Raw genomic sequence first — 108,336 nt, 5'->3', positions numbered from 1 at the left:
GATCCATGTCCCGACCAAGGGAGAACCACCGGTGAGCGAGTCCGCGACTCCTCTCCGCGAGACGCACTCGCGTCTCAACGAGCCGCTGCGAGAGAAAGGTCGGCAACCGACCACCGTGCAGAAGGCGATGTTCGGGCGGACGCTCGGGCCGATGCTCGGGTCGAACGGGCGGGAGGCGAAGTGAGCGTCACCAGGCCCATGAAGGCACTCCTGGCCGAACTGGCCCATGAGGCAGGGCAGAATCTCGAGCGACCGGCCGAGCCGGGTGTAGTGATGCAGGCTCTCTGTGACGTGATGAGTCGACGTCAAGACCGTCCGATTCGCATGCTGTTCAGAAGATTCCCGGCTGACACGGCGTCCGGGCTCCGCATCGACTTCGGCACCAACACGCTGATCGTGATCGAGGAGCGCGCCACGCCGGAGCACCAGCTCGTCATCCTGGGCCATGAGCTGTGGCACGAGCACGCCGCCGACTGCACCCACAGCCTCGGCGGAGCCGCCGTGGCCGCCCGCATGCTCTCCTTGGAGGAAGCCGACTGGGACGCCCTGCTCGCGGTGGCCGCTCGCAGCGATTTCGACGAAGAGCACGAGGCCGACGCCGAGACTTTCGGCCTCCTGGTCGGCAGGCAGTTCCGTAGTTGGATCACCGGCCCCCACGCCCGCGGGCCGGTCACCAAGAACACCGTCGTCGGCCGCCTCCGGACGTCCCTGGACTACCACGGACTGAACTGAACCCATGGCCCTCGCCGACTACTACATCTCCTACGCCATCCCCGCCGCGGCCCTGACGGCCGCCCTCGTCATCAAGGCGCCCAGCATCGTCCGCGCCTGGCGACGGGAGCCGGACGTCCGTGCCGTCGCCGGCCTTCTGGTCCTTGCCACCTGCGTCTTCGTCTCCGCGGCGCCGAGCAACATCGCACGCATCAACGCCCTCATCGGCGAACCCAACGTGGCCGCGCCGATCGTCTACACCCTGCTGACCGCCTTCTGCGCGTCCTGCCTGGGTCTGATCATCACCTGGCGGGAGGACCCCTCCCCCGGCAGGACCCGCAAAGTACGGGCGGTACTGGTCGCGTACGGCGCGGTGATCGTCGGCCTGTGGGTGACGTTCTTCCCTGCCCACGCCGACGTCGAGCGCCTGCGGGATCTCGACACCTACTACGCCACCACCCCGTGGATGCGCGAGCACATCCTGCTGTACCTCCTCGCCCACACCACCTCCACCGTGGTGGCCGCCCTCCTGCTGTGGACATGGATCCCCCGCGTCAGGAAGTGGCCGTATCTCCGCGCCGGGCTGATCTCCATGCAGATCGGCTACGTGATCGGCATCGTGTACGAGGGCGCCAAACTGTCCGCCTACTTCGCCCGATGGGCCGGCGGCGACCTGGACTGGCTCAGCACCCATGTGGCACCGCCCATGGCAGCCCTCAACGGCGCTTTCGTGGCAGTCGGATTCATCATTCCCCAGGCCGGCCCCTTCGTACAGGAACACATGCAGGAGCGCAGGAGCTACCGGAATCTGGGGCCGTTGTGGCGGCTGATGCGCGCCATCGATCCGTCGGCGGCAGCCGTACGTCTGGGACCCTGGGCACCGACGGGGGTGCGCCTGATGCGGCGGGAGTCCGACATCAACGACGGTCTGCTGAAACTGGCCGGATTCCTCGATGGTGACCTGCGCGCCAGGGCTTACGGCGAGGCCGTCAAGATCGGCCACGACCAGGAACGAGCGGCTGCTCTCGCATCGGCCGTGGCGGTCACCGGAGCCATCAGGGTCTTCTGTTCCGGGGGCGAACCCGAGGACCACGGAGCATCCGCCTCCCTCGGCGAGGACTACCGCGCCCTGGAACCCATCTCGCGGGCCCTGCGCAGACCCGCCACCGTGGAAACGATCCTTCAGCGCGCGGCCGCAAGAGAGAGGGTGTGACAACCCATGGATGAAACACGGCCGGCCGATCCCCGGCCGGCGGTGGTCGTCCTCGGAGGAAGTACGACCGGCATGCTCGCCGCAGCCGCCGCGTCCGCCTTCGCCGACGTCACCGTCCTCGAACACGACGAGCTCCCCGAGGGCGCGGAGCCGCGCAAGGGCCTTCCACAGGCCCGCCATGCGCACGTCATCTGGTCGGGCGGCGTCAAGGCCATGACCCACATCCTGCCCGGCATATCGGACGACCTCGTGGGCGCGGGCGCCAAGCGGATCCCGGTCATGACGGACCTGGTGTCCCTCAGTCCCCCCGGCGCGTGGTTCGGCCGGCACGAGCGGCCCCGGCACTACATCCTGGCATCCAGCCGCGACCTCCTGGACGCGCGGATCCGCGCGCACGTGCGGCGGTTGCCCTCCGTCACCATCCGCCAGCGGGCCACCGTCCTCGCGCTCGAAGGACCGGCAGGCCGGGTCGTCGGTGTCCGCGCCCGCGTCCGGCAGGCCGAGGAGACCATCCCCGCAGATCTCGTCATAGACGCGACCGGCCGCGCGTCCCGTGCTCCGGCCTGGCTGGAGGCCCTGGGCCTGCCGCCTGTCGAGGAGCGCTCGGTGGACTCCGGGGTCGGCTACGCCACCCGGGTCTACCGGGCTCCCGCCGGGGCCCGCGAGTTCCCTGTCGTCAATGTCCAGGCGGACCCCCGGTCCGGGCGACCCGGCCAGGGCGGCATCCTCGTCCCGATCGAAGGTGGTCGATGGCTGGTGACGCTGTCGGGGACGCGCGGTGGCCGGCCGACCGCGATCGCCGACGCGTTCGTACCGTTCGCCCGCGGCCTGCGCCACCCGATCATCGGCGACCTCGTCGCGGAGGCCGAACCGCTGACCGACGTGGCCGTGAGCCACAGCACGGCCAACCGCCGACGCTTCTTCGAGAAGGCACAGCGCTGGCCCGAGGGCTTCGCGATCCTCGGCGACGCCGTCGCCTCGTACAACCCGGTCTACGGTCACGGCCTGCCCGTCGCGGCCAAGTCCGTCCTGGCCATGGGGCGCGTACTGCGCGAGTTCGGTGTGCGAGGGGCCGGCACGGCACGGCGCGTCCAGCGCGCGGTCGCCGGGCCCGTCGGTGACGCCTGGAATCTGGCGACGGGCCAGGACATCTTCTACCCGGGCGCGGCCGACAAGCCGCCCACGCTCATGGAGCGGGCCCTGGCCCGCTATCTCGATCGCGTCGTCACCGTGGGCGCGGGCAACCGCCGGGTCATGCTCTCGGTTCTGGACGTCATGACGATGGAGGCGGCCCCCACGCGCCTGTTCAGTCCCGGGATGCTCCTCGCCGCGGCGACGGGCGCCAAGGCCCCCGCACCGCAAGGTCCGCCCTTGACGGAACGGGAGCTGGCCGTGGCAGGGCTGCCGGCCGGGCCCACGGGAATCATTCCCGCGTAGGCACAACGGTCGGCGTCCGCGCGTCCGCGCCGCGCATTCCCTTGGCCGCCTACCGCAGCCGTCCTCTCCCCCGCAGGGGCTGGTCAGCCCGCGATGCGTGCGGGACGCGGCCCCGGACGCCATCGGCGGACCGACGCCGGCGAGCTCGTACCAGGCCGGTCCGCCGGACAGGCGAGTCGCCGTCGTCCGCCGTCCCGCCGGGCCTCAGGGGTGATGGGCAGCCGGGAAAGGCATCAGGGGGCGATGGGCAGCCGGCGCTTGTGGTCGGTGAGGCGGTAGCGGTTGACGATCGTCTCGAAGACCCGCTCCTCCACCGGCTTGCCCTCCAGGAAATCGTCGATGTCGTCATAGGTGACCCCGAGCGCGTCCTCGTCGGCCTTGCCCGGGTCGAGGGTCTCCAGGTCGGCCGTCGGGGTCTTCCACACCAGCTCGGCGGGCGCGCCCAGCGCATCCGCGACGGCGCGCACCCGGCGCTTGGTCAGACCGGTCAGCGGGACCAGGTCGGCGGCACCGTCGCCGAACTTGGTGAAGAAGCCGGAGACGGCCTCGGCGGCGTGATCCGTACCGACGACCAGGCCGTCGTGCGCGCCGGCCACCGCGTACTGCGCGATCATGCGCTGCCGGGCCTTGATGTTCCCGTGCACGAAGTCCTGGTGACGGGCGTCGCGGAAGCTCACGCCGGCGGCCAGCGAGGCCTCGAGGGCGGCGTCGCTCGCGGGCTTGATGTCGACGGTGAGCACGTGGTCGGCCCGGATGAAGGAGAGCGCGAGCTGGGCGTCGTGCTCGTCGGCCTGGACGCCGTAGGGCAGCCGCATCGCGTAGAACCGCGCCTCGTGCCCGGCGGCCCGGGCCCGCTCGACGGCGAGCTGGCACAGCCTGCCGGTGGTGGTGGAGTCGACACCACCGCTGATGCCGAGAACGAGGGAGCGCAGACCGGTGGAGGTCAGCCGCTCGGTGAGGAAGGCCACCCGGCGTTCGATCTCGTAGGCGGGCTCGAAGGCCTCGGCGACCTCGAGTTCCCGAGCGATCTGCTGCTGCAGGGCGATGGACGCCGGCTCGCTCACGTCTGCTCCTTGTTTCCGGTTCACGATGTGCTGTCGCGCCACCCTACCCAGGGGGTACCCGGCAGCTCGGAGCCGGACAGCCCGGGGCGGCTGATGCGGCCCGGATCGCGAGCGGGAGACCGCGGCGGCGCCCTACCAGCTCGGGGCTCGCCGCCCGGCGGGCCGGGGCGGGAGCGTCAGCGGCGAGGGCGGGCGGCCGCCCGTGTCTGGGTCACCGGGCCGGGCTTCGTCACCGGCAGGCCCGGGGGGCGGGAGCGTCGACGGGGAGCGCGGCAAGGCCGGGGGCGGGGGCGGCCGCCTGGCTGGACGACGTCGCCGTTCACCACCTGCTGGAGAACACCCACACCCCGCTACGCCGCCTCCATCCGCCTCCACCTCAACCCCGGCCTCGGGAAGATCTCGATCTGGTCAGCGGCACCGCCACCATCCACCGTTCCCTCCAGCGCACCCGCAGCCGGGGCCTGACCATCCTGCACACCAAGACCCTCGCCTCGGAACGCCGCATCGCCCTCCATCGGGCGCGACGTTGCGCGAGATGGTCTGTTTCAGGATGCCTTTTGGTCGGCGGGCTTCTTGATCTCGGTGGTCACGCGTGCCCCTCGGAAGAGCACCGGGAGCCACAGGAGACATGCCAGCAGGGGGACTGCGGCGTAGGTGGCCATGCCCACACTGGAGCCCATCCCGTCCATGAGCGCGCCGAGGACGAGATAGCCGATGCCGATGAGCGCCGACTCCACGCATGCGATCATCGACAGCAGGCTCGCCCGGTGGCGCGACGGCACTGCCTCGTTGAACACGTTGTCCACGATCACGGCGGTGATCTCGGGAATTCCGACGAGGACCAGGAACGCGGCGATGGTGACCCAGACAAGGCCGAGGCCGCTCAGGCCGAGCGCCCCGGCGAGCGTCAGGAGAGACACCGGGACGATGACCCGATACCCGATGCGCCGGTCCGCGCGGTCCGACAGCAAGGGAGTGAGTCCGCCGACGAAGAATCCCGCCGATATGACCACGCTGACCAATGCGGTGCCCGCTCCCTGATCGGAGAGGGTCTTCTGCGTAAAAATGATGTACGGCGTCAAAGTCGCATGCATCAATCCGGACACCACGACAAGCGTTCCGAGCGCCGGCGTGGCGACCCGAAGCATCGCCCGCCATGCTGTGGCGTCGCCGTGCTCCTTCTCGGCTCCGTCCTGCTCGTCCACCGCGTCCGCGCCGCGGATCTCGGGCACCCGTGACATCAGCACCACCACGGCCAGGACGAGGCACGACGCCGAACCGACGTAGACGATTCCCCAGGAAAACTGCTGCAGTTGGCCGCCGAGGACGATGGCGGCTCCCGAGGTGACCGTCCCGAGCATGGTGAACCGGGACTTGATCTTGACGTAGCCGGCCGTTGCACCACGACGCACGAGCAGGTCGTACAGCAGGGCGGTGTCCGAACCGGATACACATGCCATGCCCACGCCCTGGCCGATGAACAGCGTCAGGAACACCCAGTAGTTGGAGGACGTCACTTGACCGAGCAGGCATCCAGCTATCAGCACCTGGCCGATCACGATGCTGGCACGCCTGCCGATTCGGTCAGCGATGACTCCCGTCGGCAACTCCGCAATTCCGCTGACCAGGTAGAGCAGTGTCTGAAGGAGGGCCACTTGCCCGGCGGAGAAGCCTCGCTGCTGAAGGAAGAGGACGAACACGCCACGCTGGAACAGCGAGTTGGCGAGCACGGCGTATACGTAGAACGGGCGCGTGACGCTTCGTGCTGCATCGTCGACTGCAGCCGACCCGCCAAGGGCCTCCGTGGTGCCGGTCATGCTGCGGGCTCCCCCTGGTGACTTCAGTGATCATTGGTGTTGGGCCCTCCGCCGTCGACCGGAACCTCCAGTCCGTACCTCGCGCAGGATATTGGGCCGACCCTCCGGGAACCGTTGCCGGCGCCGAGGCCATCCTCGGTGGAGGTGCCACGTGCTGGAACCGGTAGCGTGCGTCTTCTGGAAACGGTTGCGTCCTGGAGCCAGCGTGGGGCAGGTGGGCCCCGATCGTCGAGAGACGTAAAGCCCCTGGTAGGACGGTTCTCACCACAAGATCGTCCGCTGAACCAGAGGCTTCACGTTGGTCACCTACACGTTCCGGCAGGCGGTCCTCGTGCTGCGCTGGTTCCGTGAGCGGGGCTGCGTGCACTGCCTGGTCAGAGACCTCCGCGCACTCGTTGAGCGCACCGCTGCCGAACTCAAAGAACGCTGACGCACGCTCAAGCGCGTCACTCTCAGCCCCAGCCGTATCGGCATTGCCCGCGCCGCCCTTGCCCTCAACGGCCACTGGAAGTGATCTTCACTGAGAAAACCTCAGTCGGCAAGGCTGTCCTTCTGCCGGCCGGGCCCGAAAGTCATCCGCTTCCGCCCACGCCTCTGGCGAGCCGGAACTCACAGCGTCGACCACCGGAACATCAGGTGCGATCCCACTGCCGAAACGGCCGCCGACCGCGTTGGCCGGCATCGTCGGGGCACGGGACGACGACCAGGGGCTCGTGGGCATCGAGGCGGTCGTCGCGCACGGCGAGATTGACATCAACCGATCCACTCCCGCCCCCGCGATCGCGCCGACGAACGGTGCTTGCTCGATCCGCCCCCGCGACGGCACCGGCCAGTCAGTGAGGGCGCGCGGCTCCGTGTGCCCAGGGGAACGCAGCCCAGCGCCGACAGGCGTCGCATCCGGAGTGGTGAGATGCTGGCTACTGGCCGATAGGCACGCCTGGGGGAACTCGGCAGTCCACCGGACGGATCTCTGGGGGTTCTCGTGTCCCATCAGAATCAGCCACCGGAAGGCCAGCCCCCGAGCTGGGGGTCGCAGCCGCCAACCCCGCCCCCTGGCGGACCGCCGCCAGCTGGACCGGCGTGGGGTGGCCCTCCGCCGCCTCCTCGCAAGAAGCGGCGGAGCTGTCTGATCGCCGGCCTGGTCGCGGTTGCCCTGCTCGTGGCGATCATCCTCGCAGTAACGCTCTCCTCCGGCTCGGACGATGACGGCACGCCCGACGAGACTCCCCCGCCGACGGCACCCACGGCCACCGCCAGCAGGCCGGAGGCTCCTGCGTCGAAGGAGCAGGAGGAGCCACAGGGGCCGATCGGCGATGTGAAGGTCACGCGGTGCGCCGTCGACTCCGCCACCAAGTGGGCGTCGGCCGAGCTGACGATCACTAATCGGAGTAGCAAGACCAGCAACTACGCCATCAGCGTCGAGTTCGTGGACAGTTCCGGCAAGCGGCTGGACGAAAGCATCGCCGCCGCCAACAACCTCGCCCCCGGGCAGAAGGCCGAAGTCACTGCCCAAGGCCTCAAGCAGCTCACCGAAAAGGTCACCTGCAGGGTGACCGATGTGACGAGGTACGCCTCCTGACAGACCGAGGCGCCCCGGATGGAAGAGACTGACATGGCAAGCTCTCCCAGCAGTCTTCTCAACGAGCCGGGGTGTCATCGGCATTGACGTGTGACGCCCCCGAGCGGCGCAAGTGGCCCTCCACCTCGCCGTGTTGCCGTTTCGAGCCATCCGGTTCACTCGCTCGTTCTAGAGTAGATTTCTAGGAACTGATTCCGATTCTGACGGGGCTGACGTGTTGGAGCTGAGGGGGAGCGGGGCCGAGCCGCTGGAGGCGGAGGATCCGCGCCGGATCGGGTCGATTCCGCTGGCGGGCCGGCTGGGGGCCGGCGGGATGGGGCGGGTGTACCTCGGGGTCCAAGAGGGCCGGTACGTCGCCGTCAAGCAACTGCTGTCCTCCGTCGTCGGCGAGGACAAGGACTTCGTACGCCGTTTCGGCCACGAGCTGGACAATCTGGCCCGGCTACCCGCGACGGCCACCGCCCCGCTGCTCGCCAGTGACCGCACCGCACGCCCTCCGTGGTTCGCCACCGCGTACGTCCCCGGGCTCACCCTGAGGGAAGCCATCGAGCTGCACGGCGGCCCCCTGCCCGCGCAGGCGCTGTGGCTGCTGCTGCGGGAGGCGGCCGCGGGCCTGGCGTCGGTGCACGCGCTGGACATGGTGCACCGCGACCTCAAGCCGTCCAACATCATGCTGACCCTGGACGGTCTCACCCTCATCGACTTCGGTATCGCGCGGGCCGCCGAACAGAGCCAGCTGACCAGGACGGGCATGGTCGTGGGTACGCCCGCCTACATGGCGCCCGAACAGGCGGCGGCCTCACGGCGGTTGACGGGCGCCACCGACGTGTTCGCGCTGGGCTCGGTACTCGCGTACGCGGCGTGCGGCCAGCCGCCCTTCGGCGACGAGTCGGGGCACGGCGTGCTGTACCGCATCGTCCACGAAGAACCCGATCTGGAGCCGCTGCGGGAAGGGGAACCGGACCTCGCCGAGGTCGTCGCGGCCTGCCTGGACAAGGACCCCGAAGGCCGTCCCACCGCCGCCGAACTTCTCGAACGCGCCTCGCGGTACGACTCGTTCACCGCGCCTCTGTGGCCGGCGGCCATCACCGAGCGTCTGTCCGAGCGGGCCGCCTTCGCCGCGGAGGTGCGGGAGATCGACGTACCGACGGTCCCGCTCACCGGCGGAGCGCCCGAACCGGACAAGGGCCCGGGCAACGGGCCGGACGTGGAAGGGGAGCAGGGACCGGAGAAGGCCACCGAGGCGGAGCCGAAGCCCGGGGCCGGGTCCGGCCCGGGGCGCCCCGAGCGCCCCGAGCGCCCGGAGCGCCCGGAGCGCCGCCGCCGTACCCGCGTCCTCCTCGCCGTCGTCCCCGTCGTCGTGGTCGCGGGCGGTACGACATTCGCCATCCAGCACCTGCCGTACACGTCCACGCCTCAGGCCCAGGGACAGACCACGCCGTCCCCCTCGGCCTCGGCGCCGACCGGTCCGAATCCGTCGGCGGGGGTCGGGAGCCCGTCGGGCGCGGCGTCACCGGTGAAGTCGCCGGCGAAGGACACGGTGGGCGAGAAGGACGGCGGTAAGGGGCAGACAGCGACGGGCGGGTCCGCGGGGGCGGTCGCCGGGGGTGCCGCCGTCTCCGGGGGCGCCGGCCCCGGGTCACAGGACGGAACGGGCGGTGGCGCTGGTTCCAGTACCTCCGGGGGGCCCACCAGTTCCGGTGGCTCCACCAGCTCGGGCGGCTCGGGCGGCTCCAGCACCTCCGGTGGCGGAACGTCCCCGACCACCAAGCCACCGGCCTCCGGCACTCACCGCTACCGCAACGGCGACAACGGCAAGTGCATCACCCAGGTCTACGGCGCGTCGGACTCCGGCAGCTGCTCGGACTCGACCGCCCGGTGGACCGTACGGAGCCGGTCGGACGGCAGCTTCAAGCTCGTCAACCAGCAGACCGGCCAGTGCCTGTACTCCAACGGCTCCGGGCAGGCCGTTTTCGTGGGCGACTGCGCGCAGGACATCGGCCGACTGTGGCGTACGACGTCGGGCGGCAGCCTCCGGAGCGACTACGGCGGCGGCTGCCTCGATTTGGGCATGAGCAGCGGCCTGGTGACGCAGACGTGCACCGGGGAGGCCTCGCAGCGCTGGACGAGCCAGGCCTGAGTCGTACCCGGTGCTGCCTTTGGCGGCACCGGGTGCGGGGCATCTCGGCAAGGGCGTTGCCACCGCCGATGCGCGAGATGTGACGTTCCGGGCAGGGCGGGGCAGGGTTGGGCCGTAAGGCTGGGGCCTTCGGCAGGCAACGCGTGTCCGGTGTGTTGGGTTGCGTGACGAGCGTCACTCTGTTTCCTCATGTTCGGTGTCGACCGGATGGGCCGCGCCGGGCGTATGCCCGGTGAAGCGAAAAGATCCGGGAGTGGCTGTTGACCGTCGAGGAGTTCGAAGAGTTCTACGCCCAGGCGGCGGCACGTCTCACGGGCAGTTGTACGTGATGCTCGGCGACCTGCACGAGGCTCAGGACCTCGTACAGGAGGCGTTCGTCAGAGGCTGGAGTCGGCGACGGCAGCTTGATCGTGACGGCCGGCCCGAGGCGTGGATCCGTACGGTCGCCTGGCGTCTGGCGGTGAGCCGATGGCGCTTCCGACGGCGTACGACCGACGCCTGGAGGCGTGGTGGCCCCTCACCTCATGTCGAGGGACCCGGTCCGGATCAGGTGGTGCTGGTCGACGCGCTGCGCGAGCTGCCGGCGCAGCAGCGCCGCACGATGACCCTGCACTACCTGTGCGACCTCACCGTCGACCAGATCGCCGGCGAGACGGGTCTGTCCGCCAGCACCGTCAAGACGCACCTCGTCCGCGGGCGCGCCGCACTCGCTCACAGCTTGCAGGACTGGCGCATTGAGGAGGCCCCCGATGCCTGAGCCCCACGACCCGCTCCGGCACTTGTTCCGCCAAGCGGCCGACGCCGGGCAGTCCCGCGCGCGTACGGCCCCGATCTCGCAGATCGCCGAACGCGGCAAGCGGGCGCACCGGCGCCACGTCGTCGCGCTCACGGCGGCCGCGTGCCTGATCGTCGCCGGCGGCGGTGCCGCCACGGCGACACTCCTGCCGGGCGAGCCCGCCCCCGGCCTCCCGGCCACCAGCCCGTCGTCGTCGCGCGAACCGTCACCCGCGTCCACCACCCGGCCACCGTCGACCGGTGGTCACCCCAGCCCCGGCACGACAGGAACCACCACCAGCCCGGCCACGACGGGCAGCTCGTCCGCCACTTCGTCGCAGCCTCCTGATCACGGCGTCGGCACGTCAGCCCCCTGATCCGTTTCGCCTCGTGACCCGGCGGGCCAGGGCGATCCGGCGCGCCTCCGCACACTCCAGAGAGTCCGATATGCCTACTTTGTCGCCCCAATCGGGCGAGAAGGAGACTGCGTCCACGCAGTTCTTCGTCCCCCAGCACCAGTTGCCGCCTCGCCGCCGCACACCGTCCGGGCCCGCCCCGCAGAGCGCGAGAGCACCCCTCTGGGGCTTCTTGACGAACCGATTGAGCAGCGCGGATCGTGAAGCACTGTGGCTGTACCTGCTGACCCGAATAGGCGTCTGGAGCACCGCCTACTGCACCCGGTGGCTGTTTCCCGCCGACTCCGAATCCCGATCTCCCGCCTCTGTCCTCGCGCCCTTCCAGCAGTGGGACTGGGCCCACTTCCTGCATGTGGCGCGCGAGGGGTACTTCCCCGGGGAGGCGGGCCCCTGGCTGAGCGGTTGGGACAACCGGGAAGCCTTCTTCCCCGGCTTCCCGCTTCTGCTGCGGGCCGTCCACACCGTCATCCCCGACTGGACTGCGGCCGGCCTGCTGATCTCCTTCCTCGCAGGGGCCGTAGCCGTCGTAGCGCTGTCGCGGATCGCCCGGCTGCACCTGCCCCGTACGGACGCCGGCCGGCGCGCAGTTCTGTTCCTGCTGCTCTCGCCGTGCGCGATCTTCCTGGCCGTCGGCTACAGCGAGGCGCTCTTCCTCGCACTCGCCCTGCCCGCCTGGCTCGCCGCCCAGCGGCACCACTGGCCCCTCGCCGCCACTCTGACCGCCCTGGCCACGACCGTACGCATCAGTGGCCTCTTCCTCGCCGCCGCCATAGCCGTGCACTTCGCCCTCACCGCCCGCAGCCGCCACCACTGGCACCGGCTGCCCTGGCTGGCCCTGCCCGCGCTGCCCGCGGCCCTCTACACCTGGTACCTGCACGCGCACACCGGCGACTGGATGGCCTGGAAACATGCCCAGGAACGCGGCTGGTACCGCACCTTCCACACACCATGGGAAGCCTGGGCCAACACCTGGCACGCCGCATTCGCCCATGCCCAGACCACGCCCTACGCCTTCATGTTCCAGGCCGAACTCCTCGCCATGCTCGTCGGGCTCTCCGTGCTCGTCCTACTGCTCCGGAGACGCCGATGGGCCGAGGCCGTCTACATCGCCCTCAATCTGTGGGCCCTGGGCACCTCCTACTGGTACATGTCCATTCCCCGCGCCACCCTGCTGTGGTGGCCCCTGTGGATCGCCCTGGCCGCGTGGAGTCTGCGCCGGCCACGGGTCAGGACGCTCTACCTCTGTCTCGTCGTACCCCTGACAACGGTCTTCGCCCTCACGTTCCTGTCAGGCCGGTGGGCGGGCTGACGAATCCGAAGGGCGCGAGCGTCGGAGCCGAAGCGGTCGGAACCGGCGCCGCCCGTCTTGGCCGCAGCCGTGCCCGCCGACTGTCAAGACAACCGTCTCAGCCAGGAGTCGAGAACCGCGTAGTCTCCATCAGTCAGACCCCGGCGGGGATCGACCCGGAGGAGCAGGGCGTCTGCCGCATGATGGGCAGCGACCCAGGCCCGATCAATGTCGGTTACTTCGTCGTCGACCCAGGCGAATGGGCGCCCCGCCGCCCATTCGACCAGAGCGCGGGTCTTCCAGTGCAGTCCGTCGCGTTCGTCCTGGTCGTCGATGTCCGACGGCTCTGGCCAGATGACCACGTCCAGCGGTGGCAGACCGAGGCGGGGGGCGATGCACTCGTTCGCGTCAGCCACCCATGTCGTGGCCCAGACAAGCTCGCACGGAAGGGCCGCCAGCCGGGGCCCGTGCCCGGGATTGATCCTGGTCAGAAGCGGATGGGCACCAGCATCCAGCGGTTCACGGCCTGTCGCATACGTCGGATACGGCTGGGTCGCCGCACCGAAGGGAATCAGCGGTCCGTCGACATCAAGAAATAGCAGCGGACGCTGCGCGGAGCCGGTCACGGCCGCACCATAGCGACAGATCCAGAGACGGAGAAACCGTCCTTTTCCGCCTCGGCCTGGAGCGCCACGGCGAGGCTGTCCCGCCTCGCGACGTCGGGGTACGGAGCAACTGGATCAGGATGCGTCACCATTCCTTCGGCGGAGGTGGTGGTCGACACGCGCGGCGGCGAGTGCGGCCTCTGTGGTCGGGGCGAGCGGGCTCGTCGCGTGGGCGTCTGGCACCGTGCACGCGCGCAGCCAGGCGCGAGCCAGTGTGCTGATCCAGGACCGACTGGCGCCCTCGCTCATCGGGTGCGTGCGTGGTCGACGGCGGCTGCGGCCAGGCCGGTGATCAGAGGGTGCGGCCGAGTGCCGTCGCCGTCCAACTCCGGCTGGAAGAGGGTCGCCAGGAAGAAGGGGTGGGAGGGCAGTTCGGCGATGCGGACGTCACCGCTCTCGTCGGTGCCCGTGAAGGTCAGGCCGTGTGCGCGGAGGACATCCAGATAATCGGGGTTGGTGGCGTAGTTGCAGTGGTAGCGCGCCTGCGCGCGGTCGGCCCCGATCAGGCCGGCGGCCCGGGAGCCGGGGGTTATCCGGATGGTGCCCTCGTGGCCGACGAGCGAGCAGGCCAGCGGGACGATCACGGCGTCCTCGTCGGCGACGTCCGGGGTGTTCTCGGCGTGGGCGGCGCGGTCCAGGCCGCAGACGTTGCGCGCGAATTCGAGCAGAGCATGCTGGAAGCCTCCGCAGGTCCCCAGGAAGGGGATGCCGCTCTCGCGGGCCGCGCGGATCGCGGCCAGGGCCCCGTCCTCGCTGCGGTAGGGGCTGCCGGGCAGAACCCAGACGGCGTCGAAGCCGTCCATGCCCTCATCGGCGTCCTCCGTGGCGATCCAGTACGCGTCCAGATCGAGACCGTCCCGAACGCGAAGGGCCTCCAGCAGGCCGGGGATACGAGCGTGGGAGCGAACAGCGTCGGAGCGGTCCCCGACGAGCGCGATGCGTGCCATGTGGTTCATGCCGCCATCCTGCCGACCGCCCCACGATCGCGTCCAACGATGATTCATGCACTCCGCATAAGCAACACTGATACTCATGGATACGCATCTGCTGCGCACCTTCGTCGCCGTCCTCGAACACCGCTCCTTCTCCCACGCCGCCTCGGCCCTCGGCTACACCCAGTCCGCCGTCTCCCAGCACATCGCCACGCTGGAAGCCGATCTGGGCAGCCGACTCGTCGAGCGGCGGCCCGTCGCCCCCACTCCGGCCGGCGCACGGCTGATGGAGCACGCCCCCGCCCTGCTGCTGCGCCTGGACGCCGCCCGCGCCGACATCGCAGGCCTGCACCACGCTCACCCCGCCCAGCTGACCCTCGCCTGTTCGCCCGCCGCCCTCACCCCGGCCCTCGCGCACTGCCTCGCCCAACTGCGCACGGCCACCCGACCCTTGGACCTCGAAGTACGGGTCATGGGACGGGAATCGGTGATCGAGGAGGTCCTCACCAACCGCGCCGACCTGGGCCTCATCGACGGCGTAGCCGCACCCAGCGACCCGCTGCCGCTGCCCGACCTGGGCCCCATGGCCACACTCGCGGCAGCCGAACAGCCGCTGGCCGTCCTCTTTCCGGAGGGCCATCCCCTGACCCGGCGCCGCGCCGTACGGCTGACCGATCTGTCGCAGGCCCAGTGGATCGACGCCCCTGACACCGCCATTCCCCTCGACCGGCTGCGCGACGTCTGCCGTACCGACGGGTTCCGTCCCCGGATCCGCCATCGTGGCACCGATCTGCACGGCCTGGCCGTGCTTGCCGCCGCCGGCCACGGTCTCGCGGCTCTTCCCCTGACCCTGGGCACCACGCTCCCCGGCATCACGGCCGTCCCTGTCGAGGAACCCCGGCTGCTCCACCGTACGGAACTCCTCCACACCGCTCACCCCACGGACACCGCACAGCGGTTGGCCGACCTCCTCACCAGCAGTGGGGAAACTTCTCGCCGACATCCGGACACGGCGGCGGGAGCGGAAGCGGGAGTGGGACGCGAGCGGGTGGCGCCGGTGTGACGGTGCGCGCATGCCGACCCACTGCAGCCAGGTACCGCGCGCCTACTTCACCCGCGAGATCGGTGCACAGTTCGAGCTCAACCGGTTCCTGCGCACTTGGCACGCCACCCATCCCGACGCCACCCGCACCGAGGCCCTCGCCGCCTGGCGCTCCCACCGCGCAGCCCCTCGCGCGGCGAACAGCGGCGGCCCTGAGGTCGATGGGTGGCAGGTCGCATGACCGATGACCCATGCCACATGACGGAAGTCTTACGCCCGCGCGTGGGTCAGGGCACGCTGTCCTGAGGCGCCGTAGCGTCCTCCGTATGCGAGTACTCGTCACAGGCGGCGCCGGATTCATCGGCGCCCACATCGTCCAGGCTCTCACCGCGCGGGGTCATGAAGCGGTCGTTCTCGACGCGCTGCTCCCGACCGCCCACCATGGGCCGCCCCACGTGCCGGACGCGGAGCTGATCCGGGGCGATGTCCGCGACGCGGAGGCCGTCGGGTCGGCACTGCGGGGCGTGGACGCCGTCTGCCACCAGGCCGCGATGGTCGGGCTGGGCAAGGACTTCGCCGACGCTCCGGAGTACGTCGGCTGCAACGACCTGGGTACGGCGGTACTGCTGGCCGCCACGGCCCGGGCCGGCGTACGGGACGTCGTACTGGCCGGATCCATGGTCGTGTACGGAGAAGGCCGCTACGCGTGCCCACGTCATGACGCGGTCCGTCCGGGCCCCCGGACGGTCGGGGACCTGGAGGCCGGGAGGTTCGAGCCGTCGTGCCCGGTGTGCGGCGCGGAGTTGAGCCCAGGCCTGGTGGACGAGGATGCGGCGGTCGATCCTCGCAACGTCTACGCCACGACGAAGCTGGCGCAGGAGCATCTGACCGCCGCTTGGGCGCGGGGCACGGACGGGCGGGCGGTGTCGTTGCGCTACCACAACGTCTATGGGCCCGGCATGCCCCGCGACACGCCGTACGCCGGCGTGGCCTCCTTCTTCCGGTCGTCGCTTGCCCGGGGCGAGGCGCCACAGGTCTTCGAAGACGGCGCCCAGCGACGGGACTTCGTCCATGTACGGGATGTCGCCGAGGCGAACGTGGCGGCGCTGGAGACGATGGGCGATCGGGAAGCCGGGGTTCTGGCCGTGTACAACACGGGCAGCGGCGAGCCGCACACGGTAGGCCAGATGGCCGCCGCGCTGGCCGCGGCGTGCGCGGGTCCGGAGCCCGTCGTGACCGGCGAGTTCCGGCTGGGCGACGTACGCCACATCACGGCCGACTCGGCGCGGCTGCGACGCGACTTGGGGTGGCGACCGGAGGTCTCCTTCGAGGACGGCATGGCGGAGTTCGCGCGCGCGCCACAACGGGCGGCGTCTTCCCCGGTGTCCACCGCTCCCTCTCCCTGAGACGCCCCCGGGCCCCGGCGCCGCGGAGGCGGCGGGGCCCGCGCCTCCCTCCCACCTGGGGACGTCGCGGGGCTCGTTGCCCATGATCCGACCGGTGCGGATCCGGGGCTGACGCCGCCCATCCCCGTTTCAACCGTCGGGTCCCAGGGACACACTCCCCGGCTCGGCCACCGAGCCGGCAGCAGCGGCCCCATGACCGCCGCCAGTACACGGTGACAGCGGGCGGTCGATCGTGCGGCGACCGCAGCATCGCCCGCTCCCCGCTCCGCCCCCGCCGCCGAGCCCGGCTCAGGCGCCGGCGGCCCGTGTCCTCCTCCCACGTGCCCCGTCCCCGGGCCGGCTCGGGCTGCCCCAGTGCCCCCGCCCACCGTGTCCCGGCGGCCGCAGCCGCCCAGCCGCACGGTGGCGGGCTCGGCGGGCGGGCGGTGTCGCCCGGGCCCGTCCCGTCTCCGCCCCGACGTCCGCGTTTCGTAAGGAGTTGAAGTCCGGTTTGTCTGCCGGGAATCCGTACGGTGATCGTCGTGACCGTAGACGTAGTACTCCCCTGTCTGAACGAGGCCGAGGCACTCCCCTGGGTCCTGGAACGCGTCCCCACCTCGTGGCGCGCCATCGTCGTCGACAACGGATCCACGGACGGGTCCGACGAGATCGCCCGGCGGCTGGGCGCCACCGTCGTGCAGGAACCGCGGCGGGGCTTCGGCGCCGCCTGCCACGCCGGGCTGACCGCCTCGGCGGCGGACATCGTCTGCTTCTGCGACTGTGACGCCTCCCTCGACCCGGGGCTGCTGGAGCCGTTCGTGCGAGCGATCGAAGGCGGCGAGGCCGATCTCGTCCTGGGAAGGCGGCGCCCGCAGGGCCGGGGCGCCTGGCCGGTCCACGCGCGGGCCGGAAACCTGGCGCTCGCCCGGATGGTGCGGCGGCGCACCGGCCTGCGCTTGCGCGACCTGGGGCCGATGCGGGCCGCACGTCGTGAGGCCCTGCTCGCACTGGGTCTCACCGACCGGCGCAGCGGCTATCCGCTGCAGATGGTCGTACGCGCGGCCGACGCCCGTTGGAGGGTGCGGGAAGTCGACGTGCCGTATCTGCCGCGCGCGGGCAAGTCGAAGGTCACCGGCACCTGGCGGGGCACCTGGCAGGCGGTGCACGACATGCGTCGGGTCCTGGCCGAGGTCGGGGGCGAGCAGTGACCACGCTTCTTGTCATCGCGAAGGCGCCGATGGCGGGGCGGGTGAAGACGAGGCTCACCCCACCGTTCACTCCGCTCCAGGCCGCGCGGTTCGCGGAGGCCGCGCTGGCCGACACCCTGGCCGTCGTATCCGCGCTCCCGGCAGGCCGGCGGGTGCTCGTCCTGGAGGGGACGCCGGGAGCGTGGCTTCCCTCGGGCTTCGACGTCGTGCCGCAGTGCGCGGGTGGTCTCGACGAGCGGATCGCCGCCGCGTTCGCCCTGTGCGACGGGCCGGCGCTGCTGGTGGGGATGGACACCCCGCAGATCACGGCCGGACTCGTGGCGCCCGCCCTGGCTCCTGACGCCTGGCGCGATCACGACGCCTGGTTCGGTCCCGCCTGTGACGGCGGGTTCTGGGCGCTCGGGCTCGCCGCGCCGGACGCGGAGCTCGTACGCGGTGTTCCGATGTCCGCGCCGACCACCGGCGCGGTGCAGTACGCGCGCCTGACCGACGCCGGTCTGCGAGTCGGTCGGCTGCCCGTGCTGAGGGACGTCGACACCGCGGACGACGCCCGGCTGGTCGCCGCCGAGGCACCGGACGGCCGGTTCGCCGCAGTGCACCGGGAGTTGACGGGGGCGGCGGTCCTGTGACGTCCGCCGCCGCACAGGCAGCCCATCAGGGCACCGCCCGTCCTGTGACGGTCGCCCCCGCCCAAGGAGCCCATCGGCGTGGCGATGCGGTGACGGCCGCCGCCGCCCAAGGAGCCCGTCAGAGCGGCGATGCCGTGACGGCCGTCGCCTGGCGTGCCGACCCTTACTCCGACGCGCTGCGCACCGGCCGTGGCCCGCTCTTTCTGCGCCGCGGCGACGGGCGACTGCTGCCGCTGGACGTGGAGCGCTGGTGTGCCGCTCCGGATGCCGCCGACAGGACCGTACTGCGCCGATGCCGGGGTTCGGTCCTCGACATCGGGTGCGGCCCCGGGCGGCTGGTCACTGCACTGTCCTCGCGCGGGCACCGGGCGCTGGGGATCGACGTGAGCCGGGAAGCGGTGGCCCGTACCGTACGCGAGGGCGGGGCGGCGCTGTGCCGGTCGGTGTTCGAGCCGCTGCCCAGGGAGGGGCGTTGGAGCACCGCACTGCTCATCGACGGCAACATCGGCATCGGCGGTGACCCCGTCGCGCTGCTGCGACGCATGGGCGAACTCGTCGCCCCCACCGGGGTGCTGATAGCCGAGACCGCCGGCGAGGAACTGGACGAGCGATGCGAGGTCCGGGTCGACGACGGCCGGGGAGGGTACGGCGCACCCTTCGCGTGGGCCCTGGTCGGCGCCCGTGCCCTCGGTGCCCACGCCGTGGTGGCCGGCTGGACGGCGACTCGCCGGTGGTCGGCTCAGGGGCGGCTTTTCGTCGAGCTGCGCCGACAGCCTCACTCACGGCGAACCTCACCCACCTCGCCATCCTGACCACCTTCATCACCCTGACCACCCTGACCACCCTGATGATCCTGACGCCTGTGGCGCGCGAGCAGCAGCAGGACGCCCGTCACGAGGGCCACCACCGCCAGCACGATGACCAGGTTCCGCGCGTAAGGCAGCGGCAGGGCGGACGGGTTCGGGGGCGCGCCGGGCCGCAACAGCGGCGGAAGGGCGATCAGTACCAGTGCCCCGCCCACGACCAGCGCCCCGCGCACCACTCCCGGTTCCGCTCGCGACATGAGGGCCGCCGGCAGCAAGCCGACCCCGAGGACGAGGGGGGCGATCACCACGTCGTGCAGTACGAGCGCCCCGCCCAGCCACACGACCACGTTCCAGGGATCCCCTACGGAGAACAGCAACGCCCCGCCGATCCCCAGCAGAAGCGCTCCCAGGGCGCCGACGCCGTACCGCACCATCCGCATCACAGCACCTCCAGCAGGGTGACCCACTTCGTCTGCAGTACGCCGGGCCGGTTCGGTGCGATGATCCGCGCCGGAAAGCCGTGGTCGGCCGACAGCACCTGCCCGTTGAGGGTGAGCGCCAGCAGCGTCGAGGGATCGCGGGCGTACTCACGGCCCATCGTCATCACCCGGTAGGCGCCGCTCACCTCCATCGACACCACTCGGACTCCCGCGTCGGGGTGCGCTCCGGCCCGCTCGAGCAGGTCCCGGACTCGTACGCCGCCCCAGTCGGCGGACAGGCTCCACCCCTCCACGCACGCGATCGGCAGGGTCACCCGGGCCTGGGGCAGTGCCCGCAGCTGATCCAGCGTCAGGACGTACGGCCGCGGTCCGGCCACCCGCAGCCGCCAGTCCCGCAGGGCGGTCGCGGTCACCCGGGCCGCGGCGGCCGTGCGGTTCACCGGCAGTCTTTGCGGTCCGATGTCGGGGTCCCGGGCCGCGAGCAGGTCGAGCTCCTTCAGCGGGGTGAACGCCTGCCCGACGGTGGTCAGTGTCACCGCGCCGACCGCCGCTCCGACGGCCGCCAGCAGGGAACGGCGATCCGGGCCGTCCAGGGCCGGAAGTTCCCGTGTGCCCGGTGACCGGTTACTCCAGTGCGCGGCGATGTCGGGAGCCTTCACCGCCACGTGCAGCAGCACGGAGCCGGCCACGAGCCACGCCACGGCGAAGTGCGCCGGCACGAAGGAGAACGGCCACGGGTACCACTCGAAGACGTTCAGCAGGCCCGTGAAGAGCTGGAAGACCGCCGTCGCGACCAGCACGGCGACCGACAGCCGCTCCAGGCCGTGCCGTACGGACCGTACGGCCGGCCACACCTACAGCCGGGGGTAGACGGTCCACAGCTTCGCGAGCAGCAGCGGAATCGCCGCGACGCCCGTGGCCACGTGAAGCCCCTGGGTCAACCGGTATCCCCACGCCGGGCGGCTGGGCAGGGCGTTGACGAGCCAACCGGGTGGGTGCTGCAGATAGTGGCTGATGAGCCCGGTGAGGAAGCACACCGCGATCGCGCCGCCGAGCCAGCGTCCGATCACTGTGGCCGTACGGGCGTCGTGCAGCCTGCCGGAGAAGGAGGGCAGTTTCGGGTTCAGGCTCAGGCGCGGTCTCGAGCTCGTTCTCATGGCCACCATCACATCTGTGCCGACGCGTCCGTGGGCGGTTCGACACCTTACGAAACGCGGACGTCCGGCGCCGTGCGCGGTGCGCGGCGCCCTGCGCTGCCACGCTGAGGTCATGATCAGCCCTCGTGCCGCCGTCACCGGTCTTCTGCTCACTGCCCTGGTTGCCGTGCTCGCCCTGACCGTACGAAACGACGGGTACCACGCCGACCCCGCCGGCCTCTCGTGGTGGTACGCGGCCTGCTGGCTGTTGTTCGCACTCGCCGTCCTGTCGCTGCGCAAGGTCCCGGTGCGCGCGGCGGCGGCGCTGGTCCTGATCGGTTCGGTCGCCGTGGCCGTGACCGGCCTGGTGGCGCCTCCGCGCACGAGCACGGACTCCTACCGGTACGCCTGGGACGGCCGCGTGCAGGCCGCCGGAATCTCGCCGTACGACCACGCCCCCAGGGACGCCGCACTCGCCGGCCTGCGCGACGTCTGGCTCTTTCCGCGCGGCGCGGACTGCGCCGGTCCGGATCGCGTCCGGGTCTCCGACGATGTCTGCACCCGGCTCAATCGCCCGGCCGTGCACACCATCTATCCCCCGTTGGCCGAGGGCTACTTCCTGCTGGTGCACGCGCTGTCGCCGGACGGCGCCCGCCACAAGCCCCTGCAGACCGGCGGTGCGCTGCTGTCCGTGGCGATCACCGGTGCACTGCTGCTGGTGCTGCGCCGGCGAGGTGATCCCCGCCCGGCCGCGTACTGGGCCTGGTGTCCGGCCGTGCCGATCGAGGCGGTGAACAACGCTCACGTCGACGCCTTGGGGGTGCTCTTCTCCGTGGCCGCCCTGGGCGTCGTCACCCGGCACCGCACGGCGGGCGGCGCCCTGTTGGGGCTCGCGGTCGCCACCAAGCTGGTGCCCGCAGTCCTCCTGCCCGGCGCGCTGTCGGGCGTCCGGCGGTTCCGCGACGCGGCCGCGGTGGTCCTGCCCGCCGCCGCGGCCGTCGGGCTGCTGTACCTCCCGTATGTCCTGCTCTCCCATGCCTCGGTCTTCGGTTTCCTCGGCGGATACGTGGAGGAGGAGGGCTACGACGACGCGTCGGCGACGAACCGCTACGCGCTGCTGCGCCTGGTGCTGCCCGACAGTTGGGCGCTCCCGGCCGCCGTGGTGATGCTTGTGATCGTCGTGATGTACGTGCTGCGCCGCGGCGATCCGAACCGCCCCTGGAGCGGCGCCCTGCTCGTCACCGGCAGCGCCTTCCTGCTCCTCACCCCCGGCTACTCCTGGTACGCCCTGTTGCTGATCGCGCTCGTCGCGCTCGACGGGCGCTGGGAGTGGCTTCCCGTCGCGGCCGCCGGCGCTGCCGCGTATGTCACCGGCCGGGCCTTCGCGGGGTCCGACACGGTGGGCACCACCGCCTATGCCGTCGCGGCGGCGGCGGTTCTCGTCGGCTGGGCACTTCGACGGCGGTCTTCGCGTCCGGGAGATCCCACCCGGCCGGCTTCCGTCCGCGGAGATCCGACTGTCAATGCGGGTACGGACGCTCAGGACGGCAGGTGGACAGCAGGGCGATGCCGTGAACGATTCGTACGCGCACGTCCGCTTCTCCGGTGAGTGTGATGTCCATGCGTAGCGAAGTCCGTGTCCGGCAGGACCGGCGACTCATCCGACCGCTGCGCGGCGGAGGCCCGCGAACTCAAGCCCGGAGAAGGCGGCGACCACCACCGCTCCGACGATCAGGAAAGCGACCCCCGGGCCGGTGAGCGGCAGCACGCCGGAGAACGCGAGCACCAGGAGCAGCACACAGGACAGTGCGTTGCCCACGACGACGGTCGCGACGAGGCGCGTAGGGATCTGCGGATAGCCGGCGATGAGGCCGAGGGCCGCGGCCCCGCCCAGCATGGCAATTCCGAAGGGCACGGACCAGGTGACCGGCAGGCCGAGCGGACCGCTGAGCCACGTGCCTCCGGCGAGCAGGACGACGCCGAAAAGGGCTGTGCTCCAGCCGTCGATCCGCAGGCTGGTGCGCAGCAGGTCGGCCGCGGGGCTGTTGGACGCCTGGGGCGGGGCAGCGGTGGCGGACGTGCTCGTCGTGGCCGGCGTGCTCACCGGGGTGCTCATACGGGTCTCCTTGATTCGTGGCCGGGGCCCGACCGGCCCGGGTCCGGTGAGACCTTGGCATCGCGGGGATCACGAACTCAATGACCTCCGAGGTCATGGCCGCGGTGATCAACAGGCAACTATCCTCCCCGACATGGAGATGAATCAGCCGTCCCGCGTGGGTGCCCTGCTACGGGAGTGGCGCCGCCGCCGCAGGCTGAGCCAGCTCGAACTCGCCCTCCTCGCGGAAACCTCGGCCCGGCATCTCTCCTGCGTCGAGACCGGGCGGGCGCGCCCGAGCCGCACGATGGTGCTCCGCCTGTCCGCCGCGCTTGACGTTCCCCTGCGTGAGCGCAACACCCTGCTGCTGGCCGCCGATTACGCGCCCGCGTACCGGGAGAGCCGTCTCGACGACGAGGAAATGGCCTCCGTCCGCTCCGCGCTCGACATGATGCTGACCACGCACGAGCCCTACCCCGCCGTCGTCGTCGACCGGTGTTGGAACGTGCTGGTCAGCAACCGGGCCATGTCCGTGCTCATGGACGGGATACCGCCGCATCTGCTCCAGCCCCGGCCGAACGTCTTCCGGCTGACCCTTCACCCCGACGGCCTGGCCTCGCGACTGGCGAACCTCGCCGAAGTCCGGACGCTCTTCCTCCAGCGGCTGCTCAGGCAGGCCGACGCCACCGGAGACGCGGAACTGCGCGCGCTGTACGAGGAGGTGTGCCGGTACCCCGTCCCCGCGGACGAGGAGACGCCGGACGCCGCCGCCCCGGCGGCACGCCCGAGCCCGGTGCAGGTGCCGCTGAGGGTCCGCACTCCCCTGGGCGAGCTGTCGATGTTCAGCACCATGGCCACGTTCGGAGCGCCGGCGGATGTGACGCTGTCGGAACTGGCGATCGAGTTGTTCTACCCCCTCGACGAGTTCACCACGAAGGCACTTCACGCCGCTGCCGCACCGGCGGGGTGAGGAGTCGCGCGCTCTCTGAGCGGGTCCGGACGGAAGCCGATCACCGCGTGCGTAGGTGGTTGTGTCGTGCCCGCTCGGTGAGCAGTCGGCGCTGCCGCCTCTGCCGGACCCGGGGCAGGCCCGGGTGTGGAGAAGGGGCCTCCATCCGCCCCTTCCGTGATCAGCCGGGCAGGCCCTGGTCGGTGGCCCCGTGCTGTGACATGTACTGGCTGGCCGTGACCAGCCCGTCGAGTTGCGCCGGCTTGTCGACGGTCACCTCGAAGAGCCAGCCCTCCCCGTACGGATCCGTGTTGACCGTCGACGGGGCCGCGACCGTCTTCTTGTTCACGGTGGCCACCGTGCCGCTCATCGGCATGCGGAGCTCGGCGACCGCAGTCGTCGACCCGACCACCCCGGCCGGCTGGGACGCGTCGATCGCGGCGCCCGTGTCCGGGAGCTCCAGGCGGTCGATGTCACCGAGACTGCTCTGGCAGGGGTTCGTGATGCCGACGCGCACCCAGTCGTCCCCCACCACCTGCACCCACAGGTGCTCGCGGGTGTACTTGCGGTCGTCCGGAACGTTCTCCACGCGGACCTCCTGGGTCAAGGGCCGGCCATGGTCACCGGCCGGCGTCCCCACCACTTCTTGCACAGGTCACCGCCAAGCAAACCCTCTCCCCCTCGCGCGCGAGAGATCGGACGGCTGCGCGGCGCTCCCGGCTCCAGGCCTCACCTCGTGAAGACCCTGACGGCCCACGGCACCGCGGCGAGGGCCAGGCCTGTGACGGGCGGAAAAGCGTTTGACGTCCGCTGGTGTCCGGCGGTCGGATAGCGCCCCATGAGCACAGGGCAGATGCATCTCGGCATGTATCCCATCGACGAGGACCTCGTACGGCGACTGATCGCCGGGCAGTTCCCGCAGTGGGCGGGACTGGCCGTGGAGCGCTTTCCGTCCGGCGGCACCGTCAACGCCATGTACCGGCTGGGAGACGGCATGGTCGTACGGCTGCCGCTTCTGAAGGGCGGAGCCGGGGACGTGTCGATGGAGCAGGAATGGCTGCCCCTCCTCGCACCCCGGCTCCCCATGGCCATCCCCGAGGTGCTCGGTGCCGGGGAGCCCGCCGAAGGGTATCCGTGGCCGTGGTCGGTGTACCGGTGGGTCGCCGGCGAGAACCCGGAGGCCGGGGCGCTGAGCGAGCCCGTGCTGCTGGCCGAGGATCTGGCCGGGTTCGTGGCGGCGATGCGGCGCATCACCCTGCCGGGAGCGCCGCGTGCGCACCGAGGCGGACCGCTCGCCTCGCAGGACGCGGAGACCCGGGCGGCGATCGAGGAACTGCGCGGGATCCCCCAGGAGGGCGTCGACTGTGATGCGGCGGTCGCCGTATGGCAGGACGCGCTGCGGGCCCCTGACTGGGACGGGCCGCCGGTGTGGCTGCATGCCGACCTGATGCCGGGCAACCTGCTGGTGGACGGTGGCAGGCTGACCTCAGTGATCGACTTCGGGTGCACGGGGGTCGGCGATCCGGCCTGCGATCTGTTTCCGGCGTGGAACCTGCTGCCGGACGACGCGAGAGAGGTCTTCCGTGAAGCGCTCGGCGTGGACGACGCGACCTGGAAGCGCGGCCGGGGGCGGACACTCTCTCAGGCCCTGATCGCCCTGCCGTACTACCGCAGGACGAACCCGTCCATGGCGCACAACGCCCGGCATGTGATCCGGGCGGTACTGGGAGAGGGCTGAGGCCTTCTCATGCCCGCGCGCCCGTAAGGTCCACCCGCGGACCCTCCGACCTCCACCCTCCCCGCCTACAGCGCGAAGACCCGACGGGCGTTGCCGGCCAGGAACAGCTCCCGCGCCTCGTCGTCCAGGCCCAGATCGTCCACGTGCTCCAGCGCCTGAGTCGGCGTGATCATCGGGTAGTTGGTGCCGAACAGAACCTTGTGACGGCCCCGGCCGCGCACGTACTCCACCAGTTCGGCGGGGTAGCGGCGAGCGGTGTAGGCGCTGGTGTCGATGAAGACGTTCTCGTGCTTGTCGGCGACGGCGATCATCTCGGTCGTCCAGGGGTAGCCGATGTGTCCGCACACGATGGTCAGTTCCGGGAAGTCGAGGGCCACCTGATCGATGTACGGGATCGGCCGACCCGTTTCGGAGGGCCGCAGCGGCCCGGTGTGCCCCACCTGCGTACAGAACGGGATGCCCAGCTCCACGCAGGCCGCGTACAGCGGGTAGTACAGGCGGTCGGTGGGCGGCAGGCCCCACAGCCACGGAACGATCCGCAGTCCCACGAAGCCGAGTTCCTCGACCGCCCGTCGAAGCTCCCGGACCGCCTCCATGGGGCGGGCCAGGTCGGCGCCCGCCACTCCCCGCAGCCGCCCGCCGGACTGCGCGACGAACTCGGCCACTTCGTCGTTGCTGATCAGCGCGCCCTCCGGCCCGTACCAGGCCGCCGCCAGGCCGATCTCCACATCGCCCGCGTCCAGCGCTGCCACCGTCGCCCGGACCGGCAACGGCTCCTCCAGCGGGCCGCGTCCGGTCCACCGACGCAGCGAGGCGAACATCTCGTGCTGGGAGTGCCTCACGGTCGGATGCTGCATCCACGCGTCGATGACTGCCATGCTCTCCCTCTCCCCACATCCCTGGTGCCGAACGGCCTTCGGCGATTAAGCAAACGCTCAGCGGGAGCGTAGCGGGAGGCCGGCTGCTTCGGGGCGGGGGCCTACAGCTCGAAGTCGACGTAGTCGATGTCGGTGAACTCCACCAGCAGGCCCTGCGCGCGGCGGCCGTGGTCCTTGAAGTAGATCTCCTGCAGGCCTTCGGCGGCGATCTCACGCAACTGCTGTTCCGTGGCGCCTTGTTCCTGGGCCTGGAAGAGGCGGGCGGCGTACTGGGGCGGGAGCGCCTGGGTGAGGTGGCGCAGGCGGGCGTCGTCGGTGGTGCCGGGGGCGGCGGTGTAGCCGAAGCGGGCGCGGGTGTCGATGACGATGCCACCGGTGGTCGCGGCCTGCTTCTTGGCCTTGGCGCGGACCTGGGGCTGCCAGCGCTTGGCGACCTCGCGCTCCATGCGCGCGGCGAGTTCCGCGCGCGGCCTCTTGATCTCGTCCTTCACATACCGCTCCACCGTGCGCTGTGTGATCCCGAGCAATGCGGCCACCTGCCCGGTGCCTTTGAGCTGCCTGACCAGATAGCGCATCCGGGCCCCGGCCGTCTTCGGGACGGGGCGGGTGAACGCGCCCCGCACCGCTTTGTCGAGACCGTCTTCGAGCTTGCCCATCGCACGCCCCTACTCTCCGTCGTCCCGGGTGGTGATGTTGCCGTCCTTGATGTACCGGGCGAGGTTGAGCTCGGCCCCGTGGTCCTCGCGGATGCCCTCGGCCCACAGGACGCTCTGGGTGCCCTCGTGCTTGACCATGCCCGGCGAGACACCGAGGCGGAAGCCGCCCGGCAGCGGCTTGCCGCCCGAGTAGGGCAGGAAGTCGAGCGGGCTCGGCCCGTCGGAGACGTAGACGGCGCAGTCCGACAGGACCGCGACCGGGTACCGGCCGGTGGCGGCCGCCGTCTTGAGCATCTTGCGGTGCATGTTGACGCGGGCCTTGGAGATGACGGCCGCGCGGATGTCCGGCCGCCACGTGGGCCGCTCCAGGGCCGGCCACGGCCGGCCGGGCCGCCACCCCCCGCCGCGCGGGCGTTCGCGGAGCTTGCCGATGCCTCCCTTCACGGTCGCCTTGATCGCCGCCAGGACGATCGCCATGTCGGGGTCGGCCTGCTTGTGCCCGGCCATGGCGTCCAGGAACTCCTGCGGTGCCATGTCGCCCGTGACGCCGAGGTCCGCCATCGTGGCGATGTACGCGTCGCGCAGCCGGTTGTACCAGCCGTCCAGATAGCGGCCGTTGTCCGGCCGGACGTAGGCCTCGACGGGTGTCACCCGGTGGCCGAGTTCCACGGCGTACGCCACGGTGGGCGTGGCGTACCAGGCGGGTCCGGCGGGCCGCCGACCGGTCGGAGTGAAGGGTGAGGGCAGGCGCTCGTCGAGCTCCACGTGGGAGAGGTCCACCAGCCAGGATCCCGGCGTCTTCGGGTCGAAGACGGGGGCCCTGACGTGCACGGGCGCTCCGAGACCGACGACGGTGCCGTTGGCGGCCGCCGCGAAGGCCATGTTGACGTCGATGCCCACGACGAACCGCTTGGCGCACTCGTCGTCGGTGAGCGGCCGGGCCCAGTCGTACGCCTCCTCCACCAGCACCTCGTCCGGGGTGCGCTGGTGGAAGCGGGGAAGTTCGGCGAGCAGCGGATGTCCGTCGGGGGCCTCGCACGGTGCGCACGGCACGGGGCGGGTGCCGAGCGAGCCGGGGTTGTGCTCGCTGTGCCGCTTTCCGGTCGCGTCCGGCTCGCTCGCGCGGGTCGGCGGGTGGAGTGCGGTCATGAGCTCGAGACCGGTGACGGCGGTGGACCCGCGCGGCGTCATCACCCGTGTCGCGTAGGCGCACAGAAGGTTCGCCAGGTCACCGGGCGGCAGCTGGGCGGCGTCTCCCCAGGACCGTGCGTCGAGTGCGTCCCAGCCCAGGACGCAGAGCTGGACGCAGGAGCGCCTGCCTCCCTGTGCGGGGCGGTAGATACGGGCCCACGGGCCGAAGCCGCGCCGGGTGAGCTGCCAGTCGGCCTTCTCCAGCTGCCTCAGCACCTTGTGGCCCTCGGGCAGCCTCCCGGCTCGCCTCTCTTCGTCGCTCAGGCGCGCGGGGAGCCCGTAGCGCGTGGCGGCCGCGTCCGTGAGCACCAGGACCGGGTCGGCATCCTTGCCGGAGCGGTGCAGGCGTGGTGCGCCGAGCTGTGCCTCCGTCAGCGTCCACTCCACCAAGGCGGGGAGCGACATGGCGGGGACGTCCAGGACGAGGCCGCCCAGGCAGTAGGCGGACACGTGACCGTCGGCCGCGTCGATGACGGCGAGAGGGCCGTGCGCGAACCGTGGGTCGCCCGTGGCGCCCGGCGCGGGGGCAGGCTTGGGCGCCGCCTTCGTGGCGGTGGGGCGCCGTGGCGCCGGCGAGGTCGGGGACGTCCTCGCCCTGTCCGCGGGAGCGGCGTGCGAGCCGGCTGCCGCGGGGGCCCGCGGGGGCGTCCGCGCAGGGGCGTCCGCTCCCGCATCGCGGGGCGGAGACGGCGGACCGGGCTCCGTTGCCTCCGCAGCGCGCGGCGGCGGCGCGGCCACGGCCGAACCGGCGATGGAGGTGGGCGCCGCCGTGCCCTGAGCATGCCCCGTGGTGTTGGCGGGGTAGAGCTCCGCGAGTTTCTCCAGCAGGCGCGCGTACGCCTCGCGCTGCGGAGGCCTCGGCTCCGTCTTGCCGTTCTCCCAGGACACGACCGTCGCACGGCGGACCGCCAGCGCGGTGGCGACCTGTTCCTGGGTCAGCCCGTGGGCCTTGCGCAGCCGTTCCCGTTCGGCCGGGGGCGGCAGCGGGGACGCGGACGCGATGAGGGCGTCGACGGCGTCGAACAACTCGGACATGGCACCTCCGGTCCACACCCTAGCAAGAAGCGGACTTTTCACGTACAAAGACCGTACTTCTCTAGCTGATGGGGACCCTGGCGAGGGAACGAGGGCCCCGGGCCGCCTGTCCCGTGCCACCGAACCTTGAGCGTGTGCCATCGAACCTTGACGGATGCGAGTTTGTGTCATCCGAGTTTGATCACGCCTGGTCAGGCCCGGCGAAGCCGGATCAGGCGCCGAAGCGTGGGGACTGGGAACTGGCGAGACCGAGAGGCGGCGCGAAGCGCCCGTCACCCGAGGAGAGCGGGGGCCGCCGCGCACCGCGTTGCATCCGACGCTGCCCAGTGCTCGGCCGACTCGCTGTCGGGCTGGCGGGCCTACCGGCTGCGGCGGCGCAAGACTGTCGTCTTCCGCCCGACAACTGTTCGGCGCCCCCCGCGGATCGGGGCGCAGGCATGGGGCTCAGGGCATGCTGGTGAGTGGCCAGGGGTTTTGGGCGTTGCGTCGAATCGCCGCGCGTATGTGGACCATGGCCAGGAGGGCGCTCATGTGGGTCTTGCCCTCGGTGTACCGGACGTGATCCTTGCAGAACCAGAGGGCGTTCTCGGGATGCCCCTCATGATCGAGCGGTGGCGCTATCGCACGGAAGTATACGAGCGTGAAAGTCTCGTAGTCGTGATCCCTGGGGGACGCGTTGCAGATCGCGCAGTACGGGGGCATCACGGTTGTTCAACTCCACTTCGTCGAACGAATCATGATCGCAAGCCTAGTTCGTCCTGGTCACCAGCGCGCCCGTCTCGCGCCGCCTCTCGGCCTCGCAGCTTCCACGCTTCGGCGCCTGATCCCGCTTCGCCGGGCCTGCCCAGGCGTGATCAAAACTTCGATGACACGAACTCGCATCCGTCAAGGTTCGATGGCGCACGCTCAAGGTTCGGTGGCACAGGACACCGTCCCTGGCGGGCGAGGTGGGCCCACGGCAGAATCCGGCGTTGTGAAGATCACCGCGCGGGAACTCAACCGGGCCACGCTCCACCGCCAACTGCTCCTGCGGCGGGAGCGTTTGACCGTCCCCGACGGGGTACGGCGCGTGGTCGCGCTCCAGGCGCAGCATCCGGCCTCGCCCTACCTGGCGCTCTGGAACCGGCTCACCGGCTTCGCCCCGGACGAGCTGGACGCCGCCTTCACCCCCAGGCCCTGACGGCGTTCCTCGCCGACCGCGAGGCAGCGGTCTACGGCCGCTACCGCCATTGGTGGGCCAAACTGCCCGGGGCCGAGGTGCGGCTGTTGCCACAGCTGCCGTGACCAGCGGTGTCGCTCGACGTCGGCCCGGGCGGTCCCGGCGCGGAACCCGGCCGGCCGCCCCCCGTCCCGGCCGTGAGCCGCATCTCACCTGAGCGACGCCGCTTGTCTATGCAACAAGTTGCATAGCAGGATCACGGCATGGCGCTCGAGCACGCGATCCTCGTCTCCCTGCTGGAAAAGCCGGGCTCCGGCTATGAGCTGGCCCGGCGGTTCGACCGTTCCATCGGGTACTTCTGGACCGCCACCCACCAGCAGATCTACCGCGTCCTCAAGCGCATGGACGAGGACGGCCGACTCGACGTGCGCGAGGTGCCGCAGCAGACCCGTCCGGACAAGAAGGAGTACTCGGTCTCGGACCTCGGCCTGGCGTCCCTGGCCGAGTGGCTTCACGAGCCGATCCAGCCGGAGAGCATGCGGCACGAGCTCGCCGTGAAGATCCGGGGCGCGGCCTTCGACGATCCGACCGCCCTGATCCACGAGGTCGAGCGGCACCAGCAGTTGCACAGGGACCGACTCGCCCACTACCTGGTGGGCGAGCAGCGGGACTTCGGCGAGGTCGATGCCTCCGCGGTACTCGATGCCGGGCGCGAGCTGCAGCACGCGGTACTCCGCGGCGGAATCGCGTACGAGCGGATGATGCTCGCCTGGCTCGACGACGTGCTCGCCACGCTCCATCGACTCGGTTCCGGCGGCCGGCCGGGCCGCTGACCCGGTTCCGGCCGCTGCCCCGGTCCGGCCCTTGACCAGGACGCCGACCAGGCCGCCGACCAGGTTCCTGGTCGCGGCACCGGCGTCCGGGAGGCGGGCCGCCGGCCCGGGGCCCATGTGCCGACCTCCCGCCTCGATCGCACCCCACCTCCCCCGACCCCAGCCGGAAAGGCGAACATCCATGACCGACCCGCTGCTGTTCAACCCGCGCACCTACGACCCGGCGCACTTCGACGCGGAGACCCGCCGACTGCTGCGCGCCACCGTCGACTGGTTCGAGGACCGCGGCAAGCGCAGGCTGATCGAGGACTACCGCTCGCGGGCCTGGCTGGGGGACTTCCTCGCCTTCGCCGCCAAGGAGGGACTGTTCGCGGCCTTCCTCACCCCGGCCACGGCGGCCGACGGCCACCCGGACAAGCGCTGGGACACCGCCCGGATCGCCGCCCTCAACGAGATCTTCGGTTTCTACGGGCTCGACTACTGGTACGCGTGGCAGGTCACCATCCTCGGCCTGGGACCGGTGTGGCAGAGCGACAACGCCGCCGCGCGCGCCCGCGCCGCGGAGCTGCTCTCCCAGGGTGAGGTGTTCGCCTTCGGCCTGTCCGAGAAGGCCCACGGCGCCGACATCTACTCGACCGACATGCTGCTGGAGCCGGACGGCGAGGGCGGCTTCCGGGCGAGCGGTTCGAAGTACTACATCGGCAACGGCAACGCCGCCGGGCTCGTCTCCGTCTTCGGCCGCCGTACCGACGTCGAGGGCCCCGAGGGATACGTCTTCTTCGCCGCCGACAGCCGCCACCCGGCGTACCACCTCGTGAAGAACGTCGTCGACTCCTCGAAGTACGTCAGCGAGTTCCGCCTCGACGGCTACCCGGTCGGCCCCGACGACATCCTGCACACCGGCCGTGCCGCGTTCGACGCCGCGCTCAACACCGTCAACGTCGGCAAGTTCAATCTGTGCACCGCCTCGATCGGCATCTGCGAGCACGCGATGTACGAGGCCGTCACGCACGCCCACAACCGGATCCTCTACGGCCGTCCCGTCACCGCCTTCCCGCACGTGCGCCGCGAGCTGACCGACGCGTACGTCCGGCTCGTCGGCATGAAGACGTTCAGCGACCGCGCCGTCGACTACTTCCGCTCCGCGACCCCCGACGACCGCCGGTACCTGCTGTTCAACCCGATGACCAAGATGAAGGTGACCACCGAGGGCGAGAAGGTCATCGACCTCATGTGGGACGTCATCGCCGCCAAGGGGTTCGAGAAGGACAACTACTTCGCCCAGGCCGCGATCGAGATCCGCGGACTGCCCAAGTTGGAGGGAACCGTCCACGTCAACCTCGCGCTGATCCTGAAGTTCATGCGGAACCACCTGCTGAACCCCGCCGAGTACGCGCCCGTGCCGACCCGCCTCGACGCCGCCGACGACACGTTCCTCTTCCAGCAGGGGCCGGCCCGCGGCCTGGGCTCCGTCCGCTTCCACGACTGGCGTCCGGCCTTCGACGCCTATGCGCACCTGCCCAACGTCGTCCGCTTCCGGGAGCAGGCGGACGCGCTGTGCGAGTTCGTCACCACCGCCGCACCGGACGAGCAGCAGAGCCGCGACCTGGACCTCCTTCTCGCCGTCGGCCAGCTCTTCGCGCTCGTCGTCCATGGCCAGCTGATCCTGGAGCAGGCGGGGCTGACCGGCCTGGACGAGGACGTACTGGACGAACTGTTCGCCGTCCTCGTACGCGACTTCTCCGCGCACGCCGTCGAGCTGCACGGCAAGGACTCCGCCACGGCGGAGCAGCAGCGCTGGGCCCTTGAGGCGGTCCGTCGACCGGTCGTGGACGAGGCCCGCTCGGCGCGCGTCTGGCAGCGCGTCGAGGCCCTTTCCGGTGCCTACGAGATGGCGCAGTAGGAAGGACGGAGGGGCGGCGGGTTCGGGCAGGAGTGTGTGCCCTTGAATCCGTCGCCCGCCCACTCTCGGGCATGACGCCGGGGCCGCGTCGTGGGACGGCCCCCGGTCGGCACATCAGTGCGCCGGCGGGCCCCCTGGCCTTCCGTGGAAGGACCTCAGCGCACTCCGCGCGGCCGGAACTGGATGCTGATCCGGGGGCCCGCGCCGCGCGCGGTCTTGGGGATGGCGTGCTCCCAGGTCCGCTGGCACGAGCCGCCCATCACCACCAGATCGCCGTGGCCGAGCGGCAACCGCATCCCAGAGCCGCCTCCGCGCGGCCGCAGCGCCAGATCGCGTGGTTCGCCCACCGACAGGATGGCGACCATGGTGTCCTGCCGCGAGCCGCGGCCGATCCGGTCGCCGTGCCAGGCGACGCTGTCCCGGCCGTCTCGGTAGTAGCACAGGCCGGCCGTGGTGAACGGCTCGCCGAGGTCGGCGGCGTAGTGCGCGGAGAGTACGTCGCGGGCCTCGTCGAGCACCGGGTGCGGAAGGGTCTCCTCCTCGCCGTAGAAGGCGAGGAGCCGCGGTACGGCGACCTCGTGGTCGTACATCTGTCGCCGCTCGGCTCGCCATGGCACGGAGGCGACGAGCTCCTCGAAGAGGGCGTCCGCCCCGCTCAGCCAGGCGGGCAGCAGGTCGACCCACGCCCCGGTTCCCAGATCGATGCGCCGCAGGCCGGTCAGCGGACCGAGACGGATGTCGTCGGTCTGGTCGAAGAGTGAACCCTGCAGATGTGCTGCCATGGGTCCAGCGTAACCAAGAATCGAACGTACGTCCCAATGAGGACGCGCACCTCTCTGCGGCCGTCACGGCGGCTGCACGCGTCACGGGATGTCCGTGTCCGACGGCTCGGCCTCGTAGGAATGCGGGGCGTCGACGTGCCATTCGATCGATCCCGTGTCACCGAAGACCGCCTCGTCCGCGTCCTCCACCCCGGCCCGGCGCAAGAGCTCGACGACATCGGCATCGGTGAGTGCCACGCCGAGCACGACGTCCCGCTCCTCGACGCGGAGGGTGACCTGGCGGCCGCCGGCGGGCCGCGTCGGGTGGACGACGATGGGCGCATGGCGCATGCCTCCAGCGTCCCCCAGAGCCCGCGCACTCGCACCGCGCGGCACGCCGCTCCGGTCGCAGCGGTCGCTCGCGTGTCAGGCATTGCGGCTGAAGCATCCCCGCGCTCCGCTCGCTCGTCCGCCGGCCGCTGTGACGGCTGTGGCTGATACGACTGACGCGTCCTGGCACGGATGGCGCCCGGAGGGCGGTCGGTACGCCCGGAGACCCGGCAGACTGGGGCGGATGGACGACTACCGCCCCGCGCACCGCGACCCCGACCCCGACCCCGACCCCGCCCCCGCCCCCGCCCCCGGACGGTACGGGCGTCTGCGCGTGCGGACCTCGGATCTCAGCCCCGCCCGCTGGCTGACCGAACGAGCGCCGGGATACGGCGAGTTCGGAACCGTGGCGGGTGTCGCCGCACCCGGGTACGCGGCCTACGCCCGGGTGCTGCATCCGCCGACGCTGAACGAGCGAGCGGTGCGGTGGTCGGCCGTGGGAGCCGCGTACGGGCGCGAGGTGACGCCCGGCACGGCTTGGCACGATCTGATCGGAATGGATCTCGACTACCTCAACGCCGAGGAGTACGGCCTGCCTGGCGTCTGGGACGAGCATCCGGCTCAGGGGCCCACCCCACCCGATGTCGCCCGAGCGCTGGTTCCCCTCCTGGCCCGCCACACCCGGACGCCCGAGCACTGCTGGTTCGGCCTGTGGAACGGCTACGGCCGCCGGGACTTCGACTGGGCCCCGTCCTTCGAAACTCCCGAGCGTGACGAGGTACTGCTCGCCGGCGCACTCGCCGACGCCCTCTCACCCGTGTCCCAGGACGAGTTCGCCGAGCTCCCCGACCTGTGGTGGCCCGATGACCGCGCTTGGTGCCTGGGCGGTGACGTGGACCTGGTCAGCACGTATGTCGGTGGGCCCGAGGCGCTGATCTCCGAACTCCTGTCCGTCCCGGAGGTCGAGGCGCACCGGGTGTCGCCACGCGACCCGGTCGCCTGACGCCGCTCCCGTGTCATGGCGCCAGGAGGCGGGGGGCCCGAACGCACCCCGCCTCGTCGCGGCCTTTCAGCGTGGCCGTCCGCTCCGGTGGTAGCGCTGCCCGAGCCTGGCGAGGGCCACCGCGGCGAGCAGGAGCCCGAAGTCGCGCAGCGCGATGTCGTAGTACCCGGGGATGGTCAGCAGGTTGACGATGATGCCGGCGAGCCATCCGGCCACCAGCCAGCCCCCGAAGCGCGGCGCGACGGCGACGGCGAGGCCCGCGACGATCTCGATGACGCCGACGGCGTACATGGCCGCCTGGGCGCTCCCTGGAACGATGTCGTCGACCCACGGCGCGAGGTAGGTGGGCCAGTCGACGAGCAGGTTGGCGAATTTATCCAGGCCGAACAGGATCGGCGCGACGGTGAACCCGATGCGCAGGATGACGAAGGCCTGGTAGCCGGGGTCATGGAGCGCGGCCCGCCCTTGGGCGGGGGACGTGGTGGTTGTGGTGCCGGACGACATGACGCACCTCTCTTCTTCTAAAAACAACTCTCACTAACTATAGAAGCGCGTGCGTTCTCTTTAGTCAATGGCCATGGGTTTTACACTGGTGTTCGTGGACCACCCGAAGGAAGCACCCGCCGCGGACGTCTCCGCCCTCTCGGCCGTCGCCGCTCTCGATGAGCCGACCCGCAGAAGGCTCTACGAGCACGTGGCGCGCCAGCCCCACCCGGTCAGCCGGGACGAAGCGGCCGCCGCCCTTGGCCTGGCCCGGCAGACCGCGGCGTTCCACCTGGACCGTCTGGCGGATGAATCCCTGCTCGACGTCGTCTACGAGCGGCGCAGCGGCCGGACCGGGCCGGGCGCGGGCAGGCCGGCCAAGCTCTACCGACGCTCGGCCCGGCAGATTTCGGTCACCCTGCCGGAACGGCGCTACGAACTGGCCGGGCGGCTGTTCGCCCAGGCCATGGAGGAATCAGAGGCGACCGGCGAGCCGGTACGCAGCGTGCTGCACAAGAAGGCCCGCGATCTCGGCAGACAGCTGGGCGAGCAGCCCAGCGCAGGGGCCTTCGACCTCCTGGAGCGGTACGGGTTCGAGCCGCGCCGCGACGGCGACGCCCTGGTCCTGGGGAACTGCCCCTTCCACGTACTGGCGCGCGAGCACACCGAGACGGTGTGCGGCATGAACCTTCACTTGATGCGGGGCGTACTCGAGGGGCTGGGCGAGAGCGGACTCGAGGCGCGCCTCGCGCCCAGCCCCGACCGGTGTTGCGTGCTTCTGCAGCCGGCCGCCTGACCCGTCAGCGGGCGCGGCGGTGGTGCCGTCCGCCGCGCCGGAACCGCAGCAACGCGTAGACGAGGTCGACGACCAGAACGGCAATGCCGATGATCAGAAGATAGAACAAGCCTTCGACGGTTGCCCCGATGATTCCCAGGACGAGCGCCGCGATGATCAGGAGCAGGAACACACTCATCCGTCCTCCTTGGGTGCGCAGGTCAGCGCCTTCTTGCGCGCGTCAGCGGCGCGCGAGGCGCCGCTCACCGCCGGCGCCGGGCTGGTAGTCGATTTCGTAGTGCGCGAAGACGGCGTGCTCCTCCTCGACAGGCAGTTCGCCGTCGGTGTCGATGGAGGGGGCGTCCCTGACCTGGTTCTTGGGGTAGGTGACCTTGACGTATGCGGGGCCGACGGTCGCGCCGGTGAGCGGGACGAACACCAGGCGGCGCCGGGTGGGCATGCCGACCGTGACGGTCGCGAAGAACGGCTGGTCCGTGGCTGTGTCCACGTAGACGGACTCGAGAGTGCCGATCTTGTGGCCGCCCGGGTCGACCACGTCGTGGGTGCGCCACTCACGAATATCGCCCGCTTCGAACATCGCTGACCTCCAACGGCTGGGTGCCCTTCCATCCTGCCTCTCATGCGGGATTCCGTCGGAAAGGCGCGAGCCGCCATGCCGACGGCGAGGACGGATTCAGTGGGAGGCGAGGGAGATCTCGGTCGACTTGATCAGCGCGACGACGGAGGACCCGGCGGCCAGCCCGAGAGCGTCAACGGCGTCCTTGGTGACGGCGGCGGTCAGCTCGCCCCCCTCGACCGCCACCTTGACCGAACCCATGGCACCACCGGTGGCGACATCGGTGACCGTGCCCGGGATCTGGTTACGGATGGAGATGCCCTCCACCGGGCCGGTCGCGAGGGCCACGTCGGTGGACTTCACGAGGGCCTTGACGGCGGTTCCCTCTGCCAAGCCGAGATCCTTCACCGCGTCGGCGGTGATCGCGGCGGTGATGTCATGGCCGCCGGCCAGGCGGACCTTCACGGTCGCCATGGCCTCCCCGGCCGTGACGGACGTGATCGTGCCGGGAATCTGATTGCGGATGCTCAGGCTCACTGGAGAAACGCCTCACAACGTAGGCCAGAGCCGACCTGACGGTCGGCGCCCGCGGTACCTCGGCGACGGACGTGGAAAGCCAACCACGCGGAGCCGCCCAGGACCGCGACGAACCCACCGCAGATCGTCAGGACCGCCAGGAAGTCACCCTTGCGTCGAGCCCACGAAGGCAGAGGATTCGGCGGCAGCGCGCCACCGTCAGCGGTCGAGAGACCGTCGGGGCACGGCCGGTCGTCGCCGCGGCTACGCGACCCTCCGCTGCTCGGTGCTTTCCTCTTCCTCTCCGAGGAACTCTCCCGGGACGTCCACATCGGTCACCGCGAGGTTCACCTCGACGACCTCCAAGCCCGTCATCCGCTCTATGGCCGTGATCACGCTCTCCCGTACATCACCCGCGACCTCGATGATCGAGACGCCGTAGTCGACCGCGATCTCCACGTCGACGGCGGCCTGCACCTCGCCGACCTCGACCTTCACCCCGGTGGTGACGGACTTGCCGCCGCCTCCGGGGACCCGCTCCCGCACGGCGCCCACACCACGGGCGAGCCCGCCACCCACGGCGTGAACGCCCGGCACGTCCCTGGTCGCCATCCCGGCGATCTTGGCCACCACGCCCTCGGCGATCACGGTCCGCCCCCGTGATGTGGGTCCACCGCCCGACCGGCCGCCCGGGGCGGCCCCGTCACGTCGGTCCGAAGGCACTGTCCGAAGGGTCTCGGGCCGATCCGCCTGTCCACTCTCGCTCATCGCCACTTCGCCCCTTCCGTGGGAAGCCGGACCATCCCTTCCACCGTACGTACGGTCGGGGCTGACCGCTCCCGGGCGACGGGGCCGCCCTGTGCCACGGGCCGGCGGTCCGGTCACGGCGGCGTACACGCGCGGTGCCACGGCGCCGTGCCGTCCCCCTATTACGGTGACCGCCATGACCGATGCTGAGAAGAACAAGGCCACTGTGACGGCCTTCTACGACCTGATGTTCAACCAGTGCCGCCCGGCGGAAGCCATCGAGAAGTACACCGGCGACACCTACATCCAGCACAACCCGCACGTCGGGGACGGCAAGCAGGCGTTCATCGACTACTTCGAGCGCATGGCCGCCGAGTACCCGGGCAAGCGCGTCGAGTTCAAGCGCGTCATCGCCGAGGGCAACCACGTGGTGCTGCACTGCCATCAGGTCTGGCCCGATGAGGAATACGCGGGAATCGACATCTTCCGCCTCGACGACGACGGAGGGATCGTCGAGCACTGGGACGTCCTTCAGGCCATCGGGCCCACGTCCAAGAACGACAACACGATGTTCTGACGCTCACAGGCCGAACAGCACTCCGCGCCAGGTCCATCCCGCGTCCAGGACCGCTCTCTGCAAAGAGTTTCGCATGTCGCGCGAGTCGACGCGGTGCGTCTCGACCATGCGCCGGCGGCCGTCGGGCCCCCGCTCGTAGGTCCACTCCCGGGACACCGTGCTCGCGCGCCCGCGGCCGTACTCCCCCGACCGCGCGTCCCACTGCTCGTCGAGCGCTCGCACCTCGCGGTTCGCTGGGACCAGGCGCATGCGGGTCTTGAGCGTCAGCCTCAGCTCCTGGATCCGCCACTCCGCCACGAGGTCGGCACGTTCCTTCGGGGTGCCGTTGCGCACGACGTACGGCACCTCCCGCCCGTTGATCGCGAGCAGCGCGGCCCGGACCTCCGCGGTGGACAGCGGTACGACGCCACCGTCGGGGTACTTCGTGCCGGTCAGTCTGTCGAAAATGCCCATTCGATCATCCTACGGACAGCTTGTCTCGCCGCACGCGTGGCCGAGCTGCCCGGGGGCAGGCGCGGCGCGAGATCGCCTGAGACCGGCGCGTGCGGCAGGGAGTTGACGGGTGACACTTTTGTGTACAGCTCGACACTTCAGCGCGGATTCCCGCCCAACCGTCTGCGACGATCTTGGGCGGCTGCTCAGCGGCCCACCCGTCCGAGTCACGAGGAACCGGGTGTAGTCCAACGCATCCGGGATCCCCACCATGGCCGTCTTGTGCCGACCTGCCGTCGCCGTACCCGAGCACGTGATCACTTCCGAGCAGACCCTGCGGCTCGTGCGCACCGTCCACCACAGCCATCCCCAATTGGCGCTCGCACTGCGCCTGATCGAGAACACCGGAGTCCACAAGCGCCATCTGGTGCAGCCGCTCGAAGACACCCTGCGCCACCCGGGGTTCGAGGCACGGAACACGCTCTACGAGGCCGAGGCCAAGGCGCGTGTCCCCCATGTGGTGGAGCGGGCGCTGGAGTTCGCCGAAGTGACGGCGGAGGACATCGACCTGATCGTCTATGTGTCGTGCACGGGGTTCATGATGCCGTCGCTCACCGCGTGGATGATCAACACCATGGGGTTCCGGCCGGACACCCGTCAGGTGCCGATCGCCCAGTTGGGGTGTGCCGCCGGTGGCGCGGCGATCAACCGCGCGCACGACTTCTGCAGGGCCTATCCGGGCTCCAACGTACTGATCGTGGCCTGCGAATTCTGTTCCCTGAGCTATCAGCCGACCGATCTCGGCGTCGGCACACTGCTGTCCAACGGCCTGTTCGGCGACGCGGTCGCCGCGGTTGTGGTCAGGGGTGAGGGCGGGACGGGGATCCGGCTGGAGCTCAACCGCTCCCATCTGGTGCCGGGGACGGAGGACTGGATCGCGTACGCGGTGCGCGACACCGGTTTCCACTTCCTCCTCGACAAGCGGGTGCCGGGCACCATGGAGGCGCTGGCGCCCGTGCTCGCCGATGCCGCCCGGCAGCACGGCTGGAGCGCTGCGGGGCTCGACTTCTACATCGTCCATGCCGGCGGGCCACGGATTCTCGATGACCTGTGCGCCTTCCTCGGCGTTCCGCACGAGGCGTTCCGGTTCAGCCGGGCCACGCTCACGGAGTACGGAAACGTCGCCAGCGTCGTCGTACTGGACGCCTTGGCGCGGCTGTTCGACGAGGGCGGTGTCGAGGAAGGGGCCAAGGGGCTCATCGCCGGGTTCGGGCCGGGCATCACCGCGGAGATGGCGCTCGGCCGCTGGGCGCGCTCGGGCGAGCCCGCGCTGGCCGGGGCCCCGGCACGCACTGCCCACGGCACCGAGGCGGTGGCGCCGGTCATCCCCCGGAGTCGGCGGGACGAGGCATTGGCCACTGCGTCGGCGAATGCGACCGCCACCGCCACCGCCACCGCCACCGCCACCGCGACCGCGACCGCGACTGAAACGGCCGGGCCGGCTGCCGTGACCGCCGCCGTGACCGCCGCTGTGAGCGCCACCGTGCTGAAGCAGGCGCCCAGTGAGCCGGAGGTCCACTTCTGGAGGCCGCCGGATCTGCCGGGACTGACCTTCGACCCGCTGCTCGCCCGCCTCCTGCACGAGGAGCCGGTTGCCCGGGTGAGGCTTCCCCACGGTGACGGCCACGCATGGCTGGTGACCCGCTACGAGGATGTTCGGTTCGTCTCCCTGGACCCCCGGTTCAGCCGCCGGGCCGTCGTCGGGCGGCCCGTCACACGGCTCGCGCCCCACTTCATCCCCATGGACGGGGCGGTCGGGTTCGCCGATCCACCGGACCACACACGGATGCGGCGCGTGGTGGCCCGGGCGTTCACCTCCCGCTCGCTGCGCGTCCTGCGCGGGCACGCCGAAGAGGTGGTGGACGGACTGCTCGGCCGTATGGAAGAACGGGGCGGCCCGCTCGACCTGATGGCTCACCTCCACAGGCCCTTCCCCCTCGCCATGGTGTGCGCGCTCATGGGAGTGCCCGAAGAGGATCAGACGCGTATGGGGCACTGGACCGACACGATCCTGTCGGCGGCGCACGGCCGGGAGGCCAGCGAGGCCGCCAAGGCGGAGATGGCGGCCTCCTTCCGTGATCTGCTGGCGCGGCGCAGGGTCGAGCCGCGGGAGGATCTCGCCGGTGCGCTGGCGGACGCCGTCGACAGTGGTGTGCTGGACGCGGACGAAGCCGTCGGGCTCGCCGTACTGGTCCAGATCGGCGGCGCGCACGCCGTCCGGAACAACAGCGCCAACATGGTGTACGCCCTCCTGACCCGTCCCGCGCATCTCGCCCGGCTGCGGGCCGAGCCGGGGCTCGTCCCGCAGGCGGTGGAGGAGCTGTTGCGCTACATCCCGCACCGCAACGCCGTGGGCCTGTCCCGCATCGCCCTGGAGGACGTCGAAGTGGGAGGGGTACTGATCCCCGCGGGCGAGGCGGTCTACGTCTCGTATCTCACCGCCAACCGCGACCCGAAGGTCTTCGCCGATCCGGAACGGCTCGACTTCGACCGCGTCCACAATCCGCACGTCGCCTTCGGCTACGGCCCTCACTACTGCCCGGCCGCCACGCTGGCCCGGATGGAGTCCGAGGTCCTGCTCCGCTCGCTGTGGGACCGCTTCCCTCGTCTGCGCCTCGCCGTGCCGGAGAGCGAACTCCCATGGGAGCGGGGGGCTTTGATCCGCGGCCCCAGGCAGCTGCCGGTGACCTGGTGACCATGGACAACGACTTCGACCGCGTCCCCCGATCCCGGCCCGAGGAGGCAGCCGTGCACAAGTCCGAGACCGGTGGCATGGAGGGTCTGGTGGTGCCGCCCGGCGGCGGCCGCACCATCAGGACCGCCGCCCAGCAGGTGACGTTCAAGGTCACCGGCACGCACAGCTCGTTCGCGTCCACCTTCGAAGTGGTCGTCCCACCGGGCTTCGACGTCGGGGCCCATGCGCACGCCCGCAGCGAAGAGCTGTTCTACGTCCTCGAAGGCGAACTCGACGTCATGGCCTTCGAGCCGAAGGTCCGCACCCGCGACGACTGGCGTCAGTGGGAATCCCGCTCCGGCCGCCGCCACGTCCGCGCGACGGCCGGCACCATGTTGCTCGTACCCCGCGGGTGCCCCCACGCGTTCGCCAACCCGACCGGCCGTCCCGCCAGAATGCTGCTCCAGTCGGCCCCGCCTCCGGACCACGAGCGCTATTTCGAAGAGCTGCTCGATCTGCTCGACGGTGGCGGCGACGTCGATCAGGCAGCCGTGGAAAAGCTCCGGAGCCGTTACGACATCGAGCAGCTGACCCCGCTGCGGCACTGCCCACCCGACCCCTCCGCAGCCGCAACGGCGACGGTGCCACGAAAGGTCACGTTGTGAACGAGGTCGTACGAAGCAGCGCGGGAGACACCGGACGCACAGAAACCGTGGCGCTGCCGGGCATGCGTGCCGGGGACGGGGAAGCGGGACGTACGCCCTGCGCCTGCGCGGCGGGCCCGGCGACCGACGCGGCGAAACCGCACTCCTGCGAGAGGCCCATCGTCCACTTCTGGCCGATGGACCACCTCGACGCGCTCGACTTCGATCCCCTGCTCCACCGGCTGCTGAGGGACGAGCCCGTGGCCCGTGTCCGTATGCGATTCGGAGAAGGACACGCCTGGTTGGTCACCCGCTACGACGACGTCAAGGAGGTCACCTCGGATTCGCGCTTCAGCCGGGCGCTCACCGTCGACCGGCCCGTGACGAGCATGACCCCGCACAATGTCGCCCCCGCCCGCGGCATCGGCCGCACCGACGCACCCGACCACACGAGGCTGCGACGCCTGGTGGCCCACGCCTTCAACCGCAAGCGCACGGCGGCCCTGGCGCTCCGGACCGAGACGATCGCCGAAGAGCTCATCGACATGATGATGCGTCAGGGCGCACCCGCCGACCTTGCGCGCTACGTGACCGGTCCGCTGCCCGAGCGAGTCATCGGCACGCTCCTCGGTGTACCGGAGACCGACCTCGACCGGCTCCAGGCGTGGCGCCGCGTCATCCTGTCGACGGACCACTCCCTACAGGAGAGCACCACGGTCAAGTCGGAGATCGCCGCCTACTTTCGCCACTTGGCCGATCACCGGCTCGAGAGTCCCGGCGACGACCTGTTCAGCGAGCTGTCCGCCGCTCAGGCTCGAGGTGCGTTGAGCCGGCCGGAGCTCATCTCCCTGGCGGTGATGATCGTGCTCAACGCCCTGGACCAAGTGCGCAATCAGAGCACGACCATGGTCTACACCCTGCTCACGCACCAGGAGCAACTGGCGAAACTCCGCTCACGTCCCGAGCTGCTCCCGACGGCCATCGAGGAACTCCTCCGGTTCATCCCTCAGCGCAACGGTGTTGGTATGCCACGCATCGCCACCACAGACGTCACCGTGGGCGATGTGGTCATCCGTGCCGGGGAAGCCGTCTACGTCTCCTACCTGGCCGCCAACCGTGACCCCGGCGTCTTCGCCGGCCCCGACCGCTTGGACCTGACACGTGACGAGGCGCCGAACCTGGCTTTCGGTCACGGCCCGCACTACTGCCTCGGCGCCGCACTCACCCGCATGCAATGTCACACCATCCTGTCCACCCTGCTGCGCAAGGCTCCCGGTCTGCGCTTGGCGGTCCCACCCGAGGAGGTGCGCTGGCGTCGCGGCACGATCAACCGCGGCCCGGAGACGCTGCCCCTCGCCTGGTGACCCTGAAGGTGCGCGGGGTCGACGTGGAACGGGGACCCGTCGTGCGCCGAGACGGTGGGCGCGGTCGGCTGCCTCGGCTTCGGTCAACGGTCCGGTCCGGGCGCGCTTGGTAGTAGAGGGAAAGGCTCATGCGCCGAGCGTAGGGGCGGGGTCGGACAACGCTTCTGCGGGAGGAATCACGCGACATCAGGGCATCTGAGCACCATCGCGAGCCGCTGACCCCCGTGTCCGCCCAGTGTCCATGCCTTGTGGAGTCGCGCCGAGCTCATGCCGCATCGCCGTTCTCATGGCCCTCAGCTTGGCCCAGATCTCTTCCTGCTCCGTGGCTGCGGCGTCCAGCGATTCCCCCGGCCCGGGGTCATTGCGTTCAAGACGCTTGAGGTGGCCGTAGACATCATTCAGGGCCCGGTTGACGACACTCGCCCGTGTGAGCACCTCATCGGAGGCGATCATCTGCGCTTCGGAGTACCGATCGCGATGCGCCTTCTTCGCCTCTTCGAGGTCCGCTCTGTTGGAGTCGTCCACGGCACGCTCCCGTATGACGTGCAAGTAGCGATTGAGGGCCGTGGTGAACTGACGGGCATCACGGTTGAGTTCCGTGTAGCAGGTGCGGCGAAGCGCGTGGTTCTCCCGAACCTCCTCGAGGCTACGAAGAAGCTCGATCTCCCGGCGCTTCGCGCGTTCAGAGCCACGCAGGGTGAGGAGGGAGCCCCCCAGAGTTCCAGCGACGCCTGCTACCGCGATGATCACTGAGCCGAGTTCCACGGCCACGCTCCTTTAGGTCTCTTGGGATTTTCGACTCGGCGCGACGATCGTTCGACGGCGCTTGCTCGCCCGCTACCGCCGGGCCGCCTCACGACCCGGAATCCCGCACCACGCCGGCGATGACCGTGGCGACGACCTTGTGGACGGCTCCGGCCTCCGGCGGGGTGCCCTTCCGGTCGGCGAACAGGAGATGGCCCGTGCCGATCAGTGTCGGGGCGAGGGTGTCGACGTCGACGTCGGGGGCGAGACGGCCCAGGTCCCGTTCGGCGGTGAGGTAGGAGGCGATCATGGCCGTCGCCTCCGTCAGGAGCGGGATGCCGTGCGGTGTGGTCCGGCGCAACCGGGCGCGAAGGGCGTCCCGCGAGGTGACGAGGCCGACGATCGCCACGCCGACCGACTCGAAGAGGGTCGTCAGCGCCTCGGTGAGATGGTCGGCGGGGGTGCCGGTCCCGGCGGCGGCGCGCAGGGTGGCGGCCTGGTTGTCGAGCCGGGCGACGCGGTCCCGTACGAGCTCCGCGAGGAAGGCGTCGAAGTCGGCGAAGTGGCGGTGCAGGACGCCTTTGGCGCAGCCGGCCTCCGTGGTGACCGCCCGGCTGGTGAGGGCGTTCGGGCCGTCGCGGAGCAGGACGCGTTCGGCGGCGTCGAAGAGTTGCTCACGGACGTCACGGATGGCCACCCCTGTCGGCATCGTGCCCCCTTCTGCCCTTGTGGGCCTGTCCGGTGACGAGTGGACGAGCGCCCACCAATAGTGGGCACATGCCCACTGTACCGCCGGAGCGAGCGCTCCCCTCACACCACGAGAGCCATCAACACCGGGACGCGGCAGAGTCGTTCGGCTCGGACGCCGCGCGGTACGACCGGGCCAGACCGCGCTACCCGGACGCCAGGGTGCGCCGGATCGTCGAGGCCGGCCCCGGCCCCGACGTCCTCGACGTCGGCTGCGGGACCGGTATCGCCGCCCGGCAGTTCCGGACGGCCGGCTGCGAGGTGCTCGGAGTCGAGCCCGACGCGCGGATGGCCGAGTGGGCTCGGCAGTTCGGGGTCGATGTCGACGAAGCGACATTCGAAGCCTGGTAACCCTCGGGCCGGACCTTCGATCTGGTCGTCGCCGGCCAGGCCCGGCATTGGATAGACCCGGTGGAGGGAGCGGCCAAGGCCGCGGGGGCGCTTCGCCCCGGAGGCCGGTTCGCGGCGTTCTGGAACGTGTTCCAACTTCCGCCCGACCTCGCGGAAGCCTTCGCCACGGCCTACGCGCGGATCACGCCCGACTCGCCCCTGAGCCCCGACATGGTGAAGAAGCCGGCCCTGGACGGCTATCAGGTGCTGTTCACCAGGACGACGGAGGGGCTCCGGGAATCCGGCGGGTTCAGATCCCGAGCAGTGGCGATTCGACTGGGAGTGGTCCTACACGCGGCAGGCGTGGCTGGACCAGATGCCCACCCATGGCGCCCTCACTCGGCTCCCGCCGGACAAGCTGGAGGAGATCCTGGCAGGCGTCGGGTCCGCCATCGACGCGATGGGCGGCAGCTTCACGATGCGCCATGCGACGGTCGTCGTCACCGCGACGCGAACCGGGATCGCGTGACGACGTCTTGACGCGGTCCGAGAACGCCGGCGTCACTCACTCGCCGCGAGCACTCGCCGCGAATCGGTCGAGGGCTTGGAGCACATGGCCCCGCGTCGCCGCGCCGCCGAGATGGCCCGCATCCTCGACGACCTTCAACTCGGCGTCGGACCAGGCACGTTGCAGCTCCCACGCGGTGTCGAGCGGGCCGCCCATGTCGAGTCGGCCGTGGACCAGGACGCCTGGGATGCCGGCCAGCCGCCCGGCTTCCCGGAGCAGTACGCCTTCGTCCAGCCACGCGCCGTGGGAGAAGTAGTGGGAGCAGATGCGCACCAGCGCGAGTCGAGCGGTCGGCGGGCGGTCGCCGTACGGGTTGGACGTACCTTTCGTCTCCCCGGACAGAACCGTGTCCTCCCAAGCGCACCAGTCGGTTGTGGCCTTCTCCCGCACCTCGGGATCGGGGTGCTCCATCAGCCGGGCGTACGCCGCGACGACGTCACCGTCGCGCGGAGTGCCCGGGGCGCCCGCGAGGAAGCGTTCCCACTGTTCGGGGAAGAAGCGGCCGACGCCTCGGTAGAGCCAGTCGATCTCCGTGCGGCGGGTGGTGGTGACGCTGGAGATGACGATCTCGGACACGCGCTCAGGGTGCTGTTCCGCGTAGGCCAGGAGCAGCGTGGAGCCCCAGGACCCGCCGTACAGCAGCCAGCGGTCGATGCCCAGGTGTTCCCTCAGCCGCTCCATGTCGGCGATGAGGTGGTGGGTGGTGTTGAGCCGCATGTCGGTGGAGGGGTCGCCGGCGTGCGGTGTGCTGCGGCCGCAGCCGCGCTGGTCGAACAGGACGATCCGGTACCGCTCCGGGTCGAAGTACTGCCGGACGCCCGTGCCGCACCCGGAACCCGGCCCGCCGTGGACGACGAGCGCCGGCTTGCCGTCGGGGTTGCCGCAGACCTCCCAGTACACGAGGTTGCCGTCGCCGACGTCGAGCATCCCCTTCTCGTACGGCTCGATCGGTGGGTAAAGCTCGGCCATGTCCACATCTCCTCACCCCGGGGCGGCAATTGCGTCGAGTTGCGTCAGCGTCCGGCCGGTGGCGACCGAGTCGATGACACCGTGCCAGGCCATGCGGTTAACCCCCGCGAAGAGGCCCGTCGGCGAGGTCGAGGATCCGTTCCGCCAGGCGCCCCTCGAACCGGAGAGTCTCCCGGCAGGTCTCGTCCCCGTCCTCGATGAGCACGGCAAGATCGAGATCACTGCTCGCGGTCGCCCGCCCCGAGGCGGTGGAGCCGGCCAGGGACCACGGCGAGCGTCTCGGGGAAACGGGCACGCGCGAGGCGTCACGCCGCGGCGACCGGTCCCGGATCCATGCGGGTCAGGATGTCATGATCACCCCCGCGGCAGCGAACCGCTTTTCGGCATCCACGACCCTGACCCCTACAGGCCCGTGACGGTCGGCGGGGCGGAGCCAGTGAGCGGTTCTTCAGGGCGCCCTTCCGCTGCCCCGGCTGGACGCGGCGGGGGGCCGATGCGTGATGATGTGCCCCGAGCCAGTGGGTAGTTGATCCGAAGTAGCCGGTTGGGGGCACTGCTCATGAACGATGCGGTCGAGTTGGCGGACACGCTCGCGCCGTTGCGTCAGGAACTGAGCCGCGCCATGTCGGACGGTGAGGACTCGACGCCGCGCTGGTCCTCGGAGCGATTAGCGAATGGACGGTCTGGCACGGCTCGGTGCTTGCCGTGATCTCGATACACCTGACACTGGAGGAACAGTTGACTGACGACCGTGCGCGTCTCGCCCACCTCATCGGCTTCGGCCACGCCCGCTTGAGCGGAGGCCCGCTGGGGGACGCGGTCGACCTGTTCACCGAGCTGGCCGAGCGCCTCGACGACCGCCGCGCGCTGCAGAACGCCATGTTCGGTCTGGGTGACGCCCACCGTCAGCTGGGCAGCCTCGACGCCGCCGTGGGCCCGCTGGCCCGGGCGGGCGACCTGGCCCATGAGAACGGCGACGCCGAAGCCGAGGCGCATGCCGTCCTGAGCCTCAGCCTTGCCCAGAGCACGCTGGGAGACGGGGCGGCGGCTCTCGCCGGTGCTGATCGGCTGAGCGCGGTCGCCGCCGCGTCGGGGGACCTGCTCACCGAGGCCCGTTCGTGGAACGCCCGCTTCACGGCCCTGCTGACCATGGGCCGCTGGGAGGAGACCATCGCGGCCGGTGACAGGGCCGTTCTCGCCTACCAGGACGCCGGGATCAAGGAAGCGACGGACTACGCGCTGAACGCCAAGGGCGTGTCCCTGCTCGCCCTCGGACGGGTCGCGGACGCGCTGACGTCGCTGGAGGCCGCGCTCCAAGCGGCGTCGACGATGGAGAATCCGCGCACCGAGGGAGTCTGTCTCTACAACATCGCGTGGACGCACTGGGTCGAGGGCCGGTACGGACAGGCAGCCGAGACCGCCGAGCGCTCCGCCGCGTCCCTGAACCTCGCCGGGGCCGGGGAAGCCGCCGCGGCGGAGGCGCTCGCCGAAGCGGCCCGCGCCCTGGCGGTGCCCGACGCCCGGGCCGCCGACGGGCAGGCGGCCGTGGCAGCGGGCGCACTGGCCCGGGCCGCCGAGGGCGTCGGCCGCAATGTCGAGATGGTCCGGCCGTCGTGGCTCCTCGAGGAGGCGGAGCGGCTGCGCGGAGGGGCCTGAGGACCGAGGAGGGCGCCCGGTGGCCGGCCGGACGCCGGGACCGGGAAACGGGGAGGCATGTGCGGTGGGCGTCCTGGAACGCTCCGGAGTGCGGGCGTGGCTGCGTCCGTTCGTGGCCGAGGCTCGCCCACCTGCTTCTGCGGAGCGTGGGTGAGCTACTGCGCGAAGACCGTCGGCGCGGCTGGGGCGTGACGCGGCGGCATAGTGCCGCCGTCGATCAGACCCCAGCCGGCCCGCCTTCCCTCTCTGACGAGCGGCGGCGTGAGGAGCCGGGTCAGGGGAAGCGCGGGCAACCGAGGAACTCCGCGGTGGCCGTCACGAACCGGTCGGCGTCGTCGAGCCACGGAAAGTGTCCGGCCCCGGGTTGAACGACGAGCTGGGCGTGCGGAAAGAGCCCGGCGAGCTCCGCCACCGCGCTGGGAGGGGAATTGAGATCGACCTCCCCGGCGAGGAGCAGCACGGGCTGATCGAACCGTGCGAGTGCCGCGCGCGTGGCATCCGGGTCGAAGGCACCCTCCGCACCGAAAACAGCCGCTGCTTCCTTGTTTCGCTGCCCGTCCTCCGCAGCCCGGTGGGCCCGTGCCGCCTCGTCCCAGCGGCCGTAGTAGAACGGCGCGATCTCCTGCCAGGAGTCGGCGGTCGCCTTGCCGGCGACGATCGCTTCCAGGCCGGCGAACGCGGCCGGGAACCACGGCTCGTCCCGGCGCAGCCGAGCCGTCTCGCGCCGGACGTCCCCGGCGATCGCGATACCGGCGGCCATGGTGCTCGGACTGATCAGGGCGAGCCTGCTCACCCGCCGCGGGTGACGCTCGACATAGCGCGCGGCCAGATTCGCGCCGGCGGAGTGTGCCAGCAGATCCAGCCGGTCGAGGCCCAGATGGACGCGCAGGGCCTCCACATCGTCGACGAGTCGGTCACAGCGGTACGAGGCAGGGTCCTCGGGCGTCTCCGATCGGCCGGTTCCCCGAAGGTCCAGCGTGATCAGCTGTCGGTGCGCGGAGAGGCCGCCGAGGTCTCCGAGATAGACGGAGTCCTGCATCGGGCCTCCGGGAAGGCAGACCACCGGAAGGCCCTCACCCGACAGGTGAGCGGCGAGCTTGGTTCCGTCGGGCGCGGAGAAGAAAGGCATGGCCGGAACCCTCTCACCGACTTTCGGACAGAGCAACCGAGTAGTCCGCAGCGCACCCGGCCGTCCACCCGCCCGGGCTGAGGCGGGGCCCCCGTGACTCCTCGACCACGGGCCCGTCCTGGCACCGGAGTGATCCGACCGCCCCCGTCCGCAACGGGCCGGGCTCGACTTCGTAGAGTTACCGGGGTGACCCAACACCACGCGTTCGACGCCCACTTGCCCATGCTCACCGTGCCCCAGGCCTCACACCTGCGGAGTCTGGCCGCCGATTACCTCTCCACACGGCACGGCGTGCACGTGACGGTCGAAGGAGATGCTGTCGAGCACAACGGCCGCCGCAGTCCGCTCACGAACGTGGCGCAGCGGTGCCGGACGGTGGCCGAGGAGCACTGGCCGAGGATGGTCCACGAACACTTCGCCCGTTTGGAGACCGCGTCCCAGGGCGCTGAGGGGGCGGAGGAGCTGCTGCGGCAGACGTATCTGCGCCTCCTGCCCGCCGACGCCCTTCCCGCCGACGCCGCGGACGGATTCCGCTATGTGCGTCCGGCGGCCGAAGGGCTGATCGCGGCTCTGGCGCTCGACGCGCCGAGCTCCGTACGGATCCTGACCGACCATGACATGGCACTCGCCGGCGTGGACGCAGTGTGGGCGGCGGGCCGGGCAAACCTGCTTCGCGAACCGGTGGAGCATGCGGAGGTGAGCGGGCCGTCGGGAGCGCTCTTGCAGTCGATCAGCGGCGAGTCCCACTTCGTGTCGAGCAAGGCGCTCGTACTGCCCGAGCTGTCCCGGGCCGTCACCGGGCGGGAGCTGCCGGAGGCCGGAGCCCTCGTTGTCGTCCCGACCCGGCATCTGCTGGCGTTCCACCCGATCGTCGACGGAACCGTGGTGGACGCGGTCAACGACCTGGGCGCGTACGCCCTCGGCGCATATCAGGACGGACCCGGCTCGCTCTCGCCAGGGCTGTACTGGTGGCACCAGGGACGCCTGGTGTCCCTCACGCACATCGACCACGAGAGCCGCTCCATGTCCGTGGTGGTTCCTCCGGAGTTGATGGAACTGATGAAGAGCCTGCGCGACCGGGACGACGCCGGGAGCCCGGAGACCGATGTGCCGGGCGTGGCCGATGTCGACCGACTCGCCCACGCGGTGGAGGAGTTCGTCGCGCGCATCGCAGAGGATCCGAGCGCCTTCGGCGGTGGTTTCGGGGCCGCCGTCGCACACGCACACGAGCGCTGCGGCGAAGACCCCGACGCGGGGGCCCTGGAGACGTGGGAGGCCTGGGTCACGGCCATGCAGATCGGCAGCGCGATGTTCGCCACCACGCTCACCCGGGGAGGGACCGTGGAGTGCCGCGTGGGTGACCGCGTACTGGCCCTGCCCGCCACCGGCCCCGCGCCCTACGCCGACGCCCGTGCCTGGCTCGACGCCTTCTGGCTCGCCCTCGTCTGCAGGGAACACGACCGGCTCACGCGTCTGTGCCAGGTCCCGCTGGACGACCTGCGCCGTGTCGGCCCTGCGGACGACTACCTCTTCCACTGGATCGACACCCTGCAGAGCTACTGGCTGAGGGTCCCCATGGACGACATCGTCCCCAAACTGGTCGCCGCCATGAACACGTCCCATCCGGACGTCGCGACCCGCACCTCGAGCGACTTCCTGAACCTGGTCGACTACCAGCCCATCGCTCTCTTCCACCGCATCCTCACGAACGACCACGACGCCTTCGCCCAGGCCCTCACCGAGGCGCTCGCCCACCACGAGCGGTACTGGAACGGCTCGGGCGACCCCCGCGGCCGGGTGGCGCTGGGGCCCCTCGCGATGGCGTGTCTCGCCCACGACGGGGGCTTCCCCATCGACACCGCGTCGCCGTTCCTGCCCACGTACCTCCTCAACCGCGCATGGTTCGGTGAGTTCGCCACCTGAGCCGGCCCTGCGTCCTGCACGCCGCGGAGGGGGCCCGTCCGACGGCAGGCCCTCGCGTGCTCAGCCCCGGCGGTGAGGTCCCGCTCCTCGACAGGGGGCCTTCCGCCGGGGATGCAGCTTGGGCGTCCGCGCGTCACAGTAGGAGCGTGGGGTGTGCCCCCGCGAGGCGGGCGCGCCTTCCGGAAACGAATCCGCCTTGCCGAGAGCAAGCGAGGGCTCGCGCACTCTGCCCGGAGCCCGAAAGGCGGTGTGGGCAGTGGTGGTACACCGGATTCTGGGACCTCAGGACGGCGAGCTGTACCAGCCGGATCAGGCCTGCGGAGACCGCTTCCTGATCAACAGCGGCGACTGGGGCGGCCGCTTCGCGCTCGTCGAGCATCGGCTCCCCCCACGGGTGCTCGCCGCCCCTGTCCACAAGCACACCCGCGAGGACGAGTTCAGTTTCATTCTCGAAGGGACCGTCGGCGCCAGGTTCGGCGGTAAGGACGTGGTGGCCAGACCGGGTGACCTGGTCTTCAAGCCGCGCGGCGAGTGGCACACCTTCTGGAACGCGGGCGAGGAACCGGCGCGGTTGCTGGAGATCATCTCGCCCGGGGGCCTGGAGGAGCTGTTCCGGTGGCTCGACCAGCTCACGGAGGAACTGAGCCCCTCGCAGCTGGAGGAGAAGGTGGGGCCCTACGGTTGCCTGGCCGACATGAAGGCCACGATGGCGCTGGTCAACGAGCAGGGGCTCGTGTTCTAGGCGTCGCCGACGCGCTTCTGTCCGGCCGGCGTCAGAGCCGTGTGCAAGGCGTCGAGGGCGGCCGGGTACGCACCCTCGGAGGGCGCGGCGAAGCCGATCATCAGGCCTTGGGGGCGTCCGGCGGGGTCGTGGTGAAGTTCCGTCAGGCCGCGCAGGGCGAGACCCCGGCCTGCGGCGTCGGCCAGGATCCGGTGTTCGGCGGGGTGGTCGTCGGCGAGTGTGACGAGTACGTGGAGTCCGGCGGGAACGCCGTGCGGGGTGAGGCCGGGGGCGGCGGGGAGGCGGTCGAGGAGCAGCTGACGGCGCCGGCGGTACCGCAGACGCGAGGAGCGGATGTGGCGGTCGTAGGCGTGGGTGGCGATCAGGTCCGCGAGGACGAGCTGCGCCAGTGTGTCGCCGTAGAGGTCGGCCTCGTGCTTGGCCCGCACGAGAGGACGTACGAGGTCCGGGGGCAGGACCATCCACGCGAGCCGCAGAGCGGGACCGAGCGTCTTGGAAGCGGTGCCGCAGTACACGACGTGTTCGGGCGCGGTGCCCTGGAGAGCGCCGACGGGTTGGCGGTCGTAACGGAACTCGCCGTCGTAGTCGTCCTCGACGATCAGGCCACCCGTGGAATGCGCCCACGCGTGCGCTGCCTGACGGCGCCGCGGATGCAGGGGGACCCCGGTCGGGTACTGATGGGCGGGGGTGAGAAAGACCGCGCCCGTGCGGCTGGTCAGTGCCTCCACGCGGGCACCGTGCGCGTCGACGGGTACGGGAAGGGTACTGAATCCGGCGCGTTGGAGGACTTCACGGTAGAGGTCGTGGCCCGGGTCCTCCGTCGCGACGGTGCCGACGCCGCGCTCCGACAGGACGCGACCGAGCAGGTTCACGCCCTGGTAGTAGCCGGCGGTGATCACGATGCGGTCCGGGGTGGCGAGTACACCGCGCGTACGGCCGAGGTACTCGGCGAGGGCGGTGCGCAGTTCGATGTGGCCCTGAGGATCCCCGGAGCCGAACACCTCGGGACGCGCACGGTTGAGGACCCGCCGGGTGGCGGAGAGCCAGGCACGGGTGGGAAAGGCGCTGATGTCCGGAAGACCCGGGCGCAGATCGTGGAGGGGCGGTACCGAAGTGGCCCCGGGGCTCGTGGCCTTGGCGCCGTGGGGCGGCGTGCCGGCCACGGTGGTGCCGGATCCGGGGCGTGAAGTGAGATACCCCTCCGCGACCAGCTGGTCGTACGCGGCGGTGACCGTTCCCCGTGAGAGCCCGAGGTCCCGGGCCAGGCCACGGGTGGACGGCAGGCGTGCTCCGGAGGCCAGATGGCCTTCCTGCACCGCGCGCCGCAGGGCGGACTCCAGGCCGGCGCGCCGACCGGCCGCCGGGTCCAGCTCGATATGGAGATCCACTCGCGAACTGGACCAATGATTCTGCATAGATGTGGATCTTAACGATGGTCCTGTCGCGCTCATAGGTTCGTGACCGGCATCGACGCGCGCGACCTCACGTCCGGGCCCCTGCGGTCTGTCCGTCTGCGTGGCCCGCGCCTTCGCACCCTCGCACCTTCGCGCCACACGGCGAGAGGAAAGGACTCCAACGGTGATCGTCATCGCTCACATCAGCGACCTCCACATCGACGGCGGGCAGCGCAGCGGCGACCGGACCCGTGTGGTCATGGACTATCTGAACGCACTCCCCTGGGACCTGGATGCCGTCCTGGTGACGGGCGACATCGCCGATCACGGACTGGCGGCCGAGTACGAGCGGGCCCGAAGACTGTTGACGTCCCGCCATCCGACGCTGGTCTGTCCCGGCAACCACGACGAACGCTCCGCGTTCCGGCGCGTACTGCTCGGCTTCGCGGAATCAGCGACTCCGATCAACCAGGTGCACCGCCGTGACGGGGTCACCATCGCCCTGTGCGACTCCTCGGTCCCGGGCAAGGACGAGGGCTACCTCGATGACGAGACGCTTGCCTGGCTGGACGGCGTTCTCTCCGAGACCCCTCGGGAGGTGCCTGTCCTGGTCGGGTTTCACCACCCGCCCGTCCTGCTGCACGACCCGTTCATCGACGGCCTGCGCCAGTTCGGCGAACAGCGCCTGGCGGAAATGGTTGAGTGCCACCCCCACGTCGCGGCCTTCCTCTGCGGCCACGCGCACACCTCCGCCGCGACGACCTTCGCGGGCCGTCCCCTGCTCGTGGCCCCCGGAGTGGCCTCCACGCTCCGTCTGCCGTGGGAACACCGGGCCCACCCCGAGGACCATGTGTACCTGGAGCAGCCGCCCGCTCTCGCCTTCCACGTCCTGGAGGACGGGGGGCGGCTGACCACTCATTACCGGGGCCTGAGCGTCTGACCAGGGGGACATCACCCGTGGTACCGAGAAGGCGGTCGCACCCCGGTGAAGGCCGCCGCGCCGGTGACGAAGCGGGCGGGGACATGGGCGGACCCCCTCGGAGTCCACCCATGTCCCGGTCGGCCGGCCCGGTCAGTTCCTGCCGAGCAGCGCGTTCACTTGCCGAGCAGCTTCCGCATACGCGTGATCTCGGCGGTCTGGGACGTGATGATCGCCTCGGCCGTGGCCTTGGCGGGCTTGTACGAACCCGCGGACTGCTCGGTCCCGGCCATCTCCACCGCCCCCTCATGGTGCTTGATCATCATTTCCATGAAGGCGGTGTCGAACGCCTTGCCCGAGGACTTCTCCAGCTTGTCCATCTCCTCGCCGGTCATCATCCCGCCACCCATGCCGTGACCGAAGTGGTCCATCGCCCCCGCGGCGGGCACCTCCTCGCCCCAGGACTCCAGCCATCCCGACATCATCTTGATCTCCGGGTCCTGTGCCTTCTTGATCTCGGCGGCGAGCTTCTTCACCTCGGCGGACTGCGCCCGGGTGGTGGCGAGATCGGCCATCTCCACGGCCTGCCGGTGATGGGGGATCATTCCCTGGGCGAAGGCGATGTCGGCGTCGTTGTGCTGCCCCCGCACAGTCGGGGACGAGGCGGGCGCGCTCGGCCGGCCGGTGGTGTGGCCGCCGTGTCCGGCGGAACCATCCCCGCCCGAGCCGCAGGCGGCCAACACCAGAGCGGCGGCACCCGCGGCGGCGACGGTGACAGTACGGCGGACGAGGGAACGCTTGCTGTTCATGGTTCGTGCGACTCCTTGCTGCGCAGCCCTTCGAGGGCATGCGTCGAGTACGGAAAGTGGGCGTGCCGAAGCGCGCGGCACCGCTCACCGGCCACGCCGGAGAGAGGCGCCGTACGGCCGCTCTATATCCGCAGGAGTTGCAGCTCGGACAGGTCGGGAGGCGCCCGGCCGCGCGCGACGGCCCCCGGCATGCCACCGGGCAGCGCCACGACGCCGGCGGCGTCCCTCAGGGCGGCGGTCAGCGCGGGCGGGGCGTACGGGGAACCGACCCCGGCCGCGACGCACGCCCCGTCCGCGTGATCGAGGTGCTCGTCCGACCGACCGGTCATGTGCGAGCAGGCATCGCCCGCTCGATGAACGGCAGCCGCCCGGACTTCGGCCGGCCGAGGCAGTGCTCGATGGAGTACTTCCCGCTGGAGAGCTTCCGGATGGAGTACTCCCGGCTGGAGCGCTGACATGCCGTGCCCGGCATCCGCGTGCATCGTCGACGCCCCGGGCGCCAGCGCGTGCATACCCAACACGCCTGCCAGCACGGCCAGTACGAGCAACAGCAGGCCACGCCCGGCGGGGCGGCGGCTCACCATGGCGCTGCTGGTCATGCGCACATCGTACGGGCCACCAGGAAGCCGACCGGCGTGGGTGGGGGGCGTGGCGCATGAGTCTGAGGGCAGTCGCCCGCGACACCGCCCGTGAGAAGATCCATTCCCCGTGTGGCCGATCCGACATGGACGAACATGGAAGGTGACGATGTACGCGATATCCCTGGGTGACGACGGCGCTGAGCTGCGCCCCCTCGAACCGTGGCAGGCGGAGGACTTCCTGGCCCACGTGGACCGAGGGCGGGAGTTCATCGGGCAGCACAACGGGCTGCCCGACGTCGTGACGGACCTGGAGTCGAGCCGGGCCTTCCTGCAGGCGTACGCGGACAGGACCGCAGCGGACACCGGACGGCTCTACGGCATCTGGACGGACGGCGAACTGGTCGGCGCGGTCCTCTTCCGAAAGCTGGACGTCGCTCAGGGCACCGCCGAGGCGGGCTGCTGGCTCGAGCCGTCGGCGGTGGGCAGGGGGCTGGTGACCCGGGCCGTGCGCGCGATCATCGACTGGGCCGTGGAGGAGCGGGGCATCCACCGCGTGGAGTGGTGGGTCTCGGTGGGCAATGAGCCCAGCATCGCCGTGGCCCGGCGGCTCGGGATGACCAAGGACGGCGTCCTTCGCGAGAGTTATCTGTACCGGGGCAAGCGTCACGACGAGGAGATCTGGTCGGTGCTCGCCCCGGACTGGCGGGCCGCGAGGCAGGCGTCCTGAGCCCTGGAGGACCGGCGGACTTCCGGCATTTCCGCGGACCCGGCCTCCGGCGGGGCCTCCCCCTCGGGCGGGTCGTCGTCAGCTCCTTCCGCGCCGGCCACCTCCCGCGTGGTCGGCCGGGCCTTCGACGCCTTCTCGAGGGGCAGTTGGAAGCGGGAGTCGACCACGCCGGGTGGCGCGACCGTACGCGGGACGGCCACCGTGACGCCGACGGGGGGAACGGAGGCTTCGGCATCTCCTGGACCGGCGGCGGCGCCCCGGTCAAGTGGAACGGATCCTGGATGCTGCGCGGCGGCCACCTGGTCATCGAGGTCTTGGAGGCCCCCGGAGGCGTGGAGCGGCTGAACGGCGGCGAGGCCCTCACCGTCCCCTCGACAGTCGCTGACGGCGTCTCGCTCTCTCTCCCCTGGAAGCCGCCGGGCGCTCACGACACCGGCGACGGGGAGCAGTTGAAGGTGACCTATCGGAACAACGTGCTGCAGATCGTCCACATCGAATCCAGCGGCAGCAGGTCGGTCCACGTCCCCACCCGGGCGTGATCCGCTACCGCCCCGGGCGGGGCGCCCGACCACATTGCGACGTTTAGGGCGGGAAGCGTCGGTAACGCTGGGTGACACAAGCCTCGCATGAGGACGTCTCTGCGAAAGGGCCCAGCATGTCAGTCGGCATTATCAGCATCCTGGCCGTGGCAGCGGCCATCATCGTGGCGCTCATCTGCGCGCGGCCTCTGCTGCACAGCAGCGGCGGCAGTCTGATCAGGCGGTTCGGACCGGAGTACGAGCGGTCGGTCAGCCGGCACGAGGGCGACAACCGTGCGGCGCTACGGGAATTGAGCGAACGCGTCCGCCGCTACGGTGACCTCTCGCCCCACGACTTGTCGGCGCACGCCCGTGAACAGTACGTCGCACAGTGGGCCGGTCTGCAGGAGCGGTTCGTGGACGCGCCCGCCGACGCCGTGGCCGGCGCGACTCTCCTCCTCGACCGCCTGGCGCGCGACCGCGGCTACCCCTCCGGTGACATCGATAAGCAGATCGACGCCCTGTCCGTCCGCCACGCGCACCACGTCGACGGCTACCGTCGACTTCACCGCTTCGCGCAGCACGCTCACGCGGGGACGAGCGAGACGAACACCGAGGAGATGCGCCGGGCCATGGTCGCCGCGCGCGGCCTGTTCGAGCAACTGGTCACCGCGCAGCCCTCCGAGCACCGTGCCGGCGCTCGCCGGCTGCTGCGCGTGCCCCGGCAGAACCGCCACAGCGCCCACCACCACCGGCCGAAGAACGCCTAGCCCCGGCTCCGGAGCCGTGCGTCCCCGAGTCCGGGCGAGGCCGCCCCCGCCGAACGCGCGACGCGGAAACCCACGTCGTCGATCCGGAAGGTCGGATGGCTGCGGCGTCGCGCGGAGGCCCGGCAGCTCCACGACTCGTCGAACCAGCCACCGCCGCGCAACACCAGCTCCTGGGTGACCGGGACCGGCGCGAGTCGGTAGGGCTCGAGCCGCACCGGCCAACTGCGTTGCGTCCGCCGGTCCGAGAGCGTTGCCTGCCCGCCCGGGATGGAGATCATCTCGACTCGCACGTACGCATCCATGAGCAGGTGATCGTACCGGCACCATGGGCGAGGCGACCGTCGGCGAACCGGGAGCCGGGACACCCCGCGGGCTCGCGGGCGGCCGGGCTAGCGGACTCGCGTCGCTGGTCATTGAGCCTCCGCGCTCCGCCGCTACTTCGCGGCGCGCTCACCGTCCGACTCCATCGCCCCCTTCAACCGCTCCAGCGTGGTGCGGATGTTGCCCCGCTGGAACTCGGCGAACGTATGCCCCCGGGTGGCGATCCGGTCGAACGCGTTGGCAAGGAAGTCGGGCCATGCGCGCCGGTTGTCGGTCCAGATCTCCGTGACCCGGGTGGCGCCTTCGACGGGTTCGAAGCGGTACTCCCATGTGGCGATGGCGCCCGGGAGCCACGGGCGGCGCGCTCCGATCGCATGGACGCGGAAGGCGAACCGCTTGCCCGGGTCGGCGGCGGTCACCGTGCACTTCGTCGTCCAGCGAAAGGAACCGCGCTTGTTGTGACCCGCGAAAACCATGCCGACGTACGCCCCGCCCTGCTCACCGACCACGGTCGCTCCGCGGTTCTCCGGGCTCCAGCGCCCCATCGCCGTGGGATCACTGAGCTGCTCGTACACGGCCGAAGCGGTGGCATTGATCACGATGCTGTCCGACACGGACATGGTGCGGGGCATGGAGGGACTCCTTTGCGCGGCTGTGCAGTACGAGCCGGGAGGCATACCTTACTCACCAGTACAGCGCGCGCCACAAGGGCGGGTGTCACACCCTGCCCGACTCGGACCGACGCCTCTGAGGGCAGGCCCGGTCGGCTTCGCACCGCGCCCGCAGCCCACGCCCCGGCCGGGTCCCTCACAGGCTTTTCGCGGCGGCCCAGTTCAGTCGGCCCGCGTGGATCAGTCGCAGCTGGCGGCGTGCGGTGCGCGTGACCGAGGCCCACTCGTTGTCCTCCAGCGCCGCCGCCAGGTAGGCGGAGGCCGTCATCACCATGTGGTCGACGTACAGCCGGGCCAGCATGAGCAGGTCCTCCTCGGTCCAGTCGGTACCGAGCGGGTCGGTACCGAGGCTTTCGGCCACTTCCCCGGCGAAGGCGTCGAGCTGCCCGGCCACCGCCTCGCGCACCCTGCGCACACCGCCGTGCCGTTCCCGCACGATGAAGCGGATGTGCGCGGGATAGGTGCGGACGAGTTCGGCCATCAACTCCACAGTGCTGTCGATGCGCTGGGCCGCGTCTCCGGTGGTGGCGAGGGTCGAGCGGATGATGCCGTGCAGGTTCTCCAGCGCCTCGTCCACCAGCGCGATGCCCAGTTCCTCGGTGTCGCGGAAGTGCCGGTAGAACGCGGTCGGCGCCACTCCGGCGGCGCGGGCCACCTCACGGAGGCCCAGGCTGCCGAGGTTCTGCTCTTCCAGCAGCGAGAGGGCCGCGTCCAGCAGGGCACGGCGCGTTCTGTGGCGTTGGGCCTGGCGGGCCCCGACGGTCTGACTCATGACGGAAAGTTAACCCTCCGGACACCGAGCACCGCATGCCATGATTTAGACTGGGCAGTCAGTGAACAACTGTCACCTATTTTGGAGGAAGCACGATGCTCTTCCTCGTAGCGGCCCTCATGCTGATGGGGATCCTCCTGGGGGCGGTGGCCCATGTGCCCGTCCCCGTCACGCTCGTCGCGACTGCCGCCATCGCCTGCTGGCTGCTGGCCTTCGCGGTCCGGGAGCGGGTCGCCCGTCATCACCGCCGGCCCCACCGTCAGGAGGTCTCCTCATGAATGCCCGGGGTACTGCCGTCCGCGCCACCGACACCCGTAGGGCGAACGGCCGAACCGCCACCGTCCGAGACGCGACGGCCCGAACCCGCACCACCCGGGACGCCGACGGCATGGCCGTCGCCTCGTTCGTACTGGGACTCGTGGGCCTGCTCGCGATGAACCTCTTCCTCGGGCCGACCGCGATCGTCCTCGCGGGCCTCGCCCTGCGCCGCGGCACCAGCCGCCCCGGCCGCGCCCGACTGGGCCTTGCGCTCGGCATCGCCGACCTGGTCGTCCTGGCCTGCCTGATCAGCGCCGACCACACCTGGTCGTGGAGCCTCAACTGAGCGACGAGCGATGCCGGTTCGTCGCGTACAGGGCGAAAGGCGTGAAAGACGCTCGTTCCCGGGTATAGGAGCGCCATGGACGGCATCCTCTGGTGGATCATCGGCGCGCTCATCCTCGCCACGGCGATCGGTGCCGTCTATCTGCTGATCAGAGTGGTCCAGGCCCGGAAACTTCTGCTCGACGCCGGGGTGCCCCTGCGGGACAAGGCGCTGTTCTGGGTGGCCGTGGTCTACACGGTCTCCCCCGTCGACCTGCTGCCCGACCCGGTCTACCTCGACGACATCGGCGTACTGCTGCTCGCCTTGCGCACGCTGCACACGGCCGCGCGACAGGGGGTCGAGGAGAAGCGCGGATGACATCGAGGATGACCATGTCCTGACAGGGCATCCGGTCCTCGTGGAGACGCATCCGAAGACACAGCCGACGACGCATCGGAACGACAGCGCGCCGGAAGCAGGGCGCCGCACCTGGACGCGATGGTGGGTCCGATCCGCCGTCGCCCTGGTCACCGTAGCCGCACTGCTCGTCGTGGCCGCCCGGTTCCTCCCGGTCCCGGGCCTGGGGGACATTTTCGGCACCCGGACCCAGGACCGGAGCGGGCCGGCGGTCCTGAAGTCCCTCCGGGACATGAGCCGATACGAAGGCGCCGCCGGCGACTACCAGGTCGTGGTGGACCTGGAACAGGACGCCCGCTTCCTGCCCGACGCGATCCGGGGCACCCGCACGCTGTACGTCGGGGCGGGTTCCGTCGCCTCATACGTCGACCTCGGAAAGCTGGACGAGCGCGCGATCACGGTCAACTCCGACCGGACGCAGGCCGCTCTCCGTCTCCCCCACGCCGCCCTGGGCACCCCCGCCCTGGACCCCGCACGGTCCTACGCCGTCTCCAAGCAACGCGGGCTACTGGACCGGCTCGGCGACCTGTTCTCCGGCAACCCGGCCGGGGAGCAGGCCGTCCAGAAACTGGCGGTCAAGCGCATCGGGGACGCCGCGCGGGCCAGCGGCCTCACCCAGCGGGCCGAGACGAACACGACCGCGATGCTGGAGGGGCTGCTGCGCTCGCTCGGCTTCGAGCGGGTCACCGTGACGTACGCCTGAGCGGGAGCGAGTGTGCCTCGTCGCGCCGCGAACCCGTCCTCAGCGCCTGCGAACCCGGCCTGCTCGCCAGCCGGCCCCTACGCCCGCCACGTGCAGAGCCAGCGCTGTCAGGCCGAGGAGCATGACATTGCCGGACGAGAAAGCATGGTTCGTCGCAATCTCGGCAGCGTTGATCAGAAACGCGATGAAGAACAACACAGCTGCGGCTATACCGAGCATCGAAGCGCCCCCATTCCGGGAAGTGGTGACATCCGTGTGCCCCCACTTGCCTGAATCAGGCCGGCCCGCGGTCCGCGGCGCATGGCGGTGGTGCTGGGCTCCGCAACGATCGCCGCACGCGTCGGGCCCCCGGAGTTGCGCTCCGGGGGCCTGACGTCGGTCCGGCTTCGGGTCAGGCGGGGGTGATGTTCTCCGCCTGCGGGCCCTTCTGGCCCTGGGTGATGTCGAAGGTCACCGCCTGGCCTTCCTGGAGCTCACGGTAGCCACTGGCGTTGATGTTCGAGTAGTGCGCGAAGACGTCCGGACCGCCGCCGTCCTGCGCGATGAAACCGAAGCCCTTTTCGGAGTTGAACCACTTCACGGTACCGCTGGCCATGCTCGTGCCTCTCAGTCGATATCGGGCACGCACCACGCGGGCCCGGAGGTGATCGTCCTGGTCCCCGAGCACTGCACAGCAAAACGCCCGCGCCAAGGCGCGGGCAGGTACTGCGAACCACGACAGCTGGCAGCGACGCTACACGGAGAAACGGTCCACCACCAGAGAGCAATAAGCCCTGACCACGGTGACGTTGGACAAAGGTCCACCATCACACGCCTTGCTTGCTTCGCCTGGGATCTGCCTCGGACGCGGGGCGACTCAGCATGCCCCGCACAGTATGTCGTCGACGGGGTAGTCGAGGGCGGCCGCGGCGTCGACCACGCCTGCCAAGCGGGCCTTGTGGTTGAGGCGCGCGACCACTTCCTGGTTGAGCGGCCGGAAGGCGTACACGTGGCGTACCGCCTCGATGTCGACGTTGATCTCGTAGTAGTACTCCGCGAACTCTTGGAACGCCTCCGGAGTCGGGTTGACCAGCAGCTCGAACAGCCAAGCCGAGCCGTCCGGATCCGGTTGCGCCCCGGGGAAGTCGATCTCCCCCGCCTCCCACCGGTCAGTGCCCGTCTCGCGCCAGAGACAGGCGGTCACATGGGGCACGTCGTCGAACCCGAACGCCGGCTCCGCCACGTACTCCTGGAACACCGCGGGAACCGAGTCCACGACGCCCGGCCACGCCTCGGGGACGTCATCATGGTGGTAGGGGCTCATCGGCGACTCGTGGTCGAAGCCACGGATGTACACCCCTGCCGGGGAGAAGACGATGTCGTACTCGTCGCCGGAGCCGTTGCGCATCGAAGCGATCTCCTCCGTCTCCGACCACGTCCTGCTGTACGAGTAGAAGCGCTCGCCGTCAGGGTTCAGCACTGCCTCCAGCATGGCCATGGACCTGCAGAGGTCCCGGAGCACCGGGATGTCGGGGAGGGCGCGGGCAACGTCGTGAACAGTCATGAGGTAATCCAAGCGGACGCCACTGACACGCGGCGGATCGCCAACCGCAACACTCGGACTCGGCCGACGTCGGCGCCCAGCGTCTTGGGCACCCCGGACGCGGCCGCCGGCGCCCTATGAGCACGGGGTCGCCGTGAAGGGCGGCCCGAGCCCGAGCCGAACCGCCGGCGCCCTGGACCGCCCCCCGGTGGTGCAGTGCGCCCCTCCCCCACCTCCGTCAGGCCGCGGCGACCACCCGCCCCACGACCCGCGCCGGCCCGAACCCCCTGGCGATCAGTCGGATCGCGAGCGTCACCTCCCAGGCGAACACCGGCAGGGCCGCGAGCGATCCCCACGTCGACAGCTGCGGGTAGAGACCGAACATCACCGCCGCTCCGGAGGCGGAGATCAGCGTTCCGCCGATCAGTCCGAGGACGGCGAGGGGGCGCGGCGCGAGTCCCGACCTGTACATCAGGTGGGCCAGGAGCACGGTGTTCGCGCCCAGGACGATGTTGGGGCCGAGGAGGAACGCCCAGTCGTGGACCGCTCCCAGCGCGGTGGCGACCGCCGTGACGGCGGTGGCGTCGGGGCCCCCGGCTCCCGCCGTGTCCTGGCGCAGTGTCACCAGCGCCAGCACGCTGATGATCCCCACGACGATGACGGCGGCCTCGAGGAGCCGCCCGCAGACGTAGCCGAGAGCGGTTCCCTCGTTCTGCCTCTTCAGCACCGGGAACAGCGTCACCCCGGTGCCGGCGACGGCGAGCGCGAGGACCACCTCGCACAACGCCCCAAGGATCACACGGCTGTCGGCGCCGGAGCCGGAGACGTACGCGGCGCTGTCCAGAGCCGGGCCGTAAAGGGTGAGCCCCGCGATCGCGGCTATTTCAGTGAGCAGGAACAATCCGCCCGCGACCGTGGCGGTCTTGCGCTCCGAGTCCACGTGAACCCCTTCCGTAGGACGTGGTGTACGGCGTACACCACGCGCCGCTCACGGTAGGTGTACGACGTACACTCGTCAAGGGCGGACATGGTCGACGCACGGCGGAGGAGATGGCGGGATGACTGAGCGGACGCGGACGGCGCGCAGGGACCCTCTGAGCAGGGACCGTGTTCTGCGGGCCGCCGTCGCGCTGGCCGACGAGGCAGGGGTCGCGTCGCTGAGCATGCGCAAGCTCGCGCAGGAGCTGGGTGTCGTACCCATGGCGCTCTACAAGCACGTCGCCAACAAGGAAGAGCTGCTCGACAGCATGGCGGACTCGGTCGTCGGGGAGATCGATCCGCCCGTCCACGAAACCGATTGGAAGAGTGCGGTACGGCAGAGGATCCTGTCGGCGCGCCAAACGTTTCTGCGGCACCCCTGGGCGTCGCAGGTCGTCACGTCGAGGGCGCGTCCGACCCCTGCGCTCCTCGCCTACATGGACTCGATGATCGGCATGTTCCGGGCCGGCGGATTCTCCGCCGACCTCACGCATCACGTGATGCACGCCATGGGCAGCCGCCTACTGGGGTTCACCCAGGAGCTGTTCGACGACTCGGCCCCCGCCGACCCTGAAGCGCAGGCCGCAATGGTCCGCGACATGGCGACGACGTACCCGAACATCGCGGAGATGGCGGCGGCGGCCCACGACGACCCCTCCGTCGTCGGCCAGGGCTGCGACGACCAGGCGGAGTTCGAGTTCGCCCTGGACCTCCTGCTAGACGGGTGCGACAGACTCCGGCGGAGCGGGTGGACCGCGAAGCCTCCCGCCCAGGGCGTGTCCGGCTGATGGACCCGACAGGTCAGTGAATCCACCCGTTGCAGGAGATGCGGCCATCTTCGGCGTGGGGCGAGGGGCAGGAGACGGGAAGGACTTCGTGGAAGACGGCGGCGGAGGGGAAGAAGGCGACGGCGTGCATGAGTACTGCAACCGCATCTGCGGGATCTGTACCCGGGGTGGCCGCTGTACAGCCAGAACGTGCCGAGGCGGTTGAGGTAGAGCTCGTCAGGTATGGCGCGGGCGAGAGCGACGTCACGTGGAGTGGCAGGCTGCCGCTTCGTGCAAACTGGCCGGGATTGGACTTATCTCCCCTGGGCGAAGCCCCGACGATGGCGGAAGTCTTCGAACGGGGGGAACTGATGAGGCGTCCGGCAAGGGCTGTGGCCGCAGTCTGTCTACTGCTGGCCCTGACGGCCTGCCAGTCAGGGGCGGCGTCCGGTAAGGCCCAGGGCACCGACGCCGAGTTGGCGTGCGCGGCCGTGAGTCGGCTGCCGGAACAGCTGCCAGGCACCGATGGCGGGCAGGCCTTCGACATCGTGGTGGCGCGCCTCGTCGGCGCCGAGGAACTGGCCAGGGCGGCTGCCCTGGCGGACGCCAAGTTCCAGCCGCTCGCCGATGCCCTGCGGAAGGCGCAGCAGCTGCTCTCCGTGACCTCCGACCCCCAGCAGGCCGAACCCGCAGTCAAGAAGGCCCGGACGTACTGCTGACGGACGAGCGCCACTACTGCCGTCGGTGTGCCTGCCTGTCGGGGCGTCGCTGGCGCGGGATCACTGCAGCCCGGCCCGTACAGGCCGCGGCGGGGGCCACACCGTTCGGTGCGGGCCCCGCCTGGATCGCCTTGGTGTGTCAGAGGGCGGTGCCGCCGGTGTAGTGGCCTCGGCGTTTGTAGTGGGATCGGCGGGCTCGGGCCTGGCTTCGTCGTCGGAAGCGTGACCAGCGCAGATGGTGCTCGCTGGTCCGGTGTCGGGGCCCGACGAGGTGGCCCATGAGCCGGCGGATCTCCGGGACGCTCAGGGGTATGAGTTCGTGTTCGTCGTCAGCGTCGCCCCTTTTGCGGCCTCACGGGCGCGAAGGGCGGTCAGGTAGGCGAGAGCGGCCATGGCCAGGGTGATGTGCCGGTACCAGGCGCGGTAGAGGCGGACCTGGTAGTGGTCCAGGCCGCACTCCATCTTCGCCGCCTGGAACGACTCCTCGATCGCCCACCGCGCGGCGGCCACCTTGACCAGGTCCTTCAGCCGGGTGCCGACGGGGCCGTAGCAGACGTAGTGGGCGATCTTGCTCGGGTCGCTGACGGAGCGGCGTGCGAGGACCCAGTGTCCGAAGCCGTTCTCCCACACGGGCTGGATCGCTACTCGGGCCCAGTCGTAGATCCGCTCGCCGTGGGAGCCCTGGCCTCCGGAGATGCGCTTCCAGGCCTGCCGCGGCAGTGTCGCGATCAGCTTGTCCACCCGGACCTCGGCCCAGCCCGCGGTGATCACGGTGTCGTTGACCTTGGTGGCGAGCACGTGCGCGATGCGGCGTTCCTCCAGCCAGGACCTGAGGTGCTTGGCCTGGCCGTACGCCTCGTCCGCGGTCACCCAGGCGAACGGGACGCGGGCGTCGATCGCGCGCTGCAACATCCATTTGAAGTGCTCGTTCTTCGTCGCGAACGGCACCTCGTCCCCGATGCCGGCGGTTCGGCAGCGTTCCCGGTCATCGGTCCAGGACACGGGCAGATAGAGCTCGCGGTCGATCAACGCGCGCCCCTTGGAGGAGGCGTAGGCCAAGAACGTGCCGATCTGGCAGTTCTCGGTGCGGCCGGCGGTACCGCTGTATTGGCGTTGGACACCGGCCGACTGGGTGCCCTTCTTCAGGAAGCCGGTGTCGTCGCCGATCAGGATCCCGTCCCTAGCGCCGATGGTCTCCACCACGAAATCGCGCACGTCGTCGCGGACCGCGTCCTCATCCCAGTCGGAAAGGTTCAGCAGGCGCTGGACCCCGTACGGACGGAGCTGCCCGACCTGCTCGGCCAGCGTCCAGCCGTTCTTCCGCTCCAACGGAGCCAGCAGCCCGGCCAGGTAGTCCAGCGCCCGATCGCGGGGCTCCGACCTGCCAAAACGATGCGCGATGCGGGCATGGAACCCGGCTATCCCCTCGAACCACGACTCGACCTGCTCAACCGTCAGCGGTTGCAGGATTAGGGCGTGCAGTGCCCCGGGGGGCCTGGGCGCGCTGCCGCCGGCGGCGCGGCCGCCATCCCCAGAGCGAGCGTGGTGCCCACGGTGAGAGCGGTCAGGGCAGGAGCTTGCCGAGTCATACAGGGTCTCCAGAGCGTGCGCGTGGAGCGTGACCCCCACTCCACTTGCCGCGCGGCCGCTCCTAGTCGGAGCCCGCGGCACATCACCCGCGCAGCCCCACCACTCCCGGCAAGGTGCGGCCGCCGCTCAGCGCACCGGAGCCGCGTCACAGAAGGGTCGGCCCACTGCCAGGGTCCTCATGAGGGGGCCTGGCGAACGCGTCGGCGCGTACGTTGGGGACCGCGCTGCTCGCCAGGCGATAGCGGCCGTTGGGGACATCGGCGGACTTGGTGACATGCACGGCGAGAGGACCGGCCCACTCGTAACCGTTTCTCTCGGCGTGACGCGCCAGGGTGTCCGTCAACGCTTGGCCCACCCCCGCTTCGTGCTTGGCCAGTTCCTCATACACGCCCTCGGCGAGCTCGACGTCGTAGGCGTTCGGGACGACGACGCGCGTCTGACTGCATACGACAGCGTGGTCGTCGCACTCCCGCCGCAGCGCGTCGAGCAGCTCAACGGGCTCGTTGGGGAAGACCTTGGCCAGGAGCGCGTCCTCCCACTCCTCGACCGCTCGTTCCCACCGGTGCATCATTCCCATGTCGCATCGCTTGCCCGCTCGACATCGCCCCATGTGTACGAGACCGAGCGCGGTTGTCCGATGCGCCGCCCATCGACGCGTGCCGCGTTCTCCGAGGCCGCTCTTGGTTTGGCCGGTCGCCCGTGTCCTGCTCGGCCGCTCGTGTCCTGCTCGGCCGGCTGGGTCTACTCGGCCTGCTTGGTCCGCTCGGTCTGCTTGTCCTGCCGGGCCGATTCCTGGGCGGTCCGACTCGGGCTGAGCGCGTCCGCCGCCTCGCGGTCGTGCTCGTCCCGCTCCCCGTCGTCGAGGCTCAGCTCGGCCTCTTCGAACTCGTGCAGTACCTCGTCGGCGGCCGTCTCGGGCTTGCTCTTCTTGTCGCTCATGATGTGCCTCTCTGCCGGCGGACCGGCGGACCGGCGGTCCAGTGGTCCGGTGGTCCGGTGGTCCGGTGACTTTGTCCCACGCCTTCCTCGCGAAACCCCTCCCTACACCCGCCCACCCAGCCACACGCCACGACGTTCTCAGCGGCGTGCCATCCCCTCCCCGGGGGCGTAACGTCCATTACGTGATGTCCGGCGCGTCCTCCCGGGGCTCCGGCGTATCCGCGTGGAGACCGAAGGCGCTGCGGCAGACGGAGCACGACCGGATGCCCCGGAGGCTTCTGACACCTATGACGCCTGGGGCAGTACCGCGTCGGAGGGCGGAGTCGGCGCCTCCGGCGGCCCTGGTGCGTCGGGCGGCCATGATGTGCCGAACCGCCCTGTTGCTCCGTGGGCCGGGCACAGGTGTCCGGTCGTGGGAGGTGCTGCCTGGTGACCAGCCCGGGTGATGCGGTGCGTTCCGCCGACGCGGTGGACACGTCGTTGGTGGAGACGGTGCGCCGCACCGGCGCGAGCGTGGGCGCTCTCTATCTGCTCGCTCCCGATGACCAGGTGCTCTGTCTGGGTGTGCTGTGCGGGGCACCGGCGGAGTTCGCCGCCCCCTGGGCGAGGGTGCCCGCGGCCTCGCCGGCCCCGGTGGCCGACGCGCTCCGGAAGGACCGTCTGGTGTGGGTGGGCAACCAGGAGGAGCTGGCCCGCTCCTATCCCCGTACCGCGATGGCGCTGCCCTACCCCTGCGCGCTGGCCGCCGCGCCGGTCACCGGGGTCCGGCGGTGGGGATCGCTGCTGCTCATGTGGCCGGCGACCCATCCCCCGGAGATGAGCCGCCGGGAGCGTGGCTACGTCACCGCCAGTTGCCGACGTCTGGCGCGGCTGCTGGAGGAGGCCGCGGAGGCCGGAATCCCACGGGCCGCCTGCGACGAGCCCCACGTACTCCCCGCAGGGCGCGGCCGGCCCGTCTCCCGGGTGACCATGGCGGCCGTCGACTTCGCCGAGCGGCTGCCGGGCGGCGCCTGCGCGCTGGACCTCGAGGGACGTATCAGCTTCCTCACCAACGGGGGAGCCGAGCTGCTGGGCCGGAGCGCCGATCGACTGCTGGGGACGCTGCCCTGGCAGTCATTGCCGTGGCTCGACGACCCCACCTACGAGGACCGCTACCGGGCGGCGGTCATCAGCCGGCGGCCCGTTTCGTTCAGCGCCTGCCGCCCGCCGGACCGGTGGCTGGACTTCCATCTGTACCCGGACGTCAGCGGCATCAGCGTCCGCATCGTACCCACGGGCGGCGCGCAGGCCCCGCCCTCCCCTGCGCCGCCGCTGTCCATGAGCACCGCCACACCGGCCCGGGCCGGCCAGCTCTACCAGCTCATGCACCTGGCCGCCGCCCTGACCGAGGTCGTCGGCGTCCAGGACGTCGTCGATCTGGTGGCGGACCAGATCATGCCGGCGTTCGGCGCCGAGGGCCTTGTCCTGTCCAGCGCCGAGGCCGGCCGACTCAAGATCACCGGGCATCGCGGCTACCCCGCCGAGGCCATTGAGCGCCTCGACGGCCTGCCGCTCGACACGACCTTCACCCCCGCCGGACAGGCCCTGGCGACCGGCATTCCCTCGTTCTTCGCCCACCCGGAGGAAATGCGGCGCATCTATCCAGAGGCTCCCCTGGTCAGCGGCAAGAAGGCGTGGGCCTTCCTGCCCCTGATCATTTCCGGACGCCCGGTCGGCTGCTGCGTCCTCACCTACGACCATCCCCATACGTTCTCCGCCGAGGAACGCGCGGTCATGACCTCCCTCGCCGGTCTCATCGCCCAGGCACTCGACCGTGCCCGTCTGTACGACACGAAACACGAGCTCGCCCACGGCCTCCAGCAGGCGCTGCTGCCGCACTCTCTGCCGACCGTTTCCGGCCTGAGGGTCGCCGCCCGCTACCTGCCCGCCACGCACGGCATGGACATCGGCGGCGATTTCTACGACCTGATCCGACTGGGCGCCACCTCCGCCGCGGCCGTCATCGGCGATGTCCAGGGCCATAACGTGGCCGCCGCCGCCCTGATGGGACAAGTACGCACCGCCATCCACGCCCACGCCACCCTCGGCGCGCCCCCGGACCAGGTTCTCTCCCTCGCCAATCGGCTCCTCACCGATCTCGACCCCGGCCTCTTCACCAGCTGTCTCTACGCCCACCTCGACCTGGCCGAACAAAGGGTCCTGCTCGCCAGCGCCGGCCACCCACCACCCCTGGTACGCGCCCCCCAGCACCCCACGCGTCCCCTCGACGTGACTCCCGGTCCACTGCTGGGCATCGACCCGGACGCCATCTACCCCGTCACGGAGATCCCGCTCAGCGACGAGTTGATGCTCCTCTTCTACACCGACGGCCTCGTCGAAACCCCTGGCATCGACCTCGACGACGCCATCGCGGAGCTCGCCGACCACCTCGAACACGCCGACGACCGGGACCTGAACCTCCTGATCGACACACTTCTCGAAAGACTCCGCCCCACCCGACAGCGCACCGACGACATCGCCCTGCTCGTGCTGCAGACCAGCACCGCTCGCTAGGCGCCGGCCTCTCGCCCTGATCCCCGACCCCCAAGTCGCCCAGGCGGACTGTCACAGTACACATCCACTCCCGTACAGTCCGTGATGCTCACGCTCCGTCAGGTCAGGCACACAGCGGTCGAAGAGGAGAAGGCCCGTGGCAAACGAACCCCGTCTCGCCGCGCTCGCGCCGAACGGTTCCGCAACGGCGCGGGCCGTCGCCGAGGGGACTGTTCCCGAGCGGACCGTCCCAGAGTTGGACCCCGCCCTTGTGGAGCGGTGGCGCTCCGAGGGAGGAGAGCTGGTCGATTTGTTGAACCAGGCGCGCGAACGGCTCGGTGGCATCGCCGCGTTCAGGCTCGGGCCCCGGCCCACGGTTCTGGTGACGGAGCCTCAAGCCGTCCAGCACGTACTCGCCCAGCACCCGGACCTGTACGTCAAGCGCTCCCACCGAGCGCGGCTACTGATCGGAGACGGCGTCCTCTCCGCCACCGGCGAGGCGTGGAAGCGGCAACGGCGGCTGCTCCAGTCCCAGTTCACCGGTACCGGGATGCGCCGCTACGAGCAGCGGATCATCGAGGCCGCACGGACGACCGCCGGACGCTGGGCCCAGTACGCCCGTACGGGGCAGACCTTCGATGTCGGCGAGGAGATGCGCCGCTTCGCGCTCGACACCATCTGGCGTTCTCTCACAGGGCACCCGCTCGACGCCGAGACGGAGCGCGAACTGGCCGCCGTCGCCACCGTGGTGGCCGCGCTGCCGACGCTGCCCGCCGACGCCGTCGACGCCCAGGAGGCAGTCGCCTCCGACCTTGCCAGGATCGACGCCATCGCCCGACATGCCATCGAGGCCGCCCGCGGCGGCGCCGCGGGCCCCGACGGCCCGGGCCTGCTGCACGTGCTGCTCGACGCCGGCGGCAAGCGTCCGGAGTACACCGACCGCCTGATCCGCGACGAACTGGTCACGCTGCTGGTGGCCGGCCACGAGACCACCGCCACCACCCTCACGTGGCTCTACCTGCTTCTCGACCGCCACCCCGCGGCCCGCGAGGAGGCCCTCACCGCCGGCAGCGAAGGCTCACCGCAGCGCCGGGACGCCATCCAGGCCCTGGTCAGCGAAACACTCCGGCTCTACCCGTCCGCGTGGCTGCTGCCCCGCCACGCCGCGGTGGACGACACCCTCGCCGGCTACGCCATCGAAGCGGGCACCGACGTCCTGATCTGCCCCTACCTCACCCACCGTGTCCCCGAACTGTGGGAGGACCCCGAGCGTTTCGACCCCCGACGCTTCACCGTCCCAGGCGGCCGCCCCACCCAGCCAGGCGCCTATCTGCCCTTCGGCATCGGTCCCCGCGCCTGCCTCGGCCTTCAGTTCGCCCTTCGCGAGGCGACCGCCCTCCTCGAACACCTGCTGCCCGCCCACACCCCGGTGTTCCACTCCCTCCCCACCAGGGCGGTCTACAGCATCACCGTCCGCCCCGACGGCCCCACCCCGGCGACGCTCGGGGGCGGTGCCTGACCGACCGCCCGCCTTCTTCGTCGGACCGCCCGCCTTCTTCGTCGGACCGGCCGGCTCACCATCGGTTGCGGCCTTCCCCGCCTCGCGCTCGCCGACGTGCGGCTGGGCGAGGTCCTCGTGCGCCGCGGCGAGCTCGTACTCATCTGCGTGGAAGGCACCAACTACGCCCCCGGCACTTCGACCGGGCCGATGAACTCGACGTCCACCGCTTCCCGAACCCTCATCTGTTCCGGGCTACATCAAGCGCCTGCCCGTACGGCTGCCGGTGCTGTGGTGAGCCCTTCCGGTGGGTCCGGTGCTTGGTCCGGCCCCGGTCACGCCCTTGCTGTCTCACTCTTGCCCCCTCGCTCATGCCGTGTCACCCATGCTGGTGGTGAGGGCGCGTGCTGGTGGATCACGGTGCGATGGATGGGGCACGGTGAGCCCATGCATCGCACCTCTGCCGCCGTTCTCGTCCTCGTCCTCGTCCTCGCTGTCGGTTCGGCCGGCTGCGTCTCCATCGATCGGACCGGCAGCCGGCCCCGCACCGAAATGAGCCCCGCCGTGGTCGGTTCGGCCTCCCCGCTGACCGAGGCTCCGGCATTGAAGCCCGCACCGGCACGTGAGGAGCTCGGCTTGTCCGGGCCGGTGGACCGGCAGGCGAGCGCGCCCCAGGGGAAGGTGCGGGAGGACCGGCAGGAGCGGGAGCGGGAGCGGCGGGCACAGTATTCCGTGCCGGAGGTTCACACGCCCAGGCGTGCCCCTCGGCGCGCGAGCGCCCAGGATTCCAGGCCGAAGCCCAAGCCGAAGCCGACGCGCAAGCAGAGCCGTAAGGCCGAGAAGCGCCGGAAGCAGTTCGACCCCTCGGTGGTGTGCGACTGGTCGGCGGGCGCGGGACTGGACCCTGCTCTCACGGCGGGCTGTCGGCGGCAGCTCACTCGTCAGCGGTGACTGAGCCGTGTGAAGTGTCAGTGCCGCGTACGACACTGGCTCCATGGCAAAACATCCTCGGGTCGAGTGCCCGGTGTGCCGCGGGGTCTACGCGGGCGTGCCCACGAGCGCGCTCGGCGTCGTCTCCGTGCACGATCACAAGCGGACCCCGCGCGCTCTGGTGCTCTGCGAAGGGAGCATGGCCAGGGTGCCGGCGGTCGATGCCACCGCCTATCAGGACGAGCTGCCGAACGTACGCGGCTCCGGCTTCGGCTCCGACCCCTCCGAGGCCGGGGTGATCGCGCTGTTCGACGTGAGAGGCGATGCGAAGTGAAGCATGGGCAAGACCAATGAAGCAGGCAGACGGTGCTGCGGTGCCGACGGTACGGAGCGGGACACCTCGCTGGATCCCGCTGGGCCAGGGGGCGCCGACCAGGGAACGGCTGCGGTTTCCGGGCGGAGGGCGGGGACGCGTGCCGGCCGTGCTCGCCGTGCTCCTCGCGTGCCTGCTGACCTTTCATGCCGTGGTGCCCAACACGATCGGCCGCCCCGGCAGTCTTCTGGAGACGTTCCTTCCGTGGCTCGGGCTGCTCATCCCCGTACTGCTGGGCGTGGCGCTGCTCCGCCGCTCGGCCGTCGCGTTGTTCGCGCTGCTGCTTCCCGTCGCGGCCTGGCTGAGCCTGTTCGGCGGCCTGATGCTCCCCGGTCAGGGTCAGGAGCATGACGTCGTCGTGGTTCAGCACAACGTCAGCGACGAGAACCCGGATCCGACAGGCACGGCGAGGACCCTGGCGAGGACCGGTGCCGACCTCATCGCGCTGGAAGAGCTGACGCCCTCAGCCCTCCCGGCGTTCGCGGCGGCCCTCGCAGGGGACTATCCGCACCATGTGACGGTAGGCACCGTCGGACTCTGGTCGACGTATCCGCTGACAGCCGTACGCCCGGTGGATGTCAGGCCGACGGGGGTCGGCAAGGACTGGAATCGCGCGCTGCGGGCAACGGCCCGTACGCCTCAGGGAGATGTCGCCGTCTACGTGGCTCATCTGCCGTCGGTGCGGCTCGGCCTGTCGCGCGGCTTCAATTCCGTCCGTCGGGACGAGAGCGCCGCGCTGCTCGGCGCGGCGATCGCGGCGGAGCGAGTGGACAGGGTGATTCTGCTCGGTGATCTCAACAGCACGGTCGACGACCGTGCGCTGGGTCCGGTCAGCTCGCAGATGACCGTTCCGGGTCCAGGATTCGGATTCAGCTGGCCCGCGGCGCTGCCCGTCGCACGGATCGACCAGATCATGACGCGGTCGGCGACCGTCACCCATCTGTGGTCGCTGTCGGCAACGGGGAGCGACCACTTGCCCATCGCGGCTCACATCACCTTCTAGCTCAGCCTGGCGGCCGTACCCGCACCGCGCTCGCGGCCGGTCGCCGGCCGACCCATGGCACACGGCTGCGATCCCAAAGTCGGGCCGGCGTCCTCGGCCCCCCGAAGCGGGTGATGCGCCGGGGGCGGATCGTGCTCTGGGGCCCCGGGGGGCGCTGGGACGTGTCCGGCTGCCCGTATCAGCCACCGGCCCGCGACCTCGTCATTCGAAGCGCGACGAGTCGCCCGCTCCCCTGCGTACGATCTCCGCCTCACCGCTGGAGAAGTCGATGACCGTGGTCGGCTCGGTGCCGCAGTCGCCCGAGTCGAGGACGGCGTCGACCGTGTGGTCGAGCCGCTCCTTGATCTCCCAGCCCTGTGTCAGCGGCTCCTCCTCGTCGGGCAGGAGCAGCGTGCTGGAGAGGAGGGGCTCACCGAGGGCGGCGAGGAGGGCCTGAGCGACGCCGTGGTCGGGGATCCTGACGCCGACCGTCTTCTTCTTCGGGTGCAGCAGCTGGCGCGGCACCTCCTTGGTCGCGGGGAGGATGAAGGTGTAACTGCCGGGCGTGGCGGCCTTGATCGCGCGGAAGACGTCGTTGTCGATGTGGACGAACTGCCCCAGCTGCGCGAAGTTCTGGCACACCAGGGTGAAGTGGTGACGGTCGTCGAGGTTCCGGATCGAGCGGATGCGGTTGAGTCCGTCACGGTTGCCCAGCTGACAGCCCAGGGCGTAGCAGGAGTCGGTGGGGTAGGCGACGAGCGCGCCGGAGCGGATGCTGTCAGCGACGGTGGTGATGGTGCGCTGCTGAGGATTCTCGGGGTGCACGTCGAAGTACTTAGCCATCCGCCGAGACTACGGGACGGGACGCGCCCGCCCAGGGGACCGGGACGGCGTCGCCCTCCAGCTGCGCCACTGCCGTGGCCGCCATGGCCGATCCGAGGGGACCGTCGTGGCTCAATTCCCGCCGAGCACTCGGTCCGGTCCCGGCGGCGACGGTGGACGCCGGGAGCCGGCCGAGGGCGACCTGGGCGGGGCCGTCCACTGCATGGCGCCGGAAGACGTACGACGAAGCCGTACGGGTCCCGGCCGCGCCAGGGCAGCCGTGACGGGTCAGGGAGCAACCAGGGTGTCGGCGACCGTACGGGCGACGATCTCGCGTGGCCGGTGGTCGGTGGCACGACGCCTTGGAGGTCGCAACCACCGTCGGGCTGAGGCGAGTTGATCCCTCCCGGCCAAGATCGCTTTGACAGTCGTCACGGAAACTGGCGGTGTCGTGGCGCTCGTGGTCGCCCACCGGCGTCAGCACCTCAGTGAGGCAGCCGAATCGTGTGAATGAAGCCATGCGTCCGCGCCACCCGGGTGGTCACATCAACGGGTCATTCACCGGCTCAGCGGAGTGCCGGTTCGCAAGACGGCGAACATCCCCCGGGCGGGGGTACCGTCCGGCGTGCGCCAAGAGCCGGTGACGTGGCCGATCGCTCCTTGCGGAGGGAGAAGCGGTCCCTCCGGGGCGGCCCGCAGGACCCTGTGCAAGCGGAGGGTCCTGCCGTCCGGCGCAGTCGACTCGGTTCCTTCCTGATCATCGGTAGCAACGGCGGCGAAGTCCGCGGACAGGGGGCCTTCGCCGGTGTAGGAGCCGATGACGTCCCTGTCGATGGCGTCGCTGATGTTCTGGTCCTGGGCATGGACCCGGCCCTCGATCAGGGCCAGCAACTGTTCGACCAGCACGGGGTCGTGGCAGCCGTCGTAGGCCCAGCGCCGCCCCAGCACACCGTGCTCCATGGTGCCGACGAGAGCGTGCTCCGCCCCCTCGAGCGGGGCACCGCGATAGGTGAGGGGCAGCAGGTAGGTGCTCAGGTGAGGACCGGAGGCGTCGGTGACCACTATGAACTCGATCCCGACCTCGCCTTGAGGATCGTCCAGCCGGAAGCCGCCGGCCTTTGCCAAGTCCGGTGCGCCCGCGCCACCGTCGTACCACGGCCGGGAGGGCAGCCAGGAGCTGAGAAGTTCCAGCTTGGTCGGCTTGAGGGCGGTGTGGTGGATGACGGCCATGCCGGAACAACTCTTTTCTTGAGTGGAGGCGAACCGTCACACCTTCGCATCTGGACAGCGGTTTTCCAGTCACAAGATCCAGAAGGCACGACTCGGGCCCGACACCGACGAGCACACCCCCGGCCTCACTCGAACGGTCAAGCGGTCCCGGCGCCAGGACGCACGTGGTCCGACGGCGGCGTCGGTGGGATGTTCTGGTTGAAGTGGAAGACGTTGCCCGGGTCGTATTGGCGCTTCAACGCGCGCAGCCGCTCCAGCTTCTCCGGCCCGTAGGCCTGGCGGATCCGCTGTTCGCCCTCGTCCATCAGGAAGTTGACGTACACGCCCGCGTGATACGGCTCCAGGTCCGTCCAGAACTCCCGGACCCAACGGCGCTCCTCGTCGAAGCCGTCGGCTGTCAGACAGGTCCCGTTGATGTTGATGGTGTGCCCGACGCCGCGCCCGCTGAAGGCGGTCTCGTCCTCGCCGACCCGGGCGGCGGCCCCGCCCAGGTGGAAGATCGGGAACGCGTTGTAGGGCGACGCCATCCGCAAGGCGTGATCCGCGGTGATGTCGATGACCTCGTCGCTGAGGCGCTCCACGTCACAGCTGCGGAAGTAGTACCACCGGCCGTGCGGGAAGGACGGGTCGAACATCGCCTGATGTGCCGCGAAGGGCTTGGGCACGCACAGGTCGAGGAGCGGTCGGCCGAACGACCTCATCGGCCGCATGACCTCCTCCCCCGCCGCCACGTCCCCGGCGTAGCAGCCGGCCACGATGACGACCGGCCTGCCGTGCAGTGCCTCCGGTATGACCGGGAGCGGCGGGGCCTTGCGGTGGATCACGATCGTCATGAGCTCGTCGGGGACCTGGGTGATCCAGTCGCGGTAGAAGCGCAGCACGTCGGGCGAGTCCTCCATCGGCCACAGGATCGGCCCGGCGAGGACGACGGGACCGACGGGGTTCAGCCGGAAGGTGAACTCCGTGACGATGCCGAAGTTGCTGCCCGCCCCGCGCACTCCCCAGAAGAGCTCCGGATTGTGCTTCTCGTCGGCCGTGAGGAACTCCCCGTCCGCGGTGACCATGTCCACCGACAGCAGCTGGTCGATGGTGAGCCCGTACTTGCGGGTCAGCCAGCCGATACCGCCGCCGAGGGTGAGTCCGGCCAGCCCGGTGTGGGTCACGATCCCGGCGGGCACGGCCGTGCCGAAGTGCTGGGTCTCGTGGTCCAGCTCGCCGAGGAGAACGCCCGCCTGGGCCCTGACCGTACGGGCCTCGGGGTCGGCCCGTATGCCCCTCATCGCCGACAGGTCGATGACGACCCCGCCGTCGCAGACCGACTGCCCGGGGAAGCTGTGCCCGCCGCTGCGCACGGCGACCGGCAGGCCGGCACTCGTCGCACACCGGAGTGCCGCCGCGATGTCCGCGACGCCGGTGCAGCGCGCGATGAGGGCGGGGTAGCGGTCGATCGAGCCGTTCCAGATCCGCCGGTGATCGTCGTACGTGGGATCGCCGGGCCGCACCAGCTCGCCCCGGAAGGAAAGCGCCAGCTCACGGACTGCCGAATCCTCCAGTCCGGCTGCCGCCGCGGAGGCGGATGTGGAGGCGTATACGGAGGCATTCATGGGCTGCTCCTCGCCGCGCGCGGGCCCTGTTCACAGTCTTCCACCGCCTGGATGGACCGGCCAGCGTTCCGGGCGCCCCACGGCCTGTGGCCTGCGTCGTTCTGTGTCCTCGCGGTGGCTGCGGCGGCCGGGAGCGCGTTCCCGGCGTGCGCCGCAGTGCCCGATTCGCGGCCGACCCGCAGGGCGGCTGCAGACGCTCCTCGTCCTCGCGTCCGCCGTGGTTTCCTCCAAGGAGCCCGACCGGCCGGTGGCTCTCCCACGGTGAGAGGGGCAGACCCGACGAGCCTGTTTCCCCCTGGTGAGAGAGGCAGACTCGACGAGCCTGTTCTCCCTGGTGAGAGGGGCAGACCCGTGAGCCTGTTCTCCTGGCGGGACGTGGCGGAAACCGCCCGGGATGACCAGCAGTCCTGCGGCCGCCGAGCCGGCCGCCGAGCCTGCTCACGACGGTTCGGTCCCTCGGCAACACCGCCGCCTCAGCCGTCGCCGGCATCCTGCGGGCCGCCCTCTCTCCCCCCTGGACCTTCGCCTACCTCATGGGCTGGAGGCTGCTGACGTTCACCGGCCTGACGCCCGCGTACGCGGCGGACGGCTCGCACCCGGCGCCACGTCGGCCTGATCCTTCGCTCAGCGCCTCAACTGGCCTGTTCCTCATGCCGGTACGGTGGATGCTGGTCGCCCCTGACCACGGGTCATGCGCTCCCGGCTTCCGGCGGCGGACAGCAAGCGGCGGACGGCGTCCGGGAGGGCGGCGGATGGCAGAGACAAGGCGAGGTGGCGGGATGCGGATCGGTGAACTGGCCCAGCGCACAGGGGTGAGCGAGCGTTCACTGCGCTATTACGAGATGCAGGGACTGCTCGCGTCCGACCGGACGCCCGGTGGCCACCGTGACTACGGCGACTGGGCGGTCGACCGGGTCATCCGCATCCAGGCCCTCTACGCGGCAGGACTGCACAGCAAGAAGATCGCGCAGTTGCTCCCCTGCATGCGGGACGTGGACGGCGGCCCGTCCGCGATCGCCACCCAGCGGCTGGTCGACGATCTCACCACGGAGCGGGACCGCATCGATCGCATGATCAATGACCTGCTCCGCTCCAGGGACGTCCTGGACGAGGTGATCGACGCGGCATCGACCGCGCGCGACGAGGCCGCGGCCGCCCGTATCGTCTCGGTTCGCGTGTGACCGTGGAGTGGGGACGTCCGGGGACAGGACGCTGGTCGGCGGCTGCTTGATCTCGATTCGGCCAACAGTGGGGCGCAGCCCGGACTTCCGTACGAGCGTACGACCGTGATCCCCCCTCCCGGTTCCGGCTCACCGCCACCGGCGGAGAACCAGCGATCCCTTCCGCCGTCGGACACCCGAGGCAACGCACTCGCCGGTGGCTGCCTCGGCATCCTGCTCGTCGTCCTCGAGATCCCAGCTGCCTTGTTGCTCGCTGTGCAGCTGGGGTTGCGCGGGATGGCCAGGGTGAACGAGCACTCCAATTCCAAGGGGGGTACCGGGCCACCGCCGATGGACTGGGTACCGGTCTTCTGGCTGGGCGGGTTCACACTGGCCCTTGTCGTGCTCGCCGTGGTTCTCCTGCGTTCGCAGCATCCGTTCGCGGGATCGGTCCAGTTGCTGTTCGCGGCGATCGCGCTGTTCGTCACGGTTGCCGCCTGGCACGACGCGCACACACTCGCCCATCCGCGCCCGCTCCCGCCGTGCCCGACCCGCGCCGGTGTGCCGTGCGCGCCCGACACCCGCCCGCCACCCCCGTCCTCGTACGACCGGGGCCGCACCGGGCACCAGTGCCGCAGCGGCGGAGACAGCGACGAATGCGCGGACAGCGGACGCTGAGCGCCCCCGTCTGCCCCCTGTCGGCCGCGCAGGCCCTACTCCCCCCCACGGACAGTGGCACGATGCCTCCATGGACTCCCACCCCCTGCTGGACATCGATGCGATCACCGACGTAGAGCCGTATCTCCGCACTGTCGGAGAGGTTTTCAAGGCGTTTCGTGAACAGGACTCGGGGTGCGTGTCGTACGGTGTCCGGCTCCCGGACGGTGAGCGGTGGTTCGTCAAGGAGGCCGTGACCGAGGGCGCCCGACGGTCTCTGGATCGTGGGTGGGCCTTCCACCAGGCTGTGAGACATCCCGTTGTCGTCCCGCAGGTCCACCGGATCTCCGTGCGCGACAGGTGGGCCGTGGTCATGCCGTGGCACGAGGGGGACGTGCTGTATCACCCAACGGTCCGTGGTCCGGGAGACCGCGCCGGTACGGGTAGCGCGATGGCACGGTTCCGGCGGCTGCCGCTCGCGCGAGTGCTGCGTGCCTTCGATCTGATCCTGAGCGCGCATCTCGCCGTGGAGGATGCGGGCCATGTCGCTGTCGACTTCTATGACGGCGCGCTGCTCTACGACTTCGCCCGACACCAGCTGCGCCTGGTGGACCTCGATGAGTACCGGCCGGGGCCCTTCACCCTGAACGACGAGCGGCTGCCGGGGTCACGGCGGTTCATGGCGCCCGAGGAGTTCCGACGTGGGGCGGTCATCGACACGCGCACCACCGTGTTCACCCTCGGCCGCGCGGCACGGCTACTGCTGGACGCCGGGGACCAGGAGTGCGCCTGGAGAGGCAACACGGCTCAGCTCGGAGTACTGGAGCGGGCCACCCGTACCGCTCCCGGGCAACGGTTCACCACCGTCCGCGAGTTCGCCTCGGCGTGGGAGGCCGCCGCCGGCTCCACGCCTGAGCACTAGGCCGAGCGGGTCAGTGTCGGGCTTACTGCCGGGCGTCGGTTCCGGGCCTCAGTGCCGGTGTACGCAACTGATGAGGCGCGAACGGGCGTCGCTCTCCGTCAGCCCCAGCGCGATCCCGATCGCCTCCCAGGGACACCTCGTCGACCTGCCCGTTGCAGGCGGCGTCGCGGCCGAGTCGACGCCCGTCCGCCGGTCCGCGGACGGGTTCCAGCCTGCCCCCGCTTCCCCGTGGACTGGTCGCCGTCACCCCACCTCCGCCGGTGAGCGTGTCCCCAGGCGTACAGAATCGTTTGGGCAAGCATGGCCACGACGCATCGCACTTCCCCGCGCCCGGCCCGGCACCGGGCGCCGGACGGCGCTGTCGCCGGGCGGGTCCCACGTCAGACGAACAGCGCCGGCAGCAAGCCCGGCGGTGCGCCGCTCTTCGAGAAGCTCGCCCAGGAGTGGGCGGCTCGTGGCGCCACCGTGCCCGGGGCGCCGGACCCTCTCTGGCAGCGGCTGATTTCGTACGAGCACCTTCAGCGCGAGACGGCGGCCACCCTCCGCACGCTCCATCTTCGCGGCACGGAGGCCGGACCCCCACCGACCGAGATCGCCCTGCGTCGACGACCGGCGTGAAGGGCCGACTCCCCCTGTCCGGGGAGGGTTCGGCGTCCCCATCACCGGCGTCGCTCGCCGGCTCCCCTCCTGCTTCAGCAGCCGGCCGGCGTAACGCGCCCCGGCCCTCCGCACAGGTGCCACGCCCACGACGCCGGGTGACCTACGGCATGTCCCCGCCCCAGTCCCACCTCTCGGGGTTCGTCGGGCGCGGCTCGTACAGGGCCCGACCGCCGGGTCCGAACCGGCCTATCTCGGTAGTCAGAGCCGCGCCCTCGCCCAACTGCTCCGGCGTCCAGCCGGTGACGTCCAGGAGCAGGCCGTCGAGCGGGCCGCCCACGAGTTCGCGGTAAGTGTGTCCGGGCTGCGGTCCCGGGTCGGGATCGTCGTGGTCGGCCCCGTAAACCCGGCCACGCATGATCTGCTCATCCATGCCCGCAAGCATCCCAGCCACCACTGACAACGCCCGCGGGCTTGTCCCGGCGCCGGCCACACCCCCACTGGGCCTCCGAAGGGAGGGCTCCTACGAGGAGGCCGCGAGGAGGGTTTCGGCGGCGGTGGTCCGGGCGTAGAGCACGGAGCGGCCGGCTCGGTGAGCACTGACCAGACCCGCGGAGCGCAACGCCGTGAGGCACTGCGAGACGCCGGCCGCCGAGAGCCCCGTACGGCGGGCCAGGTCCGTGGTGGAGGCCGGGGACGCGAGTTCGGTCAGCACCAGGGTCCGCGAGCGGCCGAGTACGGCGGCGAGGGCGGCGGTCCCCGCGGTGGGGCGGGATTCCCACAGGCAGCCCACACCGCGCGCGGGATAGGCGAGCTGGGGCGGGTCCGGCGCCGTCACCCGGGTGTGCACGCGCGAGTCGGCGAACGCCGAGGGCACCAGAAGCAGCCCCGCTCCCGCTGTCGTCCGGGACAGGGTTCGCCGGCGGCGGACCAGCCGCAGGGCGTTGTCGCCCCAGCTCACGGAGGAGTGCAGGTCGTTGAACAGGTGGCCTGCGCCGCGCTCGGCGACCTGCCGGGCACGGAAGAAGACGTCGGCGTCGAGTACTGCCCGGATCTTCGCCCAGTACGGGGCGAGCGCCAGCTCCCAGTACGCCCCGATCTCTTCGGTGACCTTGACGAGACGGGCCTCCGGGTCGGCATACAGGGCGCGCGACCGGGGCCCCACGGACCCCTGGTGATGCTTCAGGTGGTCGAGATCCTGGCGCACTCGGTCGACGGGAGCCGCGAGGATGGCGGCCCGCTCCTCCGCCGGCGTGGGAGCGGGTACGGCGGGCGCGGGGTTGAGGAAGTCGGGGAGATAGCCGGAGGGCGGGATCAGTTCGGCGAGCCAGCCCCTGTCCAGGCCGGCGGCTGCCAGCCGTGGTCGCACTTGCTCGACCCAGGGCTGGTGCACGGGATGGGGAGTGCCCGCGCTCAACAGCCGGAAGCTGGTCACGACCTCCCACATGGGCGAGACGGCGAACCTCATCTGTGCCAGATCGCTCGCGGAAAACGTCAGTTCCGCCCGAATGACTTCCCCCGGAATTCATACATGCCTTAATCAATGGCGGTCAGTCTAGGCCGCCGAGACGATTCCCCGCATGACCTCAGAAACGATCACCGCAGCGGCCTCAGGAACCTGGAAGCTCGGCGACCTGTCCGTCAACCGGATCGGGTTCGGCGCGATGCGCCTGACGCAGAAGGGCGAGGCGTTCGCGCCCGACGCCGTTCCGAGCGATCGGGGCCGCGCGATCCGTGTGCTGCGCAGAGCGGTTGAGCTCGGTGTGAACCACATGGACACCGCCGCGTTCTACTTCTCGTCGCTGCGCTCCGCCAACGAACTGATCAACCAGGCGCTGTCCCCCTATCCGGACGACCTCGTCATCACCACCAAGGTCGGGCCGGGCAGGGGCCCTTCGGGCGAGTGGCTGTCCCATGCCACCCCGGAGCAGCTGCGCGGCCAGGTCGAGGAGAATCTCCGCCAGCTCGGGCGCGACCATCTCGACGTGGTGAACCTCCGCATCGTCGGTACCGATTCGATCGCCGACCGCTTCGGCGCCCTGTCCGATCTGCGTGACGCCGGGCTCATTCGCCACCTGGGAATCTCCAACGTCCGCCCCGAACATCTCGCCGAGGCCCAGGCCATCGCGCCCGTGGTGTGCGTGCAGAACAAGTACGGCATCGGCGCGGGTCCCGAGGCCGATGACTTCCTGCGTACCTGCGGCGAGCAGGGGGTCGCGTTCGTGCCCTTCTACGCGATCGCCGGCGCCGGGCGCGAGGCGGGTGCGAGCGGCGCCGAGAGCGACGAGATCCTCGCCGTCGCGCGCGCCCATGGGGCGAGCGCCGCACAGATCCGGCTGGCGTGGACCTTGCATCGCGGACCTCACGTACTCGCCATCCCCGGTACAGGCAATCCGGATCATCTGGCCGCCAACGTGGCCGCCGGCGCGCTGCGCCTCTCCGAGGAGGAACTGGGTCTACTGGACTCCGTCCACCACGACGGCGCCTGAACGTCCACGTTCGCCCGGTGGGACAGGTGGGCGGGCGTGCACGTCCCTCGGTGCCGGACGATTACGGTTGTCCATAGCGCTGCTGAAGCGATATCAGCAGCGCTCATCAACACGTAGATCACCGGATGTGCCGGGACCGAGGGTCGCACGGCAGGAGAGGGAGACCCCATGGACGCCCAGCAGCGCTTCGAGCGGATCACCGCGTTCATCGAGGACCGGCTGCGCCCGCTCTTCGACCCCGAGACGGGGAGCGATCACGGTTTCGGGATGGACGACACCTCGCGCGCTCTGCGCGCACTGCTCAACACGGTGAGGGCCGCGGCGGCGGTCAAGGGGATCACCGCGCAGCGCGAGACGGCCGACGAGGCCATGCGCAACATCATCGATCAGGCGCTGGAGCAGAACTGGGACGTGCTCCGCGGCATCGCCCGGAACTGGGAGGACCACCCGGACTTCATCCGCGAGTTCAAGCGGCACGCATGGGAACTCGACGAGGCCGACGCCGCCCCGGCCACCGCCAAGGGCTGACCGGCGCCGCGTCCCCCAGCGGCCTCGCTTCCGGGAGTGCGGGAGGCCGCGGAGGCCGCCCGCGTCGGCCGCGAGTTGCGACGTGCTGCTCGCCCTCTTCCCGCGGGAGGCGGGTGAGCAGCGCCTGAACGTCTCCGGCCACCGGGGCTCGGGGCAGCGCCCGCGAGCTTCGACGTGCTGCTCGCCCTCTTCCCGCGGGAGATGGGTGAGCAGCGCCTGAACGTCTCCGGCCACCGGGGCTCGGGTCAGCGCCCTTGGGCGTCCCGCTCCGCCTTCTTCTCCTTGATGCGAACGGCTTCCTTACGGACCTCGGCCTGGGTGGCGCGTTCCTTCTGCAACCACTCGGGAGATTCGCTCTTCAACTCTTCGATCTGCTCCGTGGTGAGCGGCTCGGTCACGCCGCCGCGCGCGAGTCCCGCGATGGAGATGCCCAGCTTCGCCGCGACCACCGGCCGGGGGTGGGGGCCGTTGCGTCGCAGTTCCAGCAGCCACTCGGGGGGATCGGCCTGGAGCGCACTCAGCTCGGTGCGCGAGACGACACCCTCCTGGAACTCGGCGGGGGTGGCCTCGAGGTACACACCCAGCTTCTTCGCCGCGGTCGCGGGCTTCATCGTCTGGGTGGTCTTGTGCGACGTCATGGTGTCAAGAGTATCGAGCGTGTGCGCTACCTCTGACCACGGCCGGTAACCTGGGCGGGTGACAGGCTCGGAAGTACCCTCTTCGTTCCGGCTCGCCTATGTCCCAGGCGTGACGCCCACCAAATGGGTGCGGATCTGGAACGAGCGGCTGCCCGACGTTCCGCTGACCCTCGTCGCCGTTCCCGCCGCCGAAGCACCGGAGCTGCTGCGCGGCGGCGGCGCCGACGCCGGTTTCGTACGGCTGCCGATCGACCGGACGGACCTCAGCGCGATCCCGCTCTACACCGAGACGACGGTCGTCGTGATCCCGAAGGACCATCTCGTGGCCGCGGTCGACGAGGTGTCCGCCGAGGATCTGTCCGACGACATCGTCCTGCACCCTCTCGACGACACCCTCGACTGGGAGCAGCTGCCGGGCAGGCCCGCGATCGAGCGCCCGGCCACGACGGCGGACGCCATCGAGCTGGTGGCGGCAGGCGTGGGCGTACTGATCGTCCCGCAGTCCCTCGCCCGCCTGCACCACCGCAAGGACCTCACCTACCGGCCGGTGTCGGGCGCTCCCGAGTCGCGCGTCGCGCTCTCGTGGCCGGAGGACGAGACCACCGACCTGGTGGAGGAATTCATCGGGATCGTCCGCGGCCGGACGGTCAACAGCTCCCGCGGCCGCCGCCCGGCGACCACCCCGGCGGAGCCGAAACCGAAGCGCGCCTCGGCAGCCGGCGCGGGCCGAAAGCCGGCACCCGGCAGGTCGACGGGCAAGAACCCCCGGGGCGGCTCCGGCGGTTCCAAGGGCACGAAGCGCGGCAAACCGCGCCGGCGGTCGTAGCACGCCGGCGCGGAGCACGGTCAGCCGTGCCGACGGCGCGTCTGGCCGCATAGCCGGTCACCAGGGCGGCGCTGGTGGTGAGGCCGAGGCGAGCGAACCGCGCGAAGGATTTCCCACGCCCGTCGCCGGGTCCCGCTCGTCGTCCGAGAGCCTGCGCCACCCCGCCTCCGTGCCCGACGACACCACCCCCGGGCCTCTGTCGCACACCGAGCTCAGCCGTCCCGAGCACGCCAGTCGCGCACCTCCAATCCGTCACCCCCGACCACGGAGGGCCGCGAGGCCCGCGCGCCGGGAAATCGCCCCCACGCGAGGCAGCCGGCCGCCCGTGGCGCCCGCCGGCCGTCCCGCTTCCCTTCATCCACCTCGAGCGCCCTTGATCGACTTGATAGGTAGGAATTTTCCTACCTATAGTGGCGTCATGAACATCACCCACTCCCGCTTCGCCGCCGCCCGCGTCCCCGCCGGCTCGTGAGCCCGATGGCCACAGGGGACACCGACACGACCGAGGGTCGCGTCTTCTCGGCGCTGGCCAGCCCGGTGCGCCGTGAAGTGCTGCGGCTGCTGCGTGAGGAGGGCGCCCAGCCCGTCGCGCAGTTGGCCGGTCACTTCGACATGGCCCGCCCGAGCTTCTCCGAGCACCTGCGGGTGCTGAGGGAGTGCGGACTGGTCAGTGAGCGCAAGGTGGGCCGCCAGCGGCTGTACGAGCTGGAGGCCGGCCCCTTGCACGAGCTGCAGGACTGGCTGGATCCGTTCGAGCGGTTCTGGCGCGCGAAGCTCCGGAAGCTGGGCTCCCTGCTCGATGCGATGGATGAGGATGACGACGAATGACGGATGACACGGACCTGACCGCAGTACACGTCGACCAGTTCCTGCCGCACCCGCCCGCGAAGGTGTGGCGGGCGCTCACGGAACCGGACCTGATCGCCCAGTGGCTGATGCCCGGCGACTTCCGGCTGGCGGTGGGCCACCGCTACACGATGCGGGCCGTGGCCATCCCGGCGACCGGGTTCTCCGGGACCGTCCAGGCCGAGGTGCTGGCGTTCGAGGAGCAGAGAATGCTGCGGATCGGCTGGCAGGACGCCGACCCCGAGCAGGGCGTCGACGTCGACTGGACCATCACCTGGACCCTCGAGCCCGAAGGTCGCGGGACCCGGCTGTTCCTCGAGCACGAGGGCTTCGAACCCGACAACCCCCTGCAGCAGAAGGCCCGCACCATCATGGGCGGCGGCTGGCGCTCTCATGTCATGCGGTCCCTGGAGGCGGTACTCGACCGGATCTGACGGCCCCTGCCCCGGCGAGCGCGGCACGTGTCGCTGGATGCCGCCTCGCTCAATACGACAGAGGGAGGGAGTGGGGAAGGTAGGGGGCGCAGAGGCGGTAGCGGCCCGCCCTCGGGACGGTGAGACGGGACCAGGGACCCGCGGGGGTCACGGTCGCGCCGCCACCCGCCCGCAGCCACGGGGAATACCGCACGCGGACCGTCACGGAGCCCGGCTCGTCCACCTGGACCACCAGCGAGGCGGCTGTCGAACGGACCACCCGGGCCGGGCCCTTGACCATGGGCACCGGGCGGGCGACGGCGAAGATGGTCCAGTGTCCGTCGCGCCAGACGGGCTTCAGATAGGGCGGGCCGGCTTGTACGAGCGCCGCTTCCGCGGTGGCCGGTCCGTCCGGGACTCCTGCCTGGAGGACGACATGGCTGACGGCCCAATGGTCGAGCCAGGCACGGTACGTGCTCGCGCTGAAGGTGCCGTCGTAGAACAACCTGCCCCGTTCCACGTCCAGTTGACGGTTCCACCCGCGCGCCAGATGGAACCGTCGCCCCAGCAGCCACGCCTCACGGTGGTCGCGGGCGGGCACCACCTCGATGCGTGAGCGGCCGGCTCCCAGGCGGAGCAGTTGGCCGGTCACCTCGTGCGTGTGCGCGGCCCGGGCCGGCACGGGAGCCGAGTGCCGCAGGTCGTCGGCGCTCTTGCCCAGGACCCACAGGGAAGCGGCCACGGCGGCCATGGTCAGTACGGCCGCCCGGGTACGCGAACGGGACTGCCGCGGCGGCCCCGCCAGGCGTGCGGCCAGCAGGACGGGCGGCCCCGCGATCAGGGCGAGCCGTTCGACGTTCGATCCGATCGGTGAGGTGATCAGGAGGGTCAGCAGGATTCCGATGCCGTAGAGGGCCGCGCCCGCCCGCACCAGCCCCCAGGCGCGCGGCGCGGCCCAGGCCGTGGCGACGCACATGACCAGGGGCACCGCCGCGGTGCGGGCGGTCATGGGCTGCTCTCCCCAGTACGGGAACGCGCAGGCGACCAGCAGTTGGACGACGGCGACCGGAACGAGCAGCGTGATCGCTCTGCGCCTGTGCCGCAGGAGCAGATGCGCGGCTCCCGCGACCAGGAGGAAGAGGCCGGCCATGGGACTTGCCCCGGTGGCCAGGGCGGCGACGGCGGCGCCCACCGCAGGGCGGTGGGCCTGGTGGCACGCCCAGCAGGCCGCCGCCACTCCGACCGCGAACGTCGTACGGCCGGAGGCGATGTCACACCACAATGTCACCGCCGCCAGCACGGCCGGCCACTGAGGCGCGGTCACAGGCAGTCGGCAGAGCAGCGCCGCGAGCGCCCAGGTCGCCCCGAGGCCCGCTGCGACCGAAACGGTCCGCACCCCGCCGAATGCCATCAGATGCGGGGTGATCAGGCTGTAGTTGGCCGGGTGCACGCCGCCGTACCAGGAGAGGTTGTACGCCGATCCCGGGTGCTGTCCTGCGAAGTCGGCCCACGCCACCTGAGCTGCGAGATCACCCGCCGGCGTCGCCAGCCACAGCGCCCACACCGCGTACAGCGGCACTGCGACGGCCGTCACCAGCAGCGGAACCCGGACCCCGGCCGTGGACGGGCGGACGACGGCGAGCGAGACGCCTGGCGACATGAGCACGGCTGGACTGTAGGGCAGCGCCCCGCGTCGGACGCCCGCCTGCGGGCGGGCGCGCCGCGTGGCCGGAATTCGCCGTCAGCGCGTCCGCCCTCCGCACACGAATCCATGCCCACGGGTGTCCTCGCGCGCAGCGGCCAGGCCTGCCGGAGCCGCTCCCCGAGTGACCTCCTGCCCGGCGTCGTGCGATGGCCGTCGGGCTGAGACCTTCTCCGCCGCCCCGGCGTACGGTTCTAGGCGCCGCGAGCGGCCTCGATGAACGCCGTGATCATCGCGGGGCTCTTGACGCCCCGGCTGATTTCGATGCCGCTGGAGACGTCCACACCCCAGGGGCGCGTCGCGCGGACGGCCCCGGCCACATTGCGCGGATCGAGCCCTCCGGCGAGCAGCCACGCCTGATCCGGCTCGGGCAGCCGCTTCCCCGACCGGTCCCACACCTCGCCCGCGCCCGGCACCGGCGCGTCGAGCAGCAGGATGTCCTCGCCGCGCTCCCCGTGGCGCGGCACCTCACCCCGGACGGACGCGCCCCGGATCAGGGTCAGCCCGTCCGGGCGCAGGGCGTCGTAGTAGGCGAGGTCCTCGTCACCGTGCAATTGCGCGGCGCGCACGCCGCTCGCGTCCAGGAAGACCCGTACGTCCTCCAGCGGCTGGTTGCGGAACACACCGACCGTCATGATCCCTTCCGGGACGCGTCCGGCCAGCCTGCGCGCGGTGGCGGCGTCGACGCGGCGGGGGCTCTCGGCGAAGACGAAACCGATGGCGTCGGCGCCCGCCTCGACGGCGGTGTCGACGTCCCGCTCGGTCCGCAGACCACAGACTTTGACGAACAAGGGGTGGTCCACGTGCGCTGCTCCCGTTCCATGGCTCTGCCGACCGCGTTCACCGACACGCTAGTACCTGCGTGCCCGGAGGCGGTCCCGCCGTAGGGCGCCCTGATCAGGGAAGAGTGTGGCGAGGAGGGCCGTCCGGGCACGGTTTTCGCACGTGGAGTGACCCTTGTGCACAGTCCAGTGACCGAAGGTGTCAGGATGAAGCCATGAGTAACGTGTTCTTCGACATCACCATCAACGACGAGCCGGCCGGCCGGATCGTCTTCCAGCTGTTCGACGACGTGGTCCCCAAGACCGCGAAGAACTTCCGCGAGCTCGCCACCGGTGAGCACGGGTACGGCTACGAGGGCTCCGGCTTCCACCGCGTCATCCCCGACTTCATGCTCCAGGGTGGCGACTTCACCAATCACAACGGCACCGGCGGCAAGAGCATCTATGGCGAGAAGTTCCCGGACGAGAACTTCCAGCTGAAGCACACCAAGCCGGGTCAGCTGTCGATGGCCAACGCGGGCCCGAACACCAACGGCTCGCAGTTCTTCATCACGACGATCGTCACCGACTGGCTCGACGGCAAGCACGTCGTCTTCGGCGAGGTCGTCGAGGGCATGGACGTCGTCAAGAAGATCGAGGGCCTGGGCTCCCGCACCGGCGCCACCAAGGCCGACATCAAGATCGCGAAGTCGGGCGTCGTCGACGCCTGATCGCCGCCCTTCTTGCTGAGCCGCGTCAGCCGCCTTCCGTCCGGCCGGTCCGGGCGGAGGGCGGCTGCACGGCGGGCACTCCGGTGTTCGGTATCTCCGGCGTCTCAGGAATCTCCGGTGTCTCAGGACTGTCCGGTGTCCCTGAGCTGTTCGAGCGACGTGCTCACGACGTACTCCGCCTCGTGAGCGGCCCGGGACATGCCGGGTACGAGAAAGTCGTCGCCGGTATTCGCGGCCCCGGCTTCGGAGGTCTCCGCGACACGTTCGCTCCACTGCTTCGCCAGCTCTTCCTGGCGCGGCGCGCTCTCCTGTCGGACGCGCGCGCGGCTCTCCGGTGAGAGGGCGTTCAGGAAGTCGCTCAGAGCCTCGGTCATGGCTTCAACGGATCCGTTCGTCTCGGGCGCTCGCATGCTGCTCGCTTGTTGCCTGGAGATACCCGCCAACAGGCCGCATGGGGCCAAGAGCAACGGAATCCACTCGGATGCGAAACCCGCGTACGGGCTCGCACCGCACCTCCCGCCATCAAGGACCAGGGTCCGGACGTCCGCGCCGAGGGGCGCGGCCAGGTCGGCCGGGCGGCGTGAGGCCGCCGCTGCCTAGGCGGACCGGCGGCGGGCGATGCGGCGCTTGAGCGCGCGGCGTTCGTTCTCGTCGAGGCCACCCCAGACACCGGTGTCCTGGCCCGTCTCCATGGCCCAGGACAGGCACTGCTCCCTCACGGGGCAACGCCGGCACACGGCCTTCGCCTCGGCGGCTTGCAGCAGCGCGGGGCCCGAGCTGCCGATGGGGAAGAACAGATCCGGGTCCTCGTCCAGGCAGGCGCCCTCGTGCCGCCAGTCCTGTCGCCATTCCGTCATGAGTCGGCAATCCTTCCTCTGCGGTGTGGTGGGGACCGCCCCGCGGCATCGGCGGGGGCATTCTCTTCGGCTGACCGTCATCACCGGGTCCAAACACCAAAGTCCGCTTCGGGAAGCGACTTTGAGACGCGCTCCCTCCTCACGTCGTCGCGTCGAGGCTGAGAATGCCGAGGCCATGGACCACTTCAATGCCCCGCGTCGGGGGGTTCAGTTGGTCGGCAGTGGCGCCGGGACGGCAGCCAAGGTCACCGTGCCGTCCGGCAGGCACTCCATCAGGACGTCCCCGGAGAGCGGATAGAGCCAGAACCCCGGCTGGGCGTCCTGGATCTCCCGCGCGTGACGAACCAGTACTCCGGCGGGCAGAACCACCGTGGGGATGACGAAGTTGCTTCAGAAGACGGCGACGAGATCTGCTCGGGCCACATACGGGGCGAGCAGCTCAGCGGCCACAGCGGCCCAGGCCTCGTCGTCGGCGCACCATCGCTGGTCCAGAAACGGCGCGGCGCTCCAGTCCAGCTCGCAACTGTTGCGCGCCGGGAACCGGTTCAGGCTCACCGCCTGCAGCCGGCGGCTGTCGGCGTGGTCGAGCAGGAGGACGTCGTCCGCCGCCCCCTCCTGACGGTCGGTCATGAGACGCGGCAGGTACTCGGGCCGGCTTCCGTAGCCATCGGGCCCCATCAGGCACCCCGAGGCCCGGGACCGGCCGACCGCAGGAGGATGCCTGCCAGCTCGCGCGGCCGGGAGAACATGGGCCAGTGGCCGGTGTCCATCTCCACCAGCTGCCACAGTTCGCCGGTGAGCAGCTCGGCCACGTCGTCGTTCGGCTCGGCGCCGTCGAGCAGGCACTTGATGTAGGTCGCCGGAAGCTCGCCGATCGGGCGGGCCAGGACGGCGGGCTCGGTCAGGGTGGCGCCCGGGTGGGGTGTCGAGCCGCCCACGATCAGGGCGATCTGCTGGCCGGTGAGTCCCTGGCCCGCGTAGTCGGCTGCCGTCAGCGGCGCCCAGAAGCCGTCGTTCTCGGCTATCGACGCCTCCACCATGGCCCGGCCGTCCGGCCAGGCGGAGACGAACGACTCGCCGTCGACGGGCACGTTCGCGTCGACGAAGACGACGCGGGTCAGCCGGTCACCCAGTCGTGCGGCGGCCTGGCCCACGGGTATGCCCGCGTAGCTGTGGCCGACGAGGACGACGTCGTGCAGCCGGCGGCGCTCCACCTCGTCGACGATGTCCCGCACATGTGTCTGCTGCCCAGCGGTTTGGCCCTGCTTCTCGGCGAGACCGGACAGCGTCAGAGCCAGGGCGCCGTGGCCGGCCGCGCGCAGTTCCGGCACCACGTCGTCCCATGCCCACGATCCCAGCCAGGCGCCTGCCACCAGTACGAAGTTCGTCATACCGGCAACGTAGCCGAGGGGTACGACACTCCTCGGCGGGCACTCGTAGGGGGGCACTCCTTGTCGCGCACTCCAGGGCGGGCACTCCCTGCGGACCGGCGGACGGCCGTTCGAGCGGTCGGATTCATCGCGCGCACATGTCCTCATCCCGCTCCGTACGCCGAGGCGTCATCCATCCGCACCACTCTCCCGACCGTGAACGTCATGTCCCCGACATGCAGGAGAATCTCTGTGACCAGGCTCCGCCCCTTCCGTTCGGCCGCGCTCGTGGTCGGCACGGCCCTGACGGCACTGGCCGCGACCGTCCCCGCCGCCGCGCACTCCGCGGGTTCGCTGCCGGTTGTCGTCGCCCGCGCGGAGACGGCCACGCTGTACGACGACGAGGCGGGCGACAACGCCAACGCGGACGACCCGGCCATCTGGCGCAACCCCGCCGACCCGGACCGCAGCCTCGTCATCGCCACGGCCAAGGAGGGCGGGCTGCGCGTCTACGACCTGGACGCCCGCCAGGTGCAGTCGATCCCCGCCCCTCCCCCGCCGGGACCGGACGACGCTCCGGGCCGCTTCAACAACGTCGACCTCATCCACGGTCTGCGGCTGCCGTCCGGCCGCGTCGACGTGACGGTGACCACGGATCGCGGTCACGACCGGCTCCGGATCCATCGCATCACCCCGGGCCGGCCGGGCGGCCCGCTCACGGAGATCACCGACCCGTCCGCCCCGCCGGTCTTCTCCTCCGGTCAGGAAGAGATCAACGACCAGCAGACCGCCTACGGCCTCGCCACCTGGACCGACCCGTCGACCAGGCGCTCGTACGCGCTGGTGAGCCGCCGCAACCGCACGACGGTGGCCCTCCTGGAGCTGGTCGCCACGCCCGCGGGCACGGTGACGTACCGCAGGATCCGCGCCCTCGATCTCCCCTCTGCCTTCCGCCTGCCGAACGGCACTTCATGGTCGCCCTGTGCCGAGCCGGGTGAACTCCCGCAGGTCGAGGGCATGGTCGTGGACCCGGCCAACGGCATGCTCTACGCCGGGCAGGAAGACGTCGGGATCTGGCGGCTGCGTGCCGATCTCACCGGCACCCCGAAGCTGGTGGACAAGGTCCGTGAGTACGGCGTGCCGGGTGTGTACGACGAGAAGACCGAGGAGTGCGTCAACGGGAACGATCCCGGCTACGGCGGCCCCCACCTCGCGGCCGACGTCGAGGGGCTCACTCTGCTGACCGAGCCCGACGGGGACGGCTACCTGCTCGCGTCCAGCCAGGGCGACAACACCTTCGCCGCTTACGACCGGGAAGTCGCCGACGCGAACGAGTACGAGGGCGGCTTCCGTGTCGCCGCCGGCCGGACTCTCGATGGCTCCGAGGAGTGCGACGGCGCCGCCGTCCTGAACGCGCCGCTGGGCAGGAGGTACCCGCACGGTCTCCTTGTCGTCCAGGACGGTCACGACACCCCGGCGGACGGGACGCGTGAGGCCACCGGCTTCAAGTTCGTGGACCTCGGGGACGTCCTGGAGGGCATCGACGACTGACGCCGCAGGCGGGGCGCCGGCGCCGGGACCCGCGGGCGGGAGCCCCGGCCCCGGCGCCGCCCCCTCCGGAAACGCCGACAGGACGTCCTCGCGAGGAGGGCGTCCTGTCGGCGGGTCCGCCTCGGCGTGCTGAGGCGTGGGGGTACTAGTACGGGCCGTTCACGTTGTCGATCGAGCCGTACCGGGCGGCCGCGTAGTTGCACGCGGCGGTGATGTTGGCGACCGGGTCGTAGGAGTCCATCGACGTACCGGGCACGTGGTAGGTCTGGAAGGTCGGGTCGATCACCTGGAGCAGGCCCTTGGACGGGATGCCGGCCATGGCGTTGGAGTCCCAGTTGTTGATGGCCAGCGGGTTGCCCGAGGACTCGCGCATGACGTTGCGGTGGATGCCGTCGTACGAGCCGGGGATGCCGTGCTTGGCCATGATGTCCAGCGACTCCCTGATCCAGCCGTCGAGGTTGTCGGGGTAGGTCGTGGCGGACTCCGCGGCCGCGGGGGCCGCGCTCAGGGTGCTCGGCCGCGTGGAGCGGTCGGCGCGGTCGGGCTCGGCGGAGCGCTTCGGCGTCTTGGCCTTGGCCTTCGCCTTCGCCGCCTCCGACGCGGAGGGCTCAGCCGCGATCGTCAGCTTGAGGCCCGGGCGGATCAGGGACGGGTTACCACCGATGGCCCTGCGGTTGTCCTGGTAGAGCCGCTTCCAGCCGCCGGTGAGCGAGTGCTCGGTAGCGATCTTGGAGAGGGAGTCACCGGGGACCACGCGGTAGATCCCGGGCCCTGCCTTCTTGGCGGCGGCCTTCGGCGCGGCCGCGACCGTCGACGTGACGCTGCTCTGTGCGGTGGCGGACTGCGCCGCGTTCGGCGCGGCACCGGCTGTGGTGGCGCCGATCACCGGAAGAACGAGCGCGGCACCACCGGTGCCCGCGACGGCGATACCTCGGGCGAGCGAGTTCTTCTTGGGGCGGCGGTGCTTTCCCTTTGCGGGCATGTCGAATTCCTCTCCGGCGCCTGCGAGGTGAGCTGTCGGGTCGGACTGGAGATGCCCGGCCGCAGTGGCTGCGACTTCACCCCAAGACGTTCCGGATTTCCGGATCGACGGCTTACCTGGGTCCCCCGCTCCTGCCGTGGGTGAGTGGGTTCGGATTCCGGAAGGCGGCAGGATTCGGCGGTCCATCCGGATTGACCGTGACGTTAAGCGAGAGAGACGCGGCGAGACAAGGCCAGAATTCACGACCGCATTCGAAATGAGCGGGGAAGATCGCGAAAAGCATGCCATCGGACCTGAAGCCGGAACTCAACTCTCTTTCCGCAGAACAGTTCTGGGCGGAGCCCTCATTCGCCCTCACGATCGGTGACGTGACTGACATCACCTCGCGTCGCTGCGGGAAGGACCTTTGCCACAACAGGAGTTGAGCATGCGAAAAGTCCGCATAAGACCGTCTCATTCATGTCTTAATGGGCAATAGACGCAAACCGACGATAGGGGCAATATCGGACGCAAGCGGGCATTCGCCCCTCGTCCGGGACGGGTCCGCTCCCTCACGCTGCCTGCCGTCTGTGCCTCCGGGAGGGGTCCGGGCGGTCCCGCGAATGACAAATGTCATCCCTTCCTCTGATGCGAGTCGTCCTGTCGGAGGACGGCAGCACAGAGCCCCGCGAATGAGGATGGAGGCGCCGTGCGCGCGGTGCGCGCGAGCCGAGAGAACGGGGCTTTTCCCATGCGCTTAACCGAGCCGGGCGGCCGCCCGAGCCGTCGGAGAGTTCGACTCGCGACCGCTGTGGCGTCAGCAACTCTGCTGTCGCTCACCGTCGGTGTACTCCCTGCCCACGCCACACCCCCCAAGTCCGCCCCCTCCGCCCGGTTCGCGGAGGCCGCCGCCCCGGCGGCGCATCTCCCCGAGCTCGACCGCAAGGCGCTGCGCGCATCGCTGGAGGCGTTCCACCGGGCGGGAATGTACGGCGCCTATTCGGCGGTCCGGGAAGGATCCGAGGAGTGGCGGGGGGCGGTGGGCGTCGCCGACGTGACGACCGATCGCCCGATGCGGCCCGATTTCGAGCACCGGATCGGGAGCATCACCAAGACGTTCACCTCGGTCGCCGTCCTCCAACAGGTGGGCAACGGACGCATCGACCTGGACGCGCCGATCGGCCGCTATCTTCCGGAGCTGATTCCGGGAGAGCGAGGTCAGAAGGTGACCGTCCGGATGCTGCTCAACCACACGAGTGGCATTGCCGATTACATCCTGCCCGCGTTTCCCGGCCTGGTGGAGAACCCCGGAAAGACACTCGACGAGAACCGCTTCCGCCATGTGGCTCCGGAGGAACTCGTCCGTCTCGGTCTCGCGGCCCCGCCGGTCGCGGAGCGCGGCACGCACTCCTACTCGAACACGAACTACATCATCGCCGGACTGCTGCTGAAGAAGGTCACCGATCAGGAGCCGGAGAAGTACATCGCCCAGCACGTCATCCGCAAAGCCGGCCTCCGCCACACCTACTTCCCGCGCTCCCCGTACATCTCCGGACCGCACGCCAGGATGTACGAGTCGATGTACGGCTATATCGATCCGCCCCGCGACTACAGCGTCTACGACATGTCATGGGGTGGCACCGCAGGTGCGATGGTGTCGACGATGGCCGACCTCAACGACTTCTACCGCCGCTTGCTCGGCGGAAAGCTGCTCGGCGCCGCCGAGTTGCGGGAGATGAAGACGACCGTCCCGGCCTACGAGCCGGAGCCGGGCCAGGAGGCGCGCATGCGCTACGGCTTGGGTCTGTACACCCTGCAGATGCCCGGAGGCGGCTGGTACTGGGGGCACGACGGGGGCGTCTTCGGTGCCGGAACCTGGGCCCTGTCCACCGAGGACGGCCGCCGCCAGGTCGCCATCGGCTACAACCTGATGAAGTACGAGCGGTACGACGACCAGAACAAGCCGAAGCCGGACCCGATCGGCGACGCGCTGGTCGGCTACGTCGACGGCGCCCTCAGCGGCCGGGCGAAGCCCCGGCTGCGACAGCCGGGGCCCGGCACACCGCTCTCGACCCATCCCTTCGTCACGCCGGAACAGCTGCGCGGCTGAAGGGCTTCCGCGGGGTGATGACGACCGCCCCCGCCGCGGTCGTCATCACCCGCACAGCGGCGCGTACTACGCCCAGGGGCCGGCCTCCTGGGTGGGGACATCGCCTCCCGCGACGCCGTCGACGGTCTCCTCCATCAGCGAACCGACGGAGGCGTCCGGGAGGTGGTCGAGGCCGGTGGTGTCGGCCGACGCGGAGGGGGGCGGGGTGACGAGGGCCGTGACAATGCCTGCGGCGAGGGATGCGACGGCGAGCATGCTGCGCTTCTTCATGCCCGGTTCAACTGCTGACGCCCGCTCGGGTCACGGTCGGATACCGGCGGCAGAGCGGAAGCCGGGGGCGTCGTCTATGTCGATGTCCCGGTGGCGTCCCGCTCCAGCAGGTTCTTGAGCGCCTGCTCGTTCTTCGGCATCTCCTTGCGGGCGAACGGGCGGATCACGAACGGGACGAGGACCTTCCGATGCCGTGCGACTCGAAGTCGATGGACAGGGTCAGGCGGGAGCGCTCGCCGTTGTCGAGCGGTTCGATCGTGCCCTGCACGTCTCCGCGGACCGGGCCGTCGACTCCGTGCAGGTGCCACCTTCTCGGCGGGTCGAACTCCGTGACCTCCATCGTCATGGGGAACTCCCGGCGACCGACCCGGCGCCGCACGGCGACACGGGAGCCCACCGTGAGCGGCGCGTCGCTCATCGGCCGGGCCGACACGGCGCTCTCCTGCCATTCAGGCAGATGGGTCGGGTCGGTCACATACGAGAAGACCTCTTCGGGGCGACGGGAAATGTCGATGCTTTCCCTGATCACTGCTATGCACCCTCTCACGCCCCCCTTTGTTGTCTCTTCATACGAATGATCCCACCTGGGAGCGCCCGGCGCCATGGGGCGGCCGGGGTCGGGAAGAGGTGCGTGAAGAGGGCCCGGACTCCGAGGCCGGGGCGGTGCTCAGCCCTCCTGGAAGACCGCGATGACATTGCCCGCCGGGTCCGTGAACCAGGCGACGGTCGGACCGCCCTCAGTGCGGACGATGCCCTTGTCGTCCGCGTCGAAGTCGGGGTACCGCTCGAACCGCACGCCGCGACCGGCCAGCTCGTCCACGGCCGCCTCGATGTCGTCGACGGTGAAGTTGAGGACCGTGAAGCTCGCCGGGGTGTGCTTCTCCTTGGGGTAGACCATCACCTTCCCGCCGCCCTCGAGGGTCAGGTGGAGCATCCTCATGTCCTCCCGGCCGCCCTCCTCCACCGCGAGTCCGAGCGTGTCGCCGTAGAACTGCCGGGCCTTCGCGATGTCGTCCACCGAGAAGCTGCTGAACGCCTTCGTATTGCGGAACATGGCCGTCATTCCCTTCCAGCACGAGCCGATTGACCGCCTGCCAGGCCACACCATGGGCCACCGCGCCGTGACCGGCGCCACGCCGCAGCGGCCAGATGCGTCCCCGGAATCACCCTCCCGGGCACCCAACAGCGCCGGACGTCTCTTGACTTCACAAGACCCCCGGGCCACATTCCCCTGACACGGCATCAGGACCGTGGCTCCCCGGGCGTTCGCCTCCCCGTGGCCCACGCGCCCGCGCCCCGTACGTCACCGTCCCGAGTCCCCGACCGCTGGAGCTCACCATGCCCGAGAGCGCGGATTCCGTGAGCGAGACAGCGAACCGCCCCACGCGACGGCGGTTACTGGGTGCCACGGGCGCCGGGGTCGTCCTCGCCGCCGGTGGCCTGGCCGGAGGGCGGGCGTACGGCGCGACTCCACCCCCCGTGGCCGGCGAGTACGACGTCGTCGTGGTCGGTGCGGGAGCGGCGGGCATGACCGCGGCGCTGACCGCGGCCTCGCGGGGGCTACGCACCGTCGTCGTCGAGAAGGCGCCCACGTACGGAGGGTCGGCGGCCCGCTCGGGCGCCGCCGTCTGGATACCGAACAACCAGGTGCTCCGGGCCGCCGGTGTTCCCGACACGCCGCAGAAGGCCGCCACGTATCTCGCCGCGGTCGTCGGCGAAGAGGTCTCCGCGGAGCGTCAGCGGGCCTTCCTCACCCATGGCCCGGACATGATCTCCTTCGTCATGTCCCACAGCCCGTTGCGCTTCCGGTGGATGGACGGATACAGCGACTACTACCCGGAGCTCCCCGGCGGTCTTCCGGGAGGCCGGTCCATCGAACCCGACCAGCTGGACGGCACCCTTCTGGGCCCCGAGCTGGCCCGGCTGAATCCCCCGTACCTGTCCGTCCCGGCCGGCATGGTCGTCTTCGGGGCCGACTACAAGTGGCTGGCGCTGTCCGCCGTCAGCGCCAAGGGCGCGGCCGTCGCCACGCAGGCGCTCGCCCGGGGCGCCGAGGCCGCGCTGCGTGGGGAGAAGCCGCTCACCATGGGGCAGGCGCTGGCAGGGGGCCTGCGCGCCGGACTGCTGGCGGCCGGAGTACCGGTCCTGCTCAACACCCCGCTGACCGATCTGTACCTGGAGAACGGCGTCGTCACCGGAGTGATCGTGTCGAAGAGCGGCGCACCCGCCCTGGTGAGGGCGCGACGCGGGGTCATCGTGGGGTCGGGCGGCTTCGAGCACAACGCGGCGATGCGCGCGCAGTACCAGCGGCAGCCGATCGGCACCGCGTGGACGGTCGGGGCGAAGGAGAACACCGGCGACGGCATCCGGGCCGGTCTGCGTGCCGGCGCCTCGCTCGACCTGATGGAGGACGCGTGGTGGGGGCCGGCTCTTCCGGTACCGGGCGACCCGTACTTCTGCCTCGCCGAGCGCACCCTGCCGGGCGGCCTGATCGTGAACGCGGCCGGCGGCCGGTTCGTCAATGAGGCCGCCCCGTACAGCGATGTCGTGCACGTCATGTACGAACGGCACACCAACGCGCCGCACATTCCGGCCTGGCTGATCGTCGACCAGAACTACCGCAATCGCTATCTCTTCAAGGACATCGCCCCGACGCTGTCCTTCCCCAACGAGTGGTACGACTCCGGAGTGGCGCACAAGGCCTGGACGCTGGACCAGCTGGCCGCGAGGATCGGTGTCCCGGCGGCGGCTCTGCGCGCGACCGTCAACCGCTTCAACGGCTTCGCCCGGAACGGCGCGGACCCCGATTTCCGGCGCGGGGACAGCGCGTACGACCACTACTACACCGATCCCGCGATCCGGCCGAACTCGTGTCTGGCGCCGCTCTGGCTGGCGCCCTTCTACGCCTTGAAGATCGTTCCGGGCGACCTCGGAACCAAGGGCGGGATGCGCACCGACGCCCGGGCACGGGTGCTGCGCCCCGACGGCTCGGTCATTCAGGGGCTCTACGCGGCGGGCAACGCCAGCGCCGCGGTGATGGGGCACAGCTACGCGGGCGCGGGTTCGACCATCGGCCCCGCCATGACCTTCGGCCATGTCGCGGCCAACGACATCGCCGACGGGGCGGCCGTCCGCGCTTCGGACAGGCCCGCATAAGTACGGGCAGATGGGTTACGCGCTGCATGTGACCAATAAGCCAGTAGTCGTCGCCGTTGATGGTTCCGAGCACAGCCACAGGGCGCTGGAGTGGGCCCTCGGGGCGCCCGAGGGGCTCGACGCCGGTCTGCTCGTGGTGCACGTCAGGTCCGACGCGCTGCAGCTCGGGCGGGCCCGGATCGAGTCGCTGGGCGAGGAACCCGATCCCTCCGACACCGTGCTGGACACGGTCCGCGCCGGACTCGCGGATCGCGCGGACACCCTCGCCGTACGGTACGAGTCCCTTGATGGATCCGTGCCGGACGCGCTGATCGCGGCGGGGCACGGCGCGCAGCTGATCGCGGTCGGCGCGCGCGGGCGCGGAGGGGTGGCGAGCGCACTCCTCGGGTCCACCAGCCGGGCCCTCGCCTCGTCAGCGCCCTGTCCGGTCGTGGTCGTACCGCACCACACGCGCGCCGAGGCGCTCGGAAGCGGCGCGGGCACGGGACGCGTACTCCTCGGCCTCCATCCGGAGGACACCGACGACGCCGTCGTCGACTTCGCCTTCCGGGCGGCCCGGCGGCGAGGCGTGGAACTCGAGGTCGTCACCGCCTACCCCGTCCCACCCTCCCCCGTGGTCCTGATGGGCTCCCCGGCTCCGGTGATGCCCCTGCCCGACATGACCGGAGACAGCGGAGAACTGGCCCGGGAGGCGGCGGGCAAGCAGGCAGGGCGGCTGCGCCCCTTCGCCGAGCGCTACCCGGAGGTCCGGGTGCTCCCTGGCGTGACACCGGCGGACGCGACCGGGCCTCTGATCACGGGTTCCAAGGACGCGGCTCTTGTGGTCGTGGGCCGACATCGCCACCGTATGCGGGCGGAGACCCTGCTCATGGGGTCCGTCGCGCACACCGTGGTGCACGAAGCCGAGTGCCCGGTGGCGGTCGTGCCGCCTCAGCCGCGGCTCCAGGCCTGATGCCGGCGCGGCGACGATGCCGTTGATGAGTACATGAGTACGTGCGGGCGGTGAATCTGAGTACGCGGAGGGATCCCGCGACGGCGCGTCGTTGGTGGAATTCAATCCATGACCACTGACACGCCCCGGCACCCGCGCATGCACCATGTCACGACCGCCGGAACAGCCCTGGCCGCCGCCCTGCTCCCACTGGTGGTCGGCGTCCTGCTGGCGAAGGTGATGGCCGCGGATCCCATGAGCCCGGTCAACGCGATGATCACCAATGGTGGCCACCGCGCACCGGTCTCGCCGGCCCACTGGAGCCGGTGCGGCCGGAACCGGCTGCGCCGGAGGAGAGCCGCGTCGCGCGTGTGACCGACAGTCAGAGCCGGGAGGGCGTCCAGCGGTTCATACCGGTGGTACGAGAGTGAAGTAGCGCTCGAGGACCGATCGGTCGCCCTCGACCGCCAGTCTGTCCGCGGGAAGGCGGTTCCAGAGGAACAGCATCACGTCCGATGCCGTACCGGCCAGCTCGACATCGTGCGCCGCGTCGCCGCGGCTCGTGTCCGGGGCATCGCCGGTGTGCGTGGTGAGACGGATGTCGTCCCCCTCGAAGCGCACGGTCCACACACCCGTGCCGTCGGTCTGGCGGAGCCGGAAGCGTTCACCGGCTCCCGGGGGCGCCTGCTGCCAGGACCGGCGGGCCGGCGCCATGACCTCGAAGGTGTGGCTGATGGCGTCCGCGGCGAGCCCGGCGTCCATGGGCCGCCCCGTTCCGATCGTTTCCTCGGCGTCCCAGCGGTGGACGGCCGCCTCGATGGTCTGGACGCGCAGCCAGAAGCCTGCGGTCTGCTCCGCCGACCACGTCCAGACGGGCTCGGCCGGGTCTCCACTCCTGAACAGCGACTCCAGGGCGGCCGCCCCCTCCGCGAACCAGTCGGGCAGAGCCGCGGGCATCGGTCCGCGGTTGGGCGCGTCCTGCGGCAGCGGCCAGCCGTCGAGATCGGCCGGCAGATCGAACAGGCCGAGGTCCGTGGCGTCGGGCGGCTCCGAGAGCCGTTCCCTGAGGATGCGCGCGACATAGCGGTGCACCCCGCCCAGATGCCCCACCAGGTCGGAGACCGACCAGCCGGGGCAGGAGGGGACCAGCGGCGCACCGTCAGCGGCGGCCGCCTGCCGGACGGCGCTCTCGAACGCCACGATCTCGCGATGGAAAACGGAGAGGTAGTCCATGGCCTCACTGTGCCACTCCTGAATGACCGCTGATACGACGCCAGGTGGCCCAACCGGGATCAGGCCATGGACGCGTCCGGTTCCGCTCGGCCGCCCCCGGACACGAGCGGGTCCAGCGGCGCGGCTGCTTCGCGCGTCCGGGTCGGTGGGGTTCCGTGGACGGGACGCGCGTACGCACCCACGTACCGACGAGGGAGAGACATCGCCATGGCCGACTACCGCATCGAAACCGTCCGCAACGGCTTCCGGAACTGGACGGCCCGCAACGACCGTGGCGCCGAGGTCCGGATCGGCGCCGCCGACGACGCCGGCGCGCAGCCGTCCTTCACGCCCGTCGAGCTGCTGCTCGCGGCGATGGGCGGCTGCGGCGGCCTGGTCGTGGACCGGACCGCCCGCGCGGTCGAGCACGACGAGCTGCGGATCGTCGTGGAGTCCTTCTCCGGTCCTCGGGACGACGGGCGGATCGGCAGGATCCGGGTCAGTTACGCAAAGCGTCGGCAGCCGACCGCACGACTTCTGGAATCCGGCCAGAAGGTGGCCACTTCGGATTCCAGGATGGTGCGTGCGGCGGCTGCTCGGGGGCGCATGTCCCGGGCAGCCACCGCGTCGCGCTTCGCCGATGTTCGTACGGAGACTCGTGCGCCGGGCCGGTCAGTTCGTCGCGGGGCCGGTCCAGTCCGCGCCGACGTGGCCGACGCGCACGCGCTGGGGGTGGTCGCCCACGGCCACCGAAGCGATCTTCCGGCCGGTGGCGAAGTCGATGGCGGTGACCCGGTCGGCGCCGCTCTCGGAGATGATGCAGGCCTTTCCGTCACCGCTGACGGTGGCCCAGTAGGGCTTCACGGCCGGTACCAGCGGGCCTTCCTGGAGGGTGGCGCGGTCGACGACGGTCGCGTAGTCGTCCATCGTCCCGGCGACGCAGAGCTTGTCGCCGGCCGGGTTCATGGACAGACCGTGATGGCGGGAGTCGTTGACCCAGGTGGTGCGGTCCTCGCTGGTCGCGGGGTTCTTCGGGAGCGTCTTCAGCCGGGTGATCCTGTCGGCGGCGACGTCGTACTCGAGGAAGCCGTTGAAGAACGAGACCTGGAAGTACAGCGTGGACTCGTCGGGGGTGAAGGCGACGGGACGGACCGCGTCGGAGAGGTCCTTGCGGCCGAAGGCGTCGAGGCGCTGGCGCATGTCGATGACCTTGACCTGCTGGAAGGTACGGGCGTCCACGACCGTGATCCGCCGGTCGCCCTTCGTCCAGTCCATGGTCCAGTGGTCGAGGGCCGTGTTGACCTCGCCGATGGCCATGTTCCAGAGGCGGGTCCCGCCGTCGGTGAAGACGTTCTCGTGGGGCTTGTCGCCGGCCTTGAAGGAGCCGAGCTGCTTTCCGCTGCCGATGTCGAGGACATGGACGGTGTTGGAGGTGGAGGCCGAGACGGCGACGCGTGTGCCGTCGGGCGAGACGGCCATGTGATCGGATCGGTAACCATCCACGGCGAAACGCCAGTTGATCTTCCCAGTGGCGAGGTCGATCGACACGACGTCGGCGAAGCTGGGGCGCGAGACGACGACGGCCGTACCGTCCGGGGTGGAGTACATGTCGTCGACGAACTGGTCGTGGCCTTCGCCCGCCGTCTCGCGGATGCCGAGGAAGAAGGCGAGCTTCAGGGGGTTGAGGTGGATCTCGCGCAGCCGCTGCGCCTTGTCCGGGATGACGTCGATCCGGCCTATTTTCGTGAACTCGCCGGTGGAGGCGATGACATCGGCGGTTCCTTCCCAGTTGTTGCCCACGAACATCACCTCGCGCAGGCCGGCGCTGTCCGTTCCCTGGGCCGTCGCGGCGGCCGAGGTGTTCGCGAGGACCACGGCCAGCGCGGCGGCGAGTGCGCCGGCCACCCGGCGGGTGCGGCCCGCGCGGGCCGGGCGCAGGGGCCGGGGGCGGAGTGCAGACATCGTTGTTCCTTCCGTGGGGGGCTGGAGCATCGAGGCGCAGTCTGAAAATGTCTCTGTTCAGATTTACCGGACGGTAACGAGGGCCGGGGTACGCCACAACCCCCACGACGCAAGAAGATTGGGGCACCGAGGCGAGGAGGCGGACGGTGGCGGCGGGCAAACACCCCATCCGGGTGTACGGGGGGCGCAGTGCGGAGGACCGGCGGGCCGAGCGGCGGCAGCGGCTGCTCGACGCCGGGATGCGGCTGTTCGGGGAGGCGCCGGGGTATCGCGGGACGACCATCACGTCCCTGTGCGAGGCGGCGGGGCTGTCGACGCGTCAGTTCTACGAGGAGTTCAGGAGTCTGGAGCAGGTACTGGTCGCCCTGCACGGCCTCATCAACGACCGCGCCGAGGAGGCGGCCGCCGAGGCCCTCGCGTCCTCGGCGGACCTGCCCCTCGCACGGCGGGCGGCGGCGGCGTTCCGCGCCTACGCCGAGGCGGTCGTGAACGATCCGCGGCATGTGCGGATCGCGTTCGTGGAGGTCGTCGCGGCAGGGCCCGAGCTCGAACGCCGGCGCATGGAGCGCCGCGCGCGCTGGGCGGAGATGATCACGGCGGAGGCCGAGCGTGCGGTCGGCCTCGGGGAGGCGGCCCCGCGTGACTACCGCATCGCGGCTCAGGCGTTCGTCAGCGCGGTCAACGGTCTGCTGACGGACTGGAGCGCGGGCTGCGTGGAGGCCACTCTCACCGAGGTCGTCGACGAGCTCGTCCGCATCCTGCTCTGCATCGTGGGCGACTCACCGGGCGGTCCCCATCCACCGCACCCCCGCGATAAGGAGTGAACGGCCGCCTGCCTTCGTGGCCGCTCCCCCCCGCACCGAGACGGGAGCCAGCCGCGTCGACGTGGCGGTGCGGGACCGACTGGGCGCCGTCGACGACCACGAGCGCGCCGACGGCGTGGGCGCGCGGTCCGCGAGCAGGCGGACGGGGTTGATGGCGCAGCTGGCGGAGTGCGGTGCGCAGGGGTGCGTCCGGTGGTTCCCGCGCTCGCACGCGGCCCGCCGCTGGTGCACGACGAAGTCAGTAGGTCACACCTCCCGGCACGGCACCCGCCGGCCGCACCACAGATCACCTCACAGCGCCCCCGGCTCTCCTTCGCCGGGGGCGCTTTCAGCATGGAGCCGAATGCTTGTACTTGCTCGAAGAATGGCTATACCTTGCATGAACGAGCAACCGGGTGAAAGTGAGTGTGCGTCATGAGACATGTCGAGACGGAGCTGGCCAGCCAGCCCGACTGCTGGAACCGCGCCGCCGACCTGGCCGGGACCCGGAGCGACACGCTCCCCCAGCCCGGAGAGCGGGTGGCGATCATCGGCTGCGGCACCTCCTTCTACATGGCGCAGGCGGCCGCCGCGCTGCGCGAGAGCGCGGGTCACGGCGAGACCGACGCGTTCGCCGCCTCCGAGTTCCCGGCCGGGCGCCGCTACGACCGGGTCGTGGCACTCACCCGCTCGGGCACCACCACCGAGGTGCTGGGCCTCCTCGCCGAACTGCGCGGCCGCACGCGCACCCTCGCCCTCACCGCCGACGCCACCACCCCGGTCATGTCGGCAGCCGACGACGTGGTCGTCCTCGACTTCGCGGACGAGAAGTCGGTGGTGCAGACGCGGTTCGCCACCACCGCCCTCACCCTCCTGCGCGCCCATTTCGGTCTGCACACCGAGGCGGTCGTCGACGACGGGCGGGACGCGCTGGTCGAGCCGCTGCCGGGCTGGCTGGTCGACTGCACGCAGTTCACCTTCCTCGGCCGGGGCTGGACCGTCGGTCTGGCCAACGAGGCCGCGCTCAAGATGCGGGAGGCGTCCCTGTCCTGGACCGAGTCCTACCCGGCCATGGAGTACCGGCACGGTCCCATCAGCATCACCACGCGCTCCACGGCGACCTGGATGATCGGCGACTCCCCCTCCGGCCTGGCGGACGAGGTGCACGCCGCCGGCGGTATGTGGGTGGCCGGGGGCCTCGACCCGCTCGCCGAGCTGGTCCGGGCGCAGCGGCTCGCGGTCGCGGTCGCCGCCGCCCGCGGGCTGAACCCGGACCGCCCGCGTCACCTCACCCGTTCCGTCATCCTCGCCGGAGCCTGACCGATGCCGCTCGCCGAAACCGGCGCCCTGGTCGCCGAGGCCGCCGCCGCACGCGGCGCCGTGGCCGCGTTCAACATCATCACGCTGGAGCACGCGGAGGCGGTGGTGGCCGGGGCCGAGGCCGCCGGCGCCCCGGTGATCCTGCAGATCAGCGAGAACGCCGTGAAGTTCCGCTACGGACGGGTCCTGCCGCTCGCCCGGGCCGCGGCGGCGGTCGCCCGGGCGGCCGGGGTTCCGGTCGCCCTCCACCTCGACCACGTCAAGAGCACCGAGCTGCTGCGGCAGGCCGCCGACGCCGGGTTCAGCTCGGTGATGTACGACGCGGCCCATCTGCCGTACGGGGAGAATCTCGCCGCCACCCGGGCCGCCGCGGTCTGGGCGCACGGCCGGGGTCTGTGGATCGAGGCCGAGCTGGGCGAGGTGGGCGGCAAGGACGGCGCCGCACCGCTCGACGCCCACTCCCCCGGGGCACGAACCGACCCGTGGGAGGCGCGGGCCTTCGTCGGCGCTTCCGGCGTCGACGCGCTGGCCGTCGCGGTCGGCAGTTCGCACGCGATGACCGACCGGACCGCCGCCCTGGACCACGATCTGATCGCCCGGCTGGACAAGGCACTGCGGGTGCCGCTGGTGCTCCACGGTTCCTCGGGTGTGCCGGACGACGAACTGAGGACAGCGGTGGCCGGCGGGATCGCCAAGGTCAATGTCGGCACCGCCCTCAACATCGCGATGACGCGGGCGATCCGCGCGTATCTGGCCGCCCACCCCGAGGCGGTGGACTCGCGTACGTACCTCTCGGTCGGACGGCAGGCGATGGCCGACACGGTGACCGACCTCATCGGGGTCCTGGACCGGTCGGCTCCCCGGGCGTGACGTGCGGGGGCCGCGGCACGTGCTGCTGTGCCGCGGCCCCCGCATGTACGACCTAGCTGTATTGACCCGGAGGGTTGTTGACGCGGTTGATGGGTGGGTGTCCGTCGAGTGCGGTGTGGCTGCGGTGGTGGTTGTAGGTGTGGAGGAAGTCT

114 protein-coding genes, 7 pseudogenes and 1 riboswitch are annotated in these 108,336 nt (G+C 70.7%); of the genes and pseudogenes, 64 read left to right on the top strand and 57 right to left on the bottom strand.

Features of this window, described 5'->3' with window-relative positions; all coding sequences use genetic code 11:
- The first annotated feature begins 324 nt into the window (after positions 1–324).
- Genes ACZ7J0_RS25375 through ACZ7J0_RS25365 form a run of 3 tightly spaced genes read left to right on the top strand, consistent with a single transcriptional unit; the run spans position 325 to position 3,361 of the window.
- On the top strand, positions 325–732 hold the full coding sequence (locus ACZ7J0_RS25375; RefSeq protein WP_470890981.1) for a toxin-antitoxin system, toxin component: 408 nt from the start codon (positions 325–327) through the stop codon (positions 730–732).
- A gap of 4 nt (positions 733–736) precedes the next feature.
- Positions 737–1,924 carry an MAB_1171c family putative transporter gene (locus tag ACZ7J0_RS25370; RefSeq protein WP_470890979.1) on the top strand — a complete coding sequence of 396 codons (1,188 nt, stop codon included), beginning with the start codon at positions 737–739 and terminating at the stop codon, positions 1,922–1,924.
- A 6-nt stretch (positions 1,925–1,930) separates the two neighbouring features.
- A complete protein-coding gene (locus ACZ7J0_RS25365; protein WP_470890977.1) occupies positions 1,931–3,361 on the top strand; it encodes an NAD(P)/FAD-dependent oxidoreductase in 1,431 nt (476 codons plus the stop codon).
- A 233-nt stretch (positions 3,362–3,594) separates the two neighbouring features.
- Here the strand turns inward: ACZ7J0_RS25365 and nadE are convergent, their stop codons facing one another.
- Both nadE and ACZ7J0_RS25355 read right to left on the bottom strand, forming a co-directional pair.
- The gene (gene nadE / locus ACZ7J0_RS25360; RefSeq protein ID WP_470890975.1) at positions 3,595–4,425 is read right to left on the bottom strand and encodes an ammonia-dependent NAD(+) synthetase; all 831 of its coding nucleotides are present in this window, start codon (positions 4,423–4,425) and stop codon (positions 3,595–3,597) included.
- Between the two features lie 545 nt (positions 4,426–4,970).
- Positions 4,971–6,242 carry an MFS transporter gene (locus tag ACZ7J0_RS25355; protein WP_470890973.1) on the bottom strand — a complete coding sequence of 424 codons (1,272 nt, stop codon included), beginning with the start codon at positions 6,240–6,242 and terminating at the stop codon, positions 4,971–4,973.
- A gap of 1,159 nt (positions 6,243–7,401) precedes the next feature.
- Between ACZ7J0_RS25355 and ACZ7J0_RS25350 the strand changes: the two genes are divergently transcribed.
- From ACZ7J0_RS25350 to ACZ7J0_RS25330, 5 genes and pseudogenes are all read left to right on the top strand, one after another.
- On the top strand, positions 7,402–7,821 hold the full coding sequence (locus ACZ7J0_RS25350; RefSeq protein ID WP_470890971.1) for an FxLYD domain-containing protein: 420 nt from the start codon (positions 7,402–7,404) through the stop codon (positions 7,819–7,821).
- A 214-nt stretch (positions 7,822–8,035) separates the two neighbouring features.
- Positions 8,036–9,961, top strand: coding sequence for a serine/threonine-protein kinase (locus ACZ7J0_RS25345; RefSeq protein WP_470890969.1), 1,926 nt, complete (start codon positions 8,036–8,038; stop codon positions 9,959–9,961).
- Positions 9,962–10,221: 260 nt separating this feature from the next.
- Positions 10,222–10,718: pseudogene (locus ACZ7J0_RS25340) on the top strand (SigE family RNA polymerase sigma factor).
- Positions 10,711–11,112, top strand: a complete 402-nt coding sequence (locus tag ACZ7J0_RS25335; RefSeq protein WP_470890967.1) for a hypothetical protein — start codon at positions 10,711–10,713, stop codon at positions 11,110–11,112. Before ACZ7J0_RS25340 ends, ACZ7J0_RS25335 begins: the two are co-directional and overlap by 8 nt.
- A gap of 70 nt (positions 11,113–11,182) precedes the next feature.
- On the top strand, positions 11,183–12,460 hold the full coding sequence (locus ACZ7J0_RS25330) for a mannosyltransferase family protein (RefSeq protein ID WP_470890965.1): 1,278 nt from the start codon (positions 11,183–11,185) through the stop codon (positions 12,458–12,460).
- An 83-nt stretch (positions 12,461–12,543) separates the two neighbouring features.
- Here the strand turns inward: ACZ7J0_RS25330 and ACZ7J0_RS25325 are convergent, their stop codons facing one another.
- Together ACZ7J0_RS25325 and ACZ7J0_RS25320 are read right to left on the bottom strand one after the other, a co-directional pair.
- Complete coding sequence (locus ACZ7J0_RS25325) at positions 12,544–13,065, bottom strand: HAD domain-containing protein (RefSeq protein WP_470890963.1); 522 nt, start codon at positions 13,063–13,065, stop codon at positions 12,544–12,546.
- 284 nt (positions 13,066–13,349) lie between these two features.
- On the bottom strand, positions 13,350–14,060 hold the full coding sequence (locus tag ACZ7J0_RS25320) for a CTP synthase C-terminal region-related (seleno)protein (RefSeq protein ID WP_470890961.1): 711 nt from the start codon (positions 14,058–14,060) through the stop codon (positions 13,350–13,352).
- A 76-nt stretch (positions 14,061–14,136) separates the two neighbouring features.
- On the opposite strand from ACZ7J0_RS25320, the gene ACZ7J0_RS25315 reads away from it, so the two are divergent.
- From ACZ7J0_RS25315 to ACZ7J0_RS25290, 6 genes are all read left to right on the top strand, one after another.
- Positions 14,137–15,099: a LysR family transcriptional regulator gene (locus tag ACZ7J0_RS25315; protein WP_470890959.1), complete on the top strand. Its 963-nt coding sequence runs from the start codon at positions 14,137–14,139 to the stop codon at positions 15,097–15,099.
- Positions 15,100–15,109: 10 nt separating this feature from the next.
- Entirely contained in the window at positions 15,110–15,319 is a 210-nt protein-coding gene (locus tag ACZ7J0_RS25310) for a hypothetical protein (RefSeq protein WP_470890957.1), read from the top strand.
- Between the two features lie 85 nt (positions 15,320–15,404).
- Entirely contained in the window at positions 15,405–16,484 is a 1,080-nt protein-coding gene (locus ACZ7J0_RS25305) for an NAD-dependent epimerase/dehydratase family protein (RefSeq protein ID WP_470890956.1), read from the top strand.
- 515 nt (positions 16,485–16,999) lie between these two features.
- A complete protein-coding gene (locus tag ACZ7J0_RS25300; protein WP_470891132.1) occupies positions 17,000–17,671 on the top strand; it encodes a glycosyltransferase family 2 protein in 672 nt (223 codons plus the stop codon).
- Positions 17,668–18,300: a TIGR04282 family arsenosugar biosynthesis glycosyltransferase gene (locus tag ACZ7J0_RS25295; RefSeq protein ID WP_470890954.1), complete on the top strand. Its 633-nt coding sequence runs from the start codon at positions 17,668–17,670 to the stop codon at positions 18,298–18,300. The genes ACZ7J0_RS25300 and ACZ7J0_RS25295 overlap by 4 nt, the downstream gene beginning before the upstream one ends.
- 89 nt (positions 18,301–18,389) lie before the next feature.
- Positions 18,390–19,112, top strand: a complete 723-nt coding sequence (locus ACZ7J0_RS25290) for a class I SAM-dependent methyltransferase (protein WP_470890952.1) — start codon at positions 18,390–18,392, stop codon at positions 19,110–19,112.
- On the opposite strand, the gene ACZ7J0_RS25285 is transcribed toward ACZ7J0_RS25290, so the two are convergent.
- Together ACZ7J0_RS25285 and ACZ7J0_RS25280 are read right to left on the bottom strand one after the other, a co-directional pair.
- Complete coding sequence (locus ACZ7J0_RS25285; RefSeq protein WP_470890951.1) at positions 19,076–19,546, bottom strand: hypothetical protein; 471 nt, start codon at positions 19,544–19,546, stop codon at positions 19,076–19,078. The two genes, ACZ7J0_RS25290 and ACZ7J0_RS25285, sit on opposite strands and share 37 nt — an antisense overlap.
- Positions 19,546–20,703 (bottom strand): annotated as a pseudogene (locus tag ACZ7J0_RS25280) (molybdopterin-dependent oxidoreductase). Before ACZ7J0_RS25280 ends, ACZ7J0_RS25285 begins: the two are co-directional and overlap by 1 nt.
- A 112-nt stretch (positions 20,704–20,815) precedes the next feature.
- On the opposite strand from ACZ7J0_RS25280, the gene ACZ7J0_RS25275 reads away from it, so the two are divergent.
- Entirely contained in the window at positions 20,816–22,291 is a 1,476-nt protein-coding gene (locus ACZ7J0_RS25275; protein ID WP_470890949.1) for a glycosyltransferase family 87 protein, read from the top strand.
- 48 nt (positions 22,292–22,339) lie between these two features.
- Here the strand turns inward: ACZ7J0_RS25275 and ACZ7J0_RS25270 are convergent, their stop codons facing one another.
- A complete protein-coding gene (locus tag ACZ7J0_RS25270; protein WP_470890947.1) occupies positions 22,340–22,798 on the bottom strand; it encodes a hypothetical protein in 459 nt (152 codons plus the stop codon).
- Positions 22,799–22,931: 133 nt separating this feature from the next.
- On the opposite strand from ACZ7J0_RS25270, the gene ACZ7J0_RS25265 reads away from it, so the two are divergent.
- Positions 22,932–23,747 carry an MmyB family transcriptional regulator gene (locus ACZ7J0_RS25265; protein ID WP_470890945.1) on the top strand — a complete coding sequence of 272 codons (816 nt, stop codon included), beginning with the start codon at positions 22,932–22,934 and terminating at the stop codon, positions 23,745–23,747.
- A gap of 160 nt (positions 23,748–23,907) precedes the next feature.
- Here the strand turns inward: ACZ7J0_RS25265 and ACZ7J0_RS25260 are convergent, their stop codons facing one another.
- Positions 23,908–24,315: a glycine cleavage system protein H gene (locus ACZ7J0_RS25260; protein WP_470890943.1), complete on the bottom strand. Its 408-nt coding sequence runs from the start codon at positions 24,313–24,315 to the stop codon at positions 23,908–23,910.
- 249 nt (positions 24,316–24,564) lie between these two features.
- Here ACZ7J0_RS25260 and ACZ7J0_RS25255 point away from each other — a divergent pair, with 249 nt between their 5' ends.
- Positions 24,565–25,464 (top strand): aminoglycoside phosphotransferase family protein, encoded by a 900-nt coding sequence (locus ACZ7J0_RS25255; protein ID WP_470890941.1) that lies wholly within the window; start codon positions 24,565–24,567, stop codon positions 25,462–25,464.
- Between the two features lie 65 nt (positions 25,465–25,529).
- Here ACZ7J0_RS25255 and ACZ7J0_RS25250 read toward each other — a convergent pair whose 3' ends face one another.
- The 3 genes from ACZ7J0_RS25250 to tap form a co-directional block, all read right to left on the bottom strand.
- Entirely contained in the window at positions 25,530–26,342 is an 813-nt protein-coding gene (locus ACZ7J0_RS25250; protein ID WP_470890939.1) for an amidohydrolase family protein, read from the bottom strand.
- A gap of 101 nt (positions 26,343–26,443) precedes the next feature.
- A complete protein-coding gene (gene tpg, locus ACZ7J0_RS25245; RefSeq protein ID WP_470890937.1) occupies positions 26,444–26,998 on the bottom strand; it encodes a telomere-protecting terminal protein Tpg in 555 nt (184 codons plus the stop codon).
- A gap of 9 nt (positions 26,999–27,007) precedes the next feature.
- Positions 27,008–29,224, bottom strand: coding sequence for a telomere-associated protein Tap (gene tap / locus ACZ7J0_RS25240; RefSeq protein WP_470890935.1), 2,217 nt, complete (start codon positions 29,222–29,224; stop codon positions 27,008–27,010).
- Positions 29,225–30,197: 973 nt separating this feature from the next.
- Here tap and ACZ7J0_RS25235 point away from each other — a divergent pair.
- The 3 genes and pseudogenes from ACZ7J0_RS25235 to ACZ7J0_RS25225 all read left to right on the top strand — a co-directional run.
- Positions 30,198–30,392, top strand: a pseudogene (locus ACZ7J0_RS25235) (DNA glycosylase AlkZ-like family protein); the annotation flags it as partial.
- 254 nt (positions 30,393–30,646) lie between these two features.
- Entirely contained in the window at positions 30,647–31,216 is a 570-nt protein-coding gene (locus ACZ7J0_RS25230; protein ID WP_470890933.1) for a PadR family transcriptional regulator, read from the top strand.
- A gap of 181 nt (positions 31,217–31,397) precedes the next feature.
- Positions 31,398–33,119 (top strand): acyl-CoA dehydrogenase family protein, encoded by a 1,722-nt coding sequence (locus ACZ7J0_RS25225; RefSeq protein WP_470890931.1) that lies wholly within the window; start codon positions 31,398–31,400, stop codon positions 33,117–33,119.
- 155 nt (positions 33,120–33,274) lie between these two features.
- Here the strand turns inward: ACZ7J0_RS25225 and ACZ7J0_RS25220 are convergent, their stop codons facing one another.
- Positions 33,275–33,901, bottom strand: coding sequence for an alpha-ketoglutarate-dependent dioxygenase AlkB (locus ACZ7J0_RS25220; protein WP_470890929.1), 627 nt, complete (start codon positions 33,899–33,901; stop codon positions 33,275–33,277).
- 81 nt (positions 33,902–33,982) lie between these two features.
- Entirely contained in the window at positions 33,983–34,231 is a 249-nt protein-coding gene (locus ACZ7J0_RS25215; protein ID WP_470890927.1) for a hypothetical protein, read from the bottom strand.
- A gap of 223 nt (positions 34,232–34,454) precedes the next feature.
- On the opposite strand from ACZ7J0_RS25215, the gene ACZ7J0_RS25210 reads away from it, so the two are divergent.
- Positions 34,455–35,213 carry a hypothetical protein gene (locus tag ACZ7J0_RS25210; RefSeq protein WP_470890925.1) on the top strand — a complete coding sequence of 253 codons (759 nt, stop codon included), beginning with the start codon at positions 34,455–34,457 and terminating at the stop codon, positions 35,211–35,213.
- A gap of 66 nt (positions 35,214–35,279) precedes the next feature.
- Here the strand turns inward: ACZ7J0_RS25210 and ACZ7J0_RS25205 are convergent, their stop codons facing one another.
- Complete coding sequence (locus ACZ7J0_RS25205) at positions 35,280–35,717, bottom strand: hypothetical protein (protein WP_470890923.1); 438 nt, start codon at positions 35,715–35,717, stop codon at positions 35,280–35,282.
- Between the two features lie 88 nt (positions 35,718–35,805).
- Between ACZ7J0_RS25205 and ACZ7J0_RS25200 the strand changes: the two genes are divergently transcribed.
- Complete coding sequence (locus ACZ7J0_RS25200) at positions 35,806–36,492, top strand: helix-turn-helix transcriptional regulator (protein ID WP_470891130.1); 687 nt, start codon at positions 35,806–35,808, stop codon at positions 36,490–36,492.
- 4 nt (positions 36,493–36,496) lie between these two features.
- Here the strand turns inward: ACZ7J0_RS25200 and ACZ7J0_RS25195 are convergent, their stop codons facing one another.
- From ACZ7J0_RS25195 to ACZ7J0_RS25180, 4 genes are all read right to left on the bottom strand, one after another.
- The gene (locus ACZ7J0_RS25195) at positions 36,497–36,670 is read right to left on the bottom strand and encodes a hypothetical protein (RefSeq protein WP_470890921.1); all 174 of its coding nucleotides are present in this window, start codon (positions 36,668–36,670) and stop codon (positions 36,497–36,499) included.
- 42 nt (positions 36,671–36,712) lie between these two features.
- On the bottom strand, positions 36,713–37,069 hold the full coding sequence (locus ACZ7J0_RS25190; protein ID WP_470890919.1) for a PRC-barrel domain-containing protein: 357 nt from the start codon (positions 37,067–37,069) through the stop codon (positions 36,713–36,715).
- A 96-nt stretch (positions 37,070–37,165) separates the two neighbouring features.
- Complete coding sequence (locus ACZ7J0_RS25185) at positions 37,166–37,585, bottom strand: TOBE domain-containing protein (RefSeq protein ID WP_470890917.1); 420 nt, start codon at positions 37,583–37,585, stop codon at positions 37,166–37,168.
- A gap of 243 nt (positions 37,586–37,828) precedes the next feature.
- Positions 37,829–38,332: an Asp23/Gls24 family envelope stress response protein gene (locus tag ACZ7J0_RS25180; protein ID WP_470890915.1), complete on the bottom strand. Its 504-nt coding sequence runs from the start codon at positions 38,330–38,332 to the stop codon at positions 37,829–37,831.
- Between the two features lie 175 nt (positions 38,333–38,507).
- Between ACZ7J0_RS25180 and ACZ7J0_RS25175 the strand changes: the two genes are divergently transcribed.
- A complete protein-coding gene (locus tag ACZ7J0_RS25175) occupies positions 38,508–38,888 on the top strand; it encodes a nuclear transport factor 2 family protein (RefSeq protein WP_470890913.1) in 381 nt (126 codons plus the stop codon).
- Between the two features lie 3 nt (positions 38,889–38,891).
- Here ACZ7J0_RS25175 and ACZ7J0_RS25170 read toward each other — a convergent pair whose 3' ends face one another.
- Positions 38,892–39,341: a hypothetical protein gene (locus tag ACZ7J0_RS25170; RefSeq protein WP_470890911.1), complete on the bottom strand. Its 450-nt coding sequence runs from the start codon at positions 39,339–39,341 to the stop codon at positions 38,892–38,894.
- A 250-nt stretch (positions 39,342–39,591) separates the two neighbouring features.
- Between ACZ7J0_RS25170 and ACZ7J0_RS25165 the strand changes: the two are divergent.
- The 4 genes and pseudogenes from ACZ7J0_RS25165 to ACZ7J0_RS25150 form a co-directional block, all read left to right on the top strand.
- Positions 39,592–40,629: pseudogene (locus ACZ7J0_RS25165) on the top strand (type III polyketide synthase); the annotation flags it as partial.
- Positions 40,612–42,075 (top strand): cytochrome P450, encoded by a 1,464-nt coding sequence (locus ACZ7J0_RS25160; protein ID WP_470891128.1) that lies wholly within the window; start codon positions 40,612–40,614, stop codon positions 42,073–42,075. The pseudogene ACZ7J0_RS25165 and the gene ACZ7J0_RS25160, both read left to right, overlap by 18 nt.
- A 77-nt stretch (positions 42,076–42,152) precedes the next feature.
- Positions 42,153–42,719: a cupin domain-containing protein gene (locus tag ACZ7J0_RS25155; protein WP_470891126.1), complete on the top strand. Its 567-nt coding sequence runs from the start codon at positions 42,153–42,155 to the stop codon at positions 42,717–42,719.
- Positions 42,716–44,062, top strand: a complete 1,347-nt coding sequence (locus tag ACZ7J0_RS25150; RefSeq protein ID WP_470890909.1) for a cytochrome P450 — start codon at positions 42,716–42,718, stop codon at positions 44,060–44,062. The genes ACZ7J0_RS25155 and ACZ7J0_RS25150 overlap by 4 nt, the downstream gene beginning before the upstream one ends.
- A gap of 186 nt (positions 44,063–44,248) precedes the next feature.
- Here ACZ7J0_RS25150 and ACZ7J0_RS25145 read toward each other — a convergent pair whose 3' ends face one another.
- Together ACZ7J0_RS25145 and ACZ7J0_RS25140 are read right to left on the bottom strand one after the other, a co-directional pair.
- Positions 44,249–44,827: a hypothetical protein gene (locus ACZ7J0_RS25145; RefSeq protein WP_470890907.1), complete on the bottom strand. Its 579-nt coding sequence runs from the start codon at positions 44,825–44,827 to the stop codon at positions 44,249–44,251.
- A gap of 88 nt (positions 44,828–44,915) precedes the next feature.
- On the bottom strand, positions 44,916–45,515 hold the full coding sequence (locus tag ACZ7J0_RS25140) for a TetR/AcrR family transcriptional regulator (protein WP_470890905.1): 600 nt from the start codon (positions 45,513–45,515) through the stop codon (positions 44,916–44,918).
- 68 nt (positions 45,516–45,583) lie between these two features.
- On the opposite strand from ACZ7J0_RS25140, the pseudogene ACZ7J0_RS25135 reads away from it, so the two are divergent.
- A pseudogene (locus ACZ7J0_RS25135) lies at positions 45,584–46,412 on the top strand (class I SAM-dependent methyltransferase).
- A gap of 36 nt (positions 46,413–46,448) precedes the next feature.
- On the opposite strand, the gene pip reads toward ACZ7J0_RS25135, so the two are convergent.
- Together pip and ACZ7J0_RS25125 are read right to left on the bottom strand one after the other, a co-directional pair.
- Positions 46,449–47,420 (bottom strand): prolyl aminopeptidase, encoded by a 972-nt coding sequence (pip, locus tag ACZ7J0_RS25130; protein WP_470890903.1) that lies wholly within the window; start codon positions 47,418–47,420, stop codon positions 46,449–46,451.
- A gap of 97 nt (positions 47,421–47,517) precedes the next feature.
- Complete coding sequence (locus ACZ7J0_RS25125) at positions 47,518–47,715, bottom strand: nucleotidyltransferase domain-containing protein (RefSeq protein ID WP_470890901.1); 198 nt, start codon at positions 47,713–47,715, stop codon at positions 47,518–47,520.
- Positions 47,716–48,158: 443 nt separating this feature from the next.
- Between ACZ7J0_RS25125 and ACZ7J0_RS25120 the strand changes: the two genes are divergently transcribed.
- On the top strand, positions 48,159–49,076 hold the full coding sequence (locus ACZ7J0_RS25120; protein ID WP_470890899.1) for a hypothetical protein: 918 nt from the start codon (positions 48,159–48,161) through the stop codon (positions 49,074–49,076).
- A gap of 274 nt (positions 49,077–49,350) precedes the next feature.
- On the opposite strand, the gene ACZ7J0_RS25115 is transcribed toward ACZ7J0_RS25120, so the two are convergent.
- Positions 49,351–50,205, bottom strand: a complete 855-nt coding sequence (locus ACZ7J0_RS25115) for an alpha/beta fold hydrolase (RefSeq protein ID WP_470890897.1) — start codon at positions 50,203–50,205, stop codon at positions 49,351–49,353.
- A 186-nt stretch (positions 50,206–50,391) separates the two neighbouring features.
- Between ACZ7J0_RS25115 and ACZ7J0_RS25110 the strand changes: the two genes are divergently transcribed.
- Entirely contained in the window at positions 50,392–52,128 is a 1,737-nt protein-coding gene (locus ACZ7J0_RS25110) for an immunity 49 family protein (protein ID WP_470890895.1), read from the top strand.
- A 259-nt stretch (positions 52,129–52,387) separates the two neighbouring features.
- Entirely contained in the window at positions 52,388–52,870 is a 483-nt protein-coding gene (locus tag ACZ7J0_RS25105) for a cupin domain-containing protein (RefSeq protein ID WP_470890893.1), read from the top strand.
- Here ACZ7J0_RS25105 and pdxR read toward each other — a convergent pair.
- Positions 52,867–54,285 carry a MocR-like pyridoxine biosynthesis transcription factor PdxR gene (gene pdxR, locus ACZ7J0_RS25100; protein ID WP_470890891.1) on the bottom strand — a complete coding sequence of 473 codons (1,419 nt, stop codon included), beginning with the start codon at positions 54,283–54,285 and terminating at the stop codon, positions 52,867–52,869. The two genes, ACZ7J0_RS25105 and pdxR, sit on opposite strands and share 4 nt — an antisense overlap.
- A 163-nt stretch (positions 54,286–54,448) precedes the next feature.
- On the opposite strand from pdxR, the gene ACZ7J0_RS25095 reads away from it, so the two are divergent.
- Positions 54,449–55,204: a metallophosphoesterase gene (locus ACZ7J0_RS25095; RefSeq protein ID WP_470890889.1), complete on the top strand. Its 756-nt coding sequence runs from the start codon at positions 54,449–54,451 to the stop codon at positions 55,202–55,204.
- A 155-nt stretch (positions 55,205–55,359) separates the two neighbouring features.
- On the opposite strand, the gene ACZ7J0_RS25090 is transcribed toward ACZ7J0_RS25095, so the two are convergent.
- Both ACZ7J0_RS25090 and ACZ7J0_RS25085 read right to left on the bottom strand, forming a co-directional pair.
- Complete coding sequence (locus ACZ7J0_RS25090; protein WP_470890887.1) at positions 55,360–55,992, bottom strand: DUF305 domain-containing protein; 633 nt, start codon at positions 55,990–55,992, stop codon at positions 55,360–55,362.
- A 122-nt stretch (positions 55,993–56,114) separates the two neighbouring features.
- Positions 56,115–56,591, bottom strand: coding sequence for a DUF6153 family protein (locus ACZ7J0_RS25085; RefSeq protein WP_470890885.1), 477 nt, complete (start codon positions 56,589–56,591; stop codon positions 56,115–56,117).
- A 148-nt stretch (positions 56,592–56,739) separates the two neighbouring features.
- On the opposite strand from ACZ7J0_RS25085, the gene ACZ7J0_RS25080 reads away from it, so the two are divergent.
- From ACZ7J0_RS25080 to ACZ7J0_RS25070, 3 genes are all read left to right on the top strand, one after another.
- Complete coding sequence (locus tag ACZ7J0_RS25080) at positions 56,740–57,300, top strand: GNAT family N-acetyltransferase (RefSeq protein ID WP_470890883.1); 561 nt, start codon at positions 56,740–56,742, stop codon at positions 57,298–57,300.
- A 146-nt stretch (positions 57,301–57,446) separates the two neighbouring features.
- Positions 57,447–57,839 carry a hypothetical protein gene (locus ACZ7J0_RS25075; protein WP_470890881.1) on the top strand — a complete coding sequence of 131 codons (393 nt, stop codon included), beginning with the start codon at positions 57,447–57,449 and terminating at the stop codon, positions 57,837–57,839.
- Positions 57,840–57,955: 116 nt separating this feature from the next.
- A complete protein-coding gene (locus ACZ7J0_RS25070) occupies positions 57,956–58,588 on the top strand; it encodes a hypothetical protein (RefSeq protein ID WP_470890879.1) in 633 nt (210 codons plus the stop codon).
- On the opposite strand, the pseudogene ACZ7J0_RS25065 reads toward ACZ7J0_RS25070, so the two are convergent.
- The 3 genes and pseudogenes from ACZ7J0_RS25065 to ACZ7J0_RS25055 all read right to left on the bottom strand — a co-directional run.
- Positions 58,585–58,752: pseudogene (locus ACZ7J0_RS25065) on the bottom strand (SUMF1/EgtB/PvdO family nonheme iron enzyme); the annotation flags it as partial. The gene ACZ7J0_RS25070 and the pseudogene ACZ7J0_RS25065 sit on opposite strands and share 4 nt — an antisense overlap.
- Before the next feature lie 270 nt (positions 58,753–59,022).
- Positions 59,023–59,541 (bottom strand): SRPBCC family protein, encoded by a 519-nt coding sequence (locus ACZ7J0_RS25060; RefSeq protein ID WP_470890877.1) that lies wholly within the window; start codon positions 59,539–59,541, stop codon positions 59,023–59,025.
- A 175-nt stretch (positions 59,542–59,716) separates the two neighbouring features.
- Positions 59,717–60,352 (bottom strand): TetR family transcriptional regulator, encoded by a 636-nt coding sequence (locus tag ACZ7J0_RS25055; protein WP_470890875.1) that lies wholly within the window; start codon positions 60,350–60,352, stop codon positions 59,717–59,719.
- Positions 60,353–60,447: 95 nt separating this feature from the next.
- Between ACZ7J0_RS25055 and ACZ7J0_RS25050 the strand changes: the two genes are divergently transcribed.
- From ACZ7J0_RS25050 to ACZ7J0_RS25035, 4 genes are all read left to right on the top strand, one after another.
- Positions 60,448–60,630: a hypothetical protein gene (locus ACZ7J0_RS25050; RefSeq protein WP_470890873.1), complete on the top strand. Its 183-nt coding sequence runs from the start codon at positions 60,448–60,450 to the stop codon at positions 60,628–60,630.
- The gene (locus ACZ7J0_RS25045) at positions 60,627–60,956 is read left to right on the top strand and encodes a DUF4190 domain-containing protein (RefSeq protein ID WP_470890871.1); all 330 of its coding nucleotides are present in this window, start codon (positions 60,627–60,629) and stop codon (positions 60,954–60,956) included. The genes ACZ7J0_RS25050 and ACZ7J0_RS25045 overlap by 4 nt, the downstream gene beginning before the upstream one ends.
- Positions 60,957–61,031: 75 nt before the next feature.
- Positions 61,032–61,313: a YkvA family protein gene (locus ACZ7J0_RS25040; protein ID WP_470890869.1), complete on the top strand. Its 282-nt coding sequence runs from the start codon at positions 61,032–61,034 to the stop codon at positions 61,311–61,313.
- Positions 61,314–61,332: 19 nt separating this feature from the next.
- Positions 61,333–62,055 carry a DUF4230 domain-containing protein gene (locus ACZ7J0_RS25035; protein WP_470891124.1) on the top strand — a complete coding sequence of 241 codons (723 nt, stop codon included), beginning with the start codon at positions 61,333–61,335 and terminating at the stop codon, positions 62,053–62,055.
- Between the two features lie 39 nt (positions 62,056–62,094).
- On the opposite strand, the gene ACZ7J0_RS25030 is transcribed toward ACZ7J0_RS25035, so the two are convergent.
- From ACZ7J0_RS25030 to ACZ7J0_RS25015, 4 genes are all read right to left on the bottom strand, one after another.
- Positions 62,095–62,274, bottom strand: a complete 180-nt coding sequence (locus ACZ7J0_RS25030; protein WP_470890867.1) for a hypothetical protein — start codon at positions 62,272–62,274, stop codon at positions 62,095–62,097.
- Between the two features lie 172 nt (positions 62,275–62,446).
- A complete protein-coding gene (locus ACZ7J0_RS25025) occupies positions 62,447–62,650 on the bottom strand; it encodes a cold-shock protein (protein WP_028964611.1) in 204 nt (67 codons plus the stop codon).
- A 261-nt stretch (positions 62,651–62,911) separates the two neighbouring features.
- The gene (locus tag ACZ7J0_RS25020; protein ID WP_470890865.1) at positions 62,912–63,598 is read right to left on the bottom strand and encodes a hypothetical protein; all 687 of its coding nucleotides are present in this window, start codon (positions 63,596–63,598) and stop codon (positions 62,912–62,914) included.
- Between the two features lie 217 nt (positions 63,599–63,815).
- Positions 63,816–64,517: a DUF4386 domain-containing protein gene (locus tag ACZ7J0_RS25015; RefSeq protein ID WP_470890863.1), complete on the bottom strand. Its 702-nt coding sequence runs from the start codon at positions 64,515–64,517 to the stop codon at positions 63,816–63,818.
- Between the two features lie 118 nt (positions 64,518–64,635).
- Between ACZ7J0_RS25015 and ACZ7J0_RS25010 the strand changes: the two genes are divergently transcribed.
- Together ACZ7J0_RS25010 and ACZ7J0_RS25005 are read left to right on the top strand one after the other, a co-directional pair.
- Positions 64,636–65,343, top strand: coding sequence for a TetR/AcrR family transcriptional regulator (locus ACZ7J0_RS25010; RefSeq protein ID WP_470890862.1), 708 nt, complete (start codon positions 64,636–64,638; stop codon positions 65,341–65,343).
- A 371-nt stretch (positions 65,344–65,714) separates the two neighbouring features.
- Positions 65,715–66,041 (top strand): hypothetical protein, encoded by a 327-nt coding sequence (locus tag ACZ7J0_RS25005; RefSeq protein ID WP_470890860.1) that lies wholly within the window; start codon positions 65,715–65,717, stop codon positions 66,039–66,041.
- Between the two features lie 303 nt (positions 66,042–66,344).
- Here the strand turns inward: ACZ7J0_RS25005 and ACZ7J0_RS25000 are convergent, their stop codons facing one another.
- From ACZ7J0_RS25000 to ACZ7J0_RS24990, 3 genes are all read right to left on the bottom strand, one after another.
- Positions 66,345–67,511, bottom strand: coding sequence for an IS701 family transposase (locus ACZ7J0_RS25000; RefSeq protein ID WP_470891122.1), 1,167 nt, complete (start codon positions 67,509–67,511; stop codon positions 66,345–66,347).
- 265 nt (positions 67,512–67,776) lie between these two features.
- Positions 67,777–68,208 carry a DUF3662 domain-containing protein gene (locus ACZ7J0_RS24995; protein ID WP_470890858.1) on the bottom strand — a complete coding sequence of 144 codons (432 nt, stop codon included), beginning with the start codon at positions 68,206–68,208 and terminating at the stop codon, positions 67,777–67,779.
- A 164-nt stretch (positions 68,209–68,372) separates the two neighbouring features.
- Positions 68,373–68,570, bottom strand: coding sequence for a hypothetical protein (locus tag ACZ7J0_RS24990; RefSeq protein ID WP_470890856.1), 198 nt, complete (start codon positions 68,568–68,570; stop codon positions 68,373–68,375).
- A gap of 429 nt (positions 68,571–68,999) precedes the next feature.
- Here ACZ7J0_RS24990 and ACZ7J0_RS24985 point away from each other — a divergent pair, with 429 nt between their 5' ends.
- From ACZ7J0_RS24985 to ACZ7J0_RS24965, 5 genes are all read left to right on the top strand, one after another.
- A complete protein-coding gene (locus tag ACZ7J0_RS24985; protein ID WP_470890854.1) occupies positions 69,000–71,123 on the top strand; it encodes a SpoIIE family protein phosphatase in 2,124 nt (707 codons plus the stop codon).
- Between the two features lie 235 nt (positions 71,124–71,358).
- Positions 71,359–72,621, top strand: a complete 1,263-nt coding sequence (locus tag ACZ7J0_RS24980) for a cytochrome P450 (protein ID WP_470891120.1) — start codon at positions 71,359–71,361, stop codon at positions 72,619–72,621.
- Between the two features lie 426 nt (positions 72,622–73,047).
- A complete protein-coding gene (locus ACZ7J0_RS24975; protein ID WP_470890852.1) occupies positions 73,048–73,551 on the top strand; it encodes a hypothetical protein in 504 nt (167 codons plus the stop codon).
- 43 nt (positions 73,552–73,594) lie between these two features.
- Positions 73,595–73,864: a hypothetical protein gene (locus ACZ7J0_RS24970; protein ID WP_470890850.1), complete on the top strand. Its 270-nt coding sequence runs from the start codon at positions 73,595–73,597 to the stop codon at positions 73,862–73,864.
- A gap of 139 nt (positions 73,865–74,003) precedes the next feature.
- Positions 74,004–74,906, top strand: a complete 903-nt coding sequence (locus ACZ7J0_RS24965) for an endonuclease/exonuclease/phosphatase family protein (protein WP_470890848.1) — start codon at positions 74,004–74,006, stop codon at positions 74,904–74,906.
- A gap of 201 nt (positions 74,907–75,107) precedes the next feature.
- Here ACZ7J0_RS24965 and ACZ7J0_RS24960 read toward each other — a convergent pair whose 3' ends face one another.
- From ACZ7J0_RS24960 to ACZ7J0_RS24950, 3 genes are all read right to left on the bottom strand, one after another.
- Positions 75,108–75,728, bottom strand: coding sequence for an L-threonylcarbamoyladenylate synthase (locus ACZ7J0_RS24960; protein ID WP_468713203.1), 621 nt, complete (start codon positions 75,726–75,728; stop codon positions 75,108–75,110).
- 537 nt (positions 75,729–76,265) lie between these two features.
- Entirely contained in the window at positions 76,266–76,937 is a 672-nt protein-coding gene (locus ACZ7J0_RS24955; RefSeq protein WP_470890846.1) for a maltokinase N-terminal cap-like domain-containing protein, read from the bottom strand.
- 137 nt (positions 76,938–77,074) lie between these two features.
- Positions 77,075–78,541 carry an FAD-binding oxidoreductase gene (locus tag ACZ7J0_RS24950; RefSeq protein WP_470890844.1) on the bottom strand — a complete coding sequence of 489 codons (1,467 nt, stop codon included), beginning with the start codon at positions 78,539–78,541 and terminating at the stop codon, positions 77,075–77,077.
- Positions 78,542–79,320: 779 nt separating this feature from the next.
- Here ACZ7J0_RS24950 and ACZ7J0_RS24945 point away from each other — a divergent pair.
- The 4 genes from ACZ7J0_RS24945 to ACZ7J0_RS24930 all read left to right on the top strand — a co-directional run bounded on the left by ACZ7J0_RS24945 (position 79,321) and on the right by ACZ7J0_RS24930 (position 81,898).
- On the top strand, positions 79,321–79,722 hold the full coding sequence (locus ACZ7J0_RS24945; protein ID WP_470891118.1) for a MerR family transcriptional regulator: 402 nt from the start codon (positions 79,321–79,323) through the stop codon (positions 79,720–79,722).
- 105 nt (positions 79,723–79,827) lie between these two features.
- Positions 79,828–80,379, top strand: coding sequence for a DUF6234 family protein (locus ACZ7J0_RS24940; RefSeq protein ID WP_470890842.1), 552 nt, complete (start codon positions 79,828–79,830; stop codon positions 80,377–80,379).
- Positions 80,380–80,449: 70 nt separating this feature from the next.
- Positions 80,450–81,280, top strand: a complete 831-nt coding sequence (locus tag ACZ7J0_RS24935; RefSeq protein ID WP_470890840.1) for a serine/threonine protein kinase — start codon at positions 80,450–80,452, stop codon at positions 81,278–81,280.
- 300 nt (positions 81,281–81,580) lie between these two features.
- A complete protein-coding gene (locus ACZ7J0_RS24930) occupies positions 81,581–81,898 on the top strand; it encodes a hypothetical protein (RefSeq protein WP_470890839.1) in 318 nt (105 codons plus the stop codon).
- 142 nt (positions 81,899–82,040) lie between these two features.
- Here the strand turns inward: ACZ7J0_RS24930 and ACZ7J0_RS24925 are convergent, their stop codons facing one another.
- Positions 82,041–82,310 carry a hypothetical protein gene (locus ACZ7J0_RS24925; protein ID WP_470890837.1) on the bottom strand — a complete coding sequence of 90 codons (270 nt, stop codon included), beginning with the start codon at positions 82,308–82,310 and terminating at the stop codon, positions 82,041–82,043.
- Positions 82,311–82,400: 90 nt separating this feature from the next.
- Complete coding sequence (locus tag ACZ7J0_RS24920; protein ID WP_470890835.1) at positions 82,401–83,345, bottom strand: ArsR/SmtB family transcription factor; 945 nt, start codon at positions 83,343–83,345, stop codon at positions 82,401–82,403.
- A gap of 112 nt (positions 83,346–83,457) precedes the next feature.
- Between ACZ7J0_RS24920 and ACZ7J0_RS24915 the strand changes: the two genes are divergently transcribed.
- Both ACZ7J0_RS24915 and ACZ7J0_RS24910 read left to right on the top strand, forming a co-directional pair.
- Positions 83,458–84,366 (top strand): aldo/keto reductase, encoded by a 909-nt coding sequence (locus ACZ7J0_RS24915; RefSeq protein WP_470890833.1) that lies wholly within the window; start codon positions 83,458–83,460, stop codon positions 84,364–84,366.
- Between the two features lie 168 nt (positions 84,367–84,534).
- A complete protein-coding gene (locus tag ACZ7J0_RS24910; RefSeq protein WP_470890831.1) occupies positions 84,535–84,894 on the top strand; it encodes a hypothetical protein in 360 nt (119 codons plus the stop codon).
- Between the two features lie 245 nt (positions 84,895–85,139).
- Here ACZ7J0_RS24910 and ACZ7J0_RS24905 read toward each other — a convergent pair whose 3' ends face one another.
- Positions 85,140–85,532: a DUF5997 family protein gene (locus ACZ7J0_RS24905; RefSeq protein ID WP_470890829.1), complete on the bottom strand. Its 393-nt coding sequence runs from the start codon at positions 85,530–85,532 to the stop codon at positions 85,140–85,142.
- 58 nt (positions 85,533–85,590) lie between these two features.
- Here ACZ7J0_RS24905 and ACZ7J0_RS24900 point away from each other — a divergent pair, with 58 nt between their 5' ends.
- From ACZ7J0_RS24900 to ACZ7J0_RS24890, 3 genes are all read left to right on the top strand, one after another.
- A complete protein-coding gene (locus ACZ7J0_RS24900) occupies positions 85,591–86,358 on the top strand; it encodes a LysR family substrate-binding domain-containing protein (protein WP_470890827.1) in 768 nt (255 codons plus the stop codon).
- Between the two features lie 477 nt (positions 86,359–86,835).
- Positions 86,836–87,186: an ArsR/SmtB family transcription factor gene (locus tag ACZ7J0_RS24895; protein ID WP_470890826.1), complete on the top strand. Its 351-nt coding sequence runs from the start codon at positions 86,836–86,838 to the stop codon at positions 87,184–87,186.
- On the top strand, positions 87,183–87,638 hold the full coding sequence (locus tag ACZ7J0_RS24890; RefSeq protein ID WP_470890824.1) for an SRPBCC family protein: 456 nt from the start codon (positions 87,183–87,185) through the stop codon (positions 87,636–87,638). Before ACZ7J0_RS24895 ends, ACZ7J0_RS24890 begins: the two co-directional genes overlap by 4 nt.
- Before the next feature lie 49 nt (positions 87,639–87,687).
- Here the strand turns inward: ACZ7J0_RS24890 and ACZ7J0_RS24885 are convergent, their stop codons facing one another.
- Complete coding sequence (locus ACZ7J0_RS24885) at positions 87,688–89,277, bottom strand: hypothetical protein (RefSeq protein WP_470891116.1); 1,590 nt, start codon at positions 89,275–89,277, stop codon at positions 87,688–87,690.
- A 236-nt stretch (positions 89,278–89,513) separates the two neighbouring features.
- Entirely contained in the window at positions 89,514–90,122 is a 609-nt protein-coding gene (locus ACZ7J0_RS24880; RefSeq protein ID WP_470890822.1) for a phosphoribosylanthranilate isomerase, read from the bottom strand.
- A gap of 194 nt (positions 90,123–90,316) precedes the next feature.
- Between ACZ7J0_RS24880 and ACZ7J0_RS24875 the strand changes: the two genes are divergently transcribed.
- The gene (locus tag ACZ7J0_RS24875; protein WP_468713240.1) at positions 90,317–90,811 is read left to right on the top strand and encodes a peptidylprolyl isomerase; all 495 of its coding nucleotides are present in this window, start codon (positions 90,317–90,319) and stop codon (positions 90,809–90,811) included.
- 122 nt (positions 90,812–90,933) lie between these two features.
- On the opposite strand, the gene ACZ7J0_RS24870 is transcribed toward ACZ7J0_RS24875, so the two are convergent.
- The 5 genes from ACZ7J0_RS24870 to ACZ7J0_RS24850 all read right to left on the bottom strand — a co-directional run bounded on the left by ACZ7J0_RS24870 (position 90,934) and on the right by ACZ7J0_RS24850 (position 93,059).
- Positions 90,934–91,185 carry a hypothetical protein gene (locus ACZ7J0_RS24870; RefSeq protein WP_470890820.1) on the bottom strand — a complete coding sequence of 84 codons (252 nt, stop codon included), beginning with the start codon at positions 91,183–91,185 and terminating at the stop codon, positions 90,934–90,936.
- A 222-nt stretch (positions 91,186–91,407) separates the two neighbouring features.
- The gene (locus ACZ7J0_RS24865) at positions 91,408–91,668 is read right to left on the bottom strand and encodes a WhiB family transcriptional regulator (RefSeq protein ID WP_468713244.1); all 261 of its coding nucleotides are present in this window, start codon (positions 91,666–91,668) and stop codon (positions 91,408–91,410) included.
- Positions 91,669–91,875: 207 nt separating this feature from the next.
- On the bottom strand, positions 91,876–92,037 hold the full coding sequence (locus tag ACZ7J0_RS24860; RefSeq protein ID WP_470890818.1) for a hypothetical protein: 162 nt from the start codon (positions 92,035–92,037) through the stop codon (positions 91,876–91,878).
- 21 nt (positions 92,038–92,058) lie between these two features.
- Positions 92,059–92,298 carry a hypothetical protein gene (locus tag ACZ7J0_RS24855; RefSeq protein ID WP_470890816.1) on the bottom strand — a complete coding sequence of 80 codons (240 nt, stop codon included), beginning with the start codon at positions 92,296–92,298 and terminating at the stop codon, positions 92,059–92,061.
- Between the two features lie 47 nt (positions 92,299–92,345).
- Positions 92,346–93,059: an alpha/beta fold hydrolase gene (locus tag ACZ7J0_RS24850; RefSeq protein ID WP_470890814.1), complete on the bottom strand. Its 714-nt coding sequence runs from the start codon at positions 93,057–93,059 to the stop codon at positions 92,346–92,348.
- 204 nt (positions 93,060–93,263) lie between these two features.
- On the opposite strand from ACZ7J0_RS24850, the gene ACZ7J0_RS24845 reads away from it, so the two are divergent.
- Positions 93,264–94,589, top strand: a complete 1,326-nt coding sequence (locus ACZ7J0_RS24845) for a phytase (RefSeq protein ID WP_470890812.1) — start codon at positions 93,264–93,266, stop codon at positions 94,587–94,589.
- Positions 94,590–94,734: 145 nt separating this feature from the next.
- On the opposite strand, the gene ACZ7J0_RS24840 is transcribed toward ACZ7J0_RS24845, so the two are convergent.
- A complete protein-coding gene (locus ACZ7J0_RS24840) occupies positions 94,735–95,571 on the bottom strand; it encodes a transglycosylase SLT domain-containing protein (RefSeq protein WP_470890810.1) in 837 nt (278 codons plus the stop codon).
- A 2-nt stretch (positions 95,572–95,573) separates the two neighbouring features.
- Positions 95,574–95,728: riboswitch (cyclic di-AMP (ydaO/yuaA leader) on the bottom strand.
- Between the two features lie 633 nt (positions 95,729–96,361).
- Between ACZ7J0_RS24840 and ACZ7J0_RS24835 the strand changes: the two genes are divergently transcribed.
- Positions 96,362–97,660 (top strand): serine hydrolase domain-containing protein, encoded by a 1,299-nt coding sequence (locus ACZ7J0_RS24835; RefSeq protein WP_470890808.1) that lies wholly within the window; start codon positions 96,362–96,364, stop codon positions 97,658–97,660.
- A gap of 66 nt (positions 97,661–97,726) precedes the next feature.
- Here ACZ7J0_RS24835 and ACZ7J0_RS24830 read toward each other — a convergent pair whose 3' ends face one another.
- The 3 genes from ACZ7J0_RS24830 to ACZ7J0_RS24820 all read right to left on the bottom strand — a co-directional run bounded on the left by ACZ7J0_RS24830 (position 97,727) and on the right by ACZ7J0_RS24820 (position 98,984).
- Entirely contained in the window at positions 97,727–97,930 is a 204-nt protein-coding gene (locus ACZ7J0_RS24830) for a hypothetical protein (RefSeq protein ID WP_470890806.1), read from the bottom strand.
- Positions 97,931–98,093: 163 nt separating this feature from the next.
- A complete protein-coding gene (locus ACZ7J0_RS24825) occupies positions 98,094–98,459 on the bottom strand; it encodes an SRPBCC family protein (protein WP_470890804.1) in 366 nt (121 codons plus the stop codon).
- 138 nt (positions 98,460–98,597) lie between these two features.
- Positions 98,598–98,984 carry a VOC family protein gene (locus ACZ7J0_RS24820; RefSeq protein WP_470890802.1) on the bottom strand — a complete coding sequence of 129 codons (387 nt, stop codon included), beginning with the start codon at positions 98,982–98,984 and terminating at the stop codon, positions 98,598–98,600.
- 284 nt (positions 98,985–99,268) lie between these two features.
- Here ACZ7J0_RS24820 and kstD point away from each other — a divergent pair, with 284 nt between their 5' ends.
- The 3 genes from kstD to ACZ7J0_RS24805 all read left to right on the top strand — a co-directional run bounded on the left by kstD (position 99,269) and on the right by ACZ7J0_RS24805 (position 102,392).
- A complete protein-coding gene (gene kstD / locus ACZ7J0_RS24815; RefSeq protein ID WP_470890800.1) occupies positions 99,269–101,086 on the top strand; it encodes a 3-oxosteroid 1-dehydrogenase in 1,818 nt (605 codons plus the stop codon).
- Between the two features lie 10 nt (positions 101,087–101,096).
- Complete coding sequence (locus ACZ7J0_RS24810; RefSeq protein ID WP_470890798.1) at positions 101,097–102,038, top strand: universal stress protein; 942 nt, start codon at positions 101,097–101,099, stop codon at positions 102,036–102,038.
- A 108-nt stretch (positions 102,039–102,146) separates the two neighbouring features.
- Positions 102,147–102,392, top strand: a complete 246-nt coding sequence (locus ACZ7J0_RS24805) for a hypothetical protein (protein WP_470890796.1) — start codon at positions 102,147–102,149, stop codon at positions 102,390–102,392.
- 33 nt (positions 102,393–102,425) lie between these two features.
- On the opposite strand, the gene ACZ7J0_RS24800 is transcribed toward ACZ7J0_RS24805, so the two are convergent.
- The gene (locus ACZ7J0_RS24800; RefSeq protein WP_470890794.1) at positions 102,426–103,250 is read right to left on the bottom strand and encodes a maleylpyruvate isomerase family mycothiol-dependent enzyme; all 825 of its coding nucleotides are present in this window, start codon (positions 103,248–103,250) and stop codon (positions 102,426–102,428) included.
- 651 nt (positions 103,251–103,901) lie between these two features.
- On the bottom strand, positions 103,902–105,191 hold the full coding sequence (locus ACZ7J0_RS24795) for a YncE family protein (RefSeq protein WP_470890792.1): 1,290 nt from the start codon (positions 105,189–105,191) through the stop codon (positions 103,902–103,904).
- 146 nt (positions 105,192–105,337) lie between these two features.
- Here ACZ7J0_RS24795 and ACZ7J0_RS24790 point away from each other — a divergent pair, with 146 nt between their 5' ends.
- From ACZ7J0_RS24790 to ACZ7J0_RS24780, 3 genes are all read left to right on the top strand, one after another.
- The gene (locus ACZ7J0_RS24790) at positions 105,338–106,015 is read left to right on the top strand and encodes a TetR/AcrR family transcriptional regulator (protein ID WP_470890790.1); all 678 of its coding nucleotides are present in this window, start codon (positions 105,338–105,340) and stop codon (positions 106,013–106,015) included.
- Between the two features lie 414 nt (positions 106,016–106,429).
- A complete protein-coding gene (locus ACZ7J0_RS24785) occupies positions 106,430–107,314 on the top strand; it encodes an SIS domain-containing protein (protein WP_470890788.1) in 885 nt (294 codons plus the stop codon).
- Between the two features lie 3 nt (positions 107,315–107,317).
- Positions 107,318–108,184 carry a class II fructose-bisphosphate aldolase gene (locus ACZ7J0_RS24780; RefSeq protein WP_470890786.1) on the top strand — a complete coding sequence of 289 codons (867 nt, stop codon included), beginning with the start codon at positions 107,318–107,320 and terminating at the stop codon, positions 108,182–108,184.
- A gap of 52 nt (positions 108,185–108,236) precedes the next feature.
- Here ACZ7J0_RS24780 and ACZ7J0_RS24775 read toward each other — a convergent pair.
- Positions 108,237–108,336: pseudogene (locus ACZ7J0_RS24775) on the bottom strand (IS481 family transposase); the annotation flags it as partial.

It is taken from the genome of Streptomyces sp. NPDC038280 (assembly GCF_055600045.1).
The sequence above is the reverse complement of the archived record's forward strand: the minus strand, read 5'-3'. Positions and strand labels throughout refer to the sequence as shown.

Bases quoted from the DNA above. Each gene is read 5' to 3' on its own strand.
- ACZ7J0_RS25375 (WP_470890981.1), top strand. From the start codon at position 325: ATGCTGTTCAGAAGATTCCCGGCTGACACGGCGTCCGGGCTCCGCATC.
- ACZ7J0_RS25370 (WP_470890979.1), top strand. From the start codon at position 737: ATGGCCCTCGCCGACTACTACATCTCCTACGCCATCCCCGCCGCGGCC.
- ACZ7J0_RS25365 (WP_470890977.1), top strand. From the start codon at position 1,931: ATGGATGAAACACGGCCGGCCGATCCCCGGCCGGCGGTGGTCGTCCTC.
- ACZ7J0_RS25355 (WP_470890973.1), bottom strand. From the start codon at position 6,242: ATGACCGGCACCACGGAGGCCCTTGGCGGGTCGGCTGCAGTCGACGAT.
- ACZ7J0_RS25335 (WP_470890967.1), top strand. From the start codon at position 10,711: ATGCCTGAGCCCCACGACCCGCTCCGGCACTTGTTCCGCCAAGCGGCC.
- ACZ7J0_RS25330 (WP_470890965.1), top strand. From the start codon at position 11,183: ATGCCTACTTTGTCGCCCCAATCGGGCGAGAAGGAGACTGCGTCCACG.
- ACZ7J0_RS25320 (WP_470890961.1), bottom strand. From the start codon at position 14,060: ATGAACCACATGGCACGCATCGCGCTCGTCGGGGACCGCTCCGACGCT.
- ACZ7J0_RS25315 (WP_470890959.1), top strand. From the start codon at position 14,137: ATGGATACGCATCTGCTGCGCACCTTCGTCGCCGTCCTCGAACACCGC.
- ACZ7J0_RS25310 (WP_470890957.1), top strand. From the start codon at position 15,110: ATGCCGACCCACTGCAGCCAGGTACCGCGCGCCTACTTCACCCGCGAG.
- ACZ7J0_RS25305 (WP_470890956.1), top strand. From the start codon at position 15,405: ATGCGAGTACTCGTCACAGGCGGCGCCGGATTCATCGGCGCCCACATC.
- ACZ7J0_RS25285 (WP_470890951.1), bottom strand. From the start codon at position 19,546: ATGCGGATGGTGCGGTACGGCGTCGGCGCCCTGGGAGCGCTTCTGCTG.
- ACZ7J0_RS25275 (WP_470890949.1), top strand. From the start codon at position 20,816: ATGATCAGCCCTCGTGCCGCCGTCACCGGTCTTCTGCTCACTGCCCTG.
- ACZ7J0_RS25270 (WP_470890947.1), bottom strand. From the start codon at position 22,798: ATGAGCACCCCGGTGAGCACGCCGGCCACGACGAGCACGTCCGCCACC.
- ACZ7J0_RS25265 (WP_470890945.1), top strand. From the start codon at position 22,932: ATGGAGATGAATCAGCCGTCCCGCGTGGGTGCCCTGCTACGGGAGTGG.
- ACZ7J0_RS25255 (WP_470890941.1), top strand. From the start codon at position 24,565: ATGAGCACAGGGCAGATGCATCTCGGCATGTATCCCATCGACGAGGAC.
- ACZ7J0_RS25250 (WP_470890939.1), bottom strand. From the start codon at position 26,342: ATGGCAGTCATCGACGCGTGGATGCAGCATCCGACCGTGAGGCACTCC.
- tpg (WP_470890937.1), bottom strand. From the start codon at position 26,998: ATGGGCAAGCTCGAAGACGGTCTCGACAAAGCGGTGCGGGGCGCGTTC.
- tap (WP_470890935.1), bottom strand. From the start codon at position 29,224: ATGTCCGAGTTGTTCGACGCCGTCGACGCCCTCATCGCGTCCGCGTCC.
- ACZ7J0_RS25230 (WP_470890933.1), top strand. From the start codon at position 30,647: ATGGCGCTCGAGCACGCGATCCTCGTCTCCCTGCTGGAAAAGCCGGGC.
- ACZ7J0_RS25225 (WP_470890931.1), top strand. From the start codon at position 31,398: ATGACCGACCCGCTGCTGTTCAACCCGCGCACCTACGACCCGGCGCAC.
- ACZ7J0_RS25220 (WP_470890929.1), bottom strand. From the start codon at position 33,901: ATGGCAGCACATCTGCAGGGTTCACTCTTCGACCAGACCGACGACATC.
- ACZ7J0_RS25215 (WP_470890927.1), bottom strand. From the start codon at position 34,231: ATGCGCCATGCGCCCATCGTCGTCCACCCGACGCGGCCCGCCGGCGGC.
- ACZ7J0_RS25210 (WP_470890925.1), top strand. From the start codon at position 34,455: ATGGACGACTACCGCCCCGCGCACCGCGACCCCGACCCCGACCCCGAC.
- ACZ7J0_RS25205 (WP_470890923.1), bottom strand. From the start codon at position 35,717: ATGTCGTCCGGCACCACAACCACCACGTCCCCCGCCCAAGGGCGGGCC.
- ACZ7J0_RS25195 (WP_470890921.1), bottom strand. From the start codon at position 36,670: ATGAGTGTGTTCCTGCTCCTGATCATCGCGGCGCTCGTCCTGGGAATC.
- ACZ7J0_RS25190 (WP_470890919.1), bottom strand. From the start codon at position 37,069: ATGTTCGAAGCGGGCGATATTCGTGAGTGGCGCACCCACGACGTGGTC.
- ACZ7J0_RS25180 (WP_470890915.1), bottom strand. From the start codon at position 38,332: ATGAGCGAGAGTGGACAGGCGGATCGGCCCGAGACCCTTCGGACAGTG.
- ACZ7J0_RS25175 (WP_470890913.1), top strand. From the start codon at position 38,508: ATGACCGATGCTGAGAAGAACAAGGCCACTGTGACGGCCTTCTACGAC.
- ACZ7J0_RS25170 (WP_470890911.1), bottom strand. From the start codon at position 39,341: ATGGGCATTTTCGACAGACTGACCGGCACGAAGTACCCCGACGGTGGC.
- ACZ7J0_RS25160 (WP_470891128.1), top strand. From the start codon at position 40,612: ATGGCGCTCGGCCGCTGGGCGCGCTCGGGCGAGCCCGCGCTGGCCGGG.
- ACZ7J0_RS25155 (WP_470891126.1), top strand. From the start codon at position 42,153: ATGGAGGGTCTGGTGGTGCCGCCCGGCGGCGGCCGCACCATCAGGACC.
- ACZ7J0_RS25140 (WP_470890905.1), bottom strand. From the start codon at position 45,515: ATGCCGACAGGGGTGGCCATCCGTGACGTCCGTGAGCAACTCTTCGAC.
- pip (WP_470890903.1), bottom strand. From the start codon at position 47,420: ATGGCCGAGCTTTACCCACCGATCGAGCCGTACGAGAAGGGGATGCTC.
- ACZ7J0_RS25115 (WP_470890897.1), bottom strand. From the start codon at position 50,205: ATGCCTTTCTTCTCCGCGCCCGACGGAACCAAGCTCGCCGCTCACCTG.
- pdxR (WP_470890891.1), bottom strand. From the start codon at position 54,285: ATGCAGAATCATTGGTCCAGTTCGCGAGTGGATCTCCATATCGAGCTG.
- ACZ7J0_RS25090 (WP_470890887.1), bottom strand. From the start codon at position 55,992: ATGAACAGCAAGCGTTCCCTCGTCCGCCGTACTGTCACCGTCGCCGCC.
- ACZ7J0_RS25085 (WP_470890885.1), bottom strand. From the start codon at position 56,591: ATGACCAGCAGCGCCATGGTGAGCCGCCGCCCCGCCGGGCGTGGCCTG.
- ACZ7J0_RS25080 (WP_470890883.1), top strand. From the start codon at position 56,740: ATGTACGCGATATCCCTGGGTGACGACGGCGCTGAGCTGCGCCCCCTC.
- ACZ7J0_RS25070 (WP_470890879.1), top strand. From the start codon at position 57,956: ATGTCAGTCGGCATTATCAGCATCCTGGCCGTGGCAGCGGCCATCATC.
- ACZ7J0_RS25060 (WP_470890877.1), bottom strand. From the start codon at position 59,541: ATGCCCCGCACCATGTCCGTGTCGGACAGCATCGTGATCAATGCCACC.
- ACZ7J0_RS25055 (WP_470890875.1), bottom strand. From the start codon at position 60,352: ATGAGTCAGACCGTCGGGGCCCGCCAGGCCCAACGCCACAGAACGCGC.
- ACZ7J0_RS25050 (WP_470890873.1), top strand. From the start codon at position 60,448: ATGCTCTTCCTCGTAGCGGCCCTCATGCTGATGGGGATCCTCCTGGGG.
- ACZ7J0_RS25045 (WP_470890871.1), top strand. From the start codon at position 60,627: ATGAATGCCCGGGGTACTGCCGTCCGCGCCACCGACACCCGTAGGGCG.
- ACZ7J0_RS25040 (WP_470890869.1), top strand. From the start codon at position 61,032: ATGGACGGCATCCTCTGGTGGATCATCGGCGCGCTCATCCTCGCCACG.
- ACZ7J0_RS25030 (WP_470890867.1), bottom strand. From the start codon at position 62,274: ATGCTCGGTATAGCCGCAGCTGTGTTGTTCTTCATCGCGTTTCTGATC.
- ACZ7J0_RS25025 (WP_028964611.1), bottom strand. From the start codon at position 62,650: ATGGCCAGCGGTACCGTGAAGTGGTTCAACTCCGAAAAGGGCTTCGGT.
- ACZ7J0_RS25020 (WP_470890865.1), bottom strand. From the start codon at position 63,598: ATGACTGTTCACGACGTTGCCCGCGCCCTCCCCGACATCCCGGTGCTC.
- ACZ7J0_RS25010 (WP_470890862.1), top strand. From the start codon at position 64,636: ATGACTGAGCGGACGCGGACGGCGCGCAGGGACCCTCTGAGCAGGGAC.
- ACZ7J0_RS24995 (WP_470890858.1), bottom strand. From the start codon at position 68,208: ATGGGAATGATGCACCGGTGGGAACGAGCGGTCGAGGAGTGGGAGGAC.
- ACZ7J0_RS24990 (WP_470890856.1), bottom strand. From the start codon at position 68,570: ATGAGCGACAAGAAGAGCAAGCCCGAGACGGCCGCCGACGAGGTACTG.
- ACZ7J0_RS24975 (WP_470890852.1), top strand. From the start codon at position 73,048: ATGCATCGCACCTCTGCCGCCGTTCTCGTCCTCGTCCTCGTCCTCGCT.
- ACZ7J0_RS24970 (WP_470890850.1), top strand. From the start codon at position 73,595: ATGGCAAAACATCCTCGGGTCGAGTGCCCGGTGTGCCGCGGGGTCTAC.
- ACZ7J0_RS24960 (WP_468713203.1), bottom strand. From the start codon at position 75,728: ATGGCTAAGTACTTCGACGTGCACCCCGAGAATCCTCAGCAGCGCACC.
- ACZ7J0_RS24955 (WP_470890846.1), bottom strand. From the start codon at position 76,937: ATGGCCGTCATCCACCACACCGCCCTCAAGCCGACCAAGCTGGAACTT.
- ACZ7J0_RS24950 (WP_470890844.1), bottom strand. From the start codon at position 78,541: ATGAATGCCTCCGTATACGCCTCCACATCCGCCTCCGCGGCGGCAGCC.
- ACZ7J0_RS24945 (WP_470891118.1), top strand. From the start codon at position 79,321: ATGCGGATCGGTGAACTGGCCCAGCGCACAGGGGTGAGCGAGCGTTCA.
- ACZ7J0_RS24935 (WP_470890840.1), top strand. From the start codon at position 80,450: ATGGACTCCCACCCCCTGCTGGACATCGATGCGATCACCGACGTAGAG.
- ACZ7J0_RS24930 (WP_470890839.1), top strand. From the start codon at position 81,581: ATGGCCACGACGCATCGCACTTCCCCGCGCCCGGCCCGGCACCGGGCG.
- ACZ7J0_RS24925 (WP_470890837.1), bottom strand. From the start codon at position 82,310: ATGGATGAGCAGATCATGCGTGGCCGGGTTTACGGGGCCGACCACGAC.
- ACZ7J0_RS24920 (WP_470890835.1), bottom strand. From the start codon at position 83,345: ATGAGGTTCGCCGTCTCGCCCATGTGGGAGGTCGTGACCAGCTTCCGG.
- ACZ7J0_RS24915 (WP_470890833.1), top strand. From the start codon at position 83,458: ATGACCTCAGAAACGATCACCGCAGCGGCCTCAGGAACCTGGAAGCTC.
- ACZ7J0_RS24910 (WP_470890831.1), top strand. From the start codon at position 84,535: ATGGACGCCCAGCAGCGCTTCGAGCGGATCACCGCGTTCATCGAGGAC.
- ACZ7J0_RS24905 (WP_470890829.1), bottom strand. From the start codon at position 85,532: ATGACGTCGCACAAGACCACCCAGACGATGAAGCCCGCGACCGCGGCG.
- ACZ7J0_RS24895 (WP_470890826.1), top strand. From the start codon at position 86,836: ATGGCCACAGGGGACACCGACACGACCGAGGGTCGCGTCTTCTCGGCG.
- ACZ7J0_RS24890 (WP_470890824.1), top strand. From the start codon at position 87,183: ATGACGGATGACACGGACCTGACCGCAGTACACGTCGACCAGTTCCTG.
- ACZ7J0_RS24885 (WP_470891116.1), bottom strand. From the start codon at position 89,277: ATGTCGCCAGGCGTCTCGCTCGCCGTCGTCCGCCCGTCCACGGCCGGG.
- ACZ7J0_RS24875 (WP_468713240.1), top strand. From the start codon at position 90,317: ATGAGTAACGTGTTCTTCGACATCACCATCAACGACGAGCCGGCCGGC.
- ACZ7J0_RS24870 (WP_470890820.1), bottom strand. From the start codon at position 91,185: ATGACCGAGGCTCTGAGCGACTTCCTGAACGCCCTCTCACCGGAGAGC.
- ACZ7J0_RS24865 (WP_468713244.1), bottom strand. From the start codon at position 91,668: ATGACGGAATGGCGACAGGACTGGCGGCACGAGGGCGCCTGCCTGGAC.
- ACZ7J0_RS24855 (WP_470890816.1), bottom strand. From the start codon at position 92,298: ATGACCGACCGTCAGGAGGGGGCGGCGGACGACGTCCTCCTGCTCGAC.
- ACZ7J0_RS24850 (WP_470890814.1), bottom strand. From the start codon at position 93,059: ATGACGAACTTCGTACTGGTGGCAGGCGCCTGGCTGGGATCGTGGGCA.
- ACZ7J0_RS24845 (WP_470890812.1), top strand. From the start codon at position 93,264: ATGTCCCCGACATGCAGGAGAATCTCTGTGACCAGGCTCCGCCCCTTC.
- ACZ7J0_RS24840 (WP_470890810.1), bottom strand. From the start codon at position 95,571: ATGCCCGCAAAGGGAAAGCACCGCCGCCCCAAGAAGAACTCGCTCGCC.
- ACZ7J0_RS24830 (WP_470890806.1), bottom strand. From the start codon at position 97,930: ATGAAGAAGCGCAGCATGCTCGCCGTCGCATCCCTCGCCGCAGGCATT.
- ACZ7J0_RS24820 (WP_470890802.1), bottom strand. From the start codon at position 98,984: ATGTTCCGCAATACGAAGGCGTTCAGCAGCTTCTCGGTGGACGACATC.
- kstD (WP_470890800.1), top strand. From the start codon at position 99,269: ATGCCCGAGAGCGCGGATTCCGTGAGCGAGACAGCGAACCGCCCCACG.
- ACZ7J0_RS24810 (WP_470890798.1), top strand. From the start codon at position 101,097: ATGGGTTACGCGCTGCATGTGACCAATAAGCCAGTAGTCGTCGCCGTT.
- ACZ7J0_RS24805 (WP_470890796.1), top strand. From the start codon at position 102,147: ATGACCACTGACACGCCCCGGCACCCGCGCATGCACCATGTCACGACC.
- ACZ7J0_RS24800 (WP_470890794.1), bottom strand. From the start codon at position 103,250: ATGGACTACCTCTCCGTTTTCCATCGCGAGATCGTGGCGTTCGAGAGC.
- ACZ7J0_RS24795 (WP_470890792.1), bottom strand. From the start codon at position 105,191: ATGTCTGCACTCCGCCCCCGGCCCCTGCGCCCGGCCCGCGCGGGCCGC.
- ACZ7J0_RS24785 (WP_470890788.1), top strand. From the start codon at position 106,430: ATGAGACATGTCGAGACGGAGCTGGCCAGCCAGCCCGACTGCTGGAAC.
- ACZ7J0_RS24780 (WP_470890786.1), top strand. From the start codon at position 107,318: ATGCCGCTCGCCGAAACCGGCGCCCTGGTCGCCGAGGCCGCCGCCGCA.